Annotated in this window: 94 protein-coding genes and 4 pseudogenes (2 of these 98 running past the window's edge); 65 read left to right on the top strand and 33 right to left on the bottom strand. The window is 67.2% G+C overall.

The genetic code is table 11. The features are described 5' to 3' along the window. Nucleotides 1–183 carry the 3' end of a TIGR00341 family protein gene (locus HQM25_RS05540; RefSeq protein ID WP_172989336.1) on the top strand. It extends 822 nt beyond the left edge of the window, so only the last 183 of its 1,005 coding nucleotides appear in the window; the start codon falls outside the window, past its left edge; it ends in the stop codon at nt 181–183. Nucleotides 184–228: 45 nt separating this feature from the next. Further along, entirely contained in the window at nt 229–636 is a 408-nt protein-coding gene (locus HQM25_RS05545; protein ID WP_172989337.1) for a pilus assembly protein CpaE, read from the top strand. 30 nt (nt 637–666) lie between these two features. On the opposite strand, the gene HQM25_RS05550 is transcribed toward HQM25_RS05545, so the two are convergent. Then, nucleotides 667–1,872, bottom strand: a complete 1,206-nt coding sequence (locus HQM25_RS05550) for an MFS transporter (RefSeq protein ID WP_172989338.1) — start codon at nt 1,870–1,872, stop codon at nt 667–669. A 380-nt stretch (nt 1,873–2,252) separates the two neighbouring features. On the opposite strand from HQM25_RS05550, the gene nrdH reads away from it, so the two are divergent. The 17 genes and pseudogenes from nrdH to HQM25_RS17770 all read left to right on the top strand — a co-directional run bounded on the left by nrdH (nt 2,253) and on the right by HQM25_RS17770 (nt 20,221). Next, nucleotides 2,253–2,486, top strand: a complete 234-nt coding sequence (gene nrdH, locus HQM25_RS05555) for a glutaredoxin-like protein NrdH (RefSeq protein ID WP_172989339.1) — start codon at nt 2,253–2,255, stop codon at nt 2,484–2,486. Between the two features lie 52 nt (nt 2,487–2,538). Then, a complete protein-coding gene (nrdI, locus tag HQM25_RS05560) occupies nt 2,539–2,973 on the top strand; it encodes a class Ib ribonucleoside-diphosphate reductase assembly flavoprotein NrdI (RefSeq protein ID WP_172989340.1) in 435 nt (144 codons plus the stop codon). Between the two features lie 38 nt (nt 2,974–3,011). After that, nucleotides 3,012–5,111 (top strand): class 1b ribonucleoside-diphosphate reductase subunit alpha, encoded by a 2,100-nt coding sequence (gene nrdE, locus HQM25_RS05565; protein ID WP_172991527.1) that lies wholly within the window; start codon nt 3,012–3,014, stop codon nt 5,109–5,111. 76 nt (nt 5,112–5,187) lie between these two features. Next, nucleotides 5,188–6,162, top strand: a complete 975-nt coding sequence (gene nrdF / locus HQM25_RS05570) for a class 1b ribonucleoside-diphosphate reductase subunit beta (protein ID WP_172989341.1) — start codon at nt 5,188–5,190, stop codon at nt 6,160–6,162. An 893-nt stretch (nt 6,163–7,055) separates the two neighbouring features. Next, the gene (locus tag HQM25_RS05575; RefSeq protein ID WP_172989342.1) at nt 7,056–7,214 is read left to right on the top strand and encodes a hypothetical protein; all 159 of its coding nucleotides are present in this window, start codon (nt 7,056–7,058) and stop codon (nt 7,212–7,214) included. Beyond that, a complete protein-coding gene (locus tag HQM25_RS05580; protein WP_172989343.1) occupies nt 7,214–8,170 on the top strand; it encodes a hypothetical protein in 957 nt (318 codons plus the stop codon). The genes HQM25_RS05575 and HQM25_RS05580 overlap by 1 nt, the downstream gene beginning before the upstream one ends. Continuing rightward, nucleotides 8,167–9,309, top strand: coding sequence for an alpha/beta hydrolase family protein (locus HQM25_RS05585; RefSeq protein ID WP_172989344.1), 1,143 nt, complete (start codon nt 8,167–8,169; stop codon nt 9,307–9,309). The genes HQM25_RS05580 and HQM25_RS05585 overlap by 4 nt, the downstream gene beginning before the upstream one ends. A 488-nt stretch (nt 9,310–9,797) precedes the next feature. After that, nucleotides 9,798–10,316 (top strand): dihydroxy-acid dehydratase domain-containing protein, encoded by a 519-nt coding sequence (locus HQM25_RS17760; protein WP_254359560.1) that lies wholly within the window; start codon nt 9,798–9,800, stop codon nt 10,314–10,316. Continuing rightward, nucleotides 10,277–11,512, top strand: coding sequence for a dihydroxy-acid dehydratase (locus HQM25_RS05590; RefSeq protein WP_254359561.1), 1,236 nt, complete (start codon nt 10,277–10,279; stop codon nt 11,510–11,512). Before HQM25_RS17760 ends, HQM25_RS05590 begins: the two co-directional genes overlap by 40 nt. Before the next feature lie 22 nt (nt 11,513–11,534). Further along, nucleotides 11,535–14,342: an FAD-binding and (Fe-S)-binding domain-containing protein gene (locus tag HQM25_RS05595; protein ID WP_172991528.1), complete on the top strand. Its 2,808-nt coding sequence runs from the start codon at nt 11,535–11,537 to the stop codon at nt 14,340–14,342. Next, nucleotides 14,339–15,262, top strand: coding sequence for an SMP-30/gluconolactonase/LRE family protein (locus HQM25_RS05600; RefSeq protein WP_172989345.1), 924 nt, complete (start codon nt 14,339–14,341; stop codon nt 15,260–15,262). Before HQM25_RS05595 ends, HQM25_RS05600 begins: the two co-directional genes overlap by 4 nt. After that, nucleotides 15,259–16,116 (top strand): fumarylacetoacetate hydrolase family protein, encoded by an 858-nt coding sequence (locus tag HQM25_RS05605; protein WP_172989346.1) that lies wholly within the window; start codon nt 15,259–15,261, stop codon nt 16,114–16,116. Before HQM25_RS05600 ends, HQM25_RS05605 begins: the two co-directional genes overlap by 4 nt. After that, the gene (locus tag HQM25_RS05610; RefSeq protein WP_172989347.1) at nt 16,113–17,126 is read left to right on the top strand and encodes a zinc-dependent alcohol dehydrogenase; all 1,014 of its coding nucleotides are present in this window, start codon (nt 16,113–16,115) and stop codon (nt 17,124–17,126) included. The genes HQM25_RS05605 and HQM25_RS05610 overlap by 4 nt, the downstream gene beginning before the upstream one ends. Before the next feature lie 4 nt (nt 17,127–17,130). After that, entirely contained in the window at nt 17,131–17,871 is a 741-nt protein-coding gene (locus tag HQM25_RS05615; protein WP_172989348.1) for an SDR family NAD(P)-dependent oxidoreductase, read from the top strand. A 251-nt stretch (nt 17,872–18,122) separates the two neighbouring features. Further along, nucleotides 18,123–19,571, top strand: a pseudogene (locus tag HQM25_RS05620) (glycoside hydrolase family 3 C-terminal domain-containing protein); the annotation flags it as partial. Nucleotides 19,572–19,771: 200 nt separating this feature from the next. Then, nucleotides 19,772–19,882: pseudogene (locus tag HQM25_RS17765) on the top strand (fibronectin type III-like domain-contianing protein); the annotation flags it as partial. A gap of 42 nt (nt 19,883–19,924) precedes the next feature. Next, a complete protein-coding gene (locus HQM25_RS17770; RefSeq protein WP_254359768.1) occupies nt 19,925–20,221 on the top strand; it encodes a hypothetical protein in 297 nt (98 codons plus the stop codon). A 14-nt stretch (nt 20,222–20,235) separates the two neighbouring features. Here HQM25_RS17770 and HQM25_RS05625 read toward each other — a convergent pair whose 3' ends face one another. After that, nucleotides 20,236–20,865 (bottom strand): TetR/AcrR family transcriptional regulator, encoded by a 630-nt coding sequence (locus HQM25_RS05625; RefSeq protein WP_172989349.1) that lies wholly within the window; start codon nt 20,863–20,865, stop codon nt 20,236–20,238. A 184-nt stretch (nt 20,866–21,049) separates the two neighbouring features. Here HQM25_RS05625 and HQM25_RS05630 point away from each other — a divergent pair, with 184 nt between their 5' ends. Beyond that, a complete protein-coding gene (locus tag HQM25_RS05630) occupies nt 21,050–22,228 on the top strand; it encodes an alpha/beta hydrolase (RefSeq protein WP_172989350.1) in 1,179 nt (392 codons plus the stop codon). 2 nt (nt 22,229–22,230) lie between these two features. After that, nucleotides 22,231–24,495, top strand: a complete 2,265-nt coding sequence (locus HQM25_RS05635; protein ID WP_172989351.1) for a glycoside hydrolase family 3 N-terminal domain-containing protein — start codon at nt 22,231–22,233, stop codon at nt 24,493–24,495. Nucleotides 24,496–24,551: 56 nt separating this feature from the next. Here HQM25_RS05635 and HQM25_RS05640 read toward each other — a convergent pair whose 3' ends face one another. From HQM25_RS05640 to HQM25_RS05650, 3 genes are all read right to left on the bottom strand, one after another. Beyond that, nucleotides 24,552–25,727 (bottom strand): pectin acetylesterase-family hydrolase, encoded by a 1,176-nt coding sequence (locus HQM25_RS05640; RefSeq protein ID WP_172989352.1) that lies wholly within the window; start codon nt 25,725–25,727, stop codon nt 24,552–24,554. Between the two features lie 59 nt (nt 25,728–25,786). Beyond that, complete coding sequence (locus tag HQM25_RS05645; RefSeq protein ID WP_217275198.1) at nt 25,787–27,283, bottom strand: MFS transporter; 1,497 nt, start codon at nt 27,281–27,283, stop codon at nt 25,787–25,789. A 103-nt stretch (nt 27,284–27,386) separates the two neighbouring features. Further along, nucleotides 27,387–29,822 (bottom strand): glycoside hydrolase family 3 protein, encoded by a 2,436-nt coding sequence (locus HQM25_RS05650; protein ID WP_172989354.1) that lies wholly within the window; start codon nt 29,820–29,822, stop codon nt 27,387–27,389. A gap of 174 nt (nt 29,823–29,996) precedes the next feature. Between HQM25_RS05650 and HQM25_RS05655 the strand changes: the two genes are divergently transcribed. Continuing rightward, nucleotides 29,997–31,616, top strand: coding sequence for an AMP-binding protein (locus tag HQM25_RS05655; RefSeq protein WP_254359563.1), 1,620 nt, complete (start codon nt 29,997–29,999; stop codon nt 31,614–31,616). A 17-nt stretch (nt 31,617–31,633) separates the two neighbouring features. Here the strand turns inward: HQM25_RS05655 and HQM25_RS05660 are convergent, their stop codons facing one another. Continuing rightward, complete coding sequence (locus HQM25_RS05660; protein ID WP_172989355.1) at nt 31,634–32,245, bottom strand: TetR/AcrR family transcriptional regulator; 612 nt, start codon at nt 32,243–32,245, stop codon at nt 31,634–31,636. Between the two features lie 300 nt (nt 32,246–32,545). Here HQM25_RS05660 and HQM25_RS05665 point away from each other — a divergent pair, with 300 nt between their 5' ends. The 5 genes from HQM25_RS05665 to HQM25_RS05685 all read left to right on the top strand — a co-directional run bounded on the left by HQM25_RS05665 (nt 32,546) and on the right by HQM25_RS05685 (nt 40,506). Beyond that, a complete protein-coding gene (locus tag HQM25_RS05665) occupies nt 32,546–34,165 on the top strand; it encodes a hypothetical protein (protein ID WP_172989356.1) in 1,620 nt (539 codons plus the stop codon). Between the two features lie 118 nt (nt 34,166–34,283). Next, nucleotides 34,284–35,465 carry a pectin acetylesterase-family hydrolase gene (locus HQM25_RS05670; RefSeq protein ID WP_172989357.1) on the top strand — a complete coding sequence of 394 codons (1,182 nt, stop codon included), beginning with the start codon at nt 34,284–34,286 and terminating at the stop codon, nt 35,463–35,465. Nucleotides 35,466–35,629: 164 nt separating this feature from the next. Beyond that, entirely contained in the window at nt 35,630–37,990 is a 2,361-nt protein-coding gene (locus HQM25_RS05675) for a family 78 glycoside hydrolase catalytic domain (protein WP_172989358.1), read from the top strand. Nucleotides 37,991–38,020: 30 nt separating this feature from the next. After that, nucleotides 38,021–39,271: a glycoside hydrolase family 1 protein gene (locus tag HQM25_RS05680; protein WP_254359566.1), complete on the top strand. Its 1,251-nt coding sequence runs from the start codon at nt 38,021–38,023 to the stop codon at nt 39,269–39,271. Then, nucleotides 39,268–40,506, top strand: a complete 1,239-nt coding sequence (locus HQM25_RS05685) for a serine hydrolase domain-containing protein (RefSeq protein ID WP_172989360.1) — start codon at nt 39,268–39,270, stop codon at nt 40,504–40,506. The genes HQM25_RS05680 and HQM25_RS05685 overlap by 4 nt, the downstream gene beginning before the upstream one ends. Nucleotides 40,507–40,581: 75 nt before the next feature. Here HQM25_RS05685 and HQM25_RS05690 read toward each other — a convergent pair whose 3' ends face one another. Further along, nucleotides 40,582–42,099 (bottom strand): MFS transporter, encoded by a 1,518-nt coding sequence (locus HQM25_RS05690; RefSeq protein ID WP_172989361.1) that lies wholly within the window; start codon nt 42,097–42,099, stop codon nt 40,582–40,584. A 136-nt stretch (nt 42,100–42,235) separates the two neighbouring features. Between HQM25_RS05690 and HQM25_RS05695 the strand changes: the two genes are divergently transcribed. The 4 genes from HQM25_RS05695 to HQM25_RS05710 all read left to right on the top strand — a co-directional run bounded on the left by HQM25_RS05695 (nt 42,236) and on the right by HQM25_RS05710 (nt 47,543). Then, nucleotides 42,236–43,372 (top strand): pectin acetylesterase-family hydrolase, encoded by a 1,137-nt coding sequence (locus tag HQM25_RS05695; protein WP_172989362.1) that lies wholly within the window; start codon nt 42,236–42,238, stop codon nt 43,370–43,372. Nucleotides 43,373–43,434: 62 nt separating this feature from the next. Further along, the gene (locus HQM25_RS05700) at nt 43,435–44,421 is read left to right on the top strand and encodes an alpha/beta hydrolase (RefSeq protein ID WP_172989363.1); all 987 of its coding nucleotides are present in this window, start codon (nt 43,435–43,437) and stop codon (nt 44,419–44,421) included. Between the two features lie 63 nt (nt 44,422–44,484). Beyond that, a complete protein-coding gene (locus tag HQM25_RS05705) occupies nt 44,485–46,716 on the top strand; it encodes a glycoside hydrolase family 3 C-terminal domain-containing protein (protein ID WP_172989364.1) in 2,232 nt (743 codons plus the stop codon). Nucleotides 46,717–46,718: 2 nt separating this feature from the next. Continuing rightward, on the top strand, nt 46,719–47,543 hold the full coding sequence (locus HQM25_RS05710) for an alpha/beta hydrolase (protein WP_172989365.1): 825 nt from the start codon (nt 46,719–46,721) through the stop codon (nt 47,541–47,543). A 28-nt stretch (nt 47,544–47,571) separates the two neighbouring features. Here HQM25_RS05710 and HQM25_RS05715 read toward each other — a convergent pair whose 3' ends face one another. Then, nucleotides 47,572–48,480 (bottom strand): alpha/beta hydrolase, encoded by a 909-nt coding sequence (locus HQM25_RS05715; protein ID WP_172989366.1) that lies wholly within the window; start codon nt 48,478–48,480, stop codon nt 47,572–47,574. A gap of 136 nt (nt 48,481–48,616) precedes the next feature. On the opposite strand from HQM25_RS05715, the gene HQM25_RS05720 reads away from it, so the two are divergent. The 3 genes from HQM25_RS05720 to HQM25_RS05730 are packed head-to-tail and all read left to right on the top strand — an operon-like array spanning nt 48,617 to nt 52,208. Then, a complete protein-coding gene (locus tag HQM25_RS05720; RefSeq protein ID WP_172989367.1) occupies nt 48,617–49,957 on the top strand; it encodes an MFS transporter in 1,341 nt (446 codons plus the stop codon). Nucleotides 49,958–49,989: 32 nt separating this feature from the next. Beyond that, complete coding sequence (locus HQM25_RS05725) at nt 49,990–50,982, top strand: alpha/beta hydrolase (protein ID WP_172989368.1); 993 nt, start codon at nt 49,990–49,992, stop codon at nt 50,980–50,982. 26 nt (nt 50,983–51,008) lie between these two features. Then, a complete protein-coding gene (locus HQM25_RS05730) occupies nt 51,009–52,208 on the top strand; it encodes an acetyl-CoA C-acyltransferase (RefSeq protein WP_172989369.1) in 1,200 nt (399 codons plus the stop codon). Nucleotides 52,209–52,286: 78 nt separating this feature from the next. Here HQM25_RS05730 and HQM25_RS05735 read toward each other — a convergent pair whose 3' ends face one another. The 4 genes from HQM25_RS05735 to HQM25_RS05750 form a co-directional block, all read right to left on the bottom strand. Continuing rightward, complete coding sequence (locus tag HQM25_RS05735) at nt 52,287–53,891, bottom strand: AMP-binding protein (RefSeq protein ID WP_172989370.1); 1,605 nt, start codon at nt 53,889–53,891, stop codon at nt 52,287–52,289. 39 nt (nt 53,892–53,930) lie between these two features. After that, on the bottom strand, nt 53,931–54,320 hold the full coding sequence (locus tag HQM25_RS05740) for a MaoC family dehydratase (RefSeq protein WP_254359567.1): 390 nt from the start codon (nt 54,318–54,320) through the stop codon (nt 53,931–53,933). A gap of 62 nt (nt 54,321–54,382) precedes the next feature. Continuing rightward, nucleotides 54,383–55,129, bottom strand: a complete 747-nt coding sequence (gene fabG, locus HQM25_RS05745; protein ID WP_172989372.1) for a 3-oxoacyl-ACP reductase FabG — start codon at nt 55,127–55,129, stop codon at nt 54,383–54,385. 30 nt (nt 55,130–55,159) lie between these two features. Next, the gene (locus HQM25_RS05750) at nt 55,160–56,392 is read right to left on the bottom strand and encodes an acyl-CoA dehydrogenase family protein (protein ID WP_172989373.1); all 1,233 of its coding nucleotides are present in this window, start codon (nt 56,390–56,392) and stop codon (nt 55,160–55,162) included. A gap of 144 nt (nt 56,393–56,536) precedes the next feature. On the opposite strand from HQM25_RS05750, the gene HQM25_RS05755 reads away from it, so the two are divergent. The 3 genes from HQM25_RS05755 (at nt 56,537) to HQM25_RS05765 (ending at nt 58,700) form a co-directional block, all read left to right on the top strand. Next, the gene (locus HQM25_RS05755) at nt 56,537–56,767 is read left to right on the top strand and encodes a hypothetical protein (protein WP_172989374.1); all 231 of its coding nucleotides are present in this window, start codon (nt 56,537–56,539) and stop codon (nt 56,765–56,767) included. Next, nucleotides 56,764–57,615, top strand: coding sequence for an alpha/beta hydrolase (locus HQM25_RS05760; protein WP_172989375.1), 852 nt, complete (start codon nt 56,764–56,766; stop codon nt 57,613–57,615). The genes HQM25_RS05755 and HQM25_RS05760 overlap by 4 nt, the downstream gene beginning before the upstream one ends. Before the next feature lie 86 nt (nt 57,616–57,701). Beyond that, on the top strand, nt 57,702–58,700 hold the full coding sequence (locus HQM25_RS05765) for a hypothetical protein (RefSeq protein WP_172989376.1): 999 nt from the start codon (nt 57,702–57,704) through the stop codon (nt 58,698–58,700). On the opposite strand, the gene HQM25_RS05770 is transcribed toward HQM25_RS05765, so the two are convergent. Both HQM25_RS05770 and HQM25_RS05775 read right to left on the bottom strand, forming a co-directional pair. Continuing rightward, on the bottom strand, nt 58,692–59,633 hold the full coding sequence (locus HQM25_RS05770; protein WP_172989377.1) for an alpha/beta hydrolase: 942 nt from the start codon (nt 59,631–59,633) through the stop codon (nt 58,692–58,694). The two genes, HQM25_RS05765 and HQM25_RS05770, sit on opposite strands and share 9 nt — an antisense overlap. An 8-nt stretch (nt 59,634–59,641) precedes the next feature. Further along, nucleotides 59,642–60,586, bottom strand: coding sequence for an MBL fold metallo-hydrolase (locus HQM25_RS05775; protein WP_172989378.1), 945 nt, complete (start codon nt 60,584–60,586; stop codon nt 59,642–59,644). 217 nt (nt 60,587–60,803) lie between these two features. On the opposite strand from HQM25_RS05775, the gene mobF reads away from it, so the two are divergent. Then, the gene (gene mobF, locus HQM25_RS05780; protein ID WP_172991530.1) at nt 60,804–64,289 is read left to right on the top strand and encodes a MobF family relaxase; all 3,486 of its coding nucleotides are present in this window, start codon (nt 60,804–60,806) and stop codon (nt 64,287–64,289) included. 82 nt (nt 64,290–64,371) lie between these two features. Then, nucleotides 64,372–64,722 (top strand): sulfate permease, encoded by a 351-nt coding sequence (locus tag HQM25_RS05785; RefSeq protein WP_172989379.1) that lies wholly within the window; start codon nt 64,372–64,374, stop codon nt 64,720–64,722. Between the two features lie 241 nt (nt 64,723–64,963). Here HQM25_RS05785 and HQM25_RS05790 read toward each other — a convergent pair whose 3' ends face one another. Further along, nucleotides 64,964–65,977, bottom strand: coding sequence for a hypothetical protein (locus HQM25_RS05790; protein ID WP_172989380.1), 1,014 nt, complete (start codon nt 65,975–65,977; stop codon nt 64,964–64,966). Between the two features lie 175 nt (nt 65,978–66,152). Here HQM25_RS05790 and HQM25_RS05795 point away from each other — a divergent pair, with 175 nt between their 5' ends. From HQM25_RS05795 to HQM25_RS05810, 4 genes are all read left to right on the top strand, one after another. Beyond that, nucleotides 66,153–67,484 (top strand): hypothetical protein, encoded by a 1,332-nt coding sequence (locus tag HQM25_RS05795; protein WP_172989381.1) that lies wholly within the window; start codon nt 66,153–66,155, stop codon nt 67,482–67,484. A 348-nt stretch (nt 67,485–67,832) separates the two neighbouring features. Continuing rightward, entirely contained in the window at nt 67,833–68,840 is a 1,008-nt protein-coding gene (locus HQM25_RS05800) for a nucleotidyltransferase domain-containing protein (protein ID WP_172989382.1), read from the top strand. After that, complete coding sequence (locus HQM25_RS05805) at nt 68,837–70,300, top strand: HesA/MoeB/ThiF family protein (RefSeq protein ID WP_172989383.1); 1,464 nt, start codon at nt 68,837–68,839, stop codon at nt 70,298–70,300. The genes HQM25_RS05800 and HQM25_RS05805 overlap by 4 nt, the downstream gene beginning before the upstream one ends. Further along, complete coding sequence (locus tag HQM25_RS05810; RefSeq protein ID WP_172989384.1) at nt 70,297–72,069, top strand: SAVED domain-containing protein; 1,773 nt, start codon at nt 70,297–70,299, stop codon at nt 72,067–72,069. The genes HQM25_RS05805 and HQM25_RS05810 overlap by 4 nt, the downstream gene beginning before the upstream one ends. 135 nt (nt 72,070–72,204) lie before the next feature. On the opposite strand, the gene HQM25_RS05815 is transcribed toward HQM25_RS05810, so the two are convergent. From HQM25_RS05815 to HQM25_RS05825, 3 genes are read right to left on the bottom strand one after another with little or no spacing between them, the layout of a single operon-like run. Then, the gene (locus HQM25_RS05815) at nt 72,205–75,546 is read right to left on the bottom strand and encodes a type I restriction endonuclease subunit R (protein ID WP_172991531.1); all 3,342 of its coding nucleotides are present in this window, start codon (nt 75,544–75,546) and stop codon (nt 72,205–72,207) included. Further along, the gene (locus tag HQM25_RS05820; protein ID WP_217275200.1) at nt 75,546–76,796 is read right to left on the bottom strand and encodes a restriction endonuclease subunit S; all 1,251 of its coding nucleotides are present in this window, start codon (nt 76,794–76,796) and stop codon (nt 75,546–75,548) included. The genes HQM25_RS05815 and HQM25_RS05820 overlap by 1 nt, the downstream gene beginning before the upstream one ends. Then, on the bottom strand, nt 76,793–78,343 hold the full coding sequence (locus HQM25_RS05825; protein ID WP_172989385.1) for a type I restriction-modification system subunit M: 1,551 nt from the start codon (nt 78,341–78,343) through the stop codon (nt 76,793–76,795). Before HQM25_RS05825 ends, HQM25_RS05820 begins: the two co-directional genes overlap by 4 nt. A gap of 150 nt (nt 78,344–78,493) precedes the next feature. On the opposite strand from HQM25_RS05825, the gene HQM25_RS05830 reads away from it, so the two are divergent. From HQM25_RS05830 to HQM25_RS05850, 5 genes are all read left to right on the top strand, one after another. After that, nucleotides 78,494–79,102 (top strand): recombinase family protein, encoded by a 609-nt coding sequence (locus HQM25_RS05830; protein WP_172989386.1) that lies wholly within the window; start codon nt 78,494–78,496, stop codon nt 79,100–79,102. Nucleotides 79,103–79,177: 75 nt separating this feature from the next. Further along, nucleotides 79,178–79,429: a ribbon-helix-helix domain-containing protein gene (locus tag HQM25_RS05835; RefSeq protein ID WP_172989387.1), complete on the top strand. Its 252-nt coding sequence runs from the start codon at nt 79,178–79,180 to the stop codon at nt 79,427–79,429. Next, nucleotides 79,426–79,743, top strand: a complete 318-nt coding sequence (locus HQM25_RS05840) for a type II toxin-antitoxin system RelE/ParE family toxin (protein ID WP_172989388.1) — start codon at nt 79,426–79,428, stop codon at nt 79,741–79,743. Before HQM25_RS05835 ends, HQM25_RS05840 begins: the two co-directional genes overlap by 4 nt. Nucleotides 79,744–79,832: 89 nt before the next feature. Next, nucleotides 79,833–80,030, top strand: a complete 198-nt coding sequence (locus tag HQM25_RS05845; protein ID WP_172989389.1) for a hypothetical protein — start codon at nt 79,833–79,835, stop codon at nt 80,028–80,030. A gap of 102 nt (nt 80,031–80,132) precedes the next feature. Then, entirely contained in the window at nt 80,133–80,345 is a 213-nt protein-coding gene (locus HQM25_RS05850) for a hypothetical protein (RefSeq protein WP_172989390.1), read from the top strand. 329 nt (nt 80,346–80,674) lie between these two features. Here HQM25_RS05850 and HQM25_RS05855 read toward each other — a convergent pair whose 3' ends face one another. Genes HQM25_RS05855 through HQM25_RS05870 form a run of 4 tightly spaced genes read right to left on the bottom strand, consistent with a single transcriptional unit; the run spans nt 80,675 to nt 88,713 of the window. Continuing rightward, nucleotides 80,675–81,901, bottom strand: coding sequence for a TIGR02679 family protein (locus HQM25_RS05855; protein WP_172989391.1), 1,227 nt, complete (start codon nt 81,899–81,901; stop codon nt 80,675–80,677). Nucleotides 81,902–81,917: 16 nt separating this feature from the next. Then, a complete protein-coding gene (locus HQM25_RS05860; RefSeq protein WP_172989392.1) occupies nt 81,918–86,045 on the bottom strand; it encodes a TIGR02680 family protein in 4,128 nt (1,375 codons plus the stop codon). Further along, nucleotides 86,042–87,214 carry a TIGR02678 family protein gene (locus HQM25_RS05865; RefSeq protein WP_302182841.1) on the bottom strand — a complete coding sequence of 391 codons (1,173 nt, stop codon included), beginning with the start codon at nt 87,212–87,214 and terminating at the stop codon, nt 86,042–86,044. Before HQM25_RS05865 ends, HQM25_RS05860 begins: the two co-directional genes overlap by 4 nt. Next, the gene (locus tag HQM25_RS05870; RefSeq protein WP_172989394.1) at nt 87,211–88,713 is read right to left on the bottom strand and encodes a DUF2397 domain-containing protein; all 1,503 of its coding nucleotides are present in this window, start codon (nt 88,711–88,713) and stop codon (nt 87,211–87,213) included. The genes HQM25_RS05865 and HQM25_RS05870 overlap by 4 nt, the downstream gene beginning before the upstream one ends. Before the next feature lie 1,003 nt (nt 88,714–89,716). On the opposite strand from HQM25_RS05870, the gene HQM25_RS05875 reads away from it, so the two are divergent. The 7 genes from HQM25_RS05875 to HQM25_RS05905 all read left to right on the top strand — a co-directional run bounded on the left by HQM25_RS05875 (nt 89,717) and on the right by HQM25_RS05905 (nt 95,363). Further along, nucleotides 89,717–90,133 (top strand): hypothetical protein, encoded by a 417-nt coding sequence (locus HQM25_RS05875; protein WP_172989395.1) that lies wholly within the window; start codon nt 89,717–89,719, stop codon nt 90,131–90,133. Between the two features lie 56 nt (nt 90,134–90,189). Further along, nucleotides 90,190–91,023, top strand: coding sequence for a hypothetical protein (locus tag HQM25_RS05880; RefSeq protein ID WP_172989396.1), 834 nt, complete (start codon nt 90,190–90,192; stop codon nt 91,021–91,023). Between the two features lie 247 nt (nt 91,024–91,270). Then, on the top strand, nt 91,271–91,831 hold the full coding sequence (locus HQM25_RS05885) for a hypothetical protein (protein WP_172989397.1): 561 nt from the start codon (nt 91,271–91,273) through the stop codon (nt 91,829–91,831). Nucleotides 91,832–92,133: 302 nt separating this feature from the next. Further along, nucleotides 92,134–92,352, top strand: coding sequence for a hypothetical protein (locus HQM25_RS05890; RefSeq protein ID WP_172989398.1), 219 nt, complete (start codon nt 92,134–92,136; stop codon nt 92,350–92,352). A 5-nt stretch (nt 92,353–92,357) separates the two neighbouring features. Further along, complete coding sequence (locus HQM25_RS05895; RefSeq protein WP_172989399.1) at nt 92,358–92,891, top strand: ATP-binding protein; 534 nt, start codon at nt 92,358–92,360, stop codon at nt 92,889–92,891. 325 nt (nt 92,892–93,216) lie between these two features. Continuing rightward, complete coding sequence (locus HQM25_RS05900; RefSeq protein ID WP_172989400.1) at nt 93,217–94,224, top strand: helix-turn-helix transcriptional regulator; 1,008 nt, start codon at nt 93,217–93,219, stop codon at nt 94,222–94,224. 188 nt (nt 94,225–94,412) lie between these two features. Further along, entirely contained in the window at nt 94,413–95,363 is a 951-nt protein-coding gene (locus HQM25_RS05905; protein WP_172989401.1) for a helix-turn-helix transcriptional regulator, read from the top strand. Here HQM25_RS05905 and HQM25_RS05910 read toward each other — a convergent pair. Continuing rightward, a complete protein-coding gene (locus tag HQM25_RS05910) occupies nt 95,339–96,028 on the bottom strand; it encodes a hypothetical protein (RefSeq protein ID WP_172989402.1) in 690 nt (229 codons plus the stop codon). The two genes, HQM25_RS05905 and HQM25_RS05910, sit on opposite strands and share 25 nt — an antisense overlap. 203 nt (nt 96,029–96,231) lie before the next feature. On the opposite strand from HQM25_RS05910, the gene HQM25_RS05915 reads away from it, so the two are divergent. Genes HQM25_RS05915 through HQM25_RS05930 form a run of 4 tightly spaced genes read left to right on the top strand, consistent with a single transcriptional unit; the run spans nt 96,232 to nt 99,596 of the window. Next, entirely contained in the window at nt 96,232–97,056 is an 825-nt protein-coding gene (locus tag HQM25_RS05915; protein ID WP_172989403.1) for an alpha/beta fold hydrolase, read from the top strand. Nucleotides 97,057–97,074: 18 nt separating this feature from the next. Continuing rightward, a complete protein-coding gene (locus HQM25_RS05920; RefSeq protein ID WP_172989404.1) occupies nt 97,075–97,905 on the top strand; it encodes an alpha/beta hydrolase in 831 nt (276 codons plus the stop codon). 30 nt (nt 97,906–97,935) lie between these two features. After that, nucleotides 97,936–98,763: an MBL fold metallo-hydrolase gene (locus HQM25_RS05925; protein ID WP_172989405.1), complete on the top strand. Its 828-nt coding sequence runs from the start codon at nt 97,936–97,938 to the stop codon at nt 98,761–98,763. Then, nucleotides 98,760–99,596, top strand: a complete 837-nt coding sequence (locus tag HQM25_RS05930) for an alpha/beta fold hydrolase (protein WP_172989406.1) — start codon at nt 98,760–98,762, stop codon at nt 99,594–99,596. The genes HQM25_RS05925 and HQM25_RS05930 overlap by 4 nt, the downstream gene beginning before the upstream one ends. Nucleotides 99,597–100,338: 742 nt before the next feature. Here the strand turns inward: HQM25_RS05930 and HQM25_RS05935 are convergent. Further along, nucleotides 100,339–100,533 carry a hypothetical protein gene (locus tag HQM25_RS05935; protein ID WP_172989407.1) on the bottom strand — a complete coding sequence of 65 codons (195 nt, stop codon included), beginning with the start codon at nt 100,531–100,533 and terminating at the stop codon, nt 100,339–100,341. Between the two features lie 174 nt (nt 100,534–100,707). On the opposite strand from HQM25_RS05935, the pseudogene HQM25_RS05940 reads away from it, so the two are divergent. Continuing rightward, nucleotides 100,708–101,010: pseudogene (locus HQM25_RS05940) on the top strand (DUF7882 family protein); the annotation flags it as partial. Between the two features lie 297 nt (nt 101,011–101,307). Here HQM25_RS05940 and HQM25_RS05945 read toward each other — a convergent pair. From HQM25_RS05945 to HQM25_RS05955, 3 genes are read right to left on the bottom strand one after another with little or no spacing between them, the layout of a single operon-like run. Continuing rightward, the gene (locus tag HQM25_RS05945) at nt 101,308–101,637 is read right to left on the bottom strand and encodes a CinA family protein (RefSeq protein WP_172989408.1); all 330 of its coding nucleotides are present in this window, start codon (nt 101,635–101,637) and stop codon (nt 101,308–101,310) included. A 26-nt stretch (nt 101,638–101,663) separates the two neighbouring features. Continuing rightward, nucleotides 101,664–102,632, bottom strand: a complete 969-nt coding sequence (locus HQM25_RS05950; protein WP_302182842.1) for an LLM class F420-dependent oxidoreductase — start codon at nt 102,630–102,632, stop codon at nt 101,664–101,666. A 25-nt stretch (nt 102,633–102,657) separates the two neighbouring features. Continuing rightward, nucleotides 102,658–102,867: a hypothetical protein gene (locus HQM25_RS05955; protein WP_172989409.1), complete on the bottom strand. Its 210-nt coding sequence runs from the start codon at nt 102,865–102,867 to the stop codon at nt 102,658–102,660. Nucleotides 102,868–103,094: 227 nt separating this feature from the next. On the opposite strand from HQM25_RS05955, the pseudogene HQM25_RS05960 reads away from it, so the two are divergent. Continuing rightward, nucleotides 103,095–105,467 (top strand): annotated as a pseudogene (locus HQM25_RS05960) (phosphoketolase family protein). A gap of 182 nt (nt 105,468–105,649) precedes the next feature. Here HQM25_RS05960 and HQM25_RS05965 read toward each other — a convergent pair. The 5 genes from HQM25_RS05965 to HQM25_RS05985 all read right to left on the bottom strand — a co-directional run bounded on the left by HQM25_RS05965 (nt 105,650) and on the right by HQM25_RS05985 (nt 111,474). After that, nucleotides 105,650–106,423, bottom strand: a complete 774-nt coding sequence (locus tag HQM25_RS05965) for an LLM class flavin-dependent oxidoreductase (protein ID WP_172989410.1) — start codon at nt 106,421–106,423, stop codon at nt 105,650–105,652. A gap of 166 nt (nt 106,424–106,589) precedes the next feature. After that, the gene (locus tag HQM25_RS05970) at nt 106,590–107,018 is read right to left on the bottom strand and encodes a hypothetical protein (protein ID WP_172989411.1); all 429 of its coding nucleotides are present in this window, start codon (nt 107,016–107,018) and stop codon (nt 106,590–106,592) included. 247 nt (nt 107,019–107,265) lie between these two features. Then, the gene (locus tag HQM25_RS05975; RefSeq protein ID WP_172989412.1) at nt 107,266–108,015 is read right to left on the bottom strand and encodes a hypothetical protein; all 750 of its coding nucleotides are present in this window, start codon (nt 108,013–108,015) and stop codon (nt 107,266–107,268) included. A 235-nt stretch (nt 108,016–108,250) separates the two neighbouring features. Next, on the bottom strand, nt 108,251–108,550 hold the full coding sequence (locus tag HQM25_RS05980; protein ID WP_172989413.1) for a hypothetical protein: 300 nt from the start codon (nt 108,548–108,550) through the stop codon (nt 108,251–108,253). 23 nt (nt 108,551–108,573) lie between these two features. Further along, the gene (locus tag HQM25_RS05985) at nt 108,574–111,474 is read right to left on the bottom strand and encodes an aminotransferase (protein WP_172989414.1); all 2,901 of its coding nucleotides are present in this window, start codon (nt 111,472–111,474) and stop codon (nt 108,574–108,576) included. A gap of 104 nt (nt 111,475–111,578) precedes the next feature. Here HQM25_RS05985 and HQM25_RS05990 point away from each other — a divergent pair, with 104 nt between their 5' ends. The 4 genes from HQM25_RS05990 to HQM25_RS06005 are packed head-to-tail and all read left to right on the top strand — an operon-like array spanning nt 111,579 to nt 114,813. Next, a complete protein-coding gene (locus HQM25_RS05990; protein ID WP_172989415.1) occupies nt 111,579–111,962 on the top strand; it encodes a DoxX family protein in 384 nt (127 codons plus the stop codon). 13 nt (nt 111,963–111,975) lie between these two features. Continuing rightward, nucleotides 111,976–113,835, top strand: a complete 1,860-nt coding sequence (gene nhaA / locus HQM25_RS05995) for a Na+/H+ antiporter NhaA (protein ID WP_172989416.1) — start codon at nt 111,976–111,978, stop codon at nt 113,833–113,835. Nucleotides 113,836–113,869: 34 nt separating this feature from the next. After that, complete coding sequence (locus tag HQM25_RS06000) at nt 113,870–114,328, top strand: MarR family transcriptional regulator (protein ID WP_172989417.1); 459 nt, start codon at nt 113,870–113,872, stop codon at nt 114,326–114,328. 20 nt (nt 114,329–114,348) lie between these two features. Further along, nucleotides 114,349–114,813 carry a DUF3817 domain-containing protein gene (locus HQM25_RS06005; RefSeq protein WP_172989418.1) on the top strand — a complete coding sequence of 155 codons (465 nt, stop codon included), beginning with the start codon at nt 114,349–114,351 and terminating at the stop codon, nt 114,811–114,813. A 40-nt stretch (nt 114,814–114,853) separates the two neighbouring features. Here the strand turns inward: HQM25_RS06005 and HQM25_RS06010 are convergent, their stop codons facing one another. After that, on the bottom strand, nt 114,854–115,343 hold the end of the coding sequence (locus HQM25_RS06010; protein ID WP_172989419.1) for a class I SAM-dependent methyltransferase. Its footprint extends 620 nt past the window's final position; 490 of the gene's 1,110 nt are visible here — the last part of the coding sequence; its start codon lies off the right edge, out of view — the gene reads right to left on this strand; it ends in the stop codon at nt 114,854–114,856.

The following is a 115,343-nucleotide window of genomic DNA, read 5'->3' on the forward strand; positions in this document are numbered from 1 at the left end:
ACGGGGAGCGTGGGCGGCATCACCTGGACCGGCACGACCGCCGTCGTGGCGGTGGCGACCTCGGACGGCACCGTGCCGTCCACCGACGATCTCGCCGCGGACCTGCTCACGGTCATCCCCGACTTCCTGGACGTGACCCTCGATGTCACAGCGCAGGTGCAGCACCCCGTGATCGCCGGCTGACGGCCGGGAGCGGCATCCCCGTCCCTCGCGCGGCATGATGGGGGCATGATCTCCACGGACCTGGCGCGTGCCCTGCGGGATGCCGGCCTGGTGTGGCATCCACGATCCGGGGATCGGTTCCAGCTGGACGAGCCGGAGTTCGACGCCGACGTGTTCACGGTGAGCGAGATGACGGTGGAGCCGCGGGAGTACCCGACGGGGCGCATCCTCGCCTTCAACGGGACCACCGAGTGGGCCCTCGACTCGGTCGCGACCGAAGACGCGGTCTGGCTGCCGCACGAGCACCAGCTGCGAGAGCTCCTGCAGGGCTCGTTCCGGGCGCTTCGGCGCCTGCCCGATGCCTACGAGGTCGAGATCGTTCTGCGCAGCGGCGAACGGCTCGTGTTCGAGCATCCGGAGCCTGCCGACGCGTACGCGCTCGCACTGTGCGAGGTGCTGCGGCGACTCAGCTGAGAAGGGTCGGGCGGCGTCCGCTGAGGGCGGTCAGGTGATGGTCTGCACGGGCTCCGTGTCGGGGATGGGGCTCGCGTCGCGGCCGCGCAGATCGGGGAATCCGCGCACGAACACGGCCGACACGATGAGCGCGGCGACCGCGAAGGCGGTGGCCGCGACGTACGCGCCCGAGGCGCCCACCCCGTCGATGAGGAACCCGGCCACGGCCGAGCCCGCCGCGGCCCCGATGAGCTGGCCGGTGCCGATCCACCCGTAGGCCTCGGCGGTCTCGCTGAACTTCACGCTCACCGAGGTCATGGCGAACATCACGGCGAACGCCGGCGCGATGCCGATGCCGGCGAGGAAGAGGGTGCCGCCGAGCCACCACACGTCGAGCGAGATCATGGTGAGCGCGAGGCCGGCGGCCACGATCGCCATGCGCCGGGCCATCGCCCAGGGGCCGATCGGGAGGTGTCCGAAGCCGAGTCCGCCCGCGAGGCTCCCGATCGAGAAGACCGCGAGCACCAGACCTGCCTCGAGCCCGCCGTGGTCGAAGGTCGCGACCACGCCCGCCTCGACCGCCGCGCACGCGCCGATGAGGAGGAACCCGACAGCGGTCGCCAGCACCACGGGCGGCTTGGTGAGCACGAGCCCGAGCCGCCGGCGGCTGCGCGGGATGCGCACGCGGCCGACCTCGGGGGAGAGGATGAACCAGGCGCCGCCCGCGACGAGGATCACCACGATCAGCAGGAGCGCCTCGACGGTGCCGATCTGCGTGGCCACGAACGTGATGAGCACCGGTGCGATGATCCAGATGATCTCCTGCAGCGAGGCATCCAAGGAGAACAGCGGCGTGAGCTGGCGCGACGTGACGAGCTTCGGATAGATCGTGCGCGCCGCCGACTGCACGGGCGGTGTCGACAGACCCGCGATCACGCCCAGGGCGATGTACGCCGGCAGCACCATCGGCACCAGCGCGATCACCGTGATGGCGATCGCGCAGATCGTGAGGGTGATCGTGAGCACCTTGCGCATGCCCCAGATGCCCATCCAGCGACTGGTGACGGGGCCCGCGATCGCCTGACCGACCGAGACGGCCGCCAGCACGAGGCCGGCCGCGCCGTACGAACCCGTCACGTGCTCGATGTGCAGCAGCACGGCGAGGCTCGTCATGCCGTTCGGGAACCGCGCCGTCAGCTGAGCGGCGATGATGCGCCCCACGCCCGGGGTGCGCAGGAGATCCGAGTAGCCCGCCACAGATCAACGTTACCCGCAGGCACCCCCGGTCTCCGCGGCGGCCGACCCCGCGACACGCGCGCGACACGCCGGGGGCGCTTTCCACAGGCAGATCCGATGTCGGAACCGCCGCCTAGCGTCGAACCTGTGGATGGATGCCGCGGCGGCGGCAGAAACGCGCGGGATACCGGGCATTTCCGAGCCGCGCACGAGGCCCGCGGCTGTGGATGGAACGGTGGAGAACCTGTGGTCTGGGTGGGGATGGCGGTGGAAAACTACACGGATGTAACTACTATCCCTTGTGGTGCAGACGAATGTCCGTACCCATATGTAGTATTGGTCTCCCGGCGGGGGGACTGCCGGAAACCAAACCGGATGTGATGTGAGGGGAGTCGGATCTTATGACGATCACGGTTTACACGAAGCCTTCCTGCGTGCAGTGCAACGCGACCTACCGCGCGCTGGACTCGAAGGGCATCGACTACGAGATCCTTGACCTCTCGGAGGACCCCGCGGCCCTCGAGCAGGTCAAGGCGCTGGGCTACCTCCAGGCGCCGGTCGTCATCACCGATGAAGACCACTGGTCGGGCTTCCGCCCCGACAAGATCGACGAGCTCGCCGCTCGTCTCGCCTAGTCCGACGGCGCTCACTCACCGACCCAGGGGTGTACGACCCGCGGGAATGATCATGAGCACTGTCGCCACTCAGGCACCGCTTGTCGTCTTCTTCTCGAGCATCTCGGGCAACACCGCCCGGTTCGTGGAGAAGCTCGGCATGAGGTCGCTGCGGATCCCGCTGCATTCGACGGATCCGCAGCTCATCGTCCACGAGCCCTACATCCTGATCACTCCGACCTATGGGGGAGGGCAGGGCCGGGGCGTCGAGAAGGGCGCCGTTCCCAAGCAGGTGATCCGGTTCCTCAACGACGAGGGCAACCGCAGCCTGATCCGGGGCGTCGTCTCGGCCGGCAACACCAATTTCGGCGAGCACTACTGCCTCGCCGGCGACATCATCAGCCGCAAGTGCCACGTGCCGCACCTGTACCGGCTCGAACTGTTCGGCACGCCCGAAGACGTAGATCGCGTGAGCGAAGGATTGGAAAACCTGTGGATACAGCAGTGACGGAGAACGGCTTCAAGGCCGACCCGCGTTTCGAGGGGATGGATTACCACGCCCTGAACGCCATGCTCAACCTGTACGACGCCGACGGCAAGATCCAGTTCGACGCCGACAAGCGCGCGGCGCGCGAGTACTTCCTGCAGCACGTCAACCAGAACACGGTGTTCTTCCACTCGCTCAAGGAGCGCCTCGACTACCTCGTCGAGAAGCAGTACTACGAGCCCGAGGTGCTGGCCAAGTACCCGTTCGAGTTCATCCAGAAGATCAACGACCACGCCTACGGCAAGAAGTTCCGCTTCGAGACATTCCTGGGTGCGTTCAAGTACTACACGAGCTACACGCTCAAGACCTTCGACGGCAAGCGGTACCTCGAGCGCTTCGAGGACCGCGTGGTGATGACCGCGCTGGGCCTGGCCGACGGCGACCAGAAGCTCGCTCTGCTGCTGGTCGACGAGATCATCTCCGGCCGGTTCCAGCCGGCCACTCCCACCTTCCTCAACACCGGCAAGGCGCAGCGCGGCGAGCTGGTCTCGTGCTTCCTCCTGCGCATCGAAGACAACATGGAGTCGATCGCCCGCGGCATCAACTCCGCTCTCCAGCTGTCCAAGCGCGGCGGCGGCGTGGCCCTCCTGCTCTCGAACATCCGCGAGTCGGGCGCGCCGATCAAGCAGATCGAGAATCAGTCCAGCGGCATCATCCCGGTCATGAAGCTGCTCGAAGACAGCTTCAGCTACGCCAATCAGCTGGGTGCGCGTCAGGGCGCCGGTGCGGTCTACCTCAACGCCCACCACCCCGACATCATGCGGTTCCTCGACACCAAGCGCGAGAACGCCGACGAGAAGATCCGCATCAAGACGCTCTCCCTCGGCGTGGTCGTCCCCGACATCACGTTCGAGCTCGCCAAGAACGGCGAGGACATGTACCTGTTCTCCCCGTACGACGTCGAGCGCGTCTACGGTGTGCCGTTCGGCGACATCTCGGTCACCGAGAAGTACCGCGAGATGGTCGACGACGCGCGCATCAAGAAGACGAAGATCAACGCGCGCGAGTTCTTCCAGACGATCGCCGAGATCCAGTTCGAGTCGGGCTACCCCTACATCATGTTCGAGGACACGGTGAACCGGGCCAACCCGATCAAGGGCCGGATCAACATGTCCAACCTCTGCTCGGAGATCCTGCAGGTCAACACCCCGACGACCTACAACGAGGACCTCTCGTACGACCAGATCGGCAAGGACATCTCCTGCAACCTCGGGTCGATGAACATCGCCCTGGCGATGGACGGCAAGGACCTCGCCGCGACCGTCGAGGCCGCGATCCGGGCGCTGACCGCGGTGAGCGACCAGAGTCACATCTCGTCGGTGCGCTCGATCGAAGACGGCAACGACCGCTCGCACGCCATCGGCCTCGGCCAGATGAACCTCCACGGCTACCTCGCGCGCGAGCACGTGCACTACGGCTCGGAAGAGGGCCTGGACTTCACGAACATCTACTTCTACACGGTGCTGTTCCACGCGCTGCGCGCGTCGAACCTCATCGCGCAGGAGCGGGGGCAGGCGTTCGAGGGCTTCGCCGATTCCACGTACGCGTCGGGCACGTTCTTCGACAAGTACATCGATCAGGAATGGGTTCCGCAGACCGCGCGGGTGGAGGAGCTGTTCGCCGGCATCCACATCCCGACGCAGGACGACTGGAAGGCGCTGAAGGCCGCCATCCAGGAGCACGGCATCTACAACCAGAATCTCCAGGCGGTGCCGCCGACCGGTTCGATCTCGTACATCAACAACTCGACGAGCTCGATCCACCCGATCGCCTCGAAGATCGAGATCCGCAAGGAAGGCAAGCTCGGCCGCGTCTACTACCCGGCGCCGTTCATGACGAACGAGAACCTGGAGTATTACCAGGACGCGTACGAGATCGGCTACGAGAAGGTCATCGACACCTACGCCGCCGCGACCCAGCACGTGGACCAGGGCCTGTCGCTCACGCTGTTCTTCAAGGACACCGTGACAACCCGCGACATCAACAAGGCCCAGATCTACGCGTGGCGCAAGGGCATCAAGACGATCTACTACATCCGCCTGCGGCAGCTCGCGCTCGAGGGAACCGACATGAGCGAGTGCGTCAGCTGCATGCTGTGACGCTCCACCACCCCGTTGGTCGAGTAGCCGGCGAAGCCGGCATACCGAGACCCTGATCTCGTAGAACGAAGGAACAATGGCTGAGAAGCTGCAGCTCCTGGACCACGTCCAGGCCATCAACTGGAACCGCATCCAGGACGACAAGGACCTCGAGGTGTGGAACCGCCTCGTGAACAACTTCTGGCTGCCCGAGAAGGTGCCGCTGTCCAACGACATCCAGTCGTGGAACACGCTCACCCCCGAGGAGCAGACCCTCACGATGCGGGTGTTCACGGGGCTCACTCTGCTGGACACGATCCAGGGCACGGTGGGTGCGGTCTCGCTCATCCCCGATGCGCTGACGCCGCACGAGGAGGCCGTCTACACGAACATCGCGTTCATGGAGTCGGTGCACGCGAAGTCGTACTCGTCGATCTTCTCGACGCTGTGCTCGACGAAGGAGATCGACGAGGCGTTCCGCTGGTCGATCGAGAACGAGAACCTGCAGCGCAAGGCGCAGATCGTCATGGAGTACTACCGCGGCGACGAGCCCCTCAAGCGCAAGGTCGCCTCGACGCTGCTCGAGTCGTTCCTGTTCTACTCGGGCTTCTACCTGCCGATGCACTGGTCGAGCCGTGCGAAGCTCACCAACACGGCAGACCTCATCCGCCTCATCATCCGCGACGAGGCCGTGCACGGCTACTACATCGGCTACAAGTTCCAGAAGGGGCTCGAGAAGGTCGACCAGGCCACGCGCGACGACATCAAGGACTACACGTTCTCGCTGCTGTACGAGCTCTACGACAACGAGGTGCAGTACACGCAGGACCTCTACGACGCCGTCGGCCTCACCGAGGACGTCAAGAAGTTCCTGCACTACAACGCGAACAAGGCCCTCATGAACCTCGGCTACGAGGCGATGTTCCCGGCGACGGTCACGAACGTGAACCCGGCGATTCTGTCGGCCCTGTCGCCGAACGCCGACGAGAACCACGACTTCTTCTCGGGCTCTGGCTCGTCGTACGTCATCGGCAAGGCCGAGGCCACCGAAGACGAGGACTGGGACTTCTGACCTCCTGATTCTGACTCAGGCCCGAAACGGCTGGTGAGAGGCCCGGATTCGCAGGATTCTGCGGATTCGGGCCTCTCTTGTGCCTTCTCTCGAGAGACAGAGGAGGACAGCAATGAACAGGAATGGCCGTTCGGTGTGGCACGGGGGTGGCACGCGCCCACCTTCGTGGGTAGAGCGGGGTGGCTCAGGATCCGGAATTCGGCTTCGACGTGCCATCGGACTCGTGCCATATCGTGCCACTTCACGTGCTGCCGATTCGGGGAAATGCCCGATCAGAAGGTGTTCTAAGGGTCCCACGATGCGCAGTGGCACGGAGTGGCACGGGTGTCCACGTGAGTCCGCTCGTGACCACGGGAGGCCATGATGGGGACCGCACGTAGCGAGACGTCGTCGGGTCGGAGAGAAGCCTGGGGGAGTCTTCGCAAGCTTCCATCCGGCCGCTGGCAGGCGCGCTATCCCGCCCCGGACGGCGAGACATACACCGCGCGTACCGAGGACGACAAGCCGCTGACGTTTCTGACGAAGACGGACGCGCGCACTTGGCTCGCCAGCATGCACACCAGGATCGCGCGACACGAGTGGGAGCAGCCCGCCGTGCTTGCGGCTCGGCGGCGAGCAGAGGCGGAGGTGGAGCGAGCTCGTTCGATCGGGTTCACCGAGTACGCGGGTCGCTGGATCGCCCACATCCGCGTCGAACCCAACCGCAGTGGAAAGCGCCGAGCCGTTGGGACGATCCGCTCGTACAAGAGCAAGGTCGACGGGTACCTGATCCCTGAGTTCGGAGACACCCCCATTCGTCAGATCGACAAGGACCGAATCCGCGTCATGACCGATCGGCTCGACAGGATTCCGTCTCCGCTCAACCCGAGGTCCATGTCCGCGCTGGCCAGACCGTGCTCGCGAGAGGCATCGTCACCCCGGACTTCGAACTCGACCTGGACTTCGCCGACACCGAACTCGTGATCGAAGCCGAAGCAGAGAAGCTCTCGCAGCTCCTGTCTCGACTGCTCCTGCGACCTCGCCACGGACACGACGAGGCGGTGTTCGGCTGATGACTCTCAGCATCGAAGCCGTCGCATTCCTGGCTTTGCTGCTGCTCACGCTGATCCGCTTGCCGTCCGCGATACGCGAGCCGTCGAGCCGGCTGACCTGGATCGCCACCATCACGGGACTCGCAGCCGTCTTCATGGTCGGCGTCGTCATCCCGCTGTCGATCGTGGATGGCTGGCTCGGCGGAACGAACATCGCGAACCTCATCCAGAACATCCTCGCGACGACGGCCTTCTGGTTCGTCATGCAGGCCGCACTCACACTCGACGGCAGTAGGTTCAGTCCGCGCAGCCTCTGGGAGCTGCCCGCGATGTACCTCTCCTTCACGGTGCCCTTCCTGCTGATCGCCGATCGCGGATCGACGACAGACGAATTCATCAAGGAGACGGCGGAACAGATCGGCTTGTGGGCGTACGCATCGCTCTACATGGGGTGCGTCATCTTGATCATGATTCGGATGCTACGCGGAATCCGCGGGCGCACGCCGAGGCCGTACATCCCCATCCGCATCGGTGCCTGGGCGATCCTCGCGGCGAGTCTCGTCGAGATCCTCTACCTCACCCTCCGTGTCGCGGGCCTGGGGCGCACGCCGTCGGTGGAAACGATCGGAGCGCTGTTCACGATTCCGTTCTACGGGGGCGTCGTGCTGGTGTGCGCCGGGATCATCATGTTCGCCGTCGCCCGCGCCGGCCGCAGATCGATGAACGCGACACTCGGGCGCCTCCTGGCGAAGGCAAGTCTTGATCGCGGGATGATCGTGAAACCTATTCCTGACGAGGATCCTGTGCACGAGACATACCGACTCGCGGTTCGACTAACCGACATTGCCAACAGCCAGGAGCTGACGAAACGTGAGAGGGTCCTGCTTCGCGCTGCCACCGAAGTGCTCGATCGGCAGATGCGCGCGCCTGCCGTGGTGCGAATGTCGAGTGCAGCGGGGGCGGTGAGCGCACCTTGAAAGTAGTCGTCGGGTCGGCGGCGCTTGCGCTTGCGCTCGCGATCATGGTGGGCGCAGGGGTTGCCGTCCGTGCATTGGCGCGACGCGTGGTTGGTGTTGAGCCGCGGCGAGAACTGGTGACAGTACGCCGCGTCGGTGACGGCCTCGAGTTGCCGCGAAGCGATCTCACCATTGTCGAGGGAATGTACGGTCTGTGGTTCGGTGAGCGGTTCCAGCAGCACGCGATGATTGGCCCGGTTGTGTACGACGACGGAGGGCGAGTGGTGCGCCGGGTGCTCGCCTCGACCATGCCTCTCAGCACGGAACTATTCCAGGCGCAATGGACGGGCCACTTCATGGGTGGGCCCCATGAAGTGGATCCGAACTGGGAAGACGTGGTGGTGCCACTTCGCGACGGTGGCGAATCGCCCGCCTGGCTTTTCCGGGGCACATCATCCGAGGGGCCTTGGGTTATCCACGTGCAGGGAATTCGCACGTCGCGACTGGTGACCCTCCGGTCTGTGCAGATTGCGGATCGGGTGGGGCTTACGTCGCTAGTGATCAGCTACCGCGGTTCGGGGGATGGGCCGCCTCGGTCTGCCTCCACGCTAGGTCAACGGGAGTGGACCGACCTTGCCGACGCCATCTCGTACGCCCGATTGCACGGAGCGACCGCAGTCTACGTCGTTGCGTGGTCGATGGGCGCAGGGCTCGCGCTGGAGTTGCTTCGGAACGATCCGGTCGCGTTCGAGCGGCTTGCGCTGATCTCTCCGGCCACGAACTGGAGAGGAATCATCAGGCATGGTGTTCGCACGGCCGGGCTGCCGACCTTCGTCGCCAGGTGCGTCACGTGGGTGCTCGGGTCTCGCGGCGCCGGCGCCATTGTCGGAGTCTCGGAGCCACTCAATTTCGACCGACTCAACTGGTGTCGGGGCCTGGCGCTTGGGATCCCAACCGTTGTGATTCACTCGCGAGGGGATGATTCGATCCCGTTCGACCTGACACAAGACTTCGCCGCCATGCACTCGAATGCCACGCTTGTCGAGACCTCGCCAGCTCCTCATGGATGGGAAGCCAACGTCGACCCAGATGCGTTCGGTTCCGCGCTGACGTGGCTCCTGTCCGCCGCTGGGACTGACGTCGCTCCGGAGCAACCATAGGCGAGCCCCCTTCGGTCGCTCAGCCGAGCCTTGCCTGCTCGGCCTGACGCGCTCAAAGGATCGGCGAAGCTGATACGGACGGTGGATCCGCCAAAAAAGCACGAGCGGACGATTTTCGTTTATGCTGACTATGGAGAGGACGTCATGGGCGACACCTGCATCGACCCGACCCGAGCCGCACCGATGGCGGCAGGGCTGAGCCCCGATGGCCCGTGCGGGCGGGCATGGGTGATCCGCGCCATTCGATGGCGTGGTCACCACCGGCACACCCGTCCAGGCGCCATTTGCCGCTGTTCCGTATCTCATTCACGCGACCGAAGGATAGACGCATGCGACGGGCACACATCGTCATCACCACCGGCGGCTCACTCTTCTTGCGGGCACCAGGGTGCGCTCTTGGCGAGCGACGGCGTCGAGGTCCAGCACACTCGACGCACGTGGCCCGGTGACGTAGTGACGCGCGGCGGAGTTCGGCGGAGGTTGAGACGATGAGTGATGTGCGCAGCTCCGAGTGGTACTCGGGCGATGACCGGAACGCCTATATCCACCGCGCATGGATGCGTCGCGGTGCACCGGATTCAGCGTTCACCGGCAGCCCGCAGATTGCGATCGCGAACACGGCGTCGGATCTGACGCCGTGCAATTCGCACCTGGACGAGGTTGCCCAGTCGGTGAAGAACGGCATCTATGAGGCCGGGGGCATCCCGTTGGAACTGCCGGTGGTGTCGCTGGGGGAGACGCAGGTGCGTCCGACGGCGATGCTCTGGCGGAACATGGCGGCGATGGCGACCGAGGAGATGCTGCGCGCCAACCCGATCGACGGCGTGGTCCTGTTGGGTGGGTGCGACAAGACGATCCCGTCGCTGCTGATGGCGGCCGCGTCGGTCGATCTTCCGGCGGTGGTGGTTCCGGGTGGGCCGATGCTCACGGGGCATTTCCGGGGGAGGCTCTGGGGTGCGGCACGGATGTGTGGCGGCTGTCGGAAGAGGTGCGGGCGGGCACGCTGAGTGAGGCGATGTTCCTGCGGAGCGAGTCGTCGATGATCCGCTCGAAGGGCCACTGCAACACGATGGGCACGGCGTCGACGATGGCGCTCGTGGCCGAGGCGCTCGGCACGATCGTTCCGGGGCTTGCGGGGACCCCCGCGCCGGATGCACGTCTGCTGGAGGCCGCGCATGAGACCGGCCGCCTCGCGGTGCAGCTGGTGGCGGAGGACCGCCGCCCGTCGACGTTCCTGACGAAGGCGAACTTCCACAACGCGATCGTCGCACTCGCCGCGATCGGCGGATCGACGAACGCGGTGGTGCACCTTCTCGCGATCGCGGGGCGTCTCGGCATCGAGCTCACCATCGACGACTTCGATCGGATCGGCGCGCAGGTGCCGTTGCTGGTGAACCTGCAGCCCGCCGGTCGGTATCTGATGGACGACCTGTATCGGGCAGGCGGGTTCCTGGCGGTGATGCGCGAGGTGCGCGATCTGCTCGACCCCGAGGCGCTGACGATCACCGGGGAGCCCTTCGTGGACTACCTCGACGACGCGCAGATCTGGGATGCGGATGTGATCACCCCGCGGGATGCTCCATTGCAGCCGGCGGCGGGGATCACCGTGCTCCGTGGGTCACTGGCGCCCGGCGGGGCGATCATCAAGCCTGCCGCGGCATCCCCGCACCTGTTGAAGCATCGGGGCAAGGCTGTGGTGTTCGATTCGATCGAGGACTTCCACGCGCGGATCGACGACCCGGATCTCGACATCGATGCCGACAGTGTGATGGTGCTGCGCGGATGCGGGCCGAAGGGATATCCCGGGATGCCTGAGGTGTCGAACATGCCGCTGCCGCAGAAGTTGCTGGAGCAGGGGGTGCGCGACATGGTGCGCATCTGCGACGGCCGCATGTCGGGCACCGCGTACGGCACGGTCGTGCTGCACGTGACTCCCGAAGCCGCCGCCGGTGGGCCGCTGGCGCTGGTTCAGACGGGGGACTGGATCAGCCTCGACGTCCGCGGCGGGCGCCTCGATCTCGACGTGCCGGGCGAGGAGCTGGCGACCCGGACACCGAACCAGGCAACCCTGGACGGGTACGCGGCGCCGCGGCGTGGGTGGGAGCGGCTGTACGTGGACCACGTGCTGCAGGCCGATCAGGGTGCAGATCTCGACTTCCTCGTCGGGTCTTCCGGGTCGAAGGTGTCGCGTGAGTCGCACTGACCGCGGCGCCTCAGGCTCGACGATGCTGGCGCCGGTCGATCCGGCGCTGATCGCGGCGATCGCGGCGGTCGGTGCTGCCGTCGGCACGCGTGCGACCGACCGGCTGGCGGGTGCGCATGACGCGTCGCACTATCTGCTGACCCCGCGGGCGGTGGTAACCCCGACCGATGTCGATGAGGTCGCCCGGGTGATGGCCGCCGCACGCGATGCCGGTGCGCCGGTGACGTTCCGGTCGGGCGGGACGAGCTTGTCGGGCCAGGCCGGCACCGACCAGGTGCTGATCGACACCCGCCACCACTTCCGCCGCATCGACGTGCTGGACGACGGGGAGCGGGTGCGGGTGCAGCCGGGCGCGACGGTGCGTGCGGTGAACACACGGCTCGCTCGTCGCGGGCGCAAGCTCGGACCGGATCCGGCGAGTGAGATCGCGTGCACGATCGGCGGGGTGATCGCGAACAATTCCTCGGGCATGTCGTGCGGCACCCATGCGAACGCGTACCGCACCCTGGAATCAGCGGTGCTGGTGCTGCCGTCGGGCACCGTGATCGACACCGGCGCCGCTGATGCTGCGGAGCGGTTCGCGGCTGCGGAGCCTGAGATCCATGCCGGGCTCCTCACCCTGCGCGACCGCCTCCGCGGCGACCCGGAATCGGTCGCGACGCTGCGGACGCTGCATGCGATCAAGAACACCATGGGGTACGGCCTGAACTCGTTCCTCGACCATGACGACCCGCTCGCGATCCTCACCCACCTCGTGGTGGGTTCCGAAGGGACCCTCGCGTTCGTGGCGGAGGCGACGTTCCGCACCCTGCCGGTGAAGCCGAATCTCGCCACCGGGCTGCTGGTGTTCGCGAACCTGCGTGACGCGACCGCGGCCCTCCCGGCCCTGGTCGACGCGGGGTTCGCGACGATCGAGCTGCTGGATGCGGCATCCCTGCGCGTCGCGCAGCGCGACCCGGAGGCGACCGCCGACCTGACCGGCCTCGTGGTGGTCGATCACGCGGCGCTGCTGGTCGAGTTCCAGGAGGAGTCCGAGGCTGCCCTCGACGCCCGCACCACCGCCGCGGCCGGGGCGCTGCACGCCCTGCCTCTTGTCCAGTCCGCCGCGTTGACGAGTGATGCGGCGACTCGGGCGCAACTGTGGCACATCCGCAAGGGCCTGTTCACGGCCGTCGCGGGCGCCCGCCCGTCGGGGACGACGGCGCTGCTGGAGGACATCGCCGTGCCGGTCGAGCGGCTCGGTGAGACCTGTGAGCAGCTCATCGCCCTGTTCGAGCGTCACGGGTACGAGGGGAGCGTGATCTTCGGTCACGCGAAGGACGGCAACATCCACTTCCTCGTCAACGAACGCTTCGACGACCCGTCGCTGCTGGCCCGGTACGAGGCGTTCACCGAAGACGTGGTCGCCCTCGTGCTCGCGCGGGGCGGCACACTGAAGGCCGAGCACGGCACCGGCCGGATCATGGCCCCGTTCGTGCGCCGGCAGTACGGCGACGAGTTGTACGCGGTGATGTGGGAGGTGAAGCGGCTCATCGATCCGGGCATGACCCTCAATCCGGGCGTGCTGCTGACCGATGATCCCCACGCGCATACACGGCACCTGAAGACCGCCCCGACCGTCGAGTCGGAAGTGGATCGGTGCGTGGAGTGCGGGTACTGCGAGCCGGTGTGCCCGTCGAAGGACATCACCCTCACCCCCCGGGAGCGGATCGTGCTGCGCCGCGAGATGCAGCGTGCCCGTGACGCGGGCGACGAGGCCCTGGCCCGCACTCTGGAGAAGGAGTACGGGTACGACGGGGTGCAGACCTGCGCGGTCGACGGCATGTGCCAGACCGCGTGCCCGGTGCTGATCAACACCGGCGACCTCGTGCGGCGCCTGCGAAAGGAGAACCAGAACGGTCTCGCGCAGGCCGGATGGAACCTCGCGGCCAAGCAATGGGATGCCGTCAGCTCGGTCGGAGGTGTCGCGCTGAGCGTGGCGAACACGGTGCCCACCGGTCTTCCTGCCTTCGCGACGCACGTCGGCCGCAGCATCCTGGGTGACGACACCGTTCCGCTCTACACGGCCGATCTGCCGGGTGGTGGGGCTCGTCGGCGGGCGGTCGAGGCGACAGATCCGGTGGCGGTGTTCTTCTCGTCGTGCACGAACACGATGTTCGGTCCGGTCGGCGGCGATGGCGCGGCGGAGTCATTCCTGCGTCTGTGCGCACGCGTCGGCGTGCCGATGCGCACCCCGGATGACCTGCCGTCGCTGTGCTGCGGCACCCCGTGGAAATCGAAGGGCTTCTCGCACGGATACGAGACGATGACGGAGCGGGTGACGGCATCCCTCCTTCGTGCGACCGATGGGGGACGGCTCCCCGTGGTATGCGATGCGTCGAGTTGCACCGAGGGGCTGGAGGTTCTTCTCGATGCGGCGGGGCAGGCGAACATCCGTGTCATCGATGCGGTCGCGTTCGTCGACGAGCACGTCCTCCCGCACCTGCCCGCCGGGCAGAAGGTGGCCTCGGTCACCGTGCACCCGACGTGTTCGTCCACCCATCTCGGGATCAATCCGGCACTCACCCGTGTCGCCGCCGCTGCCGCCGAGACGGTGGTCGTCCCCGACCATTGGGGATGCTGCGGGTTCGCCGGCGACCGGGGCATGCTGCATCCCGAACTCACCCACGCCGCCACCCGCCCGGAAGCGGCCGACGTCGCAGACGCCGGGTCCGAGGTGCACGCTTCGCTCAACCGCACCTGCGAGTTGGGGATGACCCGCGCCACAGGAAAGCCTTACCGGCACATCCTGCAGGTGCTCGACGACACCCTCACGGAGGTTCCCGGATGAGTTCGTACGCCGAGGTCCCCTCGCTCGGGACCCCAAGGGTGGCCACCGGCACCTCGCACTTCCTCGCCGAGGGGCCGACATGGGATCCGATCAGGGGGCGCATCCTGTGGGTCGACATCATGGCCGGTGTCGTCTATCAGGGCCGGTTCGCGCACGGCGGCGCGATCGACATCGTCGAGCACGTCGACTTTCCCGACACCGCCGGTGCCGTCGCCATCTCGGCGGCGGGGGAGTGGCTGGTCGCCGGCACCCGGCGCCTCCACACGCGCAGTGTCGACGGCACGATCACGTCGGGTCCCGACCTCGTCGAAGGTGAGGATCGTCGGTTCAACGACGGCAAGGCCGACCCCGCCGGCCGCTTCGTCGCCGGCACGAAGGGACCCGGCGGTGAGCTGCTGCTGCAGATCGACGCCGAGGGCGCTGCGACCGTGCTCGACGACGACCTCGGCCTGTCGAACGGTCTCGCGTGGACCCGGGACGGTCGCACCCTGTATTCGATCGACACGCTTGCCCGCCGCATCCACGTGCGCGACTACGACCCCGCCACCGGTGCGACCGGGGAACGCCGGGTGTTCCTCGAGATCACCGAGGGCTACCCCGACGGCATGACGATCGACAGTGACGACCACCTGTGGGTGGCGCTGTGGGGTGAGGGGAGAGTCATCCGCATCTCACCCGGAGGCGACGTCGTCGGCAGAGTCGACGTGCCCGCCCCGAACACGTCGTGTCCGGTGTTCGCCGGTCCCGACCTCGACACCCTCGTGATCACCACCGCCACCGAGGGGATGAGCCCCGAGGACCTCGCCGCGCACCCGCTCTCGGGACGCCTGTTCACGGTACGGACCGGGCACCGCGGCATCCACCCGAATCTGTGGGCTGGAACACCACAGCCCGCACCATCCCTGGAGGAAACCGCATGAAGCTCCTGCGTATCGGCGCACCCGGCGTCGAGAAGCCTGCCGCACTGATCGGCGACGACCGCTACGTCGACCTGTCCGACGTCGTCACCGACTTCGACGAGGCCTTCTTCGGTGACGGCGGACTGGACCGCATCGCGCCGGTCGTCGCCGAGCGCGCCGCGACCGGTGGGCAGCCGATCGGCGATCAGCGCATCGGCGCCCCGATCGCCCGCCCGCACCAGATCATCTGCGTCGGCTTGAACTACTCCGACCACGCCGCCGAGACCGGGCAGGCCGTGCCGAGTGAGCCGATCCTGTTCACCAAGTCGCCCAACACCCTCGTCGGCCCGAACGACGACGTGCGCATCCCGCGCGGCGCGACCAAGCCCGACTGGGAGGTGGAGCTCGGCATCGTGATCGGTACCCGCGCCAGCTACCTCGACAGCGTCGAGGACGCCCGTGACCACATCGCGGGCTGGGTGCTCGTCAACGATGTCTCGGAGCGCGCGTTCCAGATGGAGCGCGGTGGGCAGTGGCTCAAGGGCAAGTCCGCCGAGACCTTCAACCCCGCAGGCCCGTGGCTGGTCACCCAGGACGAGGTCGAGAGCGTCACCGACCTCGGCATGTGGCTCGACGTGAACGACACCCGCCGGCAGACCGGGTCGACCTCGACGATGATCTTCGACCCGTACTTCATCGTCCACTACATCAGCCAGTTCATGGTGCTCGAGCCCGGCGACCTCATCAACACCGGCACCCCTCCCGGCGTCGGCATGGGCTTCTCCCCCCAGATCTGGCTGCAGGCAGGTGACGTGATGACCCTGGGCATCGACGGCCTCGGCACCCAGCGCCAGACGGTGCTCACACCCCGATGAAAGCCCTCGTCATCACCGGCCCCGGTCACGCCGAGGTGCAGGACGTCGAACCGCCCGTCGCCGCGCCCGGCGACGTCGTCGTCGACGTGAAGCGCGCGGGGATCTGCGGCACCGACATGGAGCTGTTCACCGGCGACATGGCGTACTACGAGACCCGCCACACCACCTTCCCGGTGAGGATCGGGCACGAATGGATGGGTGTCGTCTCGGCCGTCGGCGACGGGATGGATGCCTCGTGGCTGGGCACACGCGTCACCGGCGACACCATGCTCGGCTGCGGGCGGTGCCGACGCTGCGCGCAGGGACTCCAGCACGTGTGCGAACTCCGTGACGAACTCGGCATCCGCGACGGACGGCCGGGAGCGCTCGCCGAACAGGTGGCCGTGCCGGTGACGTCCCTGCACCGACTGCCCGACACCGTCGACGACGCGATGGGCGCGATGGTCGAGCCGGGCGGCAACGCCTTCCGATCCGTCGAAGCCGCCGCGCTGAAGCCGGGCGAGCGATGCCTCGTGCTCGGCCCCGGCACCATCGGCCTGCTGTGCGGACTGTTCGCGAAGGCCGCCGGCGCCGAGGTTCACCTCCTCGGACGCAGCGAACGCTCCCTCGAGTTCGCCCGCGCGATCGGGTTCGACGACGTCTGGACCGAACAGACCCTGCCCGACCTGCCCTGGGATGCCGTGATCGAGGCATCCAACGCCCCCCACCTTCCCGCGAAGGCCCTGCATCTGGTCGAGCCCGGCCGGCGCGTGGTCTACGTCGGCCTGGCCGGAACACCCAGCCTCATCGACACCCGTGAACTCGCGCTCAAAGACGTCACCGCGGTCGGCGTGCTGAGCGCATCGCCGGGACTAGCCGGCACCGTCGAGTCCTACGCGGCCGGAGCGGTCGACCCCCGACCGTTGGTCGCGGCGACCCTGACACTCGAAGACCTCCCGGCGATCCTCGCAGGAGAGCGTCCCTCAGGCTCGGGCGCAGGCCCGAAATTCCACGTGACCATCGGAGGTTGACAGCATGACCGACTTCACAGGCCTCGTCGCCGTCGTCACCGGCGGCGCCAGCGGCATCGGCGCGGCGACCGCCGCAGAGTTGACGCGTCGGGGCGCGCGCGTCGCGGTCATCGACCGGGACGCCCCCGCGCTCGGACTCGACCTGCACGCCGAAGTGGCAGACCTCTCCGACGACGCCTCCGTGCGGGCGGCGATCGGTCGCATCGCCGAGTCGCTCGGCGGCATCGACGTGCTGGTCAACAACGCCGGCATCGGCGCCGCCGGTGACGTCGCCGCGAACAGCGATGATGAGTGGCACCGTGTGTACGACATCAATGTCGTCGGCATCGCTCGCGTCACCCGGGCAGCGCTTCCATGGCTCCGCACGTCCCGCGCAGCGGCGATCGTGAACACCGCCTCGGTCGGTGCGACGAACGGACTGCCCAACCGTGCGCTCTACAGCGCGACCAAGGGCGCCGTGATCAGCCTGACCTTTGCGATGGCCGCCGATCATCTCGCCGACGGCATCCGCGTCAACGCCATCGCTCCCGGCACGGCCGACACGCCCTGGGTGCAGCGCCTGCTCGCAGCCGCAGACGACCCGGAGGCGACGGCGGCGAACCTTCGCGGACGTCAGCCCATGGGGCGCCTGGTCACCGCAGACGAGATCGCGTTCGGCGTCGCAAATCTCGCGTCGCCGCGTGCCGCATCCACCACCGGAACGGTCCTCACCGTCGACGGCGGGCTCACCACGCTGCGCGTGTGAGGCGTTGCGGCGGAGAAGGTCGGCGCAGGACGATTCAGTCGATTACGCACACATGGGTGAATTTCATCTAAGGTCGTCAGAGACCCACTGCGCCGTGGAGACCCGCACACGAAGGAGTGATGACTGACATGTCTGTTCCGAACCTGCCCACCGTTGAGTCGCTGACCGTCGAGCAGAAGGTGACGCTGCTCTCGGGTCGCGACACGTGGACCACGAATGCGCTCGAGGACGAGGGCGTACGCTCCGTACGGATGTCGGACGGACCGAACGGGCTGCGCGCACAGCTGAACGGCGGCGACGCGCTCGGGTTCCAGCCCAGTGAGCCGGCCACCTGCTTCCCGCCGGCGGTCGCCGTCGGCTCGTCGTGGGATCCCGATCTGGCTGCGAAGGTCGGCGAGGCACTCGGGCAGGAAGCACGCGCGTTCGGCATCGACGTGGTGCTGGGCCCGGGCGTCAACATCAAGCGATCGCCGCTGTGCGGACGCAACTTCGAGTACTTCTCCGAGGACCCGCTGCTCGCCGGGTCCCTGGGAGTGTCATACGTGCGCGGCATGCAGTCCACCGGCACGGGGTCGTCGGTGAAGCACTTCGCCGCGAACAACCAGGAGACCGATCGCATGCGGGTGAGCGCTGAGGTCGACGAGCGCACGCTGCGCGAGATCTACTTCCCGGCGTTCGAGCGTGTCGTGAAGGATGCGAAGCCGGCGACGGTCATGTGCGCCTACAACAGGATCAACGGCGTCTACGCCTCGGAGAACCCTTGGCTGCTCAATGACGTGCTGCGCGAGGAGTGGGGCTTCGACGGCGTCGTCGTCTCGGACTGGGGGGCCGTTCACCGCCCCGCGGTCTCCGTCGCCGCGGGCCTCGATCTCGAGATGCCCGGCACCCGGGGGCGCAGCGTCGGTGAGATTCAGGCGGCGCTCGCGGCAGGCGACATCGAGGAGTCCGCGATAGATCGGAGCGTGGCGCGACTGCTGAAGCTCACCGAATGGGGGTCGGTCGCCGAAGGTGACGCCGACTTCGATGCCCATCACGCGCTCGCTCGCGAGGTCGCGGCGGCGAGCATCGTGCTGGTGAAGAACGACGGCGCTCTGCCTCTGGCGCACGACTCGCGGGTCGCGGTGATCGGCGAGTTCGCACGCACTCCGAGGTTCCAAGGCGGGGGAAGCTCCCACGTCAATGCCGTGCGGACCGATGCCTTCCTCGATCAGGTCGCCGAGATCGGCACAGCCGTCGAGTTCGCGCCGGGTTTCACTCTCGACGGCAACGGAGATCACGAGGCGCTGCGCGCCGAAGCGGTGCACGCCGCATCGCGCGCCGACGTCGCGGTGGTGTTCGCGGGGCTCGCCGACGCCGATGAGACGGAAGGGTCTGACCGCACGACGATCGAACTCCCGCAGGAGCAGATCGAACTGATCCGCGCAGTGTCCGCTGCGGCCGCGAAGACGGTCGTGGTGCTCTCCCACGGTGGGGTGGTCGGAGTGGAGGGGTGGCACGACCAGGTCGACGCCATCGTCGACGGGTTCCTTCTCGGTCAGGCCGGCGGGGGCGCGATCGCCGACGTCGTCTTCGGAGTGGTGAATCCGGCGGGGCGTCTCGCCGAGACGATACCGCTCCGCATCGAGGACACCCCGGCATTCGGCAATTTCCCGGGCGAGCAAGGACACGTCATCTACGGGGAGCGCACCCTCGTCGGGTATCGCTGGTACGCCACCCGCGGCATCCCGGTGCGCTACCCCTTCGGTCACGGGCTGAGCTACACGACCTTCCGCACGTCGGAGTTCTCTGTCGAGGTCACCGGTGACGACACCGCGACGGCGCGGGTGCGGGTGGAGAACACGGGGGCCGCGACGGCTCGTATGTCGTCCAGGTGTATGTGGATGCGTCAGGTCTGGGCGTGGTGCAGCGCAGCGCCCGCGAACTGCGCGCCTTCCGGAAGGTGCACGTCGCTGCGGGTAGATCGGTCGACGTCGAGCTCGAACTCGATCGACGGGCGTTCGCCTACTGGGACGTCCAGGAGGGCGACTGGGTGGTCACCCCTGGCGCTTACCGGGTGATTCTCGGGCGTGATGCCCTCGCAGTCGAGGCCGAGGCGACCATCGATATCGCGGGCGACCTGATCATCCGCGAGCTGACGCTGGGATCGACCGCGCAGGAGTGGTTCGAGCATCCCATCGTGGGGCCGGTGCTGCTCGACACGCTGGACTCGGACCTGCTGCGGGCGATGGCTGCTCCTGCCGCACTGCGCGTGGTCGGGTCTCTGCCGTGGCAGAAGATCGTGAACCTTCTCGGAGATTCCGTCGCGCGTGAGGACGTCGAGGCGCTGATGGCGGCATCGCGGGGCGAATGACGCGCAGGGTGCTGTCAGCCGGCAGGTGGCGCGCCCTCCGCGATCGCCGGGATGACTCCGGTGAGGAATCTGCGCATCTCGGCCGCGAGATCGATCGAATCGCGGTCGAGAAGCCACTGCAGTTGGAGGCCGTCGGACATCGAGATGAGCATGGCCGCGAGGCTGCTGGCCGGTACGGCATCTCCGAGCAGGCCCTGGTCGATGAGTCGCTGGAAGTACCGTGTGCCGGCTTCGCGCTCCCTGCGATACCTGTCGGCGAAGTAGCTGTGGGCCGGATGGTCGGCAGAGGTGGCCTCGGCCGAGAGCACACAGTGGAGCTCCGTGAGCTCGGGGCTTCCGACATTCCGGATCGCGATCTGGATCAGCCTCTCGGTCGCCTCATCGCCGAGCTCGATCGGCCCCTCTTCGCGGGACCGGCGATCCCTCTCCTCGAGCACCGCGGCTAGGAGCGAGTCCTTGTCGGGAAAGTGGTGCTGGAGTCCGGTGAGCGTCATGCCGATCCGCTCGGCGACGTCGGTGAGGGTCGCGCCGCGGAACCCCGTCGACGAGAACAGTTCGATCGCAGCATCGACCGCACGCTGCCGGGTCTGCGCGGTCTTCGCATACGGGCCCCGCTTGCGAGGAGGTGCTTTGGGTGTTGCCATGTCGATCTGCCTTGCTGCTCGCGACGAAAGGTCGGGTTCGCTCAAGGATAGAAGCTGCGCGGTGCGGTGTGGTCACGGCACGCAACCATGGGTCTAAAATATAAGTCCAGCAAGATTTACGCGGAGCGGTCCGCAGGTTCTCGAAGTCGAGCAACGCGGCCCATCGGCAGTCGAGGAGGATCAGATGGCGTCCGACACGGAGCGCACGTACGGCGAAGACGTGCTCGAGCGACTTCTTGATGAGGGTGATCGAGTCGTCGTCAACGGATCCGACGTGCACATCAAGACGTCGACTCCCCACTGGCGAGACGGCCAACTCGACGAATGGCTGGTCGCGCGGACGGACGAGCTCGCATCCGAGGAATCTGCCGGCCCCAAGCCGGGGCTGAAGATGCTCCTGTCGATCCTGTTCCGCCCCGAGGCCTTCCTGGTGCAGCTGCGTGACCGCGCCACGAAGTACAAGATGTCCGCGGAATCGGACTCGTCGCTGGACCTCGCCGACTCCGCCATCGCGGTGACCTCGGAGGAGCTCTCGCTGTCAGGTGACGTCCGCACGCTGTGGCGGTATGAGAGAGCGGACTCCACGGCTCGCTCCCGCCCGGCTTTCCTGCATCTCCATGCCGGCGGCTTCTTCGTCGGCGCACCCGACGGGCAGGACAACTTCCTGCGGTACGTCGCCGACCGCGCCGACGCCGTCGTCTTCGACCTGGACTATTCGCTGAGCCCGGAGCGGAAGTTCCCGCACGCGGTGAACGAGGCCTTCGCCGCACTCCGTCATATCCATGCCCACGCAGCCGAGTACGGGATCGATCCGAAGCGCATCGTCGTCGGCGGTGGCAGTGCAGGCGCCAACCTGACGGCAGCGGTCACCCACCTCGCGGCAGCCGAGCATCCGACCCTCATCGCCGGGCAGATCCTGATGAATCCCGTGCTGGGACTGGGGCGCACCGCGCCCGCCGGCTTCGCATGGACGAGCGACGACTTCCCGGTCGAAGAGGAGGCCCGTGCACAGGTGGGGCGGATCGAAGAACCTCGCAAGAATCGGGCGATGCGCGTGATGTTCGACGCCTACCGGGGCCGGACCGACGCCGACTCTGAGCCGCTGCTCTCACCCTGGCTGGCGACGTCGTTCGACGGTCTTCCGCCCGCGCTCATCACGACGGCCGAGATGGATGCGCTCCGTCCGGAGGGGGAGTTCTATGCGGGTCAGCTGGCGGCCGCCGGCGTTCCCGTGCGGACGCTTCGGTATCGCGGTGTCCTCCACGAGACCGGTGGGATGTTCGGGTACGTCCCGCAGGCGGAAGCCGTTGCCATCGAAGTGGTGAAGGCGATCGCCCCCACTGCGTCGGGGCGCGGAGAATGACAATGACGACGCCGTACCGCAACACCGCACTTCCCGTCGCTGAGCGAGTCGACGATCTGCTCTCTCAGATGACACTGGAGGAGAAGGTCGGACAGCTGATCCAGTACTTCGGGGGACTCGGGGGGCTCTTCGACGACATCGACGTGTCGGCGCTCCCGCCCGAGCATCAGGCGTACGTGCTTCAGCCGAAGATGGTCGAAGCAGCAGTGGCCGCCGGAATGGCAGGGTCGGTGCTCTCCGTCAGCAATCCTTCCAAAGCGAACGAGCTGCAGCGGATGGCGGTGGATGGCACGCGACTCGGCATCCCTCTGCTCCTCGGTTCGGACGTGATCCATGGCTTCCGGACGATCTTCCCCGTACCGATCGCGCAGGCGGCGTCCTGGGATCCTTCGATGATCGAGGCTGGAGACGCCGTCGCGGCGAGAGAGGCGCGTGCCGTGGGTATCCACTGGACCTTCGCGCCGATGATCGACATTTCTCGTGACGCGCGCTGGGGCCGCATCGTCGAGGGTGTCGGCGAGGACCCGTATCTCGGCGCAGCTGTCGCCGCCGCTCACGTGCGCGGGTTCCAGGGCGCGTTCGGGCCCGAACGTATCCTCGCGGGGCCCAAGCATTTCGCAGGGTATGGAGCCCCGCGCGGCGGACGCGACTACGAAGAGGTGGAACTCTCCGAGTCGGAACTGCGCAACGTCTACCTCCCGCCATTCCAGGCGGCGATCGATGCCGGCGCCGCCAACGTCATGGCCGCCTACATGGAGCTCAATGGTGTCCCGGCGAGCGCGAACACGTGGTTGCTCGACGATGTGCTGCGGGGAGAGATGGGATTCGATGGTTTCGTCGTCTCCGACGCCAGTGGCGTCAAGAATCTCGAGAAGCAGCACTTCGCCGCTACCGCGGCCGACGCGGGTGCTCGTGCCGTGGCGGCGGGGATTGACATGGAGATGTGCATGCTCGAGCCCGCTTTCGGTGAGCTGACCGAGTCCGTAGCGCGAGGAACTGTCGATGAGTCGACGATCGACTCCGCCGTGCGCCGTGTGTTGACGGCCAAGTTCCGTCTCGGGCTGTTCGAGAATCCTTTCGTCGACGAGTCCGCTGTCGGAAGCGTGCTCGACGCTCCGGAGCACAGGGAAAGCGCCCGAATCGCGGCGGAACGCTCGATCGTGCTGCTGAAGAACGAGGGCGCTGCACTGCCTCTGGATGCGTCGACCTTCGGATCGATCGCCGTGATCGGGCAGCTTGCGGGCAGCAAACGTGAGGTCCTCGGGCCGTGGGTCTTCGCTCACGACACCGAGGAGTCGGTCAGTATCGTCGATGGGCTTCGCGCGAGGCTCGAGGGTACCGTGAGCATCGAGTTCGCGCCGGGTGCCGGAATCCCATCCCGCATCTATCCTTCGATGTTCGATGGTCAGGACCCCACCGTCGAGAACACCCCTGCGGACTACGACGACGATGCCGAGATCGCGCGCGCCGTCGCCCTCGCCGCGGCGGCAGACCTCGCGATCGTGGTCGTGGGGGAGCGGCAGAATCAGATCGGCGAGAAGTCATCGAGGTCGACCCTCGACCTTCCCGGACGTCAGCTCGAGCAACTGCAGAAGATCGCGGCCACCGGCACCTCCGTCGTGCTCGTCGTGATGTCGGGACGCCCGCTCGATCTTCGTTGGGCCGATGAGAACGTCCCCGCCATCGTGCAGGTGTGGTACCCCGGGACGCGCGGCGGGGATGCGGTGGCGTCCGTGCTCTTCGGCGATGTCTCGCCGGCGGGACGGCTGCCGTTCACGTGGCCGCGGCACGTCGGCCATGTTCCGATGGTCTATTCGCACATGCGCACCTTTGACCCGGACGGCAGGGATCAGCGGTATTGGGACGAGCCGTCAACGCCGCTCTACCCGTTCGGCCATGGACTGAGCTACGCGGCGTTCGCGTACGACAACCTCCGGGTGGATCGCGAACGTGTGGCAGCGGACGAGTCGGTGACGGTGACCGTTGATGTCACGAACACCTCCGATCGCACGGCAGACGAGGTCGTCCAGCTCTACATCCACCAGCGCCACGGCACCGCCGTGCGTCCTGTGCGCGAACTCAAGGGGTTCGAACGCGTCGCGATGGGAGCCGGGGAAACCCGTACTGTGACGTTCACTCTCGGAGAAGCCGAACTGCGGTACTGGAATGCCGCGTCGCGTGATTGGGTCCAGGATGCCTCGGCATTCGACGTCTGGGTCGGGGGCGACTCGACGGCTTCGCTGTCGACGACATTCTCCGTGGAATGAACTATGCCCGAGCGAGGGTCAGCTTGGGATCATGCCAGAGCCGGCGGATCGCTCCCTCATGGTCGACTCTTCGCCGGTGCATCGTCGAGAAGGGACAGTCCGATGGTGGCGGGGTGACCGTTCACGGCGTCCCACAGCCAGCCGAGTGGCGTCTTGCCCTCGACGCGGACCTTGTCAGCCTGTCGCGAGCTGATGATGCAGTGCTGCGTGAGATCTGCGGCCCTGGCGTCCTTGAGGTTCGCCGGTACCGGGGTGTCGTAGATGAAGATTCCCGTGTCGGGAATCGCCGCCTGCAACTGCCGACACATCACAGCGAGGTCGCGCTGGAAGGCGTCCCCGCTTGCTCGATCGGCCCGCATGACACCCTCCGCGACGAACGGCCAGTACTCTGCGAGGGCATGATCGCGCGTCGAACTGATGAAGAGGACGCGGGCGCTGTGCGGATGATCTCGGTGCAGCGCGGTCAGCGCGTCGAGGGTGATGTTCTCAGAGTGGAGGCGCTCCACGATGTCGGATGGTGCACCCCAGACGGTCGACGCGGCGTCCCGCCATCCGTCGTAGAGCATGAAGCCGCCGTCGACGCAGCACGTGACGTCGCTGCAGTTCGGGAACTGGGTCATGACGTCGTCGGTGAGGAGTGCCGCGCCGAAGCCACCTGCGCTGAATCCGGTGACAACGATCTGCTCGGGCTGGGCGCCGATCGCCTCGATGGCCGTGCTCATGACCGCCCTGTAGTTGCTGTACCCGTGATGGTGCAGAATCTGCTGCTCCCCTGAGGCGTCGGTGTAGGGGAAGTCTGCCGTGCCCGTGTGGAAGTCGCCCGAACTGTAGCTGATCGAGATCATGCTCCAGTCGCGGAAGGGATTGTCATTTCGTCTGCTTCCGACTCCGTGGGTGGTGACGAGGTCGGCGATGAGGTCGGACTCGGACGCATAGAAGTTCGGCTTCGTCGGCTTGCGGTACATGGACGCCGGATGTGCGGCCATGTATTCGTTCCAGCTGACTCCGCCCCCATGGAACATGATGATCAGCTTGTTCTCGCTGCCGATGCGCACGCTGCCGTGGTAGACATCCCCGTTGGCGGAGACTGCGCCGGGCGGGGCGATCCGGTACCACTTTCCTGACCGCGGCGAAGCGGGCAGGGCGGGGAACTGACGGGCGCGAAGCAGGGGAGCCAAGATCTTCGTCGCAAGGGGGGCGTCCCTGTATGTCGGGCCGGTGGAAGACGACATAGGAAGATCCATTTCTCAGTGTGGCCGGGATTCGGCGCCGACTCCGACGGTGGTGCTGCTCAGTAGGCCCGCGAGAGCTGTGCTTCGCACTCTGCACGGGTGATCTCGCCCGAATTGCACTTCGCCATGAGGGAAGCGTCCGCATCGCGGAGTCGGTAGAACATCAGGATGATCGCAGAGGCGAGGGCGCCGCACGCGGGGATGATCGTCACGGTCAGCCAGAGCGCGGTGAGCGCGCTGTCCGGCTGGGTTGCGCCTGCCGCCGCAAGGTCGGCGAAGGAACCGCCTTCCACGGCGCGCCATCCACCGATGCCGAGCACGAAGAATGCCAGGGATGCTGCGACTCCCGCTACGGCCTTCTGGACGAAGGAGTCCAGTGCGAAGAAGATTCCCGCGCAGTCCTGTCCCGTCTTGTAGCGGGTGTATTCGATGGTGTCGGGGATGAGGAAGGTGCGGAGCACGACATTGACGGCCGTGGGGATCGCTCCCACGGACATGAGTGCGACGACGACGAACAGGTTGCCTGGGCCGATGAGGAAGAGCGTGATCGAGGCGGCCGCCCCGAGCAGTCCGAACCCGACGATCGCGTTCCGTTTGCCCAGCGCGTGTGCGATCCGGTCGGCGAAGAACTGAAGGATCAGGCCGGGAATGAACGCGATGAGCACCGGCAACGTCAGCACCATCGAGTTTCCGAACAGGTAGAACGCGGCGAACATGCCGGTGGCCAGCTGCGTAGCGGAGATGCCCTGCGTGATGTCGGTCGCCAAGATCAGCAGCATGTAGCGATTGGTCCGCACGACCTGGAACATCTCGCGCAGCGAGTAGTTCGGAGTCTTCTCCTCGTCGACGTTCTTGAGTTCGACGTTGTGCTCCTTCACCTTCCGGCTCAGCGGCAACATCAGAAGGAACGTCAGGACCGCCGAACCGATCGCCACCCCGGCGATGGGCAGGCCGACGAATTCGCTGATCGAGAATTGCCAGACCAGTCCGCCGACCACTGCGACGAGGATGAGGATGACGCCCCGGATCTTGAGGATGTTGTCCCGCTCGCTCACCCGGTCGGTGAGTGTCAGCACCATCGACTGCATCGGCACCTGCGAAAGTGTGCAGGCGAAGTCGAAGATCAAGTACGCGACGGCGAACCAGGCCACCTTGGCGACATCGGGAAGCCCAGACGGCATCGCGAAGAAGACCACGACGCTGGCGGGGAGGAGGAAGAACGTGACCCGGTACCACGGCAGGTATTTGCCTGTTCCCGCGAGCTTGCGGAGGAAGCGGATCTGGGTCGGGTTGATCCGGTCGATGACGTAGCCGAACACGACATCATCCAGCGCGTCGATGATCTTGACGATGAGGATGAGCGTGGCGACCGTCGTCAGGCTGACGCCTTGGAAGACGAGGAACAACGTCATGAACGTGGTGATGATGGCGGCCCCGGCCGTCCAGCCGGCGTAACCGAGCTGATAGCGGTTGCGCTCGCCGCGCGTCATGCGCCACGTCGCCTTCTGTTCCTTGAGTGAGAGCGCCGCAGCGACAGCGGGCGGTCCTGTGACCATGGCGGCCTCATTGTTCGACACGTGTGATCCTCCTCGATCAGCGAGCATCCAGACTCAATTTCGCAGTCTACAAAGAAATTAGGTGGTGGCGCAAACGACGAGATCAGTCGGTCGATCGCGGAACGCCGAGCGCGAACGTGAGCACGTTCGTCGCCGACCGTTGCATCTCGCCCAGCGTCACTCCGTCAGCGCGGCCGTACGAGTCCAGCAGCGAGGAGTCGGTCTTGTCGCGCCTCAGTCCGCGCATGCCCCCGGGCATGAGCACGTCCACCTGCCCGCGAACCCGGTAGGCGTTGTCGCGAAGTCCCGGGAAGTCGGGATCATGTGCCCGCTGCATCCACCAATCGGTGATGACGACCCCGTCGAACCCCCACTCATTGCGGAGGATCGTCGTGACGAGGTCGTCGTTGTAGTGCGCCCAGACGCCGTTGATCTTGTTGTAGGAGGTCATCATCACCCGGGGGCGCGACTCGACGACGCAGATTTCGAAGCCGCGGAGATAGATCTCGCGCAGTGCTCGCTGCGAGACCCGCGAGTCGTTGCGGCTTCGGTTGGTCTCCTGGTTGTTGCAGGCGAGGTGCTTGGGGCACGCGGCGACGCCGGCCGCCTGGATTCCCGCCACGATCGCCGAGGCGGTCTTCCCCGAGACGACCGGATCCTCGGAGAAGTACTCGAAGTTGCGGCCGCAAAGCGGGTCGCGCTGGATGTTCATGCCTGGGCTGAGCAGCACATCCGTCTTCTTGTGCCGCATCTCCTGCCCGTGATTCCGGGCGAGTTCCTCGAGTAGCGAGGTGTTCCAGGTCGAAGCGAGGGCGGTTCCGCACGGCAGCAGCGACGCGTAGGCGGCGAGGCGGATGCCGGATGGACCATCGGTCGTCGTGATCGCAGGCACGCCCTTCACTCTGAGCGACTCCACGGTTCCACCGAACACGCCGGCATTGCCCGGCGTGCCCAGCGCACTGTTCATCACCCGATCTCCGCGGGTGAGCGCCTCGAGCTCTGCCGGGGTCAGCTGGGCCACGAACTGCTCGAGTGAAGCCGTTCCGTCGCGCACGTCCCCCAGGGTGATGCCGACGTCGCCGGTGAGTGGAACGCCGTCGGGCAGCTGTGCGAGGACTCGTGATCTGCGGTCGGCGCGCGTGCGGGTCGGAGTGGCCTCCCAGGCAGGGACGGCGCGCTGAGCACCGTCGTGCGAGAGCGTCATGCGCTGAAAGGGATGAGCGGGATCCGGTGCGCATGATTCCGTGAGCTGCCTGGTGACCGTGGGTGCGGAAACGGTGTGAGCGCCCACCCGGGCTGCCGAGCGCACGTCGGCGCCGACGAAGATCTCGTACTCGCCGGCTTCGAGCACGTACGCGTCGGCGTGTCCGGTCGCTCCGGAATCGTCGAACGACGCCATCTGCGAGACGGGGAAGGCGATCGTGACGGTCTCGGACTGACCTGGTCCGAGCAGGTCGGTTTTCGCGAAGCCCGCCAGCTGGCGGGCAGGTTGCGCGAGGGCGCCGGCCGAGGCCCGGTAGTACGCCTGGATGACGTGCTTGCCGGCGCGTTCTCCGGTGTTCGTCACGGTGGCGGTGACGGTCACTGAGTCGTGGTCGATCGAGACGACCGGCGACACAGAGAAGGTCGTGTAGCTGAGGCCGAATCCGAACGGGAACAGGACGCGGTCCGGTGCGAACGTCTCGAAGTATCGATAGCCGACGAAGATGTCTTCTGCGTAGTTGTTGAACGTGCGGTGCCCGAAGTTCTCCGCGGTCGGATAGTCCTCGTACCGCGCTGCGATGGTGGCGGTCAGCCTGCCACTCGGGTTGGCAGCGCCCGACAGCACGTCGGCGACGGCGTTGCCCGCCTCCATTCCTCCCTGCCAGGCCAGGACGACGGCCGAGATCCGTTCGCCGAATTCCCCGAGCCACGCCATGTCCACCACGTTGCCGGTGTCCAGCACCACGATCGTCCGGGCGAATTCCGTCGTCACCGCGGCGAGCATGGCGAGCTCCTCCTCGGTGAGGTAGTAGCTGCCCGGCTCGAGCTTGTTCTCTCGCGATTCGCCGGCGGCGCGTCCGATGACGACGATGGCGGCATCAGCCCGGGATGCCGCGGAGCGCACCATGTCGTCGTCGAGCGGCATTTCGGGGAAGCTGAACGGCCAGCTTCCCCAGTGCCCTTCGTCGACGGGGTTCGCGGCGGTCCACTCCCGGTACCGTGTGGCGAGTTCTTCGTCGACGGCGACGTCGCTGTCGACGAGGGCATCGAGGAGGTTTCGACGATAGGGGGACTTCACATCGCCGCCGGAGCCGTAGCCCACGACGAGATAGTCCACCTGAACGCGACCGAACACCGCCACTCGACTTCGCTGCAGCGGGAGAGTGCCGTCGTTCCTGAGGAGGACGATGCCCTCTGTCGCCGCCTCGCGGCAGAGGGTGATCATCCCTGCATTGAGGGTGGGATCAGAATCCACGAGCTCCGCGGAGGACTGCGAGAGTCGGTCGATGATGCGTCTCAGCACTGAGTCGCGGAGCTTCTTCAGCTTGCCTGCCATGACATCTGCTCTCTTTGCCGTACGAGGCGAATTCTTCCCGTAGGAGCATCCGGCGAGTGGATCGGATAAGGTAAATCTAACTTAGCTGAGATGTTCAGGTGGGATTCGTCCCCGCCGGTCAGGCATCTGAACCCTCCGCGTCGTCGCGGAGAGTCGACTCGAAGGAGAGTGCACATGAGTACCGAAGCCGCCCAGAGTGGCGTAGCGGGCGAGGTCGTGGACCAGGCCGGTCAGCCCTGGCGCGCGCGTGCCGACGTGGTGGAAGAGGTCGCAGCGCTCGAGCGGATGTTCGCCTCACCGACGCTGAACGTCGCGGAGGTGCTGTGCGATGCCCACCCGGGCGACGCCGTGGCCTTCACGCTCGTCGATGCCGATGCTGAAGTGACACCCATGACCTACGCCGAGCTCGCGACGGCGTCACGGGGTCTGGCCGCAGCCCTGAGCGCTCGTGGCATCGGGCGTGGAGACCGCGTGGCGGTCCTCATGGGGAAGCGCCGGGAACTCCCCATCGCCCTGCTGGCGATCTGGCGGCTCGGAGCAGTCCACGTTCCGCTGTTCACCGCCTTCGCGCCGCCCGCCATCGAGATGAGGGTGCGTGACTCGGATGCCAAGCTCATCATCACCGAGCACGGTCAGCACGCGAAGGTCGAAGGCCTCGGAGTCGAGACCCTTCTCACGGGCGCGGAGTTCGACCAGCTCCTCGAATCCGAGGAGGGCGCGGAGTCGAGCACCGCGGTCGGCGGCGACGGCCTCATCGTCCAGCTGTACACCTCTGGGACCACCGGCACACCGAAGGCCGTCGGTGTGCCGGGGCGCGCTATCGGCGCGTTCGTCGCGTACATGCGCTACGGGCTGGACGTCGGGGACGACGACACGTTCTGGAACGCTGCCGACCCCGGGTGGGCGTACGGCTTGTACTACGGCATCATCGGTCCGCTGGCAATCGGCAAGTCGAACGTGCTCCTCGCCGCCGGGTTCTCGCCCGAACTCACCGCCACGGTGATCGAGAAGACCGGCGTGACCAACTTCGCCGCGGCCCCCACGGTCTACCGCGCGCTCAAGGCGGGGGGGCTCCAGCTGGGCGCGACCCGACTGCGACGGGCGTCGTCGGCCGGTGAGCCGCTGACTCCCGATGTGACCGGTTGGGCCCCCGATGCGCTGGGTGTCACCGTCCGCGACCACTACGGGCAGACCGAGCACGGAATGGTGATCGTCAATGCCTGGCACCCGCAGCTGAGTCGAGACGTGCGTGCCGGCTCGATGGGGCAGGTGCTGCCCGGCTTCGCGGCCGGCACGAAGGGCACCGAGATCGTGCTCGCGACGACGGGCAGCCCCCTGCTGTGGTTCGACGGGTATCTGAACGCAGAGGAGAAGACGCGCGAGCGGTACACGCCCGACCGGCAGTGGTACCGCACGGGAGACGTCGGGCGGCACGACGGCGAGGACTTCTTCTTCGCTTCCCGCGATGACGACGTGATTCTGGCTGCCGGATACCGCATCGGCCCGTTCGACGTCGAGAGCATCATCGTTCAACACCCGGACGTCGTCGAAGCCGCCGTCGTCGGCCGCCCGGATGAGCTGCGCGGCGAGGTCGTCGAAGCGTACGTCGTGCCGGCCGCGGGGGTCGAGCGCGATGACGTGCTCCGAGACGCCATCAAGCAGCTCGTGCGCGAGCAGCTGGGCGCCTACGCCTACCCGCGGCGGGTGCACTTCGTCGACGAGTTGCCGAAGACTCCCAGCGGGAAGGTGCAGCGGTTCATCCTGCGTTCACCTGAGTATGGGGCGGATGCCTGACCGCGACGGGTCGCTGGTCACAGTTCGATCGTCAGCATCGCCTGCGTGTAGAGGCGCAGCTCGCTTTCGATGTCGATCGAGCGGTTGCGCAGCCACAGAGTCTGCAAGCCCAGAGTGGTCGCGAAGAGGAGGCGGGCGGCCACGCCTGGATCGATTTCAGTCCGTAGCTCTCCGCGCGACGCCATGTGCGCGAAGGCGCGCTCGAGGAGCTGTTCGGCGCGGCGGTAGAGGTCGTTGAAGTACGCGTGTGCCGGGTTGTCGCTTGAGATCGCCTCGGCGGACAGCACCATCTCGAGTTCCACGAGCGCGGGCTGCGCCACGTTGTGGCCGACCGAGTCGATCCAGGCCCTGATCACGTCGGCGCCGACGGGATGGGTCATGCGCGCGCGCTGAACCGACTCCTCTTCACGCCACTGGAGCACAGCCTCGAGGAGGTCGACCTTGGTGGGGAAGTGGTGGCGCATGCCGGCGTGCGTCATGCCGGCGCGCTCGGCGACCGTCCGCAGGCTCCCATCCCGGAAGCCGGACTCCGAGAACACCTCGACCGCTGCGGCGACGATGTCTTTTCGCCGCTGAGCAGACTTGGCGTACTCGCCTCGTGCGCGAGGTGCAGCCTCGGATGTCGTCATCTGCACGCCTTCGGTCGCCCCGGACCGCCCGTTCGGCGGTCATCCATCACGGTACTCGCAAGAGGGGTCCGACCGAAGCAGGCCGCACGGGCGTGGACATCTCGGTCGAAAGTAACGCTGAGGTATCAATTTTCAAGACTGCCCATATTTTTGGGACGAAGCGGCTACCTTAACGTCTCAGCACACTCAGATGTTCACCCGAATCACGAGTGTGGCTGAAGATCCTCACCGAGGCGGCCGGCAACGATGTCGGCTGACACATTCCGGCGCGGTTGCCGGACTGGCACGAAGGAGTGTCCTTTGACAGACGCAGCAATCACGCCTCGAAGCACCCGGGGCTACAAGATCACGATCGCGGTGCTGTCGATCCTCCTCGTGCTCATCTTGGCGGTGTTCTTCACCCTGACGGGCATCTTCGGCGCCGGCACCGGTGCGGTGGCCGCGGGGTCGAAGGGCGTGTCGGACGGCACTGCGGCCGTCGCGGCCGGCGCGGCGGGACTCGCCGACGGCGCCGAGGCGCTGAGCACCGGAGCCGACGGCGCCGCAGCCGGAGCGGAGGGTCTGGAGACCGGTGCCGCCGCGCTCGCGACCGGAACGGAAGCGCTCGCCACGGGCGCGGAAGGACTCAGTGTCGGCGCATCCGCGTATGTGCAGGGTGTCGGTGCCGTCAGTGCGGGAACGCAGGCGCTCGGAGCAGGGGCGCAGGCTGCGGCAACGGGCGCGGATGCTCTGGCAACCGGTGCATCGGCGCTGAGCTCGGGAATGGGCGCGCTGTCGACGGGTGCTGTCGCCGCCGGCGATGGGGCGAAGGCGCTGTCGACCGGTGCCTCAGCCCTGCAGGCTGGCGCGGCATCGGCGGCGACCGGCGCTCTCGGGCTCTCCCTCGGCGCGGCCGGCCTGGATGCCGGCATCGGGCTGCTGTCGGCGGACGCCGATGCGGCCGGCGCAGACCTCGCAGGTATCGTCGACGCGCTGAACGCCACTGCGACCCAGCGCGCGAGCGCCGCCGACGCCGCGGCTTCGGCGTCGACCGGCCTCGGCGCGGCGTCGACAGCACTCGGCAAGGCGCGCGAGGCGGTGGACGCACTCGTCGCCGGCGAGCCCCTGTCTGCTGAGCAACGGGAAGCCCTCCTGGGCTTGCTCGAAGACACCCGGCGAGAGTTCGACGCTGCGGGCGCCAATGCTGTCCGAGTGGGCGATGAGCTCGGTAGTCTCGACTCTTCGATCGTCGATTCGTCCTCGCGGGCTGCGGTTGCGGTGGAGTCGCTCGCCGATGTGCGGCGCACCCTCGACGAACAGGTCATCCCTGGGTCGACCGCCCTCGTCGCCGGCGCCTCGGCGCTCAACGCGGGTGTGTCAGCACTCTCCGAAGGAGCGACGGGCCTCGCTGCCGGCGCAACCGGGCTCGAAGCCGGGGTGGGAGCCCTCTCGTCGGGAATCGGGGCGGCTGCAGCCGGCGCCGAGGGCGTCGCGGCGGGCTCTGAAGGACTCGCAGCCGGCGTTGGCGCTCTGTCCACTGGGGTGGGCGCGCTGGATGCGGGCGTCGGAGCCCTGGTGGCCACCGGACCGGCTGTGGTGACGGGCGCCGAGGCGCTCAGCGCCGGTGCCGCCGGCGTGCAGCAGGGTGCGAGCGCCCTCGCGACAGGTGCGACTGCGTTGAGCGACGGGAACGACGCGCTCGCCGCCGGCGCAGCCGGGCTGGCCGATGGTGCCAAGGCGCTGTCTGACGGTGCGACCGCGCTTGAAGACGGCAGTGGAGCGCTCGCCACCGGCAGCGCGACTCTGGCAAGCACGGTCAGTGTCGCCGGTCCGGAGACCGCCGGTATCCCGACGGCAGCGGTGCTCGCTCTTGCGGTGCTCGCCTTCGCCGGTGTCGCGTTCGCGCGACGGTTCGTCGGAGCGCGCCGACAGCTCGCTTGAGCGACGGCTGGTCGCCCAGTGATAGAGGGTGGTGGCGCACAGAGTGCGCCACCACCCTCCCGTCATGCGCCCCGAGTAAAAGCGCCCAAATGGAATGATTTCGCCTAGCATCGGTACTGTGAGCGAGCTGTCGGGCGATGTGAAGAAGAGCAGGAAGCGCTGGTCGACGCGTCGTCGAGTGCTCAGCGCGGTGGGAATCGTGGTCGGCGCTCTGGCGCTTCTCGTCGGTGGTGGGTACATCGCTGTTCAGGCATGGATCCACACCGAGTTCCCCCGTCTGGATGCGGAGACGGCAGAGGCCGGCGAGTGGTACAGCGTTCACCCGGATGGTGCGATCGACGCGGCCGGGAAGCCGTACCACGCGAACGTGCGCGTCGGGTCGGAGAACAAGGTCATGGTCGTCTTCAGTGGCGGAGGCGTCAGTGTCGATGACTACACCGAGGCGCGGCCGTCGACCTCCGCGTTGGAGATGGGCTTCTACACCGTGCTGGACGGCTTCGATCAGCTGGCCAAGACCGGGCTCGCAGACGACGATGAGGACAACCCGCTCAGGGACTGGACTGTCGTCCAGCTCCCGTACTCGACCGGCGATTTCCATGCCGGCGCCGGGAGCAATGAGGTCACCGGCGTGGACAGCGAGCCGCTCACGGTGCACCACGCGGGTTTCACGAATCTCGAGTTGGTGCTGAGTGATCCCGATGTTCGGAATGTCGTCGGAACGCCCACGGAACTCCTGGTGAGCGGCGGCTCTGCGGGCGGCTTCGGAGCCGCCATCGACACGACCGCGGTCATGGAGTACTTCCCTGAAACCGAGAACGTGACGACGTTCGTCGACAGCTCGCTGCTGCTGTACGACTGGCATTCGGTCAGTGAGGATGTCTGGAAGTCGCCGCCGGCGATCTCGGAGGTCCTGTCCACTGACAACTTCACGCTGGATGCGCTTACTGCGCTCGCCGAAGAGGATCCCTCCGTGAAGATCCTGTTCGCGAGCTCGGTCAGAGACGAATCCCTCGCCCGCATGCAGTCGTATCTCAGCGGCGGCGAGTTCGCCGTGACGGCGGAGGATGGCGTCCAATATCACGACGACCTCATCGAGATGGTCGAACAGCTTCAGCAGCAGGTTCCGGGGATCGGCCTCTACATCTTCCAGGGCGATATCGATGAGGCGACAGGTCTGACGCAGCACACGATCGGTTCGAACACCCGAGACGAACTGGTCGACGGCACGACTCCGGTCGAATGGATCATGGACGCCATCGACGGCGACGTGGAGAGCTACGGGCTGGACCTGCTCCAGTAGGGCCCGGGGAGTCGGCGTCTCGCTAAAATCTAAGTAGACGCAACAATTCCTGATAGGCTGTGCGTGCGCTCCTGGGCCGACGAGGTCTCATGGTGAACTCTCATCGGCCGGCGCGCGGGGCCGCTGTCGTCTGCGGCCTTCGGTCAAGTCGATTGGAGTTCCACGTGCACGCCGAAACGCCCAACCTTCCGGCGACGTGGCTGGGAGAGTGGATCTCTCCCGCCGAGCCGGATGAGATCGGCGATGACCGGCCCGCATACGTCCTGCAGCGCGCGTTCACCCTCGATTCCGCGCCCCTCAGCGGCCGGCTCTTCGCGACGGCGCTGGGGATCTACGAGGCGTATGTCAACGGGCATCGGGTGGGCGATCACGAACTCGCTCCCGGCGCGACCAACTACGACCGGACGGTGTACGCGCAGGCGTTCGATGTCGGCCCGCTGCTCCAACAGGGTGTGAACCACATTCAGATCATTCTGTCGGACGGCTGGTTCCGCGGTCGGAACGGGTCCGAGCAGACGCAGAACTGCTGGGGCGACACGACGGCCGCACTCGTGCAGCTCGACGCAGTCGTGACCGACGAGACCACCGTGCGCATCGTCACCGACGCTGCGTGGACCAGCACGGAATCCGAGATCGTGAGCGCGGACCTGATGCAGGGGCAGACGACCGACTTCTCCCGTGTCCCCGCCGCCCCGGTGCCGGTGCGGGTCGGCGTGGTCCAGGGCCCCGAGCCCAGCGCATCCCCATCACCGCCGGTTCGTCGCATCGAGGAGCTGCCGGTGGCCGAGGTGATCGTCTCGTCCGACGACGTCTCGATCCTCGACTTTGGACAGAACATCACGGGTTGGGCGAGACTCACCGACCTCGGCGAACCCGGCACCGAGACGGTGCTCGAATTCGCCGAGCACGTGGACCCGGGGAACACCTTCACGACCGCTCATCTGGACACATCGACTCCCCGCGGCAATCACATCCGGTACTCGCAGACCGATCGTGTCATCGCGGGCGCAGACCACGCGGTCTTCGAGCCGAGGCATACCGTCCACGGATTCCGATACGTGCGCGTCACACACCCCGGCCGCCCGCTCGACCCGACATGTGTCACCGCGATCGTGGTGCACTCCGATCTCACTCGGGCCGGGTGGTTCGAGTGCAGTGATGCGCGCATCAATCGGCTCCATGAGGCCGGTCGCTGGACGTTCCGCGACAACGCCGTGGACGTGCCCACCGACTGCCCGACCCGGGAGCGCTCGGGGTGGACAGGTGACTTCCAGATCTTCGCACCCACGGCGGCGATGCTGTTCGACATCGACGGCTTCAGCCGCAAATGGCTGCAGGCCGTGCGAGACGACCAGTACGACAACGGATGCCTCGCCATGTACTCGCCGGACCAGCTGCGGATGCGCACGTCGGACAACCCTGACCGGATCGGCGGGGGATCCGCCGGCTGGGGCGACGCCGCTGTTGCGGTGCCCTGGACGCTCTACCGTCACTACGGTGACGTCCGCGTCCTCGAGGAGAGCTGGGAATCGGCTGTCGCCTGGATCGAGTACGCGCTCGGCTGTGCCCGGCGGTTCCGGCATCCGTCACGCGTCGCGCGCTCGGAGACGCCGGCAGCTCACGAAGAGTACATCTGGGACGGCCCGTTCCACTTCGGCGAGTGGCTGGAGCCGCGCGATCCGAATGCGCCGGAACGCGACCCTGCCGAGGTGCTGCGTGCCCTGTTCGCCGCAGACCAAGGCGAAGTGGGTACCGCCTACCTCCATCGCTCACTCCGCCAGCTCTCGGAGATGGCCGGGGTGCTGGGGCGTGCCGATGACGAGGCTCGGTTCGCCGCGCTCGCCGCGGACGTGCTCGCCGCGTGGCGGACGGAGTTCCTGCGCGCCGACGGTCGAACGGCCGGCGACACCCAGGCCGCATACGTGCGTGCGATCGCGTTCGGACTGATCCCCGACGAGTTCACGACCGCAGCATCGGCCCGGCTGGTAGAGCTGATCGCAGAACGCGACGATCATCTCGGCACCGGATTCCTCACGACAGGGATGCTGCTGCCCGTGCTCGCCGACACCGGGCACGCCGACCTGGCGTATCGCCTTCTCACCCGCACGGGTGTGCCCTCCTGGCTGGAGATGCTTGAGCGGGGCGGCACGACGTTCTGGGAGAACTGGGAGAACGTCGACGAGGACGGCACGGTCCGCAGCGGTTCCCTCAATCACTACAGCAAGGGCGCGGTGGTCGGCTTCTTCTACAGTCACATCGCAGGGCTTCGGCAGGATGCCGCCTCCGTCGGCTGGAAGCGGTTCACCGTGGAGCCCGTATTCGGCGGCGGCCTGACCCACGTGGCCAGCAGGCTGCTGACCCCGGCTGGTGAGGTGCGCGTGGAGTGGCGCCGCGACGGCGACGATGTGGAACTGACGGCAACCGTGCCCGCGGGCGCCGAGGCGCGCGGAATCCTTCCCGGGCTGCCTGAGACGCCTCTGCCCGGCGGCGCCACGACGACGCTGCGCTCGACGATCCGCGCGTGAACGACGATGAACAGAAGAAGAGATGAGACTGTGACACAGATCGATGGCGCCTTCCCGGAAGGCTTCCTGTGGGGCGCGGCCACGTCCGCCCACCAGACCGAGGGTGAGAACACGAACTCGAACTGGTGGCACCTCGAAACGGCGCCGAACTCGCCGTTCGCGGAGCGCAGCGGCGCCGCTGTCGACAGCTATCGCCGGTACCCCGAAGACATGCGACTCCTCGCCGATGCGGGGCTGGACACGTATCGATTCAGCATCGAGTGGGCCCGGATCGAGCCGACTCAGGGTGAATTCGACACGCGTGAGCTCGAGCACTACCGGTCGATGATCGACACCGCCATCGGACTCGGCTTGACACCGGTGGTGACCCTGCACCACTTCACGACACCGATGTGGTTCGCCCAGCGGGGCGGATGGGCGAGCCCGGATGCTGTCGACCGGTTCGCGGCGTACGTCACGCAGGCCTCCACCATCCTGGCCGACGTGCCGTGGATCTGCACGATCAACGAGCCCAACATGATCGCGCTGCTGACGGGTATGCCCGAGCGCGTCGCGGCCACCGAGGAGCAGGATGCGACGCTCGACTCCCGACCGATCGCCGCTCTCGCCCTGCCCACGCCGTCGGATGACGTGACGCGTGTGCTGACCGAGGCGCACCGGCGCGCCGTCGACATCCTCCGCGCGGCGACCGACGCGAAGGTCGGATGGACTGTTTCAGCGCAGGGGTTCGAGGCCGAGCCCGGCGCAGAGAGCGTCTTCACCGCGGTGAAATGGGCGTGGGAGGACCGCTACCTCGAAGTCTCGCGCGACGATGACTTCGTGGGGGTGCAGTCGTACACGACTCGCAAGATCGGCCTCGACGGTCCGGTGGCGTACACGTCGGCCGAGGAGCAGACGATGACCGGGTGGCCCTTCCGCCCCGACGCGGTCGGGCTCGCCGTCCGCAACGCGTGGAGTGTGACCGGAGGCACCCCCGTCCTCGTCACCGAGAACGGGATCGCCACAGCGGATGATCGACAGCGCATCGCCTACGTCGAGGGCGCCCTTCATTCTCTTGCTGCCGCGATCGCGGACGGGATCGATGTCCGCGGCTACCTTCACTGGAGCGCCCTGGACAACTACGAGTGGGGGGAGTGGGGGCCGACGTTCGGGCTGATCGCCGTGGATCGTGAGACGTTCGAGCGCACACCGCGACCGAGCCTCGCCTGGCTCGGTGCGCGGGCACACGCCGCGCGCGCGGCGTCGGGGCGCCCTGTTCTGGAGTCGGTGGAGGCCTCGTGATCATCTCGGGATCGGTCGCGAACGGGTTCGAACCCGTTCGGCAGGTATTCGCCGAGTGCAAGATCACCCAGGGCGGGGCGTCCTTCGCCGCGTATGTCGAGGGTGAGAAGGTCGTCGACCTCTGGGGAGGCGAGGCCACGCCCGGTGTCGCCTGGGAGGAGGACACGCTTTCCACGGCGATGTCGACGACCAAGGGGCTGGCGGCCCTCTGCGCGCAGATCCTCTCCGACCGCGGCGAGCTCGATATCGATGCTCCGGTGACGCGCTACTGGCCCGAATACGGGCAGGCCGGCAAGGAGGCGACACTGGTGCGTCACGTCCTCACCCACACCGCGGGGCTGTTGTGCTTCACCGATCCGGGCGCACTGCTGGATTGGGAGGGCAACGGCTGGGACGACTACGACGAGATCGCCCGCCGCATCGCCGCGTCGCCCCCGGCATGGGAGCCCGGCACGCGGATCGGCTATCACGCGTTCAGCATCGGGTGGTTGCTGCAGGAACTCGTGCGTCGGATCACGGGCGACACGATCGGCGCCTTCTTCGCGCGCGAAGTCGCGCAGCCGCTTGAGCTTGACACCTATATCGGCACCCCTGATGCCGCGCAGCGGCGAATGGCTGATCTCGTCCCCGGTGCCGAGCCTGGAGCGATCGCACGCATGCTGATGCGCCCGGTTCACCGCGAGCAGACGGATCCACGCACTCCGCTGGCCCAGGCCGGGGTGCTCATGCATGGCAGCACGTTCAGCGACAACCTGGGTTTCTTCAACCTCCCGCGGACCCGATCGGCAGAACTCCCTGCCGCAGGAGCCAGTACCAACGGGCGCAACCTGGCCCGCGTCTATGCGATGCTCGCCGAAGGCGGGGCCCTCGACGGTCACCGCATCGTCAGTCGCGAGTCGATCGATCTCTTCCGCGCGCCGGCTGCCCGAGGTCGCACGATGGTGTGGCCGCAGCGGGGCATCCTCGGACTGCTTCCCGCACCGATGATGCGCTACGCACTCGGGTATGAAGGCGACTTCGGCGAGACGAAGAAGCCGTGGCGGTTCGGCCCCACCGCCGAGTCCTTCGGTCACCTCGGTGCCGGCGGTCAGATCGGTCTCGCCGACCCCGAGCGCCGGGTCTCGGTCGGGTTCACCCGCACCCAGCTGGCGGACTGGAAGGCGTCGACCGCTCTCATCGGTGCGCTCTACGCGTGCATCCCCGGTGCTGCGCGCTCCGCTGCCGAACGCTCGTAGTCGGGCGCAACACGCAGAACGAGACCCCGTGGCGATCACTCGCCACGGGGTCTCCTTCGCTGCTGACAGCGTCGGTCAGTACTTCCGCGACAGCTGAGCCTCGCACTCCGCGCGGGTGATCTCGCCGGCGTTGCACTTCGCCATGAGAGCGGCGTCTTTATCGCGCAGTCGGTAGAACATCAGGATGATCGCAGAGCCGAGAGCGCCGGCCGCGGGGATGATCGTCACGGTGAGCCAGAGCGCGGTGAGCGCGCTGTCCGGCTGGGTGGCGCCCATCGCCTGGAGGTCTGCGAAGGACTCGGCCTGCATCGCCTGCCACCCGCCGAGGCTCAGCACGAACAGTGCCAGGGATGCTGCGACTCCGGAGACGGCCTTCTGGACGAAGGAGTCGAGCGAGAAGAAGATTCCCGCGCAGTCCTGGCCCGTCTTGTATCGGGTGTATTCGATCGTGTCGGGGATGAGGAAGGTGCGGAGGACGAGATTCACGGCGGTCGGGATGCCGGCGAGGGCCATCAGGGCGACCACCACGAAGAGGTTGCCCGGGCCGATCAGGAAGAGCGTGATCGACGTCGCGGCGCCGAGCAGTCCGAACCCGACGATCGCGTTGCGCTTGCCCAGAGCGTGTGCGATCCGGTCGGCGAAGATCTGGAGGATCAGGCCGGGGATGAACGCGATGAGCACCGGCAACGTCAGCACCAGCGAGTTCCCGAACAGGAAGAAGGCGGCGAAGATGCTGGTGGTCAGCTGCGTCAGGGAGATGCCCTGCACGACGTCGGTCGCGAGGATCAGCAGCATGTAGCGATTGGTCCGGATGGCGTGGAACATCTCGCGCATCGAGTATTTCGGAGTCTTCTCCTCGTCGACGTTCTTGAGTTCGACGTTGTGCTCGGTGACCTTGCGACTCAGGGGCAGCATCAGCAGGAACGCCAGGACAGCGGACCCGATCGCCACCGCGGCCACGGGCAGGCCGACGAACTCGCTGACCAGGGATTGCCACACCAGACCGCTGACCACCGCCACGAAGATGAGGATGACGCCCCGGACCTTGAGGATGGCGTCTCGCTCGGTGATCTTGTCGGTCAGGGTCACCACCATGGACTGCATCGGCACCTGCGACAGGGTGCAGGCGAAATCGAAGATCAGGTAGGCGACGGCGAACCAGACCATCTTCACGGCGACCGGTACCCCGCTGGGCATCGCGAAGAAGACCACGACGCTCGCGGGGAGGAGGAAGAAGGTGACCCGGTACCACGGCAGGTACTTGCCCGATCCCGCTAGCTTGCGGAGGAATCGGATCTGGGTCGGGTTGATCCGATCGATGACATAGCCGAACAGCACGTCATCCAGCGCGTCGATGACCTTGACCACGAGGATCAGGGTGGCGACGGCGGCAAGATCGATGCCCTGGAACAGGAGGAACATCGTCATGAAGAAGACGACGATGCTCGAGCCGGTGGTCCACCCCGCATATCCGAGCTGATAGCGCGCGCGCTCCCCGCGCGTCATCCGCCACGTCGCCTTCTGCTCCTTGCGTGACAGCGACGCCGTGACGACGGGTGGTTCTGCGACGGCGGCGGCCTCGTTGCTGGACACGCGTGATCCTCCTTGATCCAAGAGCGGTGTGTTCAATTTCGTAGCGTACACATAAATTAGAGAGCGAACAAGGATTCGTCGAAAATGTGTGTCGAATTGGCTTTCTGTTAGCGTGATCGGGAGTCGAGGAGGTCTCGTGAGCAAGGTCGGATTGGACCCGTGGGAGCGCGAACCGCTCTGGCTGAAGGCGCTGACGCCGTTTCTGAAAGCGAAGAGGCTCCCTGCGCTGCCCGCGGATCCGCAGATCGGAAAGTGGTATCGGTTCACCCCCGACGGCGCTGTGAGTGCCAATGGAGAGCCCGCCTTCGCGGACATCCGCATCGGGACCGAGAACAAGCTCGTCGTGTTCTTCTGCGGAGGGGGTGTCTCCACCGACGAGTACACGGCGGCTCGCCCGGCATCCATGTACATGCGTGGCAAAGAGGGCTATTACCTGATCCGACTCGACCTGGTCGGCGACCTGGTGGTGGGGAAGGGAGTCCTCGATGATCACCCCGAGAACCCTTTCCGCAACTGGACGAAAGTGGTGCTCACCTATGCCACGGGTGACTTCCATGTGGGCACCAACGATTTCCCGTACACGGCGTTGGACGGGTTCACTCGGGTCGCACGCCACCACGGGTATCTGAACTACCGAGCCGTGATGGACGAGATCCAGAGGCGGATCCCCGTCCCCGATGACCTGCTGATCGCCGGCTGCAGTGGCGGGGCCTGGGGTGCGGCGCTGCTGGCCGACGACGTCATCGCACGCTTTCCCGATTGCCGCGGGGTCACCTGCTGCATCGACAGCGCGCTGGGCCTCAATGACGATTGGCCGCGGATCGCGGCCGAGGTCTGGGGTGCGCCCGACGAGATCGTCGCCCGACTGCATTCGGCCGACATGGTGCGGGATTCCTTCGTCGCCCTCCATCGTTCACACGGCGACAAGGTTCGCTATCTCTACTCGAGTTCGATCCGCGACAGCGCACTGAGCCGACTGCAGAACCACCTGGACGGGAACGGTCTCGTCTTCACGCGGGCGGCCGGGGAGAAGTTCCAGCGTGACACCGCGGAGATGAGTGCGTCGCTGGCGCGCGACATCCCGGGTGTCGGCTTCTACTTCTTCGACACGCCGGATCCGTCCGCGCGGGGAATGGGGCTGACGACGCACTGTGTCATCGGCGACAGGGCCTTCCATCGCACGACATCCGACGGGAAGACGGCCCGCGACTGGCTCTGGGATGCCGTCAACGGGAACGTGCGCAGCTATGGGCAGGCTCTCCTCGCGGAGTGATCCATGGTAGAAAATCTCAGTAGACTTAAGTGTTGAATCGACTCGATCGAGGAGGATCACCGGTGACTGACGAGTACTGGACGCGGCTGGTGGGCGAATACACGGCGATGATGCAGCTCGGGTCTGAGCACCCCTACGCGATCTTCCCGGACCCGAGCCTGCGCAGCCTGCTCGAAGACCCGGTCGACGGCGAGGCGGACTACACGCCCCCGCACGTGCACACCCGGGATCTCACCCTGGGCGAGGGGTCCGACTCCTTCGAGATCCGCGTGTACACCCCCGACGCGGCTGATCCCTCCGTGTCGCCGCGTCCGCTCTTCGTGTGGGTCCACGGTGGGGCGTGGGCGTTCGGTGACCTCGAAGGCGGGGAGAGCGACATGGTCTCGCGCGAGGTGGCGGCCCGCGCCGACGCCGTGGTCATCTCCGTCGACTACCGGCTGGCACGCGACGGTGTCCATTTCCCCGTGCCGCTCGACGATGTCGTCACTGCCTATCGCTGGGCGGTCGCGAACCGCGAAGAGCTCGGGGTCGATCCGTCGAGGATCGTCCTGGGCGGTGCCAGCGCAGGCGGAAACCTCGCCGCGGGCGCGATCCTCCGCCTGGCGGACGAAGGCGACGTCATGCCCATCGCAGCCGTGCTCGCCTATCCGACCCTGCACCCCCTGCTGCCGCCGGCGTCCGCGGAGCTCCAGGCGTGCCTGGAGCGGATGAGCCCGGCAGCTCGCTTCGCACCCGAAGTCCTCACGCCCATCGTCGAGAACTACCTCGGGGCTCCGGTCGACGACGCCCATCCGTATGCCATGGCCGGCGTCGCCGCCGACCTCTCCGCCTTCCCGTCGACCTACATCATGAACTGCGAGTTCGACGGACTGCGCGCGTCGGGGGAGCGCTTCGCAGAACAGCTGCGCGACGCGGGCGTCGACGTCCGCTGTGAGACCGTGTCGGGCGTCGGGCACGCCCACTTCGCCCGCCCCGGTCTTCCCCAAGCGCGCCAGTCGCACGCCGACCTCGCAGCCTGGGTGAGTGCCCAGGCCGCACTGCCTGTCTGACGGGGCCGCGGCTCCGTCGACGAGGCACGAACACACGATCTCTCCAGCACCACAGAGGACATCATGAACATCGCGGCATCCGATCTCACTCTCGAGCAGAAGTCCCACCTCGTCTCGGGCGTCGGACCTTGGTACACCTTCGGCATCCCGGAACTCGACGTCGAACCGGTGATCCTGTCCGACGGTCCGCATGGGCTGCGCTATCAGGGCGAGGGTGGCGAGAACTTCGGCCTCACCGAGAGCGCGAAATCGACGTGCTTCCCGCCTGCGGTGGCCATCGGATCCAGTTGGGATCCGTCGGTTGCCGAGCGGGTCGCGACCGCGATCGGTCAGGAGGCGCGCGCGCTCGGGGTCAACATCGTCCTCGGGCCCGGGGTGAACATCAAGCGATCGCCCTTGTGCGGCCGCAACTTCGAGTACCTCTCGGAGGACCCGCTCCTGTCCGGGGTTCTCGGTGCCGCCTACGTCGAGGCGATCCAAGCGGAGGGCGTGGGATGCTCCGTGAAGCACTTCGCCGCGAACAATCAGGAGCACGACCGCATGCGGGTCAGCTCCGACGTCGACGAGCGCACTCTGCGCGAGATCTACTTCCCCGCCTTCGAGCGCATCGTGAAGGAGGCGCGTCCCGCGACCCTGATGTGCTCGTACAACCGCATCAACGGCGTGTTCGCGTCGGAGAACCGCTGGCTGCTCACCGACGTCCTTCGTGGTGAGTGGGGCTTCGACGGTGCCGTGATGTCGGACTGGGGAGCGGTGCACGACAACGCGGCGGCGCTGTCGGCGGGCCTTGATCTCGAGATGCCGGGAACGGACGGTCGCACCCCGCCGCTGATCGCCGATGCCGTGCGCAACGGGACTCTTGACGAAGCGGATCTGGATGTCTCGGTGGAGCGCATCCTCGGGCTCCAGGCGTGGCGCGCCGAACCTTCACACGCCGAGATCGACGTGGATGCCCACCACCGGCTCGCGCGTGAAGTGGCGGCAGAGTGCGCCGTGCTGTTGAAGAACGACGGCACGCTTCCCTTGTCGGCCACGACGAAGCTCGCCGTCATCGGCGAGTTCGCGCGCACCCCGCGCTTCCAGGGCGGTGGCAGCTCGCACGTGGCCGTGACGCGCTCCGAGTCCTTCCTCGACGCCCTGCCCGAGCTCACTGACCTGGACGTCGCATTCGCACCCGGGTTCGACCTGGACGGCAGCGGAGACGAGAGCGCGCTGCGGGATGCCGCTGTCGAGCTCGCCTCGGATGCCGAGGTCGCGGTCATCTTCGCCGGGCTGGGCGAGAGCGACGAATCGGAGGGCTTCGATCGCACCAGCATCGAGCTTCCCCGCGCACAGGTGGACCTCATCCGCGCCGTCGCCGCGGTGGCCCCGCGCACCGTCGTCGTGCTCTCCAACGGGGGAGTGGTCTCCGTCGAAGGATGGCATGACGATGTGGCAGCCATCCTCGAGGGCTTCCTCCTCGGCCAGGCCAGCGGCGGGGCGATCGCCGACGTGGTGTTCGGCGTGGTCAACCCCTCGGGTCGACTTGCGGAGACGATTCCCCGCCGTCTCGCGGACCACCCGAGCACGCAGAACTTCCCCGGCGAGCGCGGTCACGTCGTCTATGGCGAGCGGCTGCTGGTGGGATACCGCGCCCTCACGACCCTTGACACGCCGGCACGGTATCCGTTCGGACACGGACTGAGCTACACGACCTTCGAGCTCAGCGACTTCACCGTGGAGGTCACGGGCGCCGACTCGGCTGTCGCCGGCGTGAAGGTCACTAACACCGGCCCGCGAGAGGGTGCGCACGTCGTGCAGATCTACGTCGATGCCACCTCCAACGGTGACATCCAGCGGCCTGCGCGAGAGCTGCGCGCGTTCGAGAAGGTGACCCTGGGACCCGGTGAATCGACGGTCGTCTCGCTGCCGCTGGACCGCCGCGCGTTCGCATTCTGGGACATCGACGAATCGGACTGGGTGGTGGAGGCCGGCTCATACATCGTGCAGCTCGGCCGCGACAGTGAGACGATCGTCGCGGAGCAGCCCATCTCGCTGACGGGAGACGGCATCGTCCGCGAACTCACGCTGTGGTCGACGCTGGAAGAGTGGCTCACTCATCCTGTGGTCGGTCCGGTGATGCTGGACGAGATCGATTCGGACCGGCTCCGGTACGTGGCGCAGCCCCACATCCTCCGCGGCATCGGAACGCTTCCGATGCGCAAGATCGCCGACAGTCTGCGCGACACCGTCGCTCCGGAGACGTTCGACGCACTCATGGCTCGCACCCGCCGCGACGAGGTCGTTGCGCCCTGACCATGATCGAGGATGATCCGGCCGCGGAGTCGATTCCGGTGTGGAACTCCCACCCCGGCGGCGACTACGGGGTCCGCGCGGCCGAGACGCGGACGACGGACCCCGGAGTCGACTGGCGTCGCACGACGATCATCCGGAATGTCTTCGACCCCTCGATCACGGTGTTCCGGCCGACCGTCGGGACGCGGACCGGCGCTTCGGTCGTCGTCCTGCCCGGTGGCGGCTTCGGCGGCCTGGCATGGGATGCCGAGGGGACGGAGGTGGGCCAGTTCCTGGCGGAACGGGGGATCACCGCGTTCGTCCTCAAGTACCGCGTGCAGCGGCCCAGGCTGCGCGGGATGCTGCCGTTCCTCGTCGGCCGGATGAAGGCCGGCGTCGAACCGGCCATAGCCGCAGCAGCCGCCGATGCGACGCAGGCTATGCGACTGGTGCGTGCCCGGGCGCGCGAGTTCGAGATCGACCCGGGGGCCGTGGGGATGATCGGGTTCTCGGCGGGCGCGATCACGATGCTCCGTGTCCTCGCGGATGCGGACCCGGCCACGCGCCCGGACTTCGCCGTCTGCGTGTACGGATTCCTCTGGGACGGCGATGTGCGACCGGATGACGTCCCGCTCCTGGTAGCCGCAGCCGAGCCGGACACCGCCGTCGCCGATGCGAGACGGATCGACGCGCTGTGGACGGCGGCCGGCGTGCCGCACGATCTGCACATCTTCGCGTCCGGCGATCACGGGTTCGGACTGGGACGTCCCGGTACCGACTCCGCCCGATTCACGTCAGTGCTCGAGGAGTGGCTTGTCGCCCGGGGGTACGCGCGCCGCCCGCGCTGAGTCACCGCCGCGCGGTGCGGTCTGTCGCTCAGCGGAGCAGCCAGTCGGCGACCCGGTCGATGCCCGCGCGCCCGAGATCGGACTCGGGCTCGTTCAGGAAGCCGTGCAGAGAGCCCGGAAGGTATTCCATCTCGACCTGGACGTCCGCGTCGCGCAGAAGGCTCCCGTAGAGCTCCCCGGATGCGCGGAGCGGGTCGGCGTCAGCGTTCAGGATGAGGGTCCGCGGGTGACCCGCCGGGACGGCGCCGTTGCCGGGAACGGCGATCTCATCGTGAATCCCGGCTTCGCCGGCGAAGTGGGCCATGGTAAAGGCGAGCAGACCGGGAAGCGTGTCGGGGAAGTCGACGCGTGCGAGCGCGGCCGCGAGCTCGGTCGACGGTTCGGGAAACTCCGCGTGGAGTGACGGATAGGCGAGAACGAGCGAGGCGGGCGGGGTGTCGCGTCGCGCGAGTCGCTTCGCCACGCCGGCGGCGAGATTGCCGCCCGCGCTGGCACCACCGAGATGGAGGTCGATGTCGTCGGTCCCGGTCGTCAGCAGATCACCGCGTGCCCAGTCGTAAGCCGCGAGCAGGTCGTCGGAGGGTACCGGGAACGTGATCCCTCGCAGCGAGAGGTGATAGTCGACGGAGTACACCGTCAGTCCACGCGCCGCCAGGCTCAGACCGACCCAATGCCCTTCGGGCATGTCGATGCTTCCGCCCACCCACGCGCCGCCGTGAGCCCAGACGATTGCTCCCGACGACGGCGTCGACGTCGGACGGTAGATCCGAACCGTGATGTCGCCTGCGGGTGTCGGAATGGCGGCATCCCGCACCTCGACATCCGCGAGTGCCCCGTCGAGCTCGATCAGTCGCGCGGTGTCGTAACCGTCCGAGTGATCCTGCGGTGGGGCGGCCTCGAGTGCGGCGAGGACGGCCTCGAACTGTGTGGTCGTCACGTTCTTCACTTCCTTCAGGGGCGGGGAGGGGATGTCGGCTGTCGGATGCTCGGCTCGGCGTACGCGAGGAACGAGTATGCTAATTTGGCTAAAAGCTCAGTGTGCTGAGATTTTACACCGGTTCAAGGAGGACCACGTGCCAGAGCGTAACGACGCGCCGATCGCTGTAGATGATCGTGGCGTGATGATAGGCAGCAGCGAAGCGGAGGCCGCTCTCGTCGGCGGGCTCGCAGACGAACCTCGGCTGGCTGCGCCGAAGCGCAATGTGGTCGCGGTGCTGCTGATCGCGCTGGGCGTCGGGTTCGGCACGCTGATGCCCGCCCTCGTAGCCCTGCCCATCGTGATCGCACGCGTGTCGCCCGAGTCGAAGGATGTCGTCCTGGGCGCCGTGCTCGGTGTGCAGGCGTTCCTGGGCATGGCACTCGCGCCGTTCTTCGGCGCGCTGAGCGACCGGACCACGTCCCGCTTCGGCATGCGTCGTCCCGGGATCGCGATCGGCGGCGCGAGCATCGTCGTCGGTCTGCTGATCCTCGGGCTCGCCACCACTGTGCCCATGATCTTCCTCGGCACATTCTTCATGGCGATCGGGTCGTCGATCTCGGGAGCCTCGTCGTTCGCGGTGGTTCCCGACTCGTTTCCGGACCGCACCCGCGGTCGGATCCTCGGCTTCAAGGCCCTCACCGGGACGCTGGCAGGTCTCACCGCGTCGATCATCGGGCCCATGCTCCTCGACAACCAGCTCATGCTGTTCGGTGTAGGCGCGGGAGTTCTCGCCGTCTGCTATCTGATCGCCGTACCGCTGCTCAAGGACCGCTACCTCGACCCGGCAGACGTGCCGAGGCAACCTCGGCTGGCGACGGCGTTCGCCGGCTACAAGTTCAACCCGCGGTCGGCTCCCGACTTCTCCTGGGTCTTCGTCAGCAGGTTCGTCTTCACCCTGGGCATCGCCTTCAGCACCAGCTTCGCCGTCTACTTCCTGACCGACCAGCTTCGAGTCAGCGAGGCCGAGCTGCCTCCGCTCATCGCTCTCAATTCCATCATCAGCCTCGCCGGAACGGCGGTCGGCACCCTCATCGGTGCATTCCTCGCGGACAAGGTTCCGAGTCGGAAGATGATGGTCATGGTGTGCTCGCTCCTGATGGGCGCAGGAGCCCTGACGGCGGCGTTCTCGACGTCGGTCCCGGTGTTCTTCATCGGCACCACCATGATCACGATCTCGATCGGGCTCTTCATCCCCACCGACGGCTCGCTGGTCATGTCGGTTCTGCCTGGAGGGAACAAGCACGCGGCGAAGTTCATGGCGATCATCGGCATCGCCGACCAGCTTCCGCGCTCCGTCGGCGCTGCGATCGCTCCGGCTGTCATCGCGATCGGGGCGCTCACCGCGCTCGGCGGCTATCCCGTCCTCTACATCGCCGGCGGTATCGCAGCGATCGTCGGTGGACTGGTCGTCCGAATGGTGCGGGGCGTGCGATGAACGAAGACAGAGTGAATGCCGAGGACACGCAGATGACGCACGAGCAGACGCGTACGGCCGACCTTCCAGCCGATCCGTACTGGATGCGCCTGATGGCGGCGTTGGTGGAGTATCAGCGCCCCGGACACCCGAGTGGCGTCTTCCCTGATCAGGCGCTGCGCCGTCAGCTCGAGGAGCCGGTGGAGGGCGAGATCGACTATGCGCCGCCGGCGATGCCCACTCGCGATGTGCGGCTGGGCGAGGGGAGCGAATCCTTCACCGTCCGCGTGTACACACCCGACGCGGGGGAGTCGCCCCGGCCGCTCTTCGTGTGGGTTCATGGCGGAGGCTGGGCCTTCGGCGACCTCGACAGTGCGGAAGCCGATGCGACCTCGCGCGAGGTCGCCGCACGCGCCGGCGCGATCGTCGTCTCGGTCGACTACCGACTCGCGAGGGAGGGTCTTCATTACCCCGCCCCGCTCGACGACGTCGTCGCGGCGTATCGCTGGGCCGTCGCGCAGGCGGATGAGTGGGGCGCTGACCGCTCGCGGATCACGCTCGGCGGCGCCAGTGCCGGCGGCAACCTCGTCGCCGGCGCCGTCCTCCGTCTGATCGAGGACGGCGAGCAGGTGCCCAACAGTCTGGTGTTGGCCTACTCCGCACTGCACGCAGTGCTCCCTGCCGCGTCGGACGAGCTTCAGAGTTGCCTCGACCGCATCAGCGTCACGGCCGGCTTCGGGGCGGAGATCTACACGCCGATCGTCGAGAACTACCTCGGCGGCGTCGCCCAGTCTGCGCCCAGCCAGGCGATGGCCGGCGTGGCCGACGATCTGTCCGGATTCCCGCCCACGTACGTCTTCAACTGCGAGTTCGACGGTCTGCGGGCTTCCGGCGAGGTGTTCGCCGCGCGACTTCGCGAGGCCGGAGTGGACGTCGTTCTCGAGACGGTTCCCGGCGTGCTCCACGGTCACCTGTCGCGCCCTGGTCTTCCGCAGTCGCTGCAGTCGTTCGATGACCTGGCCGCGTGGGTGGGAGCGCAGCGATGACACTCGACAGCGCAAGGAGGACACTCATGCCCACCCCCGTCATCGTCAGTGCCGCCCGCACTCCGATCGCGAAGGCGTACCGCGGCGCGTACAACAACACCTCGCCGCAGCAGTTGGCAGGTCACGTCATCGCCGCGGCGGTGGAACGGGCCGGCATCGATCCCGCTGAGGTCGACGACGTGATCCTCGGTGCGGCGCTCCAGCAGGGCGCCACCGGCGGCAACATCGCACGTCAGAGTGCTCTGCGTGCCGGACTCCCGGTCACGGTCGCCGGCATGTCGGTCGACCGCCAATGCGCCTCGGGCCTGATGTCGATCGCCGTCGCGGCAGCCCAGATCGCTCACGGCGATCTGGGCATCGCCGTGGCCGGCGGCGTCGAGTCCGTGTCGCTCGTGCAGAACGAGCACATGAACACCTACCGCGCAGCCGATCCGTGGCTGAAGGCGAACGTTCCTGGAATCTACTTCCCGATGCTCAACACGGCCGAGATCGTCGCCGAGCGATACGGCGTCTCGCGAGAGATGCAGGATGCCTACGCGCTGACCTCGCAGCAGCGCACCGCCGCCGCCCAGCACGCCGGCGTCTTCGCTGATGAGATCGTGCCGCTCACCTCGCTGCAAGCGGTCGTCGATCGGGAGAGCGGCGAGGTCTCGTACCGTGACGTGCATCTCGATCACGACGAGGGAAATCGCCCCTCCACGACCTCGGACGACCTCGCCGCGCTGCGCCCGGTGCTCGCCGACGGCACCGCATCGACGGTCGCGACCGTGACCGCCGGCAACGCCAGCCAGCTATCCGACGGTGCGGCGGCGACCGTCCTCATGACTGAAGACGAAGCATCCCGTCGCGGTCTCGCACCGCTGGGCGTCTTCCGGGGTGTCGCCGTCGCCGGAGTGGCCCCGGACGAGATGGGCATCGGGCCGGTGCCGGCCGTCACCGCGTTGCTACGGCGGGAGGGGCTGACGGTCGACGACATCGACCTGTGGGAGCTCAACGAGGCGTTCGCCTCGCAGGTCGTGTACTGTCGCGACGCCCTGGGCCTCGATCCCGACAAGCTCAACGTCAACGGCGGCGCGATCTCCATCGGCCACCCGTACGGCATGTCGGGCGCGCGCATGGTGGGCCATGTGCTGCGAGAGGGACGTCGACGCGGCGCACGGCTCGCGGTCGTCACGATGTGCATCGGCGGCGGCCAGGGAGCGGCAGGTCTGTTCGAGATCGCCTGAACCCATTCGGGGATCGACTGAACCCACTGTGGCCCGCGCCTGGATTCGGCGCGGGCCACAGTGGCGTTCCCGTCTCGATCAGACGGTGGCGCCTGCTTCGACGGGCGTGCCGAAGCGCTCCACCAGGGCGCGCCGGAGCACCTTGCCGCTCGCGCCGAGCGGGAGCTCATCGACGATGTGCACCACACGCGGGTACTTGTACTCTGCCAGGCGCTCCCGCGCGAAGGCGATGACGTCCTCCGCAGTGACCTCTTCGCCGCTCTTGACCACGACGGCGGCGTTGACCTCTTCACCCCGCCGCTCGTCGGGCAGACCGAACACCGAGACGGCCACGAGCTGGGGATGCGCCGCGACAGCCTGCTCGACCTCCGTCGGGTAGACGTTGTACCCGTTGCGCACGATGAGGTCCTTCTTGCGGTCGACGATCGTGACCACGCGGTCGGTGATCGTGCCGAGATCGCCGGTGCGGAACCAGCCGTCGACGACGGCGGCGTCGGTCGCGTCTTCGCGGCCGATGTAGCCCTTGAAGACATTGTGGCCGCGCACGACGATCTCGCCGATCTGCTCGGGGTCGGTCGTCAGCTGGATGGAATCGTCGATGTCGGCCTGGGCGATCGCGACGTCGACGCCCCACAGCGGCGTGCCCACGGTGCCCGGCCGGATGTCGTCGTGGACGGTGTTGAACGACACGATCGGTGTGGTTTCGGTCAGACCGTAGCCTTCGTGCACCTGCGCGCCGAAGCGGGCGGCGAACTTCTCGAGGATCACGCGGGGGAGCGCGGCGCCACCCGAGATGCCGTAGCGCAGCGCGGGCTGCGCGTCGGACCGCGCCCCGGCCTGGATCAGATCGATGAACATCGTGGGCACAGCGGCGAAGATCGTGACACCCTGGTCCACGAGCAGCTGCAGGGCGGCATCCGCCTCGAATCGGGGCATGAGCGCGATTGATGCGCCGCGCCGGAACACCGTGTTCATCACCGCGGTCTGGCCGAACGTGTGGAACAGGGGCAGTCCGCCGAAGACGACGTCGTCGCGCTGCATGTCGAGAGAGTCGATGAGCGAGGTGTGCACCTGCTCGACGATCGAGAAGTGCGAGCTCACCGCACCCTTGGGGGTGCCGGTGGTGCCGCTCGTGTAGAGGATCGTCGCCGCATCCAGCGGGTTGGTGCGCGCGATGTCGGCGATCGGCGCGGCTGCGGCCGCTTCCTCCTCGAGACGCGGCACGCCCGAAGCGGCGACCATCTCATCGGGGACGAGCACCGACACGGTGGGCACCTTGGCGGCAGCGGCGGCGGGGAGCGCCTCGGCGAGGAACGGCGCCGCGGCGACGAAGAGGTCGGCCTGCGCGTCGGAGAGCACGAACGCGATCTCGTTCTTCTTGAACAGAGGATGCACCGGCACCACGATCGCGCCGAGTGCGAGCGCTGCGTAGTAGACGCGCATGAAGTCGGGCACGTTCGGCGCCATGAGAGCCACGCGGTCGCCCGTGCCGATGCCGCGGGCCTTCAGCGCGCCGGCGTACGCGCGGGTCTGTTCCCACAGCGAGCTGTACGTGATCGTGTGCCCGGCGAAGTGCACCGCCGGCGCGGACGGATAGCGCGCAGCGCTCTCGGCGAGGATCGTCGCCACGTTGAGGGTGGCGAAGCCGTCCCCCTGGATTGCGCGGTCGTTGAGTGTTGTCATTGTGTGTCCTTTCGACGTTGAAAAGCGAATGAGGGCGGATCAAGGGGTAGAGACGAACAGGTGGATGGTCTCGGCAACGAGCGCCGGGCGCTCGCTGCCGTCGATCTCGACGGTGTTCTTGAGGCGCGCCCGCACGCCGCGGTCCGTCTCGACGGCCTCGACGAGCTCGGTGCGAGCGCGTATGCGGGCGCCGCTCGGCACCGGCGCGAGGAAGCGGACGCCGTCGACGCCGTAGTTGACGACAGCATCCGCGTTCTGAACGTCGATGAGATCGCGGATCAGGCCCGGAACGAGTGACAGCGTCAGCAGTCCGTGCGCGATGGTGGTTCCGAACGGGCCGGTGGATGCCCGCTCGACGTCGACGTGGATCCACTGGTGATCCTCGGTCACCTCGGCGAAGGCGTCGATGCGCTCTTGCGAAACGGTCACCCAATCGCCGATGGCCGTCGAGCCGATCAGTTCCGTCAATCCTTCCGGACGCGAGGCGCGGATCATGCCTTCGGACCGCCCGCGACGTACAGCACCTGACCGGAGATGAATCCTGCCTCTTCGCGGCAGAAGAACGATACTGCGGCGGCGATGTCGTCCGGCACGCCGGCCCGGGCCACCGGGATCTGCGAGATCTGCGCCTCGACGAGCTGCTCGAAACTCACCTTCAGCCGCTCTGCGGTCGCCCGCGTCATGTCGGTCTGAATGAAGCCGGGGGCGATCGCATTGGCGGTGATGCCGTATCGGCCGAGCTCGATCGCGAGGGTCTTGGTGAACCCCTGGACACCGGCCTTCGCCGCGGCGTAGTTCGCCTGTCCGCGGTTGCCGAGCGCCGACGTGCTCGACAGGTTCACGATCCGGCCCCAGCCGGCCTCCACCATGTGCGACTGCGTCGCCTTGGTCATCAGGAAGGCGCCGCGCAGATGCACGTTCATCACGGTGTCCCAGTCGGACTCCGTCATCTTGAACAGCATGTTGTCGCGCAACACCCCGGCGTTGTTCACGAGGATGCCGGGGGCACCGAGCTCGGCGACGATCCGGTCGACCGCACCGTCGACCGACGCGGCGTCGGCGACATCGGCGGCGATGGCGATCGCGCGGCCGCCGGCTGCGGCGATCGTCTCCGCTGTCGCGAGAGCGGCCGACTCATCGAGGTCGATCACAGCGACGGCGTGACCGTCTGCGGCGAGGCGGAGGGCGGTGGCGGCGCCGATGCCGCGGGCGGCTCCGGTGACGATGGCAGTGGTCATGGGTATGAGATCTCTCGCAGTCAGGGGCGGTCAGGCGAAGGCGGGGATGCCGGTGATGTCACGACCGACGATGAGGGTGTTCATGTCGTGGGTGCCCTCGTACGTGTAGATCGCCTCGGCGTCGGCGAAGTGCCGCGCGACGCCGTAATCGAGCTGGATGCCGTTGCCGCCGAGAATCTCGCGGCACAGTGCGACCACTCGACGCATGCGTTCGCTCACGGTGGCCTTCGCCATCGCCGACTGCTCGTCGGTGAGCGTGCCGGCATCCTGCAGCTGCGCGGTGCGGGTGCACAGCGCGATGGATGCCGTGATCTCGGTCAAGCAGGTGACGAGCTTGCTCTGCACCAGCTGGTAAGAGCCGATCACGCGCCCGAACTGCTCCCGCGAGCGGGCGTAGGCGACGGCGGCCTCGTAGGCGCCGACGCCGTTGCCCAGGGCCTGCCAGGCCACGTCGGAGCGGGTCTGCCGAAGGATCAGTGCCACCTCGCGGAAGGAGTGCACGCGCGCCAGTCGAGCGCTGTCGGGCAGTCGCACATCGACGAGGGTGATGTCGGCATTCTCGACGGCGCGCAGGGACTGCTTGCGCTCGATCTTGGTCGCGGTGAAGCCGGGCGTGCCGCGGGTGACGAGGAAACCCTTGACCTTGCTGTCAGCGACATCTCGCGCCCAGATGACGACGATGTCGGCGAAGGTGGCGTTGCCGATCCAGCGCTTCGCACCGTCGAGCACCCACTCGTCGCCGTCGCGGCGAGCGGTCGTGCGAATGCCGCGAGCCGTGTCAGAACCCGAGAACGGCTCGGTCAGGCCGAATGCGCCCACGATCTCGCCGCGAGCCATCTTCGGCAGGAGGTCGGCGCGCTGTTCATCGGATCCTCCGATCGCGACGGCGTTCATCGCCAGGCCGCTGTGGACCCCGGCCATCGTCGCCACCGAGGAGTCGACGCGGGCCATCTCGTAGCTGACCCATCCGCGGAAGAGCGCGGAGTTGTCGAATTGGGCGACCTCGGGAAAGCCGGCGCCGTACAGGCCGAGGTCGGCGAGCGGGCGGAAGACCTGTCGGGGGCTTTCGGCGCGCTCCCAGTACTCGTCGGCGATCGGAGCGACCTCGCGCTCCAGGTACGCACGCAGGTCAGCCAGACGGAGGCGCTCGTCGGAGGTGAGCAGGTCGCGGTAGCGGTAGAAGTCAACCGGGTCGGCGACGTCGGCGTGCTGGGCGGCAGTTGCGACCTCGCGTTCGAGATCGATCGTGTCGGTAGTCGTCATTGATGCTCCTCCGTCTTCCCTGACCTGGCCATCGTATAGCAAAAGCACCCATACGGGTGGTTTTGCCGCAGCATGCAGCGAGGGGCAAATCTCAGCGGCATCGGGTTTCAGGAAACTCTAAAATGTGAGTGATCTAATAAATTCATGAGTGAGATCCCGTCTCCCCGTCCGAAGTCGACTCCGCGCCGTCGCTGGCTCCGCAGATTGCTGATCACGCTGGCCGCTGCCGCGGCGGTCGTCTTGACGGCCGGCATCGTCCTGTCGAACAACACCCAGATCATCGTCGGCGCGTTCCAGGGCTATCTGACGCAGAACTCCTTCGAGCCGCACAATCCCCCGACGACCGGGTTCGTGATGACGGGGTGCGCTACGTGAACGATCTGGAGTACGGCACGGAGTATCCGAACAGTCACCTCGACATCTCCTACCCGGCCGACGCCCCCGACGGTCCACTGCCGACCATCGTGTACTCGCACGGCGGCGGCTACTTCGCCGGCGACAAGGTCCTCGGCGACCCGTTGGCCATCGACAGTGATGTCAATTTCCTCTTCGACCGGTTCTTGGATGACGGATACGCGTTCGTCAACATCAACTACGCGCTCGTTCCCGAGTACCAGTTCCCGGTGCCCGTCTATCAGCTCGACCAGGCGCTCGCATTCCTGGTCGACCACGCCGACGAGTATCAGCTCGACATGGACAACGTGATCATCATGGGTTCCTCGGCGGGTGCCGCGATGACGGCCCAGTACGGAGCGGCGATCTCGAACCCCGAGTACGCACGCAGCCTCGACTTCACGCCCTCCATCTCGAAGGACAGCGTGCGCGCCCTCGTCATCGACGATGCCCCCATCGCCATCGATGACTTCGGCATCTCGGTGATGGGCCTGGTCGGGAACTACATCGACGGCACGACCCATCCCAGCGAAGAGGATCGGACGCGCTACGACCCCACCGACGACGTCACGGCCGGGTATCCGCCGACCTTCATGCTCGGCAGCAATTACGACGGCGACGGATACGCGCACGACATGGCGCTCCTGAGCGTGGCCCTCGAGGAGAACGAGGTGCAGCACGAGTTCTTCTACGAGCGCTACCCCGACGGGGGTGAGACGAATCACGGACTTCTCGGTGGCCTGATCTCCGATGACCCGATCGCGGTCCACGCCTACGACGCGATGATGTCGTTCCTCGATTCGACGGCGCCGGCAGCACCCGCGTCCTGACGTGAGTCGCTGCGGCGGCGGGCCCCTCAGAGTCTGTCTCTCAGGCTCTGAGGGGCCGGTTCGCGTCCGCGGCATATCGTTGCATCATGCTCGATCACGTCGCGGTCGCCGATGTGCCCCTTCCGATCCCGTCCCGAAGGCTCAACGCGGAGGCCGGCCTGCGAGCCTTTCCGCTGGCAGGCGCCGAGTGCGTCGTCGGGTGGGTGGAAGGGCGGCAATCGTACCGAGCGGGCGTTTTGGATGCCTCAGACGGGTCGTTGCGGGGAGCGGCGCCGATCAGGGGCGCCCTTGCGGGTCATCTGGCTGATGACCGGTTCGTCTGGATGCTGACGGACTACGGGCTACAGGAAGTCGATCGCGAGACCTTCTCGGTGCTGCGCACCCTCCGCGCCGGCCTGCCGAAATATGCGTCGCGCCTGCTTGCGGTCGGCCCGCACCATGCGCTCGTCGTCGTGAAGTATGGCCAGTCGCATTCGCTCGTGAATCTTCAGACGATGACGATCACCCACAGGATCAGGGTGCCCGAGCCCGCGGTCGCCCTCCCCGCCGACGAGGAGACCGTGCTGCTGAGCCTCCGCTACGGCATCCGTGCTCGGCTCGCCGCCGACTTCGGCAAGATCATCCGCCGCGACGCTGTCCCACGCGGGACGGGCGCGAGTGTGGATGGGGTCCGAGCGATTTATGTGACAGGCGTCCCCGAGGAGCCGTCCGCACTCGTGCGGGAGGTCGGGCTCGACCCCGAGCGCTACGTCGATCTCGCACCGACCGGCACCCTGGCATGGCTGGGCGCGGACGGGCTGGCTGCGGTCGCTTCCGTGGATGCCGGGGTTTCCTGTGTCCATGGCGTCTGCACGTCGGGCGAGATCGTCGCCAGCGATGGGGACCCGAACTCCGGCATCAGCCGGCTCGTCGTCCTGGACGCAGATGGCCAGACTCCGACCGCTGCGCACGAGTTCCGCGAGAAGGCCGGAATGCTCGCCGCGCTGCCGGAATCCGCGGTGCTCGCAACTCCCCGGTTGTTCGGAGACGCGCGTGGCGGCTTCGAACTGCTGCGATGGAGTGGCTCAGGCGCTGCCTCAGCGTGAGTGCTCTTCGTGAGGCCTGGCGTATCCCTGTCGCACGAGCCAGTCGTCGTAGACACCGGCGAAGCGCATGCTGTCCGTTCCCGGACGCCCCAAGCCGAACCCGTGGTCTCCGGATTGGAAGAGGTGCGTCTCCACGGGAGCGCCCGCGTTCTTCCAGACCGTCTCGATGTTCTTCGCATCCGCCACGGTCGTGTCGGGATCGGCCGCGGCGATCAGCAGCGAAGTGTCGGCAGGATGCACATTCTCGACGTGGTCGAGGCCGTAGACGGACGCGGCGATGTTCGGCCGAGTCGCGGCGTCGTCGCCGGTCAGCGTTCCCAGCGTCGCTATGGCACCGGCGGAGAACCCCGTCATGCCCACGCGCCGAGGGTCGATGCCGAGGCGAACGGCGTTCTCCCGAACGAAGCGCACCGCCTGCCGGGCATCCGAAATCGCAGCAGCGCGCCCGGGGGAGATGCCGTCCTTCAGGCCTCTGGTGATCACGCTCCAGGCGACGCCGATCGTCGGAGTTCGTATCCGGTACTTGAGGACGAAGGCCGTGATCCCGCGCTCGGCGAGGAACTGTCCGATCTCGATTCCTTCGACGTCCCAGGCGAGGGCTCCGAAGGCGCCGCCCGGCAGCACGATCATCGCCGCCCCCGTCGCGGTGTCAGGATGCGGGCGGATCGCGGTCACGGTCGGGACCGAGACGTTCTGGATGGTGTTCACCGAGCGCCAGCCCTGATCCGCCAGTACGCGCGTCTCGCTGTGGGTCACCGACAGTTCGACGTCGGGGCGACCCGTTCTGATGCGCTCGACCGGCCACGCGGGGTCGTCCGGCGGGCCCGGCCGGCCGGTCTGCGGCCGCGTGACCCGGGCCAGTGCGAAAGCGCCCCCACCGACGGCAAGGGCCGCGATGCCCGCGGCGACGGCGACGATCACTTCACGTTTCATGTGACTTCTCACTGGATGTTCGAAGCGCGGAACGACAAGGTGGCGCCGTCGAGTTCGTAGTGACCGCTGTCGAGGACCTCGGCGCTCACATCGCCTTCGATCAGATCAGTGGCGGGGTGGTCCAGCTTCTTGAGGAAGGAGCTGTCGAGAGGGTCGGCGTGGCCGGGGTAGACGACGTCGAAATCGCCCTCGTCGGCCAACTGCTCGAGGCGGCGGATCGAATCCCGATAGGTGCTGACACTCAGACTCTCGGGCAGGTCGAGGAGCACACCACCTTGGGCCACCATGTCGCCGGCGTACAGCGCTCCCACTTTCTCATCGATCAACCCGATGGATCCCGGTGTGTGCCCCGGGATCGGCACGATGCTGATGCGTCGGTCACCCAGGTCGAAGGAGCCGGTCTCAGGCAGTGGGAGGAAGTCGTCGCTGGTCGGCATCGCCATCGTGGCGTCGTCGGCATATCGGGTGAGCCACCGCAGCGGCGCGGGCACGTCGGGGAGGACAGCCTCGATGGTCTCCGGCTGGTTGTAGTCGTGATAGACGTCGGCCTCGTCTTCGGAGAGGTAGACGTCGTCGAAGTAGTGGTTCCCGTGGGTGTGGTCGTAGTGTCCGTGGGTGTTGACGACCGTGACGGGAAGGTCGGTGATCTCGCCGATCGCGGCAGGAAGGTCGTTCAGGCCGTTTCCGGTGTCGATCAGGAGGGCTCCGGTGGTGCCGACGATCAGGTACTGCTGCGTGACGTTCAGCCCATCGGAGAATCGGTAGGTGGACTCGTTGAGCTGGGTCGCCTCGGGGATCCTCACGTCACCGAGCGAATGACGCCAGACGTTGAGCCCGATGACGCCTGCGACGATCACGCCCGCGAAGACGGCTGCAGCGATGACGAGCTTCCTCGTACTTTTCTTCATGTCACCTTCCGGCTGTGGTTGAATGCCCGTCCAAATGCGCAGCACCAGCGCATGGTGGATCTCACGCGGATTCCCTACACCAAAGTCTCAGTAGAGCAATATTTTACCGGGGTCCCGGTTCCCAGTCTGAACGCTAAGCAGTCCGTCGGGCGCGAGCCTCAGACCTCCACACGTCTTGCAGATCGAGGTGTGCGCCTGCTGACGCGGGCGCGCCGGCACCACCTCTCGTATGGAGGAGAGGCGGTGCGTGGTGTCGGTGTCGATGCGGGTGATGAGCGCGGGGGATGGGTACAAGTACCTCCTCCGCACCGTCGCCGCGGCGGACGGTGACCGGCCGCTCTCCACCCCACTCTCCCGCTACTACGCCGAGGCCGGCACACCGCCGGGTCGCTGGCTCGGGAGCGGACTGCCGGCGCTGGCAGACGGCCGAATCGACGCGGGATCGCGGGTGTCGGAGGCCCAGCTCGAGTTGCTCCTTGGGATGGGGCGCGACCCCGGGGCGGGCGCACCGCTCGGTCGGGCTTACCCCGTGTACGCGGCATCCGATGCGAGCCCCGACCGCGCCAACCCAGACACCCCAACGCCGACCCGCCGCCGCGCCGTCGCCGGGTACGACTTCACCTTCTCGCTACCGAAGTCGGCGTCCGTGCTCTGGGCGGTCGCCGATGCCAACACGCAGGCCACGATCGCGACCGCGCACCACAAGGCGATCGACGACGTGCTCGCGTTCATGGAGCGGGAGGTCGTGGCGACCCGTGCCGGCGAAGCGGGCCGTGACGGCGCTGTCGCGCAGGTCGACGTGACGGGGCTCATCGCCGCAGCGTTCGATCACTTCGACTCGCGCGCGGGCGATCCGCAACTGCACACGCACGTCGTGGTGAGCAACAAGGTGCGCACCGTGTTCGACGGCAAGTGGCGCTCGCTCGATGGGCGCCCGCTGCACGCGGCGACGGTTGCGCTGTCCGAACTACACGCCGCCGCGTTCGCCGATCACCTGGCGCGTGCGCTGGGCGTCGAGTGGGAGCGCCGCGCGCGCGAAGCCGACCGCAACCCGGTGTGGGCGGTCGCCACCGTTCCTGAGCATCTCGTCGCCGAGTTCTCGTCGCGCTCGCGTCACATCGACATCGAGAAGGATCGGCTGATCGACGAGTACATCGCCGCCCACGGGCGCGCGCCGTCGAAGGTGACCATCATCCGCCTGCGCCAGAAGGCGACGCTCGCGACTCGTCCCGAGAAGCAACTCCGCTCGCTCGCGGATCTCACGCATGAGTGGCGAGCGCGAGCGAGTCGACTGCTCGGCGTCGACGCGACCGTCTGGTCGCGCACTGCGGTGAATCACCGTGACCCTGCGCAGCCGATGCGCGCCGAAGACATCGAGCACAGCATCCTGGACCAGCTCGCAGAGCGCGTTGTCGAAGCGGCAAGCGAGCGTCGATCGACGTGGACGCGCTGGAACCTCTACGCCGAAGCCGCGCGCCAAACGATGGGGTGGCGCTTCGCCGCAACCGAGGACCGCGAGGCGATCGTGGCCATGATCACGGATGCTGCGGAGCAGCGCTCCACGCGCCTCACACCACCCGAGCTCGCCGTCTCGCCCGCCGAGTTCCGACGTGCGGATGAGACGAGCGTCTTCCGCCCGCGCAACTCCGCGCGCTACTCATCGATTGCGCTGCTGGATGCGGAGGAGCGACTGCTCACTGCGTCGCAGGCGGCCTCTGCGCCGATGGTCAGTGTTGCAACTCTCGAGCGCGCCGAGCGCGCGCGCCGCAATCACGGGATCGTGCTCGGGGATGATCAGCGCACAGCGCTCCACTCGATCGCAACCTCCGCGCGATCGCTCGACGTGTTGATCGGCCCGGCGGGTGCCGGAAAGACAACCGCGATGCACGCGCTCCGTCTCGCGTGGGAGCACGAGCACGGCCGAGGCTCGGTCATCGGGCTCGCACCGTCCGCGGCTGCCGCGCGCGAACTCGCCGATGACCTCGGCATCGCGACCGAAAACACCGCCAAGTGGTTGCACGAGCATCATCACGGTCGCGCGACGGTCCGTGCGGGTCAGCTCGTCATCATCGACGAGGCATCCCTCGCCGACACGCTCACGCTCGATCGCATCAACACACTCGCGACGCGGGCCGGGGCGAAGGTTCTCCTGGTGGGGGACTGGGCACAGCTGCAGTCGGTCGACGCCGGCGGTGCGTTCCGGATGCTCGTCGAGGCTCGCACCGATGCACCTGAGCTTGCTGACGTGCACCGCTTTCGCAATGCCTGGGAGAAGGAGGCATCCCTCGACCTGCGCAGCGGGCGAGTGCAGGCTCTCGATGCGTATGGCGCGCACGATCGGATCGCAGGCGGCGATGCCGACGCGATGGCGGATGCCGCGTACAGCGCATGGCTCCAAGACGTCTCGTCGGGCAGGTCGTCGGTTCTCGTCGCAGATACAGGCGAGGCGGTCGCCGCGCTCAATCGACGGGCGCGGGCCGAGTTGATCCTCACTGGCGCCGTGGATGCCTCGGCCGAAGCACCCCTCCGAGGCGAGTCCGCAGCATCCATTGGTGACGTCATCATCACCCGCAAGAACGACCGCCGCCTGCGCTCGGGACGCGACTGGGTACGCAACGGCGCGCGCTGGAAGGTCGTCGCCGTTCGTCGAGACGGCTCGCTGCGCGTGCAGAACGCCGACCGCGCCGGCTCTCGACCACTCACGCTGCCTTCCGAGTACGTGGCTGAGAACGTAGACCTCGGCTACGCGGTGACCGCCTACCGCGCGCAGGGGATCACGACCGACACCGCGCACGCCGTCCTCGAACCCGGAACGACGCGCGAGAACCTGTACGTCGCGATGACGCGGGGTCGAGCCTCGAACACCGCGTATGTGGTCGTGTCGCGCCCTGACGACAATCACTCCGCTCGGCATCCCGGTGAGCGTCCGGATGCCACAGCCCGCGACATCCTCGCCGGCGTACTCGCTCACGTCGGCGCCGAGCTGTCGGCACACGAGACGATCGCCTCCGAGCAGGAGGCTTGGGGATCGATCGCGCAACTCGCCGCCGAGTACGACACGATCGCGGCATCCGCACAACGGCCACGGTGGACGAACCTCATCCACACGTGCGGGCTGCCCGTCGAACTGGCCGAAGCGGCGATCGAGTCCGATGCCTTCGGTGCGCTGACTGCGGGCCTTCGACGTGCCGAGGCGCTTGGCCGCAACGTCGAGACACTTCTGGCGCGGATCGTCGCCGCGCGTGGAGTCGACGACGCTCAGGATGCGGCGGCTGTGCTCCACGAGCGGCTCGAGCGAGTCCTCGTTCAGCCGTCGAGCGGCAGTTCGCGGGGGAATAGGGGTCGGCTGATCGCTGGCCTCATTCCGGAGGCGATGGGGGAGATGGATGCCGAGATGCGGCGTGCCCTCGACGAACGGGCGCATCTCGTCGAGGAGCGTGCGGCGGCGCTCGTCGATTCTGCGGTGGCGTCGGGGGAGAGGTGGGTCGCTTCGCTCGGACGAGTTCCCGTCGACGCGGCGCGCGCGGGTGCTTGGCGGCATCAGGCCCGAATCGTTGCCGCGTACCGTGACCGGTACGGCGTTTTCGAAGATGACGCGCTTGGCGCACCCGCAACGTCACCGAACCAGCGGGTGGATGCCGCGGCCGCAGTCGCGGCGCGGGATCGCGCGATCTGGCTTTCGCGGGCAGATGCTCCTGCACAGCCGCACCGGGCGTCATCGCGCACGCGCGCTGTCCACAGCCCGTAGTGGGTGGTTCTATCAACGTCGGAAGGGCGGGCGTAGCCTGTGCGCAACCGCAGGATCCACGCCTGAAGGAGAGGCCTGGCCCATGTTCCAACTGCTCATCGCCTTCGTCAGTCGCATCTACACGTTCTTCCAGCGGACCATGCCGACGAACATGATCATCCGCGCCACGCACACTCGCCGCGGCCTGAAGTGGGGCGTGCCGGCGATGCTTCTCGCTGTCGTTTACGTCGTGATCGGGGCCGCGCTCGCACAGTGGGTTGCCGGCGGAGCGCCCGGTTGGATCAATCTGCTCGTACTGGTGTGCCTGTGGAACGCGCTCAAGTTCGTGGTGAACGGGCCCGTCACGCTCGTGCGACTGGTGCGCGTCCGGGCGATCGAGCGGCGCTACCGCGACGCGGGTGTGGCGTCAAATGAATCGATGTCGGTGGGCTGAGACCCGAACCCCGACGCGACGGCTTCAGCGGGCAGTGCAGCTTCGTTAGCCGTCCGCTCAGCGTTCATCAGACTGCACCGGTCATACGTGCGCAGATCGCGCGCTAATGACTCGAAGCGCTAGAAGCATCGCCTTCGCACGCACGAGGACCGGCTTGCGCGCGCGGGGACCAGTGTCGGCGGCACAGCTCTATCTGCGCTTGAAGTCCTGCTTGGGCAGTTTCGGGGCCTAGGCGTGCTTCCTACCGAGGCTCGGGTTCCGGGCGTAGGTCGGGTACATCCTCCGGTCGAAGCGGGACGCCATTGTGGGTAGTCATGTTGGTCGCGACGTGGACCAGGCCCGCCTGTCGCAGGTCGTACCACTCTTCCTCGCGGCCACTCATCTGTGCGTATAGGACCAGTCCGAGCGTCAAGATCTTCTCGGCGAGCTTCAGGACTTCCAGGACGGCGGCACGGCTCGGAACCCGGTATCTATGGCCGCCATCCGCGATCATGGCCCCAAATTCACGCGGCACCCACTGCTTGCCGTGGGCAGCGCCCGCTGACGCGCGCCAGAGCATTTCGACTCGATCGGGGGTGAAGTGTGCTCCGCTGTAAGCGGGCACGGGTTCGTCTTCCGGCTCAGGACCGGACTCGGGGGTGGCGAGTAGGTCCGACTTTGCTTCGACCGTCGCCCCCGTCCCAGCGTCGGACCAGAGCTCGGCTGCGTAGCGAACCATCTCCACGTATGTGGGACCTCTGAAGGTCTTGGCCGTGACGCCCCGCGCCTCGCAGAGTCTGTCCCGCTCGGCAAGCAACTCATCCTTGCTTGGCCCTGGCGGCGTGGCTTTCGCATGCTCGATGGTGTCCGCAACCCCGAGCGCAAAGAACCTGCTAGCCGTTGCTTCGCTGTCCGGCGCAGCGAGTATCCAGATCGTCTGCGCGGCGCTCTCCATCGCCGCCCGCGCCAAGGTGAGCGCAGGTCTTAGGGCGAATGTGAGTCGCGCATCGGGATGGAACTTGAGGGGCACGGCGTAGTCGGCCCAGAGCACGAGATGGTCTATCGCGGCGTCCAGGTATCCCTCGCACCACTCCGCCATCTCACGAAGACCGCGTCCGCCGTCGGCGTCAGGGCCGAGATATGAGGTTGGGAGCGGGGGTCCCATCGCCTCGAACATGTGCTGAAGAATTCGAGCGCCGTGCGCGACCTCGATTAGCGGCAGCATTTCGTCGTGAGAGAGGACGAAGGGATCATCGGGATCGTCGTCGGTCGTCATGATCCCGAGTCTGTGGCACGAATCGCGCGGACTCCGAACGGACACGGCCTGCTCGCGGCATCCCGGAGGAGCATCATGAAACGGCGAGCATTCGTCGGCGATCCAGATGAGGTCGACTCAGGCAAGGATCCGCGCAATTGACCGTGGTGTCGGAGTCTTATGGTTCGATCGAGCTATGACCGAGATCGACCTCAGCCGTCTTCCCACCGGCGCGCGGGGATGGTCGGCCCTGGTTGAGTGGGCTGCGGCCTCCGATGACCGCCAGGAGAGGTACTTCCTTGAGCTGAAGTCGGATGCCGATCTGAACGGTAAGCGTGATCGTCACAAAGTCGCGAAGTTCGTTCTGGGCGCCGCGAACCGCGATCCCGTGAAGGCGGCAAAGCGGTTTGGCGGACACGCCGTCATGCTTCTCGGCGTCAGCGCTGGCGTGATCTCGGGGATCGCCGCGTTTGAGGCGAAGGATCTCGAACGCGAGGTAAGGAAATTGACCGGCGCAGACGGACCGGGATGGGACTTCGAGCGTGTTCGCGTCGACGACGAGCATGACGTGATCGCGATCATTGCTGACCCACCGACCGCGCGGATCTGGCCGTGTCTGGCCGACGGCGAGGGGGTGTTCAACGGAGACATCTACCTTCGCGGGGATGGCAACACGGAGAAGGCCAAGGGGATCGAAGTCCAGGCAATGCTCGCGAGACTGATGGCGTCCGGGGAGGCTCCCAAGTTGCCCGAGATCACGGTCGCCATCGAAGGGTCGGCGATGGGCGTCCAGTTCGATCCGAAGCGAGTCGTGAGCTGGGTCGAGGACGCGAACGATGACTATCTGCGGGGAATCGGATCAGACCGAGGTGACGGACCATTCGGGATCCTCGCAACCCAGGGCCTGATGGAACGGCGCTCGGAGACCGACTTCCGCCGTCAGATCGAGCGTTGGACCACGGCTGCAATTGCGGATCCCGCATCCGGACTCCACGATCTCGCGGCGCGGATCGCCGTAGGGATTCGCGTTCGCGTGACGAACCCGGAGATGAGATCACTCCGCGACGTGCGTGTCGACATCGAGTTCGACGAGCCGGTGCGCGCTCTCGACTGGGAGGATCCGGACCGCGATGACCGGGCCGAACTGTTTCCCGATCGCCCGCCAGAGTGGGGTCGCGACACCTTGGCATACATGTTAAGGGACACGCACATTGCCCCGTTCGTGCCTCGCGACACCGATGGCCTCCTCCAGATTTCGCAGACATCCCCAGCGAAGCTGTCCCTCTCACTGAACCTCTTACGCTCCAAGGAGGCCCGGATGACGGAGGAGGACGACATCGTGCTAGTCCTCTTCACTGAGGACGAATCTCCCGAGCAGCTCACCGCGAGATGGCAGCTCACAGCCGGCGATGTTCACGACCTTCTTGAGGGGAGTCTCGTCGTTCCTGTGGCGCACTACGACTGGCGGGGACCCCTCGCGAACCTGCTTGGCGATGATGATGCCCAGGCGGACGCGGGTGCGGTGTAGCCAGCTGTCGCGGCGGGGCTAGGCGAGTGCCCGCGCGCCGCGGGACGAGGGAAGGCCGCACGTCGCCCGATGCGGGTGCATCCCGGGCGCTTTCGCCGGGCCGCGAGCCGACCCGGGATTTCGCGACGACTCCGTTCGAAAGCGCCGGCTTGCGGTCTCTGGAGAAGCGGGCTGTGCAATGCGGCGAACGACCAGGACGACACCAGATGAGCCGGATGGCTCTCGAATCGGCGCATTCTGCGGAGCGCCGTTAGCTCGAGCAGGCGGGCGCAGCCGGGCGCCGGGCCCTAATGTCGCACCCCATTCGTAGACTCGAGAGACCAACCCCACCATGAGCGGAGTACGCCAGTGGCTCACCTGAAGCAGCAGTTCAAGGATGCGTTGAGCGCCATCGAGCCCGGCGACGACAAAGCCAACGCACCCGAGGCGCATCGCCTGGTCCGCGATGCCCTCACGGCTGATGCGAAGCTCGCCGAGTACGGGGTGGACCCGGTGCTGATCGGTTCCTACAAGCGGAGCGTGTCGATCAGGCGGGTGAAGGACGTTGACGTGTTCGTCCGACTCCCCAACATGCCGAGCGACGTCACGTCGAAGGAGATCCTCGATCGGTTCTTTACCGTCCTGCACAACGAGTTCGGACGCGACGACGATGGGCACCAGCGGACCAAGCGACAGGATAGAAGTCTGAAGGTCGCATTCCCCGAATATGACCTCGACGTCGATGCTGTTCCCGCACGACCGCATTGGGACGGCGAGAGCTGGGAGATCCCGCAGAAGGGCGACGACAACCAGTGGGTGCGCACCAACCCCGAATCGCTGACGTCCCTGTCGACCGCGATGAACACCGCGCACCACGGCTTCTACGTCCCGACGGTGAAGCTGCTCCGCCAGACCCGGCGCGCGCTCCTCGGCAAGAAGAAGCCGGGTGGCTTCTTCTTCGAGGTCGCGACGTACCAAGCCTTCGCCTCAGGTCTTGTGGTGGGCAGTGATCACGCGGAGTACTACGCCTCGGCGCTCGAGGAGGTGAGCAAGATTGTTGAGAGCTTCGTCACTTACGGCATCCCGCTCAGCGACCCCACACTCACTGGGCATACCATCAGCATCCGCGCGACGGAGGACGAACTGGAGGTAGCTAGGAGTCGCTTCATCGACGCCGCCGCTGACGCGCGGGCCGCTCTCGAGGAGGAGGACGAGGGCCAAGCGGCGCTGGCGTTCCAGAAGCTGCTCGGCAAGAACGGCGACGACGACACCGTTTTCTCGATGCCGCCGGGCTTCAACGATGACGGATCGAAGCGGGAGTTTGCCATCTCCGCCGGTGAACGGGTCGTGCCGGCGGGGACCAGGACCTTCGGTTGACGATCGACGAGTACGACGAGTACGTCGCACACTCGCGTCAGCACTTCGAAGAGGGCCTGATTCGCGCAGGCTTCGTCGAAGGCGATACCGGGTGGCGAGGCACAATCGCACACACGGGCGGATCGACCGACGTCGTTATCTCGTTTCGGGCCCGCTTCCCCTTCCAGCCGCCACGCGTACTTCCGGTCGACCCCAACAGCGTCACGTGGTCTTGGCATCGAGAACTGGACGGCGCGCTTTGTCTGGTCGCGGAAGATGACCACGACAATCTGTGGTGGACTGAAACGTCGGCCTTTCTGGAGCACGTGACTGCGTGGTTTGAGCAGGCGGATGCCGGGTGGCCTGATGATCGTCCCGATCTGGATCTCGAGCGATACTTCCACGCGTCCGAGGACGAGCGCCTCTATCTCTACGATGACCTCGCCGGCTACCCAAACGGCTTCGTTAGATTCCGCCCGAGTAGCAACAACACCATGCGGATCGGAAGCGGCACGCGCCCGCCGAAGGCGTCCAAGCACAGCAAAGACCGCTTCGGCTATGTAGCCGATCTCGGCGACATCGACGTTCCACCGCGATCCTGGCAGGACATCGCGGCCCGCATCGCCCCCGACGTGGACCTGGACCGCCGGATCCGGAGTCACCTAGTCGATCTCGTGGTACTCATTTACCGTCGCGGCATCCATGACGGCGCGATCGTCCTCGAAGTACTGCCGACGAAAGATGGGGGTATCGCTGCCCGGCGCCTCCGCGCAGCAGCCGACACCACCGCGGCGAAGACGGCCCGCTCAGGGGTGATTGCGCCTCTGCTCCACGAAGCTCGGGTCGCGATCGTCGGCGTCGGCGCGCTTGGCTCGTTCACGGCCGATCTGCTCGCACGTGCCGGTATCCGACACCTGACGCTCATGGACAACGACATCGTCATGCCCGGCAACCTCATCCGCCACCTCGTCGGACCGGAGATGGTGGGGATGCCGAAAGTCACCGCGGTCAAACGACATCTTGTCGCCCGGCATGAGATCGCCGCAGACGACATCGAGGAGCTCGACGAAGCCGTCTCGTCCGGTGACGCCGCAATGGAGCTTTTGACCAGCCACGATCTCGTCGTGGATACCAGCGCCGACTTCGCCACGACCGCGCTCCTGCATGTCGCGGCCAGATCCGCGCGGAAGCGGATCATCTCTGCCTCGATTCAGTACGACGGCGCCACCTACCGCGTCGACCTACTCCCGCCGCTTGAGGGCGCCGACCCGCTTCCGCCCTCAAGGGTCGACGTCGATCAGCGGCAGCCCGCCCTATTCGAAGCCGGGTGCGGCAGCCCGATCTCGCCAACACCACCCCACGTGGCCGTCGAGGCGGCATCCGCGACCGTCCGTCACGTCATAGGCCTCCTAATCGAACATCCCGTCCACCCCTCCGGGGAAGTACGAGCCCTCGTCGGCCCAGCAAGGACTGTCCAATGACTCGATCCGCTCCGAGCATCGACGTGCGCGCTGACGCCCACGAAACGATCGCATCCGAGACAGCGAAACGCTTGCCACTCGAAACCGGCGGCATCCTCCTCGGATACCGCGAGATGGACAACTTCGTGATCACGCACGCCCTCGTGGTCGATGGCGGTGGCGCGACAAAGGACCGTTACGTCCGCGACGACGTTCGAGCAAACGAGCGGCTCTCAGAGTTCCTCTCGGATAGAGCAGAGGACGACCCAATCGGCTACGTCGGAGAGTGGCACAGCCATCCCGCACCCTCCGGCCCGAGCACAATCGACCGCAACGCAATGCGCGGCGCTGCCAAGGCGGCTGACCGCTCCGTCGCTCTCCTCGTATTCACGCCCGGCGACACGGGCGCGTACTTCGGCCTGATTGCACAACGTCAGCGACTCGGCCGAGTCGTCACGCGAGATGCGAACGTGACCCTGCCCGCGCCACGATTCGGTCAGCTGGGCCCGCTGCCCGATGGCGCAGTCCGCGGTGATGGGCCCGTGTTCATCTCGTACCGCCAGTCCGACGGGACACAGCAGGCGGAGTCGTTGGAGAACTTGCTCAGAGCCGCTGGTCTCGTCGTCTGGAGAGACCGCGTCGACCTGCGACCAGGGACGACCACCGATCGCCTCGAGCAGGCCCTCACCAAGGGGCTTTCGGCAGGAGTACTCGTCGTGACGCCCGACATCGTCGACAGCGATATCGTCCGCGAACGCGAACTCCCCCGACTCCTTCAGCTCGACGAGGACCCCGCGTTCAGCCTGTGCATCGCCAACAAGATCGCACGAGAAGCGAGCGAGTCGAAATGCGACTATGACGCGCCCGATCGGCTGCTGCGGCTCGCGCCGGCCCGCACACTGGCCGACAAGAAGCAGGCCAACGTGCTCGACCCCGCGGGCGAGCTCGAGATCGTTCGTGACCTCCTCATGCACCGCATCGAACAACGGCGCCCTGAGATCCGCGCAGAGGGCCGGGACTTCACGATTCGAGCTCAGAGCCGCCCAGCCCCGGTCGCCGCAGATGCCGACGATGATGACCTTCACATGCGGATCAAGGAGGCCACCGACGGCCGCCTTCCGTCACCCGACGGCCTCGCACTCCTCCGGCGGACGCTCCCGCTCACCAGCGATGCGGTGTTCGCGGCAGGCGCGAAGCGCGTCCAGATCTCCGGCGGCGCACACCTCTCGATCGGACTCGCGCTCGGGGCCGCATTGCCCGAAACCAAGATCGGCAACGTCGCGGTCCTCGATGTACAGAACAACGTCTGGGAGTCCACACCAGCCAGCAACGATCCGGGCGTCACCGAACTCAAGGTCGAGGCGCTTCCCATCGAGGTCGCTCAGCCGAGCGACACGGCGGGCAGAGTCGCGGTCCTCGTGACGTTGACCGCCGCCCCCGATCTCACCGCGCTCGAGCACCTCGTGCGCGAATCCGGAGAGGGGTTCGCCAGCGTCGAGATCGTCTCCGTGACGAGTTCCAATCGGATCGATCCCCACGAAGCGGGCCGACTTAGCCATGCGGTTGCCCAGCATGTCAAGCGCCTGTCCGCGGATCACGGGCGGGCCGAGGTGCATCTCGCTTTCCACGGCCCCTTCGCGATGGCCGTGCTGGTCGGGCGGCACCTGAACACCCTCCGCACCATCGCCTACGAATGGGACGGCGATACGATCAACGGCCCTCGCTACCGGCCAACGCTCGCCATCGAGCCCGGCGTCGCTGGCGCTCCGATCACAGAGGTCCTCCTGTAGCAACGGAGCCGAGCAGACGGGTCTGACGTTGGGAGGACCACGTAACTCCCGACGAAATGGCTCCCGCGGTGTGCGGATCTCGATCGGGTCGAGCGGATCCATCGTCAGCAGTAACGCACCGCGTCCATCTTGGAGTCAACGATCAGATGGTCGCCCCTCGGATGCAGGTCCCGTGGCCGCCCCGAGTTGCTGGGCTACGGTCGCGGCGAAGGTCGAATCGGCCAGGATGCGCCGCACAACGTCCTCCGCGATGCGGTGGACATCGATGACGCCGTCGTATTCGACTGACGCGTCGCGGGGGTCGGGGAAGTCGACCTTCGTTGTGTATACGCTCTCGCCGTTGTCGCCGTAGGCCGAGAGCACGTGGTCGTAGATGAGCCGCACCTTGGTCTGGAAGATGTCGACGGTGTATGGGCCGGGTAGGCCGGCGTCGAGCACGGATCGGATGGTGCTGTCGACGTCGCTCATGACGTCGACCTTGCGTCGCCAGTCCTGGACGAGTTTGTCGTGGAGGTGCTCCAGCAGCGACTTCGCGCTGACCCTAACTCGCTGCTGTTCCTCCCGGGTGAGGACCGGGTCGGGCTGGGTGAGGAGGTCGAAGATCGCCAGTTCCTCCTCGGTCATGCCCTCCCGGACGGCGCGTTCTTCCTCGTGGGTGAGGGTGTCGGTCATCTCGATGAGCCGTTTGAGGTACTCGTCGATATTGACGCTGCCAGCGTTGTAGTCGGCGATGAGTTGCTCGATCCGCTCGACAAGCTCGTAGCGAGTCGGGTTGCGTGTCGCTGCGCTGACAGCGCGCGCGAGAAGGAGCTGAGCGAGCCGGTCTGTCTCGGCACGCTTGCGTCCCGCGAGCTTGCGGGCCAGCCCTTCGAAGTCGATCTGTGACAGATCGAGCAGCGGGTCCGGGGTGATCCCTTCGGCGGCGGCCCGGATGACGTACTCCTCCGCCCCGACAGAGCGGTCCAAGAGAGCGTCCACGGCGTCGAGCACGCCGCTGATGTCGGGCTGCGGAGGCTTGGTGACCTCGGTTATGCGCTCCGCGAGCACCCGGACCGCGGCGACGGTGCGCTGCTGAGCCGCGGCCTTCGGGTTCGGGAGTAGCGCCTTGAAGAGCCTCCGAATGAGGCGTGCCCGGACGAGGAAGTCGTTCCAGGTCTCGTCGTCTGCGAGCAGCGACTCGACGGCCGCGTCGCGTTTGGCGATGTGATCGAAGCCGGTGGCGTCGCGCATGGCGACGAGGTCGACGCTGGCGCCAGCGCAGAACGTGATCACGTCGGCGACGGCGGTGTCCAGTTCGCCGGCGAGGGCGTCGATGATCTCGATCGGCGTCTCACCCTCAGAGGCGGCCCCGTAGATCGCGAGGGCGCTTTCGAGATTCCGGAACACACCGACATAGTCGACGATGAGGCCGTTGTCCTTCTCGGGGAATACCCGGTTGGCGCGAGCGATGGTCTGCATCAGGGTGTGGTTGCGCATCGGTCGGTCGAGGTACACGGTGGAGACGCTCGGGGCGTCGAATCCGGTCATCCACATCGCACACACGAACACGATCCGCAGCGGATCCTTAGAGTCCTTGAACTTCTCGGCAAGGTCTTCGTCGTTCATCCTCTTTCGGTGGGGGCGGATGTCGAGCCCCTGGCCGTCGAGCATCTTCAACTCGTTCTGACTCTGCGAGACGACGACCGCCATATCGGTCGACTCCATCAGCGCGATCCGGGAGGCGAGCCAGGGCCGTTCGAGTTCGGGCAACGCGTCGTGCTCGGCCATAAGTTCGTCCAGGTGGGCAGCCCACGCATCCTGCACGAGGCCGTACATACGCACCGCGGCGGCCTTATCGATGCCGACGTACATCGCCTTCCCAGTGAAGCCGCGGGCGACGAAGTGGCGAACGAGGTCGCTTGCAATGGTCTTGAGTCGCTCGGGCCGGGTCAGCAACGTGTACTGGTTGCCCAGTGCCCTCACGAGAGCGCCCTCGACTTCGTCGTCGATCTCGGCACCGTCGAGGATCTGCTCGAGCTCGTCGGAGAATTCCGGGTTGATGAGCTGGAGCTCGGGGATGCGGTTCTCATAGTAGAGCGGGACGGTTGCGCCGTCCTTGATCGCATCACGGAAGTTGTAGATCGACACGTACGCGCCGAACTGGGCACGGGTCGCCTGCTCCTCACCCGCAATCAATGGAGTGCCAGTGAAGCCCATCATGGATGCGGCTGGGAGCGCCCGACGCATGTTCAGCGCGAGCGTGTCGTACTGAGAGCGGTGCGCCTCGTCGGTGATGACGATGATGTCAGAGCGGGTTGACAGCACCGGCATCTCGCGCTCGTCCGCTGCCGGCTGGAACTTCTGGATCAGTGTGAATACGTACCGGTGGTCGGCCGCCAGCAACTGCCGCAACCCTGCAATCGATTCTGCGTGCACCGGCGCACCGGCGGGGATCGCCCCGGCGTCGGCGAACTCGCCGTGCAACTGGGTGTCGAGTTCCTTGCGGTCGGTGACCATCACGAACGTCCATTTGCCCGGCACCTGCCGCAGCACCTTCTGCGTGAACCACAGCATCGACAGGCTCTTGCCCGATCCCTGCGTGTGCCAGAACACCCCGAGTCGCTTGTCCTGCGCCGCTCGCGCCCGGTTCACGTTCTCAATCGCCGCGTTCACACCGAAGTACTGGTGCGGACGCGCCGTCACCTTGATCAGGCCGCCCGGACGCTCGAGGTAGGCGACGAAATTCTCGAACAGATCCAACAGGATGCCGGGGTCGCATGTGCCCCTCAGCGTGGTCTCGAGCGCAATCAGCCCACGCGTGCCCATTGCGTCGATGACCATCCAGTCACCGAAGAACTCCCACGGCGAGTACGTCGAGCCGACCTTCGCGTGGCTGCCATTGGAGACCAGCACGAACAGGTTCGGCACGAACAACTGCGGAATCGTGTCGCGATAGTCGGTGATGTTGTCGTCGAAACCTTTCTTAACGTCCTCATTCGGCTCCTTGAACTCCATCAGCACCAGCGGGACACCGTTGACGAACAGCGCAACATCTAGGCGTCGGCTGTGCATTGGCCCCTTCACCCACATCTGCTGCACTGCCAGCAAGTCATTTGCGGCAGGGTTCACCACGTCGAGGTAGCGCAGCAACTCGATGCGCTTGTCCCCGCGCTCGTCGACCCATTCAGCCCGATACCCGTCGCGAAGCAGGTCGTACACCTCACGGTTCGCCCGCACTCGATCCATCACCGACCGATCCTTGGTGACCGCCGCGACCGCCTCTGCCACCGCCAGGTCCGGCACATCGGCAGGGTTCAGGTGGCGGACGGCGGCGTACAGGCGATGGGTCAGGATGACGTCGTGCTGCGAGTCGCGGCCGAGAGTGCCGTTCGGGCCGAGCGTTTCCTGGAACGCATCAACCGCAATCCATCCGAGCTGTCCGAGCAATTCCATGCTCGGCTTCTCGACGTACAAGTACTCCCCGCCGACGGGAACCATCACGCCACCGACTTCTCGCGAACTTCATCGAGGTCCAGCGCCGACACGTCAATCTGGCCGGTCACCAACTTCGGCAGCAGTAGGTCGCGCAGCGCCGTGAGTCGGCGGTTCTCGAACATGAGCGTCTCCGAAAGGCTGAGGTGGTAGCGAGCGACGTCGTTGAACGATTCAGAAATATGGACAGGCGGAACGGGTATCGGCCACTTGCCGAGTACTTTCCAATCGGCCCGCGGCATCTTGGTGCCATTCGATGTCTGCGTTGCGTGAGCCACGAACTCGGCGCTCGATGCGGTGAACACCGCTTGGCCCCAGTGCGCGGCATGCGGACGGATCACTATGGCGTCGGTCGAGCAGATCCCGTCGACCGGCGCGACGCTCACCTTGTGGAAGTAGGGCCGTATCTTGCCAAAGAGCACATCTCCTCGCTCGAACACGGCCTTGCGACTGCCCTGGGTTCCGGCCGTGCCCCAATCGTCCAGCGTCAGCTGCTGCCGCGGGATGTGTTCTAGGCCGACCGCCGGCATGTCGGGGTCAATCTTGGCGGGATCGACGCTCGCTTTACTGACGGTGACTATGTCGTCGAGGATGCCCGCTGACCACCCCTCGGGGAGGGGGCCGAGAGCGGAGTCGACGATGGGGACGGTCTCGTCTCCGGGGTGGCGAAACTTCACGAACCACTCCCGGTAGATTGCCCGCGCCATATTCTGCAGCACCTGCATCCGCCGTCGGTTGTTGTCGATCAACTCATCGAACAGCGACAGGATCTCTGCAATCTCGCGCTGTGCGTCGACGCCGGGGACATCGATCTCCAGGGCTGCGAGGTTCGAGCCGGTGATGCCCGAAACCGCTGTGCGAGCGGCAATTGAAGCCATCCGCGCCCGGCCTTCAGGCGACCTGAAATAGTAGAAGAGGAATCGGGAGTCGGCCTTGTCGGGATCGGGACGGGCGCGGATCATCGACGACTCGAACGTCAGTGACTCGGGAGGGTCGATAACCAGGGAGCACTTGCCTGCACCTTCGAGCACGAAGGAACGTCGTGCGAACAGAAGGTCGCCGTCGCGGAGTTGAGACTTTGCGAACTCGGCGGGAGTGAGTTCGATTCGGGCGTCGGGCTGATCCGACAAGAAATCGAACGCGAACAGCTCCTTCATGTTCACGAGCTTCACACCGGAGCCGTGGAACTCCTTGGGTTTGTAGACACCGTTCCGCACGGGCTCAGCGAGAAGGTCTCGAAAAGCAATGCGGCTCATGCGTCGAGAATCCCCTGCACCGCGGCATCCACCTTCGCGCGCAGGTCGACAGCGTCGTCGCTTAGGCGTGTAAATTCCTCGAAGAGCTCCTCCAGCCTGATCACGAAGTCTTCCTCGTCGTCATCGGCCGCGGCGGTTCCGGTGTAGCGGCCGGGGTTCAGGCTCCAGCCCTGAGCTTCGATCTCGGTGCGAGTGGCGACCTTGCACAGGCCTGGTACGTCTGCGTATTGCCCTTTAGGAAAGTTCTCCGCCAGTAGATCGCCACTGCTGTTGCGGTTTTCGACGTCCTCTCCCCGGTACAGTCGCACGATGTTCGCGAGGAACTCGATCTGCTCGGGGCGGAAGTCGCGGTGGGCGCGGTCGATCTGGCGAAAGATCTGCCGCGCGTCGATGAACAGCACCGTGTCTTCGCGGGGGGTGCCCGACTTGGCCTTGTCGAGGAACCAGAGCGTGACCGGCAGGGTGACGGTGTAGAAGAAGTTGGAGCTGATCGCGACCATGACGTCGACTGCTCCGGTCTCGACAAGCTGCTTGCGGATCTCCTTCTCGGAGTGTCCGGCATCCCCCGCTGAGTTGGCCATGACGAACCCGGCCCGGCCCGTGTCGGTGAGCGCGGCGTAGAACTGCTGGATCCACAGGAAGTTCGCGTTGTCGGCCTTCGGCATGCCGAACGGGAACCGCTTGTCGCCGGCGAGTTGTTCCTTCTTGACCTTGTCGACGTTGAACGGTGGGTTGGCCATCACGTAGTCGAATGCCCCTACCGCCTTGTGTGGGTCTTCGTAGTAGCTGTTGGCCTGACGGATCTCACCGGACAGGCCATGCAGGGCGAGGTTCATCTTCGCCAGGGGCACGGTGTCCTCTGTCTTCTCCGCGCCGTAGATCGACAGCTTGCGGGTGGCGGACTCGTTGTGCCGCTCGACGAACTTCGCGCACTGCACGAACATGCCGCCCGACCCGCAGGCCGGGTCGAAAACCCGGCCATGAAACGGTTCGAGGATCTCGACTATGAGCCGGACGATCGAGTAGGGGGTGAAGTACTCGCCGCCGCCCTTGCCCTCTTGGGCGGCGAAGTTCGAGAGGAAGTCCTCGTAGATGAATCCGAACGCGTCGCCGGAGAGTTGGGTCGGCAGCGGCGCAAACAGGCGCAGCAGCTCGATGAGAGTCGCACGCTCGAGCTTTTGGTAGCCGCGCGGAAGGATGTCCTTCAGCTCGGGGTTCGCCGTCTCGATCGCCTTGATCGCCTCATCAACCGCCTTGCCGATGTCGTCGCCCTCGGGCAGTGCGACGAGATGCGACAGCCGCGACTCGTTCGGGACGTAGAGCACCGACTTCGCCTTGTAGTCGGCGGGCTGTGCGGGGTTGCGCGTACTCCGGTTCGTCTCAATGTCGCCGCGCACGTGCTCGAAGCGGCTCTCCGCGTACGCGAGGAACACGAGCCCGAGCACGGGGTCGCGGTACTGTACGGGCGTCAACTTCGAGTTCGCACGCAGTTCATCGGCGGCGGCCCAAAGCGTGGCTCGCACTTTTCCCAAATCGGTGGTTCTCACCCCTGAAGGCTACCGACCGTCGCCGACGCACGACGGGCGAATCGATCGCGTTCGCACGCCACGTTGCCGCACGCAGCGGTCCCTCTTCCGGGCGATGCCCGCAAGAGGATCCGAGCGGAGTGCGACGTGACTCGGTGGGACTCTGAGCGGATGGATGGAATACAGATCGGATATGCCAGGGTCTCGACCACTGATCAAGACCTCACGTCCCAGCGCGACGCATTGCTGCGTATGGGAGTTCGCGATGCGAACATCTACGTCGATCACGGGCTGACCGGAACGAACCGTGCCAGGCCTGGGCTTCGGGAGGCTCTGGCCGCGGTCCGTGAAGGCGACACCCTTGTGGTGACCAAGCTTGACCGGCTGGCCAGGTCGGTGAAGGACGCGCGGGACATCGCCGACGAGCTGACGACAAAGGGCGTCGCGCTCAGCCTCGGCGGCAGCAGGTACGACCCCACCGACCCGGTTGGGCGACTGTTGTTCAACGTGCTCGCGATGGTCGCGGAGTTCGAGCGTGACTTGATCAGCATGAGAACCAAGGAGGGGATGGCGGTCGCCAGGGCGAAAGGCAGGTTGAAGGGCAAGCAGCCGAAACTGTCGCTGACGCAGCGGAAGTTGCTGTTCGAGGTCCAGGACCGGGGCGAGTACACCCAGGCTGAGGTCGCCGAGCTGTTCAGCGTCTCTCGCGCCACCGTCTATCGGGAGCTCCAGAAGCGCCGCACGGCGTTTCTCGCCACCTGCGACGCTCACATCTTCTAGCCAGAACCGGCTCCGCCCATCCCCCGCGGAGCCGGAACCCTTGGCAATTCTTGCCAAGGGTCGTATCCTGACGGCATGGTCACGATGAACGTCTCGCTCCCCGACTCGCTCAAGCAATTCGTCGACGAGCAGGTCTCCGAGCGAGGCTTCGGCACAACCAGCGAGTACGTGCGCGAACTGATCCGATACGACCGCGACCGCTCCCTCCTCCGCGAACGCATCCTCGCGTCGGCGGACGCGGAGTTCTCCGAGACCATGGACGGTGCGTACTTCGAACGGCTTCGCGGTGCGATCCGCGCCGCCGGCGACGACGCTACCGCCCAGTGACCAAGAAGTGGGTGCGGACCCGCACCACCGCGGAGACGGAACTGCAGTCCGCGATCGCCTACTACTTGGACGAAGGTGCGGCGGATGCGGCGCTCGGCCTGGTGGACGAGTTCGAAGCGGCCCTGGACGCCATCGGTAGCCACCCCACGATCGGATCCCCGCGGCTCGAGATCGAGCTCGGCATCCCCGGCGTGCGAGTCTTCGCCCTCCGGACCTACCCGTACGTCATCATCTACTTCGACACACCTGAGTTCGTCGACGTCAGACACGTCCTCCACTCCAGTCGAGACATCCCCAACCGACTGGCCGACTGACTGAACGCACGCTCCCGTCCCTCAAACGAGCATCGCCCGCCAAAGGATCCATCCGAACCAGTCGCCGTCGCCGCCGGTAGGGTGTCCGCGTGGAAGACGTGTCTGAGTTGCCAGTCTCGATCGGCAAGGTCGCGCGTCGCGAGCTCGCCGTCCACGGCATCACTCGATTCGAGCAAATGACTTCCTTGACCGAATCCGACGTACTGAATATCCATGGGGTCGGCCCGAAGGCCGTGCGGATCCTCGCGAAAGAGCTCGATTCCCGCGGTATGCGTTTCGCCGGGTAGGTCCGCCCGCTTGGGGATCGTTCGCGCGGTCACGGAACGAGTCGGTCCACTCGGCGACGGCTCGGTGCTACCCCGTCACGCCGGCGCCGATAGGGTGCGTCCATGGCATCGAAGGTCTCGCTCTACATCGGCCCCGCAACGGCATACAAGAAGTTCACCTTCAGCGACGCGGCGGTGTGGGCCGCTGTTCGTGAGCAGATCGTGGTCGCGATGGATGCCGGCAGCGGCCTCATCCAGATCGACTACAAAGGTGAGAGGTTCGTCTTCGTCTATAGCCCGCACCTCATGGTCTCCTGGGTGGAATCCGGCGCATAGAACCGTAGTCGGTCGACCAAGGGTCGGAGGCGCCGGCCCGGTGATGGCGCGGAGCGCGCGATGCGCGTACGGGGGCGACCTCCGCGCACCGCACGGAAAGGGATCCATCCCCGCGGACTACGACGACAAGATCACTCCTCACAGAAGTTGTCCACAGAGAACTTCCCGTCTCAGCAGCGATGATGGCCGCCGACGTCAGCTCAACGCGATCAGTCCGATTCGCGCCTCGGGCGGCGGATGCCCGCCAATGAGCCGCCCGAGGAGGCAGTGCCCCGGGAGTGCGCACGGACCCTCACGCCGCGTGCCCTTCTCGTGCACGAAGCGCGCACCTATAACGGGGCAGGCTCCGTCGCGAGGAGGTCCTCCAGCAGCACGCCGATCAGAGCTTCTTCATGCACGACGATTCCGCGGGCGGCCATCGTGTCAGCCAGCGCCGCATCCCACGGGGTGAGACAGGCCGGACCGTCCAGCGGCTCCGTCTCGTTCAGGGATGCCAGCGCGTTAGCGTAGTCGGCGGCGCCCATCCGCCACATCTGCGCGCCGGCGCCGTGCAGGCGAGCCGCGATAGCTATCCCCGGCCAGTCAAAGTCGCCGTGGTACTTCACCGTGACACCCGCTGCCAGCAGATGCCGGATTACCCGCCAACCAGCAGCGGATGCCTGCCCGGAGAGGCAGACAAGCGTCGCCGGGGCCCTGGCATCCGCGGCGGCCTGCAGCACCTGCGGGTTCTCGCACGCGAACACGGTCGTGCCGGGTGCGGCCAGGGCGGCGTCGCCGGCGAGGTCCAGCTCCTGCAGAGTGAGGTGGGTCACTAGTCCCTGCCGGGCCCGCTCGTAAAGCATCACTGACCAGGGGTCCTCGCCCGGCGGGCGGAGCCCCCACGTCAGCGCGGTGCCCGAGACTGAGTCCGTAAGGATGCCGGCAAGGTTCCACAGCCGCCGTCGGTCCTCGCCGCTCTTCGGAGTCGGCTCGTCGAACCGGGCGGCGACGGCGCGCAGCATCAGCTTGGATGCGCGGGACCCCTCGTCGAAACCGTGCGCAGAGCCGGTGAAGCGGAATGCGAACTCGCCCAGCAACCACGTCCGCTGCTCGTCGAGGACGAAGGCGTCGGAGGAGACGAGCTCGGCCCACCCCACCGCAAAGCGGGCGATGGCGCCGCCGGCACCCGCACCGGCGCGCGTGAGGATGCCTGACGAGCGGACGCTTCCGACGAACGCGTGCGCCTGCGCAGGTGAGAGACCGCCCACACCCACTGCGTCCTCGAGTTGACGGTAGATCTCGAAGACGGCATCCGCGCGATCCTGGCGGATCTTCTTTCGATCCACCAGCGGCGTCTCGCGCACCAGCTCGACGGTTGCCACCAGGCCCGCTCCGCCGTCGAGCGCCCGCAGCCGCTGGTCGAGCTCCGCCAGTTTCAGCGTGACCGCGCCCGCCTCGAGCGGCCGACCGAGCAGGCCTGACAGGTGCGCGGCACCGGCGGAATCGATCTGGATGTGCAGTGACCCGCCGACGGAGAGGCGGGTTCGTTCGAGCCGAGCCCCGATCGCGTCCCACATGGCGGTGAGCGACGAGTCACGCAGGTAGGTCAGCGCAGCCTTGGAGACTGTCATGTCGGGTGAGCTGGATCCGCTTGTGGTGTCCGTCCCAGCGATAGTGCACCGCCGCGGCGGGGGCGTCCTCGCCGTGCGCGTGAATCTCGTACAGGTCCACGCCGGGCGCTTCCGGGTATGTCAGCCACAGGTCGAAGCCGGTCATCACGAAGTCGATGTCCCGCTCGACCATCACCTGGACCAGGTTGCGGCGGCCCTTGGGGTCGACCATCGCGAACGCATCGTCCATCAACAGCAGTCGCGGTGCGGTAGGCGGCAACGCGCTCATCTGGGCGTCAATGGCGCAGGTCAGGGTCAGGTAGGACACGTAGCGGAGCTCACCTGATGACAGTTGCGCACCGCGGATGCCGCGCACCCGGTCAGGTTCGGGACCGAGGATGAGCGCTTCCACGGTGAACCAGTTGCGGTAGTCGAACGCTTTCGACAGGGCGGCCTCGTAGCCGGCGCCGGGGTTGTCGGAGTACTCGTGTTCGACGACGGTGCGAAGAAGCCCGGTCAGCTCGGCGGTCTGTTGCTCCGTGCGGATCGGGCCGGCAATGCTGACCAGTTCGCGGATGCGCACGAGGTCGGGGCCGAGGGCGTCGTTCGCGGTGATCCGCAGCTTCACCCCGATGCCGTTGGAGGTGCGGTACTGCGAGACCCGCTGCGAGGTGGCCTTGATGCTCTCCTGGGCCAGGAGGATCGCTTGACGTAGCTCCTCGCCGACCGAGTCCATGATGTACCGCTGGAACCGGTCGTGCTCCTCCTGTGCGAGTGCAGCCCGCCCGGTCACGTAACGTTCGCGCAGAGTCGCGGCGGTGTGCGCGAGCTCGTGGGCGCCTTCGGCGTCCACGAGTTGCACGACCAGCACGCCGGTGTCCTCATCGGTGTGGCGGATCACCTCGAAATCGGAGGCGACATCGGCGATCAGCGTGTCCAGGGCGCGATGGACGCTGTCTACGTTCGTCCGTGGCTGGCCGGCGAGGAGCGCGCGCACCCACTCGGCGGTCGCGGTGCTTGCCCGGGAGAAGTGGTCGTTGCCTGAGGCGGCGGAGAGCACTCCAGGCCGCTGGCACAGCGACCGGAGCTTCCCGAGCGCGTGGGCGGCTTCGTGCGCAGCGGCGTCGACGTTGGTCGAGGCGGTGGCGAGCTCGCTCTCCGCGTTGCCCTTGCTCTCGGCGAGGGCTGGCACCGCTTCGCGCCAGGCTTCGACGCGGTCCCACGCCTCGGAAAGCGCGGTCGAGGCCGTCGCGTGATCGGCGCGGATCGCGTCGGCGTCGGCGCCGACGGACTTGCGCAGCTGGTCGAGCTCGGCTGCGGCGGCCGACCACTCCCGCCACGCGGAGGAGGCTTTCGACTCCGCGGCGATGGCATCGGCATCCGCGGCCACGCGTCGCTCGGCCGCCTCATCGAAGCGGCGAGTCCCCTCCTGCAGCTCCTCGAGCGCGCGCCCGGCGTCGACGCAGGATCGGCCGGCGCTTTCGGCGGAGGCGTGCAGGTGCGTCAGGCCCTCGTTCTGCCAGGGAAGCCCGGCAAGGGCGCACAGGCTCCGGTGCGTCTGCATCCGCGCGTCCCAGGCCGCACGGGCCTCGAGGGCGGCTGTCTTTGCGACGAGCTGCTCACCCCGAATCAGATCCGCCTGCCGAGCCGATGCGGCGGCGTCCGCATCCGCCCTGCGGACGGGCTCGGAGGACGGGGCAGTGGACAGCACCTCGGCAATCTGCGACCGCTCCGTCTGGACGGCGTCAAGCTCTTCGGCGATCAGCTTTTGCTGGAGGTCGATGTCGGCGATGAGGTTCGCCAACTCCTCCAGACGCTGCTGCCGGGTGCGTTCCCGCGCGGAGTGGCCAATGAAGCGGGACTCGGCAGTGGCGGGCCTGCCGCGCAGCTGGCCGAGGCGGAACGAGCCGTCGCTGGCAATGTTCGTGGGGTGCAGGTCGTCGTCGAAGCCGATCCGTTCGAGGATCGCCGTGACATCGACTTCGCCGTCAGAGCGGAGAATGCGGTTGAGCGGTGATCCGGCGACCGGCCCCGCGGCGTCGACCAGCAGTTCTCCGTCGGCGGCGTGCACCCGGTCGCCGGCGATGACGGCGGTGAGCACGCCGGCGGCGTCGAGTGCCGCCTCGACGCGGGCGCGCACCGCCTGGTCGACCTCGGGGTTGAAGTCCACCGCTCGCCAGAACGGCGTGCCCTCCTCGGCCGACACCCAGCGGGCGCGGTCCGGGGTGAGCTCGCGCCGATTGACAGTGAGGTCCGATTGCTCCTGACCCAGCGCGTCGGCGCGTGTCTGGAGCTCGTCGCGGCGGACGCTCACGGATGCGGCCCGCCGGTCCAGCAGCGTCCGGGCGGCCGTCGCCACAGTGTCAGGGAGCCGGTCCAGGTGCGTGAGGTCCGGGAACGGCTCGAGGCCGCCGTCGAGGAACCCACCGATCGGGGAGGCGGTCCAGTCGAACGACCCGGCAATCTGCCGCACCCGCTCATCCCCAGTCCACGCGACCCACTGCTCGGCGAGTGCCTCGTGGGCGTCGGCGGCCGCCTCGCGAGCCGCCTCGACCTGGGCGAGGGCTTCGATACCGCGCCGAGCAGTTGCGTCGGCTGCCGCCTCGAGGGATCGGATGCCGACATCGTCCCGCTCCAGCTGCGCGGCGTCGCCGCGACGAGCGGCTGCGGCGTCCCTCTTGACCGCGGCGCCGTCGCGGATCCCGGTCAGTTGGGTCAGCACCTGTTCGAGATCGGTGGGCGCGACCGTGGGCGTGACAACGGGCGTCACCTGCTCCTCGACCTCATCGGCGTCGACCGACAGGCGCAGATGGCGCGTCTGGGGGGCGGCTTGGAGGGTCGAGGCGCGTACGTCGGGGACGTCGGTGGCGAGCCCCGCGTCCGCGGCCGTCGACCGCAGTCGCTCGATCGCGGACGAGGCCGACTGTGCGCGGGAAAGCACGTCCTCCGCGGCGCGGTTTGCGAGTGCGGTGGTTTGATCGAGCATCCGTCGTGCGCCGGACGCGGCCGTGAGGGAGTTGTCGGCCGCGGAGGCCAGGGCAGTCACGGTTGCCGTCCGGTCGTTCAGCGCGAGGTGATCCTTGTACGCCGAGGACCGCTCGATCGCGGACAGGCGGGCCTGCGCATCAGCGGCCGCGTTCTTCGCTGCCGCCTCCTCCTGGCGGGCCTCGGCGAGTTTGGCAAGCGATTCGTCGAGTGCGGTCTGAGCGACTCGCTGGTCTTCGCGGGCCCGCCCTTCGGCGAGGTCGGCGGCTTCGGCGGTCTTCGCGACCGCATCCAGAGCGGCCGCGGTGTAGCCGGCGTACACCTCCAGCGCGGCGTCTATCTGCGTCACCTGGCGCTCGAGTCGATGCTGCTCGTCGCGAATATCCGCCAGCCCGTCCAGGTGGGTGCCCGCCTGGGTGAGCACCTCGTCGGAGAGGGGTGGCAACGACTCGGAGAGTAGTTGGGTGAGTTCTCCGCCGTTGATCCTCACGCCGATATCGGGGGCGCGGAGCTTGTATAGCAGGTCGAGATAGGCCCGGTATCGCTCGATACCTCGCTCGTCGGTGATCCCGTAGAGCTCCTGGGCGACGCGTTCTCGGTGGGTGGTGCCCGAGTTGGTGATCCGGTGCGACCCAACCTGCTCGGTGAGCTTCTCCTTGGCGAGCGGCCGGTTCCCGTCTTCGACGAGGATCAGGTCGATCCCCACCCGCAGCGGGGTAATGAAGTACTCCACGGTGGAGGTGCGGGAAGCGGTGGAGTACTTGAAGCAGGCGCCGATCGTGAGATGCGTGCCGCCGGCCAGCGCGCACTCGACCCACACGTAGCCGACGCGGTTGGTGGCGGAGCCGATCATCTTGCGCATAAGCGACTCGACGGTCACGATGCCGCTCGTGCTCGAGCCCATCCGGCGGCGATCGCCGGATAGGAGGAACGGCAGCAGCATGTCCATGCCGCGGGACTTGCCTGACCCGTTGGTACCGAGCAGGCAGAATCGCCCGTCGGGGAAGTCGAAGGTGGTGCTCGCGTAGCGGTGGATGTTCACGATGCCAGCCCGCACGAAACGTGCCCGGTCGGCGAACTCCGTGGTCGGGGCCGGTGCGATGCGCGTGACGGTGGCGATACTCATTGCTGTCCGGTTTCGTCGAAGAGGGTCGTCTGTGTGGTCTGCAGGTTCTCGGCGACGCGGGATCGGGAACGGCTGACGTCGGCACGGTAGCGGGCCGTGGCAGGGCTGATCTGGATGACCCCTTCAGCTTCGCGGGTCAGTGCGAAGCCTTCGAGGTAGCCGAGCACCAGGCCCAGCGTGCGCCTAGCGGCGTCCGGGGCATCCGGCTCGAATGCCGCCTTCCACATGCCGGAGTTCTCGGTGAGGAGTCCCGCGATGACCGACTGCGCCTGGTCAATGGTGAGGACGAGCCGCCCGTCTTCGTCGGCTTTCCCACCCGCCGCCGCTTCGGTCAGGAACAGCAGCGCCGCCTGGCGCAGCGTGCCCTCGCCGGGGAACGGGTCGTCGCTGACCTCACTGGTTTCTCCCCAGGCAAGTGCTCCCTCGCGGCGCACTTCTAGGTGCAGCCCGAACATCTCAAGCGCCGCCTCGAGCTTGGCGCGGTCCTGACGTAGCACCGTCTGCTCGTCGTCGGAAAGTTCCGCGCGCAGCACGACCGGGTTCTCGACGAGCTTTCGCGCCAGCGACTTCAGCGGGGGGACCCGCGGACCGTCGTGGTCGCGAACCGAGTTGGAGAGGAGGTTCGGGAGTCGGTTGCGATCTACGGTCAGCAGCGCCTCCTGGCGGGTATCGGCCGACCAAGCGGCGACGGTTCCTTCGGTCTCGGCGATGACGCCCCAGTCGATGAGGGCGTTCATCGCGGTGACGAAGTCGCGGCGGTCGGTTAGCGTTTCAGAGAAGGCGATGCCGGCTTCCGCGGCGTCGGCGCGCACCTGGGTGGACAGGTGGGAGATCAGCAGCTGATCGCCCACACCCGGTGCTTGCAGGGCTGCGGAGATCAGGCAGATGTCTCGGAAGACGCGGGGGTTCGTGACGGCGCCGTTCTTGGTCGTGTGTAGCGGTGGCCGTGGCGGAGAGCCCTCGGGCAGCGGGGCCTTTAGCAGTCGGGCGTATCCGGGTTCGATCAGGAGCCGGTACCCGAGGTGGAGGGCGAAGCGGGAGCGGAGCTCGGCGCCGTGCCGGCGAACGAGGGCGAACGTGTCCTTGTGGTGCGCGGCATCCACGAACGGCGCGCGCTGCAGCGCCCGCGCTGCAGCGATGAGCTCGGGTTCGACGGCTTCCTCGATCACGCGGTCTCCTCCGTGTCCTCGGTCAGGGTGAGGTCAGATCCCAGGGGCGTGACGACGAACCGGAACCCCTCGACGACGAGGGAGCCGCCCTCGAAGACGATGCGGCTCTCCCCGTCGATGCGCTCTCGGCGCATACTGAACCCCGCTTGGATGAAGTCGAACGGCTCGGCGTCCTCGGAGCCGGACGCCATCTGGGTGAGCGCACCGATCAGCAGCGACTCAGCGGCAGGACCCAACTTCACGTCGTCGAGGGTGCCGACGGCAATGAGCTCGGTGGCTGCGATGCGCTGCTGGCGCTCGTTCTCTTCGGCTTCCTGGACGGCGAGCTGGTCGTACATGGTGGTATCGGGAATGGGACTCGTCCGTCCCCGCGCGGACCGGTCGCCGCGTTCACGGAGGCTCACCGCGACGGGCACAGCAGGGGCGTTCCACCACGAGGTCGACGCAATCGGCTGAGCCATCTCCGGGTCGCCGTAGAGCAGGTGCCGCCAGCTGTAAACCCCGAAGGTGTTGGCGAACAGGCGGCGCGCGTCGGCGGGCTCGGCCGCATCGAACTGCACGGCCAGGCGGAGCAGGTCGCTGCGACGTGAGACGCCAGAGCCGGCGTTGGAGATAATGCGGCGGGCGTTGACGATGAGCTGGTTCAGTGCCTGGTCGGTGGCACTGCGCAGCGAGGCGGGGCCGGAGCTGTCGGCGTTGCCGTCGTACCAGCGGGTCAGGTCCTCCCACTCCTTCCGCGTGCGCCCGGGCGTGCGCTCGGTGTTCTGGTCGGTGAGGGTCTGCCAGGCCTGCAGCTTGACGATGAGTGCGTCCAGGTGCGGGTCGAGCTCGCGGAGGGTGCGGTGGATCGTCGGCCAGTTGCGCCGCACGTCGGCGCCGATGATGTCAACGTAGCCGATGAGGATCGTCTTGAGGTCCATGTAGTCGTCGCCGACCAGGTCGAATCGGGTGAGGACTGTGTTGAGGTAGCCGTAGAAGTCCCGCAGAGAGTCATGGAAGACGCGGTGGTTGCTGAACACGCTCGTCACACGCGCGGCGACCTCGTTGGTCTCCGGATCTCCGTCGTCGCGAAGAGACGTTGCCAGAGCGCTCAGCTGCTCTGCGATCACTCCCAGCAGCTCGCGCGCGACTTCTCGTGCCCCGTCGGCGGCGGCGAGGACCTCGTCGGATTCGCGGGCGACTCGTGACCCGAGTTTGGAGACCTGGTAGCGGCCGCGGGCGCGCAGCAGATCGGCGATCGTCGTGACCCGCTGGTTGCGCACACCGGGGACGACGTTTCCCCACTGCACCAGCTGGGCAAGCCGTGCCTCCACTACCTGCTCGTCGACGTCGTATTCGCGTTGGAGCGAATCGGTGATCTCCGCGGCAGACATCTCCCGGGCCAGCATCTCACCGTTGAGGATGCGCATGATGGAGATGTACTGCGGGGCGTGCTCGGCGGTGAGGTAGGCGAACAGCCGGCGCCGAGGTTCGGTCGGGTCGGCGGTGGGCTCAGCCACGGCTGCCGGCCGCAAGAGGACCGACGAGTCGGGCCTGGAAGGCATCGGGGAACATGGCTTGCAGACTACGACGCGCCTCCGACATTGAGCGTCGGAAGGATCCATCTCGCGACATAGAGCGTCGTCCGCGTGGTTGCCCCGCCCCCAGCCGTGTCCGATTTCGGTCTCGCGCGATCTCCGAGGACGCTCTGCTCTCGTCTGCAGATCGTGAGACCAATCATCCAAGCGGGATGGAACCATCACGAAGGTGTGTGCACGCGCCCACCACGATGGTCGTCGCCAAGATCATCGTCCCGGTCGCCATGAGACGGTCGGGACTGAGAGGTGCATGGTCCCTGCGCTCGGGCGACTCACTGCACGCGGCCGTTCCTCATACGGGCATTGCCCGTATGAGGAACCTCAATCGCACGGCTCGCGGCCCGCACGCCTCGTTCCTGCTTCGCGCACCGCCCGCATAGTGATCGTGGTCCCAGCTCTGAGCCAGCACGCTCGGATGGCGCGATCCCCTCAGACAGCCATCCGCAAGGCGGCGCTGTCGTTTTGCCCGACAAGCGGCGCCGATCGGCTCACCTCGCCGATCTCGCCCAAGTATTGCGTCGGCAATTTTCTACCCAAAAACCGGAACAAAAGCGCAATTGATAATGTGCGTCGTCGGCATGGCGGGCTCATTTGCGCCCTCGACGCCCCCCGTGTATGGTCACTCCATGGCTGTCACTATTCGCATTCAATGCCACGAGTCGCCCCCTCTTGCCCACGTCATGGAAACCGACTCATTCGCATTTCTCCCCGGTAGATCCACAAATCTCGAATCAACAACGATAACAATAGTCACATCGATCTTTCGATCGATCATCGAATTAATACTCGGGCGAAAGGATGCTCGTATGGCGCTCTACAGCGAAGTCAATATCAGTAGTACTTTGGAATTCAGTGCTGCTGCGACTGCGGGTCAACGGTGTTATCCGACTACGACGGCGCGCGCGCAACGATATGGAGAAACGCGATGAGCAATGAAGGATCTGCGCATGACTACCTTCACTGCTACGACGACGGCACGTTCCACGCTGGCGACATCGCTATCGCCGGCGTCCGGAACCCACTCGAGAACTCTGACACGAAAGGCAAGAATCGCCCGTTCGTCCTCGTCCGCCGCGCCAACGGCCACTGGCGTGGCATGGGACTAACGACGAACTCGCACTACGCCAGCGGCGAGCCGCGGGTGGCTGTTCCCAACCCGACCGCAGTCGGACTTCGAGGTCGCGGCTTCCTGTGGGGCGATCGTCTCACCAGCGTCTGCGTTCTTGATATCGGCCAGATCATCGGTCGAGTTGACCTTCCACTCGCCACTGCCGTCGTCACCCTCGCTGGGCTGGGCTGCGAGGATGGCGCCACGCTTCGTCGAGCAGCGGCGGGCCTGTGACGCGACCGCCACTTACCAGCCTGCTGGGAAGCAACCACACCGAGACGTCAAAGTACTTGCGTGAGACACTCCCCAACACCCTGCAGGTCCGGCGACGGCTCAGAGAGCAGGCCGGCCCGGCGCTGATCCCGGGGATCGGCGAACGTGGTGGAGCGGCGGGCTCGGCATTCGACATCCTGGTCGCGTCGACCCTCAGTCCCGAGGCGATCGCGCCCTTCCAGGGCCCTCGGATCTGGACCACGTTGCACTACGAGGTTGCGGAGGCCGTTTGCGCGACCATCGCCGACGCCCGCCGAGACGATGACTTCTTCCGTGCCGTGTGGGCCTACGGGCTGCTGCTGAGCTCCATCCGCTCGCTGCACTCCTTCGCTGCCAGTCCCATCAACCCGCCGATCTTCCACTCACACACCGTGGACGAGGTGCTCAGGCAATTGCCGGACCTAGTCCCCGAATACCGGCTCGATGATCTCCGAGCGTTGGATGCGCTTGCTAGCGAGGCGTTGTACCCAAAACTGAGCCCAAGAGCGCACTTCCACGCGATGCTTTCCACCGACGCCGTGCTGGCCGAGGCTGACATCATCTCGGAAGGCCTCCTCGTCGACCTGAAGACCTCGCGCGGAACGACCGACGCAACAGGCCGATTGCGGCTTCTACCGCCCGCCAAAGACGTCTATCAGGTTGTCGCCTACGCCCTGCTGAACGGGACCGGGTGGGAGGAAACCTACGGCGAAGTGACCGAAGTCGGAATCTACGCAGCGAGGTATGGCGTGCTCGTCACTTGGCCGCTGAGAGCACTGGCGAACGAACTATATGGAGGTCATGCCGACATCGATGACCTCCGGATCGGACTCCACGAGGCCATGTTGTCGGACCAACTTGACATGCTCTGATCCTCCAAGCTTTCCCACTTGGCCTGCCGCAACCAGAGCCGCCCTCCCGGTGCAGCGGCGCGGCGTTCGAATGGTGCACGTAAACGGGATGTCTAGCGGACGCGCTTCGAGCCGCACGCGGGGTGCCTTCACCGTGCAATGCCCGTATTGGGATCGACCTTCGGAGCCGCGGCATGTCGTTGACGGTCTGTCGTCACCCCGGAGATGCGAGCTTCCTCGTCTGCCTCGCGCCGATACGATCCACGAGATGGATGCGATAGGCGACTTCTTCTCCCAGTTCCAAGCGAACGATTGGGCCACGGCCGCGCTGGCTGTCGTCGCCATCCTCATCTCGGTGGGTACGTTGCTCCAGAATGCATGGTTCCGTCCGAAGCCTCACTTCGAGATTGAGTGGGAACCGCTGTCGATGGTCGGGCCGAATGGCGTTCTCATCACGATCTGCCGAATCTGGAACGACGGCGACGCGACTGCGCGCAACGTGCGGCTGAGCGTGGAGGCTGAGGGAGTCGTATGCAACTTGAAGTACTGGGAGCATTGGCACGAGTACGAACCGGGCAAGGGCAAGCACGGATTCGAGGTGCCGCTAGAGCCGGTCGACTACGGATGGACGTCACTCTCGACCAAGGAGATGTACCCCACGGCATGGACCGACGAGCAGCGCCGCTACCCGAACCATGAGATGCAAGGCGTCTTCACGCGTGAAAAGGTGCTCCGCCCGATCGTGAAGATCCGCTACCGAGGCAGATGGCGCCCGGTCTCATCAAAGGCCCCTGCCCTCTCGGGCACACCGACTATGGGTGGATGCTGACGTCACACAGCCGCCATCAGCACGAAGAGCCGCTGCGCCTGAATCAGATGACCACGCAGTTGCGGACAGCGTGACATCGCGTGCGAAGCCGAAGTGCCGCACGACATCGTTCCCTCACCGCGCAATGCCCGTATGTGGATCCCCCACGAGGGGGTCGGACCCTCATGGCGGGACGAATTCGGCGACGCGGTCCTCGACGACGACGGCTACCAGGACTGGTCTCGCCGCAGCATGGACGTCCCAGGCAGCACGTACGCGCAGGGAGCTACACGGGCTCGAAGAAGACCGACGTTGGATCGACGATGCTGCACGAACTCGGCCACGCCATTGGCCTGTCCCACCCGCGACAGGTGACCGAGGAAGGTCACGGCGCAGACGCCATGGCAGCCGGAGATTGCTACCTCACGCTCGATCAAGCGACCATGTGCCAGGCGAGAGTCCTCGGCAGCGGCGGAATCTATCGCACGCATCGCCAGATTCTGCATTCCTACGATTTCACGAGTATCTCCTACCAGTATTGACAGGGATGACCATGATGCGGTTGCGAACAATGGGTGCTGCGGTGATGCTGGCAGGCGTGATCGCGGTCAGCGCGGCGTGCGCGACCTCTGGCGGCGAGACCGGCATGGAGCCTGTGGCACAGGCTTCACCCTCTCCGCGTGCCACGCCGCCCAATGACACCGAGATCGCCGTCGCTTGCGGTCTCGATGTCGTCCGCGAACTGGCTGACGAGGCCTACTACCCGTCGCGGGCAGACGCCATCGCGGCATCGCTGGACTACCACCGCACGATGGGGACTGCGGTCCAGGAGAGCACTCACTTGCCATACGCGTTGTATGTGGAGTTGCTCGAAGCCGCGCTGCAACAGCTCCCTGAGCATGAGCGCGAGGTTGACGCCGTCGACACGTTGAGCATGACAGTCACGGATGACGGGAGGGAAGTGGGCACGGTGGAAGTCTCGCCGAACATCAACGGTCGGTACGGGCTGACGGGATTGGGCTTCGCCCCGCGCGACACCGCCCTCTGCGACGAGTACTACGTGGGTGACTTCGAGGAATGATGCCCGTGCAAAGAGAGTCCCCGCGCGGACAGACATAGCGCCAGCCGGTAGGGAGCCCCCAGCGGATACACCAGGCCGGGCACGGCCACGCCGACCAACCCGGACCCGAACGTGACGAACCTCCACCGCGACACGCCGGCACCTCCCGCGGGGCACCGCTTCCGTGCGCCGCTCGGTAGGGGATCGGTTGGGGCCGCGGCTTGCTCTGAGCGCACCATACGACCCTCGGATGTTGTTTTTCGATTGTTCGAGGGCCATGATCATGCCGTGTGAGAACACCGCATCGATCCCGCGCGCTTGATCGGGATGACCCTGACAACAAGGAATGTCTTTGGTCGCGTTTCATTTGAGCAGTGTTCCGGTCGACGATCGTCCGGCGTTCATCGATGAGCTTGCGCTGAACTCGTCGGTTCCCTTCCGAGCGGGCGCCAGAGACTCAAGGCGTCCGGTCGACATCGATCACGCGTCGGCGTACCTCGGTGATCTCGAGGTGGTCAAGACCCGCTTCGAGAACTGGGAGGGCTTCCGGTCTGCGCGCCAAGCTCGCGACTCCTCCGAGCCCCGTGTCATCATCTCGGCAGGGGCGGACCTGCAGATCGAAGCGGGGGACGCCCAGTTACCGAGGGGCAGCCAGACGCTGGTCGCCTACTGGAGCGTCTCGCCGTGGCGGGTGTCGACGGGTGTTTCCGGGACGAGCCACATCGCCCTGACGGTTCCGCTCGCCATGCTGGGCCTGCCGTACGTGCTGGTGCGCGACCAGATGGGGCGCGATCTCGGTTCGAGTCCGTTCGGGCGCGTGATCGCCGCTCATATCGCGTCGCTGACATCGCTGGGCGATGTGGCCCCAGCGCAGTCGGCGGCGCTGGTCTCGCCGACGATCGATCTCGTGCGGTTGACGCTTGCCGCTGCCGCCGGCGACGAGTTCGCCGGCCGCGAGCCTTTGGCGCGGACACTGGGGCTGCGGGTGCTCGAAGTTCTGCGTGCGCGGGCCGGGGACGCCCAGCTGACGATGCAGAGCGTGGCGGATGAACTCGGGGTCTCTCGCCGGAGTGTTTTCCGCGCGCTCGAGCAGCTCGGCGTCTCCGCCGAGGAATGGTTGCGGGAGGAGCGGCTGATCCGCGCTGCCGCGCTGATGCAGGTCGGCGTGGCGCACCTCGCCGTGGGAGCTGTCGCCCGGCAGTGCGGCTTCGCCGACCATTCGTCGTTCTCGCGCGCCTTCCGCCGGAGGTTCGGATGCTCACCGTCGGAATGGACCACGCTGTCCGAGGCCGAGCGCAGCGGGCTCGCGAAGAGACTTGTGCGTTCTCCCCTCGACGCGCAGGACCAGCCGTGAACGGCTCGGGCACTCACGGCACAACTCGCGGCACTCTGCGTGAAGGCGCCCGGCCTGGTCGGCGACTAGCATCTGGCTGAGCTGGGCGCTGCCGTGGGGTGGCGAACCCTTCGTCTGAAGTCAGACACCCGCGTTCCCGGCCACGAACAGTGCGCATTATTGGGCCCGGCGTGCCGGTAGGAGGGGCCGTGCAACGACTGACCATCGATGGGATGCCGCGCGAGGAAGGCTTCTCGCTGATGCACGACCTCGCAGCCGCGAACGCGGTGCCTTACGCGGTCGCCGCCAACGATCCTTCCCGCCCTATGACCTTCGACATTCAGCATCGGCAGTTCGCGCGGGGGGTCGTCACGGACGTTCGAATCGGGAACTACCGCGCGACCCGCAGCGACGCGCTCGTGCGGCACTCCGAGCCGCGACTGATCTTGCAGATGTCTCCTCAGGCTGTCACCACCGAGCAGCTCGGACATCAGGTGACTAGCAAACGGGGATCCATGGTCGCCATGTGGAGCCTCGACCCGTTGCAGACGAGCGTGACCTCACCGGCTCGGATCACCGCCATCACGCTGCCCCTCGGCGACGTCGCGTTGCCGCACCGGATGCTCAGAGAGCTCATGGGGCGCGATCTCGGGGCGGCCCCGTTCGCGGCAGCGGTGTCGGCGTATCTCGCCCAACTCGCGCAGGCCGATCTGACCGTCCTCGAATCGGATGCCGTCGCCGCCCCGACGACTGATCTGATCCGGTTGCTGCTCAACTCCGCCGCCGGCGACGAGATGTCTGCCCGTCGTCCTCTGGGTGACACCATCGGGGCCCGCATCATGCTCTATGTGAGTGCCCACCTCAACGACCCCGACCTCACCGCGGAAGGGGTGGCGTCCCGGTTCAGCATCTCTCGCCGGTACCTATACGTCATCCTGAACCGGATGGGCATCTCTCTCGGCGACTGGCTCCGCAGCGAGCGGCTCACCCTCGCGGCATCGATGCTCCGCGACCCGTCGCAATGGCACGTCCCCGTCTCGCAGATCGCCCAGCACGTCGGCTTCATCGATCACTCGTCGTTCTCCCGCGCCTTCCGCGAGCACTACGGCTGCACCCCGACCGAGTGGCGCGCGGCCTACTGCTCATCGATCTCCGGGTAGAGCATCTCCAGAGGGCCGGACAGGCGTGCCCGCACGCTCTCACTGTAAGCATCAAGAACGAACTCACCGGATCGCCGGTCACGGACAGCGGCGAGAATCCCTTCCGCCGCAGCTTCGACCGAAGGGTCATCCGCCTCGTCGAAAGCGCCCACGGCCGCGATCACCTGGATGCCGGCCCCGCGAAGCTCGAGTCGCAGGGCGTTGATCGCCGACCACAGTGCGGATTGAGCGACAGCGAACGCTCCGGTGAGATTGAGCCAGGCCTGCACCGACACGACGCACACGATGACTCCGCCGCCACGGACGGAAAGGCCGGGAGCGAGCGCCGAGAGCACTCGGACGGTCCGCAACACGGTCGAGGAGAAGTGGCGCGCCAGCGCAGCCACGTCACCGCCGCCGACCGCCACCGGCGGCCACGTCGACGACGAGAACGTGCTCAGCACCATCGACACGTCCGACGCGCGCACGCACATCGCGGTCACCGACGCGGGGTCGTTGGCATCGACCGCGAGCGGGATGACGCGGTCCGCGTCGAACACCGTGATCTCCGGAGCACACGCATACACCCTCGGGGCGCCCGCGCGAACGGTGGCATCCGCCAGCTGACGTCCCAGGTCACTTGACACATCGGTGACCAAGACCACCTCGCGCTCGATACCAGTCACGGCCGCCTCCAACCTTCAGTCAACTCGCGGCTGCGCGGGCTCGCCTTGACACGGTGTGCACCGTGGTGTGCGGGCTGTGCACCGAATCACGCAAAGTGCTCACTCGGCACACTGCGGTGCACACACGGTGAAGGCGCATCGGCGCGGTGCGGCTCTACCGTCCAAGCAACCGATCCCGATCCCCATCGACCAAGGAGGGCGTGATGCCTTACGTACAGACTGACGACGGTACCGAGATCTTCTACAAGGACTGGGGCGGAGACGGGTCGCCGGTGCTGCTCAGTCACGGCTGGCCACTGAACTCCGACGCCTGGGAGGCGGCCGCGCTGTTTCTCGCCGAGCACGGCCACCGCGCGATCGCGCACGACCGACGCGGGCACGGCAAGTCGACCCAGACCTGGTCCGGCAACGAGATGGACACCTACGCCGACGACCTCGCCACACTGATCGACCATCTCGACCTCAACGAGCTCACCCTCGTCGGACATTCCACGGGCGGTGGTGAGGTGCTTCACTACGTCGCCCGGCACGGTTCCAGTCGCGTCGCGAAACTCATCCTCGTCTCTGCGGTGCCGCCCCTCATGGTCAAGACCGACGACAACCCGGGCGGACTGCCCATCGACGTGTTCGACGGGATCCGCGCCGGCGAAGCCCACAACCGGTCGCAGCTGTATCGGGAGCTCGCCGACGGGCCGTTCTTCGGCAACAACCGCTCCGGCGATGTCCCGCAGGGCACCCGCGACGCGTTCTGGCTGCAGGGTCTCGCATCCGGCACCCGCAACGCCTACGAGTGCATCGCCGCGTTCTCCGCCACCGATTTCCGACCCGACCTCGCCAAGGTCGACGTCGCCACTCTGGTAATCCATGGCGACGACGACCAGATCGTCCCGTTCGAGATCAGCGGCAAGCTTTCCGCCGCTGGCATCGCCGGCTCGGAGTTGCTCGTCTACGAAGGCGGAGCCCATGGTCTGCCCGACACCGATCGGGAGCGACTTCACAACGACATTCTGGCGTTCGTTGAGCGCTGACCACCGGAAGGAACCCTGATGAGCACTGAAACGCCCGACACCATCGTCCTCATCCACGGCCTGTGGGTCACTCCCCGCAGCTGGGAGGACTGGAAGGCACGATTCGAGGCAAAGGGGTACAACGTCATCGCCCCCGCCTATCCCGGCTTCGAGATCGAAGTCGAAGCGCTGCGGGACAACCCCGATGTCATCGCGAACCTCACCGTCCCCGAGACTGTCGACCACCTCGCTGGCATCATCGACGCACTTCCGAAGCCGCCGATCATCATGGGGCACTCGTTCGGCGGCATCTTCACCCAGCTGCTTCTGGCCCGAGGTCTCGGGGCCGCTGGCGCGGTCATCGACTCCGCTCCCACCGAGGGCGTACGGGTCACGCCGCTGTCGCAGGCACGGTCGCTGTTCCCTGCACTCAAGAATCCGGCCAACTTCCACAAGGCGGTCGGGTTCACGAAGGACGAGTGGCACTACGCGTTCGCGAACACGCTGACACGGGAGGAGTCGGATGCCGCGTGGGAGCGGTATGCGATCCCCGCGCCCGGCAACTGGGTGTTCGCGTACGGGCTGCTCGCGAACTTCCAGCCCGGACACCAGGCGACATGGGTGGACTACTCCGTCGACCGGGCGCCGCTGCTGTTCATCGGCGGCAGCGAAGACCACATCATGCCGCCCGCGGTGAACAAGTCCAATGCCAAACACTGGCAGAAGTCGCCCGCTCTCACCGAGTACCACGAGTTCGAAGGCCGCGGCCACTGGACGTGCGCGGAGCCCGGCTGGGAGGACGTCGCCGACTACGCCCTCGACTGGACCCTCGCCCACGCGCGCTCGGTCCCGAGCCAAACGACCGCCTGACCGACACGGGCCCCCGATTCAGGAGAACTCATGAAGGTCACACGGATCGGGGGCCCGACCATTCTCGTCGAGCTCCACCAGTGGCGGATCCTCATCGACCCCACCTTCGACCCACCCGGCCGCCGCTACCCATTCGCCCTCGGCACCTCGAGCGTGAAGACCCGCGGCCCCGCCATCACCGCGGCCGAGCTGGGGCCAGTCGATGTGATCCTGGTCAGCCACGACCACCATGCCGACAATCTCGACGACACCGGTCGCGCGCTTCTCCCCACCGCGACCCACGTCGTCACCACCCGCGCCGGCGCGCGACGACTCGGCCTCCCGAACGTGCATGGCCTCACCGCCGGCCACACCCTCGTCCTCGAAGCGGAAGGGAAGGAGCCCCTGCGGGTGACCGCGACTCCCGGCCGGCACGGGCCACCGTTCAGCAGGCTTATCGTCGGCGACGTCATCGGCTTCCTCCTCCGCCGCAACCACCAGCTCCGCGACGACATCTGGATCACCGGCGACACCGTCCTCACCCGACAGCTCACGCACGCCGCCCGCCGACTGAACGTGGACGTCGCGATCGTCAACGCCGGCGGCGTCCGCTTCGGAATCACCGGCCCAATCGACTACACCATGACCGGCGCGGACGCCGTCAAGCTCGTCGGCCTCCTGCAGCCGACCGTCGCGATCCCCGCGCACTACGACGGCTGGTCACACTTCCGCGACGGCGAAACAGGGATGCGCGCCGCCATCCGCGACGCCCCCACCCATATCCGCGAGCGATTTCGATGGCTGCCCGACGGGCGCCCCGTCGACCTCACCGACCAACTCAACACCGCCCACCACCCACCTGAAAGGACCACACCATGAACCGGAAACCCAGAGGCATCCTCCGCCTCGCCGCCGCAGCCCTCGCGGCCTCCCTCATCGCGCTGGGCGCCGTCGCCCTCCCCGCCGCCGCCGAACCCGCGCCGACCACCGTCGCCGCGGCCAAGGGAACACCCAAGCCCACCATCGTGCTCGTCCACGGCGCATTCGCCGACTCCAGCGGCTGGAACCTCGTCGCCCCCGCCCTGCAGACCGCCGGATACCCCGTCCTCGCGTTCTCCAACCCGCTGCGCGGCATCGAATATGACAGCCAGTACCTGCGCGACTTCCTCACCACCATCGAGGGACCCGTCGTGCTCGTCGGTCACTCCTACGGCGGCGCCCTCATCACCAACGCCGCCACCGGGAATGAGAACGTGAAGTCACTCGTCTACATCGCGGCCTACGCCCTCGCCGAAGGCGAATCGGTCGCCGACGCCAACCACCTCGGCGGCGGACACACCGACGTCACCGACAACCTCGTCATCCGCCCGTTCCCCGGAGCATCCGAAGGCGACGCAGATGCATACATCGATCCCGCCGCCTTCCCCGACCTGTTTGCGCAAGACATCCCGAAAGTCCTCGCCAAGACCATGGCCGCCGGGCAACGGCCCGGCTCCTATGCGTCCCTGGTCACGCCGTCCGGCCCGCCGGCGTGGGAGAGCATCCCGAGTTGGTACATGGTCGCCAAGCAAGACCGCATCATTCCGCCCGAGGCAGAGCGCGCCATGGCCGAGCGCGCCGGATCCACGGTCGTCGAAGTCAACACCTCTCACGTCCCGATGCTCAGCAAACCGCTCTCGGTCATCTCACTCATCACCCAAGCCGCTCGGTGAGACTCCATGGGCTGGCCGGCACCCGCCGGCCAGCCCATCCGCTATGCACGCTGACGTCCCGCTACACGGCAATATCCGTATACGTTGGGGTGCGATGCGCGCGGAGATTCTGCGCGTCGGCGAGTGCCTCGCGCCCCGTGTCGACGGGCGTGACCGCTCGGCGACGGTCCGCATGCCGGATCCAGCGGGAGCGTGGTCAGAATGGCTGAGGGTGGGGTGATGCGTGCGGGATCGTGACGGGTTTCGTGCTCGTTCTTGGCTGCGGCGCTGGCGGGCGCAGCATCGCGGCATGCATGACTTCTTCGCGGGTGTGGTGGCGTGAGGGGCGACGCCGGTCGTGAAGCCAGACGGCCTCGAGTTGCCCGTCGGGTACGCGTTCGACATAGGCGATGACATGGTCCGAGTCACGCTCACCCACGGACGGGTCACACAGTCTCCAGGCGCCATCACCGACCGGGTCGAAGACGAGGTGGTGTTGATCTGCGCTGATCATGATTACCTCCGGTTCCAGCATGCGGCGCTCAGCGGGGTCCGTCCACCCCCTTGACTTGCCCGCGCCGGTGACCCGTCCCCACCGGGTACCCGCCCGGGTGCATGCCCCCATTCCGCGGTCGCACAGTTCGCGGTTCGGGGATCCGCGTCTTGCGCGCTTTCGAAGCGGAGTGGATCGTTCCGGGGTGTCCCCCTTGCGCAACGGATCCCCGCCTGAGATGGGCTCTAGGCGTCAAGAAGGCGCGGCGGTTCAGGAAGGTCCGGGTTCACGGTGCGGTGGGCGGTTGGGAGCAGCATCCGGGCGCCAGTCGGCGATGGTGGGCACGACGTCGTCGAACACCGGGTCGAGGGGAGGTTCGTCGGGCAGGTGCAGCGCGCGGTAATCCCGCGGAAGCTCGTCGACCAGCTGACCGTCGCGTGGTCCGTCTCGCAGTCGGAACACCATGCGTCAACGATAGGAACCGCTCCCGTGCCGGACGAGGCGGTTGCGTTCCACGCGATGATCGTCTATCCGGTCGACTAGACAGACGTCCAGGTGCTGGAACACGTCAAGGAAAGTATTCTCGCTACGAGTGGTACACCGGATCCCAAGTACTTGGTCGGCCTAGGCGGAGGCGAAATGGGGACAATCTTCTATGGCGGGTCAGAGTCGCCGATCCATATCGAGGATCGCGCGCTGGCCCACCTCAAAGTCGTCATCTCGACCAAGCTCCGACGCGGCGAGAGCTTCACATTGTCGTGGCGGCACCCCGAGGACCAGCCGCGCGGACGCAGCACGATCTGGCTGAATCCCTCGATCCCGTTGCGGTTCGTGTTCGACGACCCGGAGCCCGCCGCACTGAACCCTGCCTGGATCGAGGAGCTCGCGAATTCGGCAAGCTCCACCGGCGGCATCATGCTGGTAGCTGAGCAAATCGAGAGCGATCCGGCTCAGAGTGTCGGTGGCGAAGAGAAGAATGTGTCGCTTGGCAACGTGGCAGTGGAACACCTGAACGTCGATCGCGCGACCATCGCCGGGGCTGACCTGGCCGGCGCCGACCTCTCCGGCGCCGCGAACTAGGACAGCGGCGCGGGCAGACATGAATGCGCCGACATTCAGAAGCGTCGAGCTGCGCCACGAAGAGTGGACCCCGTCGTAGACGCGTCGGCGATCACCGGACGAGCCAACCAAGCCAGTCCTTAAGTAGCGCAACTCCGAGGTCGTCGCACAGAGGAGAACCTACGCATGACGGATGCGGCGGCGAAGCCCCTTGACGAGTCGCCGGTCGGGCCGCTCGGTCACAGCCGTTCGAGGAGCATCGTGAGCGCCGCGCTCGTGCTGGCCGCGACCACCTCCTCCGGGCGGCCGGGGACGTGGTGAGTGGCCGCGCTGCTTGGTCGTGAGGTGGTAGGCGACGATGCTCCCGCGGAACCAATCAGAGGCGTCGGCGCCGCGCCCGAGTGCGGTCGAGACGCCTCCGCTGGTCAGCGACTCCACCGCCGCGACGGTGCGACCGTCGTCACGGCACATTCGTGCGATCTCCGCCACGACACGGTTGTTCTCGCTCATCGTTCGATCGGGGAGGTGACCGTGGATCACAGGCGCCGAAGATCTCTCAGAAGATCGGATGCCGCGTCGTCGAGGAACGGCGTCTGGGCGTCACCACCCACCTGCACGAGGGCGATGTCGGTGAAGCCGGCGTCGACGTAGTCCTTCACCCGTGCGGCGATGCGATCGAGGTCGGGTCCGCAGGGGATGGCGTGGGCGACGTCTTCGGGTCGGACGAACGCGCTGGCGCCGTCGAAGCCCGCCGGCGTCGGAAGGTCGGCATTCACCGCCCATCCGCCACCGAACCATCGGAACTGGTCGTGCGCACGCGCGACCGCAGCTGCCTCGTCGGTGTCCCAGCAGATCGGAACCTGGCCGATCTTGCGTGACGCGCCGGAATGCGCGGCATCCCACTGTTCGATCAGTTCTCGTTCCGGCTGCACCGAGATGAGGTGGTCGGCGAGCGGCGCGAACCGGTCGATGGACTCGTCGCCCGATCCTGCGACGGCGAGAGGAACGGGAGAATCTGGAAGGTCCCAGATGCGCGCCGAGTCGACTCGGAAGTACTCGCCCTCCCAGGTGGTCAGCTCGCCGGTGTGCAATTCGCGGATGATCTGGATCGCTTCCTCGAGCATGCTCTGGCGCACAGCGACCGAGGGCCACCCTTCTCCCACGACGTGCTCGTTGAGATTCTCGCCCGAGCCGAGGCCGAGAACGAAGCGCCCCTCGCTCAGCTCTTGCAACGTCGCGGCCTTCTGCGCCACCACCGCCGGGTGGTACCGCATCGTCGGGCACGTGACGTAGGTCATCAGCTCGAGACGCGATGTCGCATGTGCGACTGCGCCGAGCACCGACCACGCATACGGCGAGTGGCCCTGGCTGGTCAGCCATGGCGAGTAGTGGTCGCTCGAGACGGCGAAGTCGAACCCGACCTCCTCCGCATGCGCGGCATGGCGCACCAGGTCGCGCGCTCTGCTCTGCTCCGTCATCAGGGTGTACCCGAAGTTCGTGGTCACGTCGTCTCCTCGTGCTCGTTACCGGCTACGGCAGCTCTTCGACCTGGATCTCGCTGTCGTCGTCACCGTCGGCGGGTTCGTCCTCGGGCAGGATGTCGCCCTGTCCTTCCTCGCCCAGTTCTGCGTCGAGGGGCGTCTCACCCTGGGTCTCGGGCTGGACGTCGTCTTCGATACGTCCTGCGTCATCCATCTCTTCAGGCGTGAGGTCACCCTCGTCGTTCGTCGTGTTCGACATCGTCTCTCCTCGGTTCACGTGCAGCGCTTGGGGCAGCTCTGCGTCGCCTACTTCCCGATCGCGGGGGTTCGCGTATCAGGCAAGCAGTCGCACCCCGCGTCGCGAAGTGGGTTGACAAACCCGCCCGCACCTCGCCGGGGCGTGCAGGTGGCCACCGTGTCAACCCCGTGGCCACGGTCGCGCCCACTCGCCTACGGTCGAAAGACCGGCGACGAGCGAGGAGTCACATGCCGAATGCACGTCTGCATGACGACGAGATCCGGGAACTGGACGCCTGGTGGCGCGCAGCGAACTACCTGAGCGTCGGCCAGATCTACCTGCGCGACAATCCGCTGCTGCGCAGGCCGCTCACCCGCGACGACGTCAAACCTCGCCTGCTCGGGCACTTCGGCACCGTTCCCGGACTCAACCTCATCTACGCGCACGCGAATCGACAGATCGGCGTGCGGGATCTGGACGCGCTGTACATCGCCGGTCCCGGCCACGGCGGCCCGGGAATGGTGGCGAACGCCTGGCTCGACGGCACCTACAGCGAGCGGTACCCGTCCGTCACCCGTGACGAGGCCGGCATGCGGCGGCTCTTCCGGCAGTTCTCCACGCCCGGAGGCATCCCCAGTCACGCCGCCCCCGAAACCCCGGGCTCCATCCACGAGGGCGGCGAGCTGGGGTACTCGCTCAGCCACGCCTACGGCGCCGCGTTCGACAACCCCGACCTCACGGTGTTCTGCGTCATCGGCGACGGCGAAGCCGAAACCGGGCCACTGGCCACGGCATGGCACAGCAACAAGTTCCTCGACCCCGCGACCGACGGCGCCGTGCTCCCGATCCTCCACCTGAACGGGTGAAAGATCGCGAACCCGACCGTGCTCTCCCGCATCCCCGAAAGCGAACTCGAGAGTCTGCTGCACGGCTACGGCCACGAGCCGATCTTCGTGACGTTCGAAACGACGGATGCCGCCCCCGACGTCCACCAGCGGTTCGCCGATGCGCTCGAAGTCGCACTCGACCGCATCGCTGCGATCCAGCACGCCGCGCGCGTCGACGGCGCCACCGGGCGACCCGCCTGGCCGGTCATCGTACTGCGATCACCGAAAGGCTGGACCGGTCCGAGCAAGGTCGACGGGCTCGTGGTCGAGGGCACGTGGCGCGCGCACCAGGTGCCGCTCCCAGGGGCTCGGGACAGCGACGAGCACCTGCGGCAGCTTCACGACTGGTTGCACTGCTACCGTCCGTCAGAGCTGTTCGACGAGGACGGCATCGCGTACCCCGAGACGATCGCGCTCGCGCCCGCCGGCGATCACCGGATGTCGGCCACGCCACACGCCAACGGCGGGATGCTGCGGGAAGACCTCAACCTGCCCGACTTCCGCGACTTCGCCGTGGACGTCGACGCCCCGGGTGCCCGTGACGCTTCGGCCACCGCCGTGCTCGGGGAGTACTTCGCCGAGGTCATCCGGCGCAACCCGACGACCTTCCGCATCTTCGGCCCCGACGAGACCGCGTCGAATCGTCTCGCGCCCGCCGTGTATGAAGCGAGCGACAAACAGTGGAACGCGGCGACGATCGCGCTCGACGAGCACCTGGCGCGCGCGGGACGTGTCATGGAGGTGCTCAGCGAGCATCAGTGTCAGGGCTGGCTCGAGGGATACCTCCTCACCGGACGGCACGGGGTCTTCAACAGCTACGAAGCGTTCGTGCACATCGTCGATTCCATGTTCAACCAGCACGCGAAGTGGCTCGAAGCATCCGCCCAGGTCCCCTGGCGCGCTCCGATCCCATCGCTCAACTACCTCGTGTCGAGCCACGTCTGGCGGCAGGACCACAACGGGTTCACCCACCAGGACCCGGGCTTCCTCGACGTGGTCGTCAACAAGAGCCCCGAGATCGTCCGCGTCTACCTTCCGTTCGACGCGAACACGCTGCTCGCGACCTACGACCACTGCCTGCGCACCGTCGACCGCGTCAACGTCGTCGTCGCCGGCAAGCAGGACAACCCGCAGTGGCTCTCGATGGATGCCGCGGTGCAGCACTGCACCCGCGGCCTCAGCGTGCTCGCGTGGGCGGGTACCGAGAAGCCCGGCGCCGACCCCGACATCGTGCTGGCCGCCGCTGGCGACGTGCCGACCCAGGAGATCCTGGCCGCAGCATCCATCCTCGCCCGCGACGCACCCGACCTCGCCACACGGGTCGTCAACGTCGTCGACCTCATGCGGCTACAGTCGGCGAGTGAGCACCCCCACGGCCTTTCCGACGACGATTTCGACCGGGTCTTCACGACGGATCGACCGATCATCTTCGCCTTCCACGGCTACCCGTGGCTGATCCACCGCCTCGCGTACAAACGGAACGGACACCCGAACCTCCACGTGCGCGGCTACAAGGAGAAAGGAACCACGACCACGCCGTTCGACATGGTGATGCTCAACGACCTCGACCGGTTCCAGCTCGCGATCGACGCCCTCGACCGGCTGCCAGAAGCCGGGGGGCGGTACACCGAGCTGCGGAAATCGCTCGTCGAACGCCGAGCGGCCGCCCGCGACTACACCCGCGAGCACGGCGAGGACGACCCCGCCATCGCCGGCTGGCGCTGGCCACACTGAAACGGAACCCATGCACGCCGGGACACGAACGGGGTTCTATCGGTTGTTTGGGTGTGAAGCTGGGAGGAGCGGCTGGAGCGAACCAATCACGATCACGTCGCAATACGAGAGCCCCCGCTCGGCCCGCAGACGGCCCATCATCGCGCAACGCCCGTTGAGGGATCGCACGCGCACGACGGCCATCAGTCGCGCCGCGGGCCCTCGTCCACGAGAGCCACGCACGCGTCACGGGACCCCAGCAGTGGAATCATCGCCCAGTCAGCGGTCCCGACATCATCGAGCTCACCGGCCCACACCAGGTCCACCGGGTGCGCAGCGTTCGACAGCTCGTCGCGAACCCGTCGCAGATCGGCTGTCGTCGCTCCGGTCGGGTCCTCGTCGGGTCCGATCCAGCCATCCCACCGCGCCGCGCGTCGCTTCGCCGGCGCGCTGTCACCGCCGACCCAGATCGGCACGCGCGGTCGCTGGACCGGCACCGCGGCGAGCGTGACGCCGTCGACCACGTAGTGCTCGCCGTGGTGAACGACCTGCTCACCGCTCCAAAGCCGAGTAATCACCTCTAGCGCCTCATCGAGCTGCGCAGCCCGAGTACGGCGATCACCGCTCTGCCCGAACATCTCGAAGCTTCGCGGAACGTCGCCGATGCCGACGCCGAGTGTCATCCGCCCGTCCGACAGCACGTCGAGGCTCGCGACGATCGACGCGATGACGTGCGGTGGGAAAGCGGGCAGCGGTGCGATGCAGGTGCCGATACGCATGTGCGATGTCGCCGCCGCGACCGCCGCGAGGATCACCCAGGGGTCGTAGGTCGCAGGTGGATCGTCGCGCGAGACGAACCCTCCCCAGGTGAAGTACCCGTCCCAGCCTGCCGCCTCAGCCCGCTGCGCCATGCGCGCCGCCTCACGCGGATCACCGAATGTCCCCCAGTGAGGAACGGCGAGCGCGAACCTGGTCATGTGGTCACCCTAGACCGGCGACACATAGCGCTGCCGTGTCCGAATCCGCGAATAGAGGCACCCGGGGGCCGAAGGAGTAGCCGAAACGGGTCCGGCTTGTACGAAGTGGTCCGCTCAGCGAGCACCGCCCGGATATGGATGCTTGCGTGATGCCCGTCGGAGAATCCTAGAGTCGGAGTCCGGCAGAGCGGCGTGCGGTCCGCTGTCTATCGAATCCGAACCGAGCTGGCGGTGCCACGGACTCCCGGGCGTCCTCGACGACCGGATCGAAGTGGCGCAGGAGCGACGCGTACCCGAAGTGATGGTTGTAGGTGAGCGCGTACCCTGCGGAGTCGTCGCGGACTACGCGGTCAGTCGGGCTCTGGGGGATCTCGTCGTAGACGTATCCATTGACCAACGCGGCATCCCGCGTCTCGTCGCCGTAGTCCCACTCCGACAGATGGCGGATTGCGGCCTCGGGTCCGTTCTTGTCGATCATGTCGAGCACGCCGTCGGCATCCTCACCCTGCATGAAGACGACACTCATCCAGCGACGCTCGACAGCGGCGCTGGAGTCGTGAGTGGAGGCTACTGCTCGGGTGGTGCGAATGCTCATCGTGAGCTCCCTTCTCCACCTATCAGGTACGCAGGGGGTACACGCTCCAGAGCAGGGATGTCGCGCCGGTGCCCGGTCAATTACGCTGATGCTGCGTGGATAAACCCGCTCGACGCCGCGATTTCGGCCCGAGTGGCACGCAGATGGCACGAGGATCGCGCCGACGTAGATTTCCTGCATGATTCCGCGGGTCGCGACGAGAACTGGGACTTCTGACCTGACCCTCGACGGGCCGATCCGCGGGCGCTCAGCGTCCGCGGATCCGCCCGAGGTCGGCGTCGTCGAGCGACATGTGCCCGACCGCGACCGGTAGATAGCGCAGCGCCCGCTCGCGCGCCCGCCCGTCGGTGTAGTGCACGCGGGGGCTGATGACGACGAGATCCGTGTCGTCGGGGCAGGCGAGTGAGACGTGGACGTCTCCGGCGGCCCATTCCACGTCGAACGCCCGCGCGGCGCTGCCGGTCTCGACGGCATCCACAGCCGCGACATCCGCGGGCAGCTCGAGCGAGAGCGTGCTCGCGCAGTCGGGCATCGCCACCAGGTCGCTGGACTGATCGTTGCGGAACTCGGACGCCGGGGCCTGCGTGAGCGACCAGGAGCCGACGGGCACGCTCACCGGTTCGGTGGCTCCCTCGTAATACAGCTCGACGGATTCGAAGGACACGCCCGCCGCGGGCACGGCGAGGGAGAACAGCAGATTGCCGAACAGCAGCCCGTCCGTCCCCTCGCCCCGCGCGACCTGCAGCTGCCCGGGCCCATATGCGTCGTCGCCGACGCCCACCGCGCGCAGGTCCGCCCAGATCGGATCCCGCTCGTGGGCGACGAAGACCAGGTTCATCGGATAGTCCTGGCCCGCCGGCATGACGATGTCCGCCGCGGTGAGGGCGAACGCGGGTGGTGCGGCATCCACGTCGCTCGTGCAGCCGACGGCGGTCGTGGCGAGGCTCCCGAGGACGAACGCGATCGCGGCGGCACAGGTGAATCGTCGAATGTCCACTGGGACCAGACGATAGGGCACCACCCGCCGCGCGCACAATGATCGGGTTCGCGGCAGTTTGCGGCATCCGCGCCATCGATCGGTGCCGCGGATGCCGCAACCTGCCGCGCACGCGGGGTAACCGAGCCGCGGGATGCCGCGGATGCCGCAATCTACGGCGGTCGTGTGACACCTGGCGCCGATTCGAGCCGCGGATGCCGCAACCTGCCGCGGTCGTGTGACCGAGGTGCCGCGCTCAGCGGGCCAGGGCGTCCCAGTCGACGTCGATGACCGTCGGATTCGAGACCGAGACCCGCGCCGGGAGCACCTGGCCCACCTGCGGCCAGTAGCGGCGTCGAGTGACCACGGCGGTGCTCACCGGGGTGGGCGGCACACCCGTCGCCTCGGCGATGACATCGAGCCGGCACTCCTGGTACCGCCCGCGCGGCGCGGGCTCGGACGCGGCGACGACGCGCACGGTGCCGCGCACCGCGTCGGCGAGGGGGTCGTGCGTCAGCCGCTCCAGTGCCGCCGCGACGTCGTCGATTTCGCTCACGGCAGCCACGCTACGCGGTCGTTTCACCAGCCGGTGCTCAGCACGCGATCCAGGGCGTCCACGAGCGCGTCGGCGCTCGCGCGGGTGAAGCACAGCGGCGGCTTGATCTTGAGGATGTTCTGGTGGTCGCCGGTGGGCTGGGCGATCACCCCGAGGGCACGCAGCCGGTCGCAGATCGCCGCGGTCTCTGCGGTCGCGGGCTCCCACGTGGCGCGGTCGCGCACGAACTCCGGCCCGAGGTAGAGGCCCGCTCCGTGCACGGCGCCGATAAGGGGATGCCGCTGCCCGAGCTCCTCCAGCCGGGAGACGAGGTACTCTCCGACGTCGCGGGCGTTCTCCTGCAGTCGCTCGTCGCGGATGATGTCGAGCACGGTCAGTCCCACGACGCTCGAGACCGGGCTGCCGCCGGCCGAGGAGAAGAAATAGCCGCCGGCGCGGTAGCGCTCCGCGATCTCCCGCGTCGTGATGACGGCGCCGAGCGGGTGGCCGTCGCCCATCGCCTTGGCGACGGCGATGACGTCGGGCACGGCATCCTGCTGCTCGAAGCCCCAGAACCAGCGACCGAGGCGTCCGTACCCGACCTGCACCTCGTCTGCGACGGCGAGTCCGCCGTGCTCGCGGACGGCGGCGTACACCGCCGCGAGGTATCCGTCGGGGAGCACCATGCCACCCGCGTTGCCGTAGAACGTCTCAGCGAGGAAGGCGCCGGCCGGGGTGCCCGCAGCAGCGAGCCGGCCGATCTCGGCGACGGCGTCTTCTGCGTAGCGGTGGGCCTCGTCCGCCGCGTACGCGCCGCGGAACGTGTTCGGCGCCGCCACCGTGTGCACCCAGGCGGGGCGGGTCTCCAGCGCCGCCGGGTTGTCGGCCACCGATGTCGAGACCGCATCGGTGAGGTAGGTCCAGCCGTGGTAGGCCTCGCGCATCGCCACGACGTCGAGGCGACCCGACCACGCCTGCGCCAGCCGCAGCGCGAGATCCACAGCCTCGGATCCGCTGTTGACGAGGAACACCGTGTCGAGCGGGTCGGGCGCGAGGGCGGCCAGGCGCTCGGCGAACTCCACCACGGCCGGGTAGTGGAAGCGCGAGTTCGTGTTGATCAGACTCCACTGCTCCGCGACCGCCGACACGATGCGCGGGTGGGCGTGCCCGACCGAGGTGACGTTGTTCAGCGTGTCGAGGTACACGCGGCCGTCGGCGTCGATCAGGTGTTCGCGCCAGCCGCGCACGATGACGGGCGGATCGGCGAAGTAGTGCTCCTGCACGTCGGCGAACGCGCGCGAGCGGCGGTCGAGGAGGGATGCCGCATCGGGCCGCGCGGCGGGCGCCGGCGCGTGTGCGCCGAGGATGACCGGAGCCGGGTCGGCCGCCACGACGCGCCAGGCGGCGGCCTGCGAACGCGGGACGAAGCGGGGGAGGGTCACCCCCGCGCGACTCAGGGAGAACCACGCGCTCCCGCCGACGTCGCCGAGCCGCGCACCCGGGGCGACATCGGTGCCCGCCGGGGGCGCGTCGCGCACGCCCGAGACGCGCAGGTCGAGTCCGTGCGCGGTGAGGACGACCTCGTCGTCCGCGCGGGCGGAGACGATGCCGCGCCAGGGCGCGCGCACGGGCATCCCGGCATCGGCGACGAGCTCCAGACCGAGGGCGACGTTGGCGGGCTCGGTCGGGGCGTGGAGCGCCGAGCGCGTCAGCCGGGACTCGTCGAAGCGCGCCACGGCGATTCCGCCGCCGGCCCGCGCCGCCGCGAACACCGCGGCCTCGGCGTCGTCGGCGAGCCAGCGGTCCTCCTTCAGCGCGGGAGAGGAGGGCGAGAGGTCGGCGACCCCCGCGCCGGTGGCTTCCACCGCGCTCGCCACGACGAGGCCGGTCGCGTCGAGGGCCGCGGGCGGGTCGCCGATCGCCGCGCGCACGAGCGCGGTGCCCACGGGCAGCGGCACCGAGGTGGCGGCATCCAGGATCAGCATCTCGTGGGCGAGGTTCTCGGCCGCGTAGGCGTTTCCGGCGTCGGTGGCGAGCACATGGTGGGCGCTGGCGACCAGCGTCGCTCCGCGAAGCACCAGCAGCGGCCACAGCGCCTCCGCCTCAGCCGGGCTCAGCGGCCGCACCCGGTGATAGGCGGCCACCGCACGCAGCGCCGCGGCCAGATCGACCCCGTCATGGTGCAGCAGCGAGGAGAGCGTGATCGCGAGTTCGCCGACCGTCCACGAGCGGTTGAGGTCGCCGAGGTCGATCACTCCGTCGGGGTGACCGTCGGGGCCGCTGACGACGTTGTCGTCGGTGAGATCCCCGTGGATGAACTGCACCGGCAGATCGTCGGCGACCGTGACGATGGCCGCCCAGGCTTCGGCTGCGGCACGATCGAGGCGGTCGCGCAGCGGAGCATCGGCGACGTGCGGCAGCAGGGCGGAGAGCGCGTCGGGTGCGTGGCGGAGGTCCCACTGGTGCGTGCGCTCGGCCCCCGCCGCGGTGAAGCCCTCCAGCGCCCGATCGACGCGCGCGGCGAGCGAGCCCATCTCGTCGACGACCGCCGCCGTCAGGTGGCGGTCGCCCGACAGGGTCTCTCCCTCGAGGAACTCCAGGAGGCGCGCGTGCATCCGCACACCGTCGACCTCCACCGGCCGCGCGGTCGCGTCCCCGACGGCGAGGGCGCGCGGCGCGCGGATGCCCGCGGCGGCGATGCGCGCCGCTGCCGCGGACTGCGCCTCCAGCTCGGCCGCGCTCACGCTCGGGTTGGCGATCTTCAGCAGCAGCGGCGCCGGCAGGGCTGAGAGCAGGAAGTTGCGATCCTGATGGCTGCCGAGTGCGCGGGCCGCGGCATCCACCCCCCATTCGTCGCGGGCGAGAAGGCTCGCCGTCTCCGGGGAGATCTCGGGCGGCGCGGGCTGGATGAGAGCCGCGCCGTCGCGGGGCGGGACTGCGGACATGCGGGTGCTCCTTCGAATCGCCTCCTCAGAGTAATCGCGGCATCGCCCCGCCGATTCACCGCGATCCGCCCCGCGCGCCCCGTCCACGTGGTTTCCTGGTCACCATGAGGACATTCGCGCGCTGGACCCTCGCCGCAGCCATGGTCTTCGCCGGGATCGGACACCTGTTCTGGGCCCGCCGCGAGTTCCAGGCGCAGGTGCCCGATTGGACGACGGAGATCGCACCGATCGACAAGGATGCCGTGGTCGTGGCATCCGGCGTCGTCGAGGTGATGCTCGGGGCGGCGCTCGTGGTGCTGCCGCAGTCGCGCTCGCGGATCGGCGCGATCCTGGCGGCGTTCTTCATCGCGGTGTTCCCGGGCAACGTGGAGCAGTACACGAAGCGCCGGGACGGCTTCGGTCTCGACAGCGACCGCAAGCGGCTCGTGCGGCTCTTCTTCCAGCCCCTGCTCGTCGCGTGGGCATGGTGGTCCACGCGAACGCGCTGAACGGACGGCGGCGATGACCACGGGAGCGGTCTCGACCGCGCGCACGGCGAAGAAGCGCAGTGGGGCCGCCGGCAGCGGTGACAGGATCGCCGCCGGGCTCATGCTCGCCGCGGCGATCATCGCCGTCGTGTGGGCGAACGTGGTGCCCCACGACGGCTACGCGCACTTCTGGGAGACCCCGATCGAGTTCGCGATCGGCTCGGCGCAGCTGGAGATCACTCTGCACGAGTTCGTCAACGACGTGCTGATGACGCTCTTCTTCTTCCTCGTGGGCCTCGAGGTCAAGCGCGAGTTCACGATCGGCGAGCTCACCTCGCGCGACCGGGCCCTCGTGCCGGTGGTCGCCGCAGTCGCGGGACTGCTCGTGCCGGCGCTCGTCTTCGTCGCGATGACCGCCTCCAGCGGGCAGGCGCACGCGTGGGGAATCGTCATCTCCACCGACACGGCGTTCCTGCTCGGCGCGCTCGCCCTGCTGGCGCCGCCGTTCCCCAAGCGCCTGCGCACGTTCCTGCTCACCCTGGCGGTCGTCGACGACGTCGGTGCGCTGCTGGTCATCGGCCTCTTCTACTCGAGCGGACTGCAGCCCGTCCCGCTGCTGGTGGCGGTCGTGCTCATGGTGCTGCTGGCGCTCGTGCGCCTGCTTCCCGCCGGCCGGGGGCTCCTCTACGCCGTGCTGGGAGCGGCCCTGTGGGCGGCGGTGATGATGGGCGGCATCCACCCCACCCTCGCCGGCGTCGCGGTGGCGCTGCTGATCCCCGTGTTCCCGCCGCGGCGCAGCGACGTGGAGCGCACGGCACAGCTCACGCAGGCCTTCCGCGAGTCGCCGAACACCGCCTATGCGGCGGCCGTCACCCGCAGCGTGCGCGATTCGCTCTCGATCAACGAGCGATTGGATGCCGCGTGGCGGCCGTACGTCGCCTTCGGCATCCTGCCGATCTTCGCGCTGGCCAACGCCGGCGTGCACCTGGATGCCGAGACCCTGCGCGACGCGGCGACCTCGCCGCTCACGTGGGCGGTGATCGTCGGCCTCGTGGCGGGGAAGTTCGCGGGCATCACCGCTGCCACCGCCCTCGTGCAGCGGATGGGCTGGGGGCGCCTCGCGCCGGGGCTCACCCTCACGCGCGTGGCCGGGGGAGCGGCGCTGTCGGGCATCGGCTTCACGATCTCGCTGTTCATCATCCCGCTCGCCCTCGACGACCCGCACGCCCAGGACCTCGCCCGCGTCGGCGTGCTCACCGGATCGCTGCTCGCGTTCCTGCTGGGCTGGGCGGTGCTCTCGATCGGCGATCGGGTGCGGCCTCCCCATGCGGTGGGCGCTCGCCTCAATCGCCCCGTCGACCCCGATCGCGACCACATCAAGGGGCGTGCCGACGCGCCCTACACGATCGTCGAGTACGCCGACTACGAGTGCCCGTTCTGCAGCCGCGCGACGGGGTCCGTGAGCGCGGTGCGGGCGCACTTCGGCGACGAGATCCGGTGGGTGTACCGGCACCTGCCCCTGGACGCCGTGCATCCCCATGCGACCGCGGCGGCGCGGGCGGCGGAGGCCGCGGCCGCGCAGGGGCGCTTCTTCGAGTACACGGCGCAGCTGTTCGACAACCAGGCGCGCCTGGAGCCGGAGGATCTCGTGGCCTACGCCGACCGCGTCGGCCTCGACGTCGACCGCTTCGCGCGCGACATGCGCTCGGCGGAGGCGGCCCGCCGCGTGGACGACGACCGCGATGACGCCGACCTCATGGACATCCACTCCACGCCGACCTTCTTCATCGGCGATCGGCGCCACGTCGGTCCGTACGACTCGGCCAGTCTCATCCGTGCGCTCGAAGACGCGGCGGTGCGTGGCGCGGACTCGCCGCCGACCGCCCCCGGCTAGCATGGGACGCCGAAGCAGCGAGGAGGGTCCGCCGATGGCCGAAGACGCCCGACGGTTCAGCCCCGTCATCAGTCTGCTGACGCTGTCGGCGGTGTGGGATGCCGAGCTCGGCCGCGCGCTGAAGGGCATCGGCCTCACCACGCGCAAGTACGGACTCCTCGCGCACGTGCGCGCCACCCCGGGGATCTCGTTCAGCGAACTTGCGCGCCGTTCTCAGATCACCGTGCAGACGGCGCACACGGCCGTGCGCACCCTCGTCACCGACGGCTTCGTCACCGACGGCACCGCACACGCGGGGTCGGCGTCGGAGCTGCGCGTCACCGAGAAGGGCGACCGCGCGCTCGCCGCGGCCGAGTCGGCGCTGGCGGAGCTCGATGAGGCCTTCACCGCCCGCTTCGGCGTGCTCTCGCGGGCGCTCGACAGCCGCCATGAGGAGGTCGACGAGCTCGCGACGACGGCGTCGGCGAGGGGCGGGACGTCGGAGCACTCCTGACCTTCAGTTAGACTGAAGGAATGTTCCGCGCACCCCTGCAGCTCTTCCGCTCGCTCGCGATCGCCGAGGCGATCTCCTGGACCCTCCTCATCGGCGGGCTCGTGCTGCGGGCAACCGCGGGGTGGGACATCGCGGTGACCATCGGCGGCGGCATCCACGGCTTCGTCTTCCTGTCGTACGGCGCGACGGCGGTGCTCGTCGCGAAGAACCAGCGGTGGGGTGCGGGCCCGGCGGTGGTCGCCATCGCGAGCGCGATCATCCCCTATGCGACGATCCCGACCGAGATCTGGCTGCACCGCAGCGGGCGCCTCGAGGGCGCCTGGCGCGTGACGGCGACGGGCGACCCGCGCGATGGCGCGTGGCACGACCGCCTCATGCGCTGGTTCCTGCGCCGCCCGCTCGTGCTCGCCCTGCTGCTGGCGGCGGCCGTGGTCGTGATCTTCGTCGTGCTGCTCCTGGTCGGTCCGCCCGGCGGCGAGCGCTGACCGGCGCCGCCCGACCCGCGGCGGTCCGGCGGCGCGGCGTCTACCGGCGCGTGGAGACCGTGACCGTGAACTTCGCGTTCCGCGCGATCTGGCGGGTGGGGCCGACCAGCCGCTCGAGGGCGGGCCGGTAGCGCAGACCCGAGTTCCACACGGTCCACAGCCGGCCCCCGGGCGCGAGCACGCGGGCGGCGTCGGCGAACATCCGCGGGGCGAGTCCCTCGTGCACGGCGGCGCCGGAGTGGAACGGCGGATTGAGCGCGATGAAGGTCGCCGAGCCGTCGGCGAGGGAGCGGAGCATGTCGTCCTGCGCAACCTCCATCCGGTCGGCGACGCCGTTGGCCGCGGCGGTCGCGCGGGCCGACGCCACCGCCACCGCCGAGGCGTCGCAGGCGTAGACGCGGAGGTCGGGGTGCCGCAGGGCCAGCGTCGTGCCCACGATCCCCGTGCCGCACGCGAGGTCGATGACAGGGTCGGCGGCCTCGATGTCGGCGGGGAGGTGCTCCAGCAGGAGCCGGGTGCCGATATCGACG

Source organism: Microbacterium hominis (assembly GCF_013282805.1).
Taxonomy (GTDB): domain Bacteria; phylum Actinomycetota; class Actinomycetes; order Actinomycetales; family Microbacteriaceae; genus Microbacterium; species Microbacterium hominis_B.

Coding starts and splice junctions, on each gene's coding strand:
- HQM25_RS05545 (WP_172989337.1), top strand. CDS start 229: ATGATCTCCACGGACCTGGCGCGTGCCCTGCGGGATGCCGGCCTGGTG.
- nrdH (WP_172989339.1), top strand. CDS start 2,253: ATGACGATCACGGTTTACACGAAGCCTTCCTGCGTGCAGTGCAACGCG.
- nrdI (WP_172989340.1), top strand. CDS start 2,539: ATGAGCACTGTCGCCACTCAGGCACCGCTTGTCGTCTTCTTCTCGAGC.
- nrdE (WP_172991527.1), top strand. CDS start 3,012: ATGGATTACCACGCCCTGAACGCCATGCTCAACCTGTACGACGCCGAC.
- nrdF (WP_172989341.1), top strand. CDS start 5,188: ATGGCTGAGAAGCTGCAGCTCCTGGACCACGTCCAGGCCATCAACTGG.
- HQM25_RS05580 (WP_172989343.1), top strand. CDS start 7,214: ATGACTCTCAGCATCGAAGCCGTCGCATTCCTGGCTTTGCTGCTGCTC.
- HQM25_RS17760 (WP_254359560.1), top strand. CDS start 9,798: ATGAGTGATGTGCGCAGCTCCGAGTGGTACTCGGGCGATGACCGGAAC.
- HQM25_RS05595 (WP_172991528.1), top strand. CDS start 11,535: ATGCTGGCGCCGGTCGATCCGGCGCTGATCGCGGCGATCGCGGCGGTC.
- HQM25_RS05600 (WP_172989345.1), top strand. CDS start 14,339: ATGAGTTCGTACGCCGAGGTCCCCTCGCTCGGGACCCCAAGGGTGGCC.
- HQM25_RS05605 (WP_172989346.1), top strand. CDS start 15,259: ATGAAGCTCCTGCGTATCGGCGCACCCGGCGTCGAGAAGCCTGCCGCA.
- HQM25_RS05610 (WP_172989347.1), top strand. CDS start 16,113: ATGAAAGCCCTCGTCATCACCGGCCCCGGTCACGCCGAGGTGCAGGAC.
- HQM25_RS05615 (WP_172989348.1), top strand. CDS start 17,131: ATGACCGACTTCACAGGCCTCGTCGCCGTCGTCACCGGCGGCGCCAGC.
- HQM25_RS05625 (WP_172989349.1), bottom strand. CDS start 20,865: ATGGCAACACCCAAAGCACCTCCTCGCAAGCGGGGCCCGTATGCGAAG.
- HQM25_RS05630 (WP_172989350.1), top strand. CDS start 21,050: ATGGCGTCCGACACGGAGCGCACGTACGGCGAAGACGTGCTCGAGCGA.
- HQM25_RS05635 (WP_172989351.1), top strand. CDS start 22,231: ATGACGACGCCGTACCGCAACACCGCACTTCCCGTCGCTGAGCGAGTC.
- HQM25_RS05640 (WP_172989352.1), bottom strand. CDS start 25,727: ATGTCGTCTTCCACCGGCCCGACATACAGGGACGCCCCCCTTGCGACG.
- HQM25_RS05645 (WP_217275198.1), bottom strand. CDS start 27,283: ATGGTCACAGGACCGCCCGCTGTCGCTGCGGCGCTCTCACTCAAGGAA.
- HQM25_RS05650 (WP_172989354.1), bottom strand. CDS start 29,822: ATGGCAGGCAAGCTGAAGAAGCTCCGCGACTCAGTGCTGAGACGCATC.
- HQM25_RS05655 (WP_254359563.1), top strand. CDS start 29,997: ATGAGTACCGAAGCCGCCCAGAGTGGCGTAGCGGGCGAGGTCGTGGAC.
- HQM25_RS05660 (WP_172989355.1), bottom strand. CDS start 32,245: ATGACGACATCCGAGGCTGCACCTCGCGCACGAGGCGAGTACGCCAAG.
- HQM25_RS05705 (WP_172989364.1), top strand. CDS start 44,485: ATGAACATCGCGGCATCCGATCTCACTCTCGAGCAGAAGTCCCACCTC.
- HQM25_RS05710 (WP_172989365.1), top strand. CDS start 46,719: ATGATCGAGGATGATCCGGCCGCGGAGTCGATTCCGGTGTGGAACTCC.
- HQM25_RS05725 (WP_172989368.1), top strand. CDS start 49,990: ATGACGCACGAGCAGACGCGTACGGCCGACCTTCCAGCCGATCCGTAC.
- HQM25_RS05730 (WP_172989369.1), top strand. CDS start 51,009: ATGCCCACCCCCGTCATCGTCAGTGCCGCCCGCACTCCGATCGCGAAG.
- HQM25_RS05735 (WP_172989370.1), bottom strand. CDS start 53,891: ATGACAACACTCAACGACCGCGCAATCCAGGGGGACGGCTTCGCCACC.
- fabG (WP_172989372.1), bottom strand. CDS start 55,129: ATGACCACTGCCATCGTCACCGGAGCCGCCCGCGGCATCGGCGCCGCC.
- HQM25_RS05750 (WP_172989373.1), bottom strand. CDS start 56,392: ATGACGACTACCGACACGATCGATCTCGAACGCGAGGTCGCAACTGCC.
- HQM25_RS05755 (WP_172989374.1), top strand. CDS start 56,537: ATGAGTGAGATCCCGTCTCCCCGTCCGAAGTCGACTCCGCGCCGTCGC.
- HQM25_RS05765 (WP_172989376.1), top strand. CDS start 57,702: ATGCTCGATCACGTCGCGGTCGCCGATGTGCCCCTTCCGATCCCGTCC.
- HQM25_RS05770 (WP_172989377.1), bottom strand. CDS start 59,633: ATGAAACGTGAAGTGATCGTCGCCGTCGCCGCGGGCATCGCGGCCCTT.
- mobF (WP_172991530.1), top strand. CDS start 60,804: ATGCGGGTGATGAGCGCGGGGGATGGGTACAAGTACCTCCTCCGCACC.
- HQM25_RS05785 (WP_172989379.1), top strand. CDS start 64,372: ATGTTCCAACTGCTCATCGCCTTCGTCAGTCGCATCTACACGTTCTTC.
- HQM25_RS05790 (WP_172989380.1), bottom strand. CDS start 65,977: ATGACGACCGACGACGATCCCGATGATCCCTTCGTCCTCTCTCACGAC.
- HQM25_RS05795 (WP_172989381.1), top strand. CDS start 66,153: ATGACCGAGATCGACCTCAGCCGTCTTCCCACCGGCGCGCGGGGATGG.
- HQM25_RS05810 (WP_172989384.1), top strand. CDS start 70,297: ATGACTCGATCCGCTCCGAGCATCGACGTGCGCGCTGACGCCCACGAA.
- HQM25_RS05815 (WP_172991531.1), bottom strand. CDS start 75,546: ATGGTTCCCGTCGGCGGGGAGTACTTGTACGTCGAGAAGCCGAGCATG.
- HQM25_RS05820 (WP_217275200.1), bottom strand. CDS start 76,796: ATGAGCCGCATTGCTTTTCGAGACCTTCTCGCTGAGCCCGTGCGGAAC.
- HQM25_RS05830 (WP_172989386.1), top strand. CDS start 78,494: ATGGATGGAATACAGATCGGATATGCCAGGGTCTCGACCACTGATCAA.
- HQM25_RS05835 (WP_172989387.1), top strand. CDS start 79,178: ATGGTCACGATGAACGTCTCGCTCCCCGACTCGCTCAAGCAATTCGTC.
- HQM25_RS05850 (WP_172989390.1), top strand. CDS start 80,133: ATGGCATCGAAGGTCTCGCTCTACATCGGCCCCGCAACGGCATACAAG.
- HQM25_RS05855 (WP_172989391.1), bottom strand. CDS start 81,901: ATGTGGGACGCGATCGGGGCTCGGCTCGAACGAACCCGCCTCTCCGTC.
- HQM25_RS05860 (WP_172989392.1), bottom strand. CDS start 86,045: ATGAGTATCGCCACCGTCACGCGCATCGCACCGGCCCCGACCACGGAG.
- HQM25_RS05875 (WP_172989395.1), top strand. CDS start 89,717: ATGAGCAATGAAGGATCTGCGCATGACTACCTTCACTGCTACGACGAC.
- HQM25_RS05885 (WP_172989397.1), top strand. CDS start 91,271: ATGGATGCGATAGGCGACTTCTTCTCCCAGTTCCAAGCGAACGATTGG.
- HQM25_RS05890 (WP_172989398.1), top strand. CDS start 92,134: ATGCTGCACGAACTCGGCCACGCCATTGGCCTGTCCCACCCGCGACAG.
- HQM25_RS05895 (WP_172989399.1), top strand. CDS start 92,358: ATGACCATGATGCGGTTGCGAACAATGGGTGCTGCGGTGATGCTGGCA.
- HQM25_RS05900 (WP_172989400.1), top strand. CDS start 93,217: ATGTCTTTGGTCGCGTTTCATTTGAGCAGTGTTCCGGTCGACGATCGT.
- HQM25_RS05915 (WP_172989403.1), top strand. CDS start 96,232: ATGCCTTACGTACAGACTGACGACGGTACCGAGATCTTCTACAAGGAC.
- HQM25_RS05920 (WP_172989404.1), top strand. CDS start 97,075: ATGAGCACTGAAACGCCCGACACCATCGTCCTCATCCACGGCCTGTGG.
- HQM25_RS05925 (WP_172989405.1), top strand. CDS start 97,936: ATGAAGGTCACACGGATCGGGGGCCCGACCATTCTCGTCGAGCTCCAC.
- HQM25_RS05930 (WP_172989406.1), top strand. CDS start 98,760: ATGAACCGGAAACCCAGAGGCATCCTCCGCCTCGCCGCCGCAGCCCTC.
- HQM25_RS05935 (WP_172989407.1), bottom strand. CDS start 100,533: ATGGTGTTCCGACTGCGAGACGGACCACGCGACGGTCAGCTGGTCGAC.
- HQM25_RS05945 (WP_172989408.1), bottom strand. CDS start 101,637: ATGAGCGAGAACAACCGTGTCGTGGCGGAGATCGCACGAATGTGCCGT.
- HQM25_RS05955 (WP_172989409.1), bottom strand. CDS start 102,867: ATGTCGAACACGACGAACGACGAGGGTGACCTCACGCCTGAAGAGATG.
- HQM25_RS05965 (WP_172989410.1), bottom strand. CDS start 106,423: ATGACCAGGTTCGCGCTCGCCGTTCCTCACTGGGGGACATTCGGTGAT.
- HQM25_RS05970 (WP_172989411.1), bottom strand. CDS start 107,018: ATGAGCATTCGCACCACCCGAGCAGTAGCCTCCACTCACGACTCCAGC.
- HQM25_RS05985 (WP_172989414.1), bottom strand. CDS start 111,474: ATGTCCGCAGTCCCGCCCCGCGACGGCGCGGCTCTCATCCAGCCCGCG.
- HQM25_RS05990 (WP_172989415.1), top strand. CDS start 111,579: ATGAGGACATTCGCGCGCTGGACCCTCGCCGCAGCCATGGTCTTCGCC.
- nhaA (WP_172989416.1), top strand. CDS start 111,976: ATGACCACGGGAGCGGTCTCGACCGCGCGCACGGCGAAGAAGCGCAGT.
- HQM25_RS06000 (WP_172989417.1), top strand. CDS start 113,870: ATGGCCGAAGACGCCCGACGGTTCAGCCCCGTCATCAGTCTGCTGACG.
- HQM25_RS06005 (WP_172989418.1), top strand. CDS start 114,349: ATGTTCCGCGCACCCCTGCAGCTCTTCCGCTCGCTCGCGATCGCCGAG.